This is a genomic window from Hymenobacter pini (assembly GCF_020421205.1).
In the GTDB taxonomy this organism is placed as follows: domain Bacteria; phylum Bacteroidota; class Bacteroidia; order Cytophagales; family Hymenobacteraceae; genus Hymenobacter; species Hymenobacter pini.
The window spans coordinates 1-115,343 of the sequence record NZ_JAIZZH010000003.1 but is presented as its reverse complement, the minus strand read 5'-3'; the positions used below and the strand labels follow the sequence as shown (position 1 = coordinate 115,343).

Annotated in this window: 99 protein-coding genes and 2 tRNA genes (1 of these 101 running past the window's edge); 52 read left to right on the top strand and 49 right to left on the bottom strand. The window is 58.5% G+C overall.

Annotation, left to right across the window (positions count from 1 at the left end; translation table 11 throughout):
- From LF252_RS11775 to LF252_RS11765, 3 genes are all read right to left on the bottom strand, one after another.
- Positions 1-149, bottom strand: the 5' portion of a protein-coding gene (locus tag LF252_RS11775; RefSeq protein ID WP_226269791.1) for a hypothetical protein. It extends 49 nt beyond the left edge of the window; the window shows 149 of its 198 coding nt (coding positions 1-149); the start codon lies at positions 147-149; its stop codon lies beyond the left edge, outside the window.
- 116 nt (positions 150-265) lie between these two features.
- Entirely contained in the window at positions 266-1,510 is a 1,245-nt protein-coding gene (locus tag LF252_RS11770; RefSeq protein WP_226269790.1) for an S-adenosylmethionine:tRNA ribosyltransferase-isomerase, read from the bottom strand.
- A gap of 39 nt (positions 1,511-1,549) precedes the next feature.
- A complete protein-coding gene (locus LF252_RS11765; protein ID WP_226269789.1) occupies positions 1,550-2,326 on the bottom strand; it encodes a class I SAM-dependent methyltransferase in 777 nt (258 codons plus the stop codon).
- Positions 2,327-2,551: 225 nt separating this feature from the next.
- Here LF252_RS11765 and LF252_RS11760 point away from each other — a divergent pair, with 225 nt between their 5' ends.
- Positions 2,552-3,118: a hypothetical protein gene (locus LF252_RS11760; protein ID WP_226270554.1), complete on the top strand. Its 567-nt coding sequence runs from the start codon at positions 2,552-2,554 to the stop codon at positions 3,116-3,118.
- Positions 3,119-4,062: 944 nt separating this feature from the next.
- Here LF252_RS11760 and priA read toward each other — a convergent pair.
- The 5 genes from priA to rpsF form a co-directional block, all read right to left on the bottom strand.
- Positions 4,063-6,609: a replication restart helicase PriA gene (priA, locus tag LF252_RS11755; RefSeq protein WP_226269788.1), complete on the bottom strand. Its 2,547-nt coding sequence runs from the start codon at positions 6,607-6,609 to the stop codon at positions 4,063-4,065.
- Between the two features lie 186 nt (positions 6,610-6,795).
- On the bottom strand, positions 6,796-8,982 hold the full coding sequence (locus tag LF252_RS11750; protein ID WP_226269787.1) for a GSCFA domain-containing protein: 2,187 nt from the start codon (positions 8,980-8,982) through the stop codon (positions 6,796-6,798).
- A 284-nt stretch (positions 8,983-9,266) separates the two neighbouring features.
- Positions 9,267-9,710 (bottom strand): 50S ribosomal protein L9, encoded by a 444-nt coding sequence (gene rplI, locus LF252_RS11745; RefSeq protein ID WP_226269786.1) that lies wholly within the window; start codon positions 9,708-9,710, stop codon positions 9,267-9,269.
- Positions 9,711-9,807: 97 nt separating this feature from the next.
- Entirely contained in the window at positions 9,808-10,059 is a 252-nt protein-coding gene (gene rpsR / locus LF252_RS11740) for a 30S ribosomal protein S18 (RefSeq protein ID WP_226269785.1), read from the bottom strand.
- A 4-nt stretch (positions 10,060-10,063) separates the two neighbouring features.
- Positions 10,064-10,438, bottom strand: a complete 375-nt coding sequence (gene rpsF, locus LF252_RS11735) for a 30S ribosomal protein S6 (RefSeq protein ID WP_226269784.1) — start codon at positions 10,436-10,438, stop codon at positions 10,064-10,066.
- A 402-nt stretch (positions 10,439-10,840) separates the two neighbouring features.
- On the opposite strand from rpsF, the gene LF252_RS11730 reads away from it, so the two are divergent.
- From LF252_RS11730 to LF252_RS11640, 19 genes are all read left to right on the top strand, one after another.
- Positions 10,841-12,175: a cytochrome c3 family protein gene (locus tag LF252_RS11730; RefSeq protein WP_226269783.1), complete on the top strand. Its 1,335-nt coding sequence runs from the start codon at positions 10,841-10,843 to the stop codon at positions 12,173-12,175.
- Positions 12,176-12,328: 153 nt separating this feature from the next.
- Positions 12,329-15,364, top strand: a complete 3,036-nt coding sequence (locus LF252_RS11725; protein WP_226269782.1) for a TAT-variant-translocated molybdopterin oxidoreductase — start codon at positions 12,329-12,331, stop codon at positions 15,362-15,364.
- Between the two features lie 78 nt (positions 15,365-15,442).
- Positions 15,443-16,900: an NrfD/PsrC family molybdoenzyme membrane anchor subunit gene (gene nrfD, locus LF252_RS11720; protein ID WP_226269781.1), complete on the top strand. Its 1,458-nt coding sequence runs from the start codon at positions 15,443-15,445 to the stop codon at positions 16,898-16,900.
- On the top strand, positions 16,893-17,417 hold the full coding sequence (locus tag LF252_RS11715) for a DUF3341 domain-containing protein (RefSeq protein ID WP_226269780.1): 525 nt from the start codon (positions 16,893-16,895) through the stop codon (positions 17,415-17,417). The genes nrfD and LF252_RS11715 overlap by 8 nt, the downstream gene beginning before the upstream one ends.
- Positions 17,417-18,160 (top strand): c-type cytochrome, encoded by a 744-nt coding sequence (locus tag LF252_RS11710; protein WP_317197850.1) that lies wholly within the window; start codon positions 17,417-17,419, stop codon positions 18,158-18,160. The genes LF252_RS11715 and LF252_RS11710 overlap by 1 nt, the downstream gene beginning before the upstream one ends.
- 9 nt (positions 18,161-18,169) lie before the next feature.
- The gene (locus LF252_RS11705; protein WP_226269779.1) at positions 18,170-19,483 is read left to right on the top strand and encodes a quinol:cytochrome C oxidoreductase; all 1,314 of its coding nucleotides are present in this window, start codon (positions 18,170-18,172) and stop codon (positions 19,481-19,483) included.
- 92 nt (positions 19,484-19,575) lie between these two features.
- Positions 19,576-20,634 (top strand): cytochrome c oxidase subunit II, encoded by a 1,059-nt coding sequence (locus LF252_RS11700; protein ID WP_226269778.1) that lies wholly within the window; start codon positions 19,576-19,578, stop codon positions 20,632-20,634.
- A gap of 24 nt (positions 20,635-20,658) precedes the next feature.
- The gene (locus LF252_RS11695) at positions 20,659-22,512 is read left to right on the top strand and encodes a cytochrome c oxidase subunit I (RefSeq protein WP_226269777.1); all 1,854 of its coding nucleotides are present in this window, start codon (positions 20,659-20,661) and stop codon (positions 22,510-22,512) included.
- A gap of 150 nt (positions 22,513-22,662) precedes the next feature.
- Positions 22,663-23,745 carry a COX15/CtaA family protein gene (locus LF252_RS11690; protein WP_226269776.1) on the top strand — a complete coding sequence of 361 codons (1,083 nt, stop codon included), beginning with the start codon at positions 22,663-22,665 and terminating at the stop codon, positions 23,743-23,745.
- Positions 23,746-23,801: 56 nt separating this feature from the next.
- Complete coding sequence (gene cyoE, locus LF252_RS11685) at positions 23,802-24,653, top strand: heme o synthase (protein ID WP_226269775.1); 852 nt, start codon at positions 23,802-23,804, stop codon at positions 24,651-24,653.
- Positions 24,654-24,764: 111 nt separating this feature from the next.
- The gene (locus tag LF252_RS11680) at positions 24,765-25,352 is read left to right on the top strand and encodes a cytochrome c oxidase subunit 3 (RefSeq protein WP_226269774.1); all 588 of its coding nucleotides are present in this window, start codon (positions 24,765-24,767) and stop codon (positions 25,350-25,352) included.
- 22 nt (positions 25,353-25,374) lie between these two features.
- The gene (locus LF252_RS11675; RefSeq protein ID WP_226269773.1) at positions 25,375-26,145 is read left to right on the top strand and encodes a cytochrome c oxidase subunit 3; all 771 of its coding nucleotides are present in this window, start codon (positions 25,375-25,377) and stop codon (positions 26,143-26,145) included.
- Positions 26,146-26,215: 70 nt separating this feature from the next.
- Entirely contained in the window at positions 26,216-26,545 is a 330-nt protein-coding gene (locus tag LF252_RS11670; RefSeq protein WP_226269772.1) for a cytochrome C oxidase subunit IV family protein, read from the top strand.
- Between the two features lie 7 nt (positions 26,546-26,552).
- On the top strand, positions 26,553-27,218 hold the full coding sequence (locus tag LF252_RS11665) for an SCO family protein (protein WP_226269771.1): 666 nt from the start codon (positions 26,553-26,555) through the stop codon (positions 27,216-27,218).
- Positions 27,205-27,756, top strand: a complete 552-nt coding sequence (locus LF252_RS11660) for a DUF420 domain-containing protein (RefSeq protein WP_226269770.1) — start codon at positions 27,205-27,207, stop codon at positions 27,754-27,756. Before LF252_RS11665 ends, LF252_RS11660 begins: the two co-directional genes overlap by 14 nt.
- An 87-nt stretch (positions 27,757-27,843) precedes the next feature.
- On the top strand, positions 27,844-28,107 hold the full coding sequence (locus LF252_RS11655) for a hypothetical protein (RefSeq protein ID WP_226269769.1): 264 nt from the start codon (positions 27,844-27,846) through the stop codon (positions 28,105-28,107).
- Between the two features lie 3 nt (positions 28,108-28,110).
- The gene (locus LF252_RS11650) at positions 28,111-28,494 is read left to right on the top strand and encodes a DUF983 domain-containing protein (protein WP_226269768.1); all 384 of its coding nucleotides are present in this window, start codon (positions 28,111-28,113) and stop codon (positions 28,492-28,494) included.
- Positions 28,495-28,664: 170 nt separating this feature from the next.
- The gene (locus LF252_RS23035) at positions 28,665-32,336 is read left to right on the top strand and encodes a sensor histidine kinase (RefSeq protein WP_226269767.1); all 3,672 of its coding nucleotides are present in this window, start codon (positions 28,665-28,667) and stop codon (positions 32,334-32,336) included.
- Positions 32,337-32,416: 80 nt separating this feature from the next.
- Positions 32,417-36,241 carry a hypothetical protein gene (locus LF252_RS11640; RefSeq protein WP_226269766.1) on the top strand — a complete coding sequence of 1,275 codons (3,825 nt, stop codon included), beginning with the start codon at positions 32,417-32,419 and terminating at the stop codon, positions 36,239-36,241.
- Positions 36,242-36,430: 189 nt separating this feature from the next.
- Here the strand turns inward: LF252_RS11640 and LF252_RS11635 are convergent, their stop codons facing one another.
- The 7 genes from LF252_RS11635 to LF252_RS11605 all read right to left on the bottom strand — a co-directional run bounded on the left by LF252_RS11635 (position 36,431) and on the right by LF252_RS11605 (position 45,628).
- Positions 36,431-38,536: a beta-N-acetylhexosaminidase gene (locus LF252_RS11635; RefSeq protein WP_226269765.1), complete on the bottom strand. Its 2,106-nt coding sequence runs from the start codon at positions 38,534-38,536 to the stop codon at positions 36,431-36,433.
- Positions 38,537-38,858: 322 nt separating this feature from the next.
- Positions 38,859-40,202, bottom strand: a complete 1,344-nt coding sequence (locus tag LF252_RS11630) for a DUF58 domain-containing protein (protein WP_226269764.1) — start codon at positions 40,200-40,202, stop codon at positions 38,859-38,861.
- A 120-nt stretch (positions 40,203-40,322) separates the two neighbouring features.
- Positions 40,323-41,351 (bottom strand): AAA family ATPase, encoded by a 1,029-nt coding sequence (locus tag LF252_RS11625; protein ID WP_226269763.1) that lies wholly within the window; start codon positions 41,349-41,351, stop codon positions 40,323-40,325.
- 152 nt (positions 41,352-41,503) lie between these two features.
- Positions 41,504-42,775, bottom strand: a complete 1,272-nt coding sequence (locus LF252_RS11620; RefSeq protein WP_226269762.1) for a DUF4350 domain-containing protein — start codon at positions 42,773-42,775, stop codon at positions 41,504-41,506.
- A 19-nt stretch (positions 42,776-42,794) separates the two neighbouring features.
- Entirely contained in the window at positions 42,795-43,601 is an 807-nt protein-coding gene (locus LF252_RS11615) for a DUF4129 domain-containing protein (protein ID WP_226269761.1), read from the bottom strand.
- On the bottom strand, positions 43,585-44,616 hold the full coding sequence (locus LF252_RS11610) for a hypothetical protein (protein ID WP_226269760.1): 1,032 nt from the start codon (positions 44,614-44,616) through the stop codon (positions 43,585-43,587). Before LF252_RS11610 ends, LF252_RS11615 begins: the two co-directional genes overlap by 17 nt.
- Positions 44,617-44,671: 55 nt before the next feature.
- On the bottom strand, positions 44,672-45,628 hold the full coding sequence (locus tag LF252_RS11605) for a stage II sporulation protein M (RefSeq protein WP_226269759.1): 957 nt from the start codon (positions 45,626-45,628) through the stop codon (positions 44,672-44,674).
- 109 nt (positions 45,629-45,737) lie between these two features.
- On the opposite strand from LF252_RS11605, the gene LF252_RS11600 reads away from it, so the two are divergent.
- A complete protein-coding gene (locus tag LF252_RS11600) occupies positions 45,738-46,475 on the top strand; it encodes an RDD family protein (RefSeq protein WP_226269758.1) in 738 nt (245 codons plus the stop codon).
- A gap of 148 nt (positions 46,476-46,623) precedes the next feature.
- Here the strand turns inward: LF252_RS11600 and LF252_RS11595 are convergent, their stop codons facing one another.
- Positions 46,624-48,594, bottom strand: a complete 1,971-nt coding sequence (locus tag LF252_RS11595) for a DUF4394 domain-containing protein (RefSeq protein WP_226269757.1) — start codon at positions 48,592-48,594, stop codon at positions 46,624-46,626.
- Between the two features lie 255 nt (positions 48,595-48,849).
- Positions 48,850-50,493, bottom strand: a complete 1,644-nt coding sequence (locus tag LF252_RS11590; RefSeq protein WP_394370408.1) for a GNAT family N-acetyltransferase — start codon at positions 50,491-50,493, stop codon at positions 48,850-48,852.
- 236 nt (positions 50,494-50,729) lie between these two features.
- On the opposite strand from LF252_RS11590, the gene LF252_RS11585 reads away from it, so the two are divergent.
- Positions 50,730-51,209, top strand: coding sequence for a hypothetical protein (locus LF252_RS11585; RefSeq protein WP_226269756.1), 480 nt, complete (start codon positions 50,730-50,732; stop codon positions 51,207-51,209).
- Position 51,210: 1 nt separating this feature from the next.
- Here the strand turns inward: LF252_RS11585 and LF252_RS11580 are convergent, their stop codons facing one another.
- Positions 51,211-52,329 carry a hypothetical protein gene (locus tag LF252_RS11580; RefSeq protein ID WP_226269755.1) on the bottom strand — a complete coding sequence of 373 codons (1,119 nt, stop codon included), beginning with the start codon at positions 52,327-52,329 and terminating at the stop codon, positions 51,211-51,213.
- Positions 52,330-52,480: 151 nt separating this feature from the next.
- On the opposite strand from LF252_RS11580, the gene LF252_RS11575 reads away from it, so the two are divergent.
- Positions 52,481-52,930, top strand: coding sequence for a hypothetical protein (locus tag LF252_RS11575; protein ID WP_226269754.1), 450 nt, complete (start codon positions 52,481-52,483; stop codon positions 52,928-52,930).
- An 85-nt stretch (positions 52,931-53,015) separates the two neighbouring features.
- Here the strand turns inward: LF252_RS11575 and LF252_RS11570 are convergent, their stop codons facing one another.
- The 9 genes from LF252_RS11570 to LF252_RS23030 all read right to left on the bottom strand — a co-directional run bounded on the left by LF252_RS11570 (position 53,016) and on the right by LF252_RS23030 (position 65,078).
- Positions 53,016-53,675, bottom strand: a complete 660-nt coding sequence (locus LF252_RS11570) for a CoA transferase subunit B (RefSeq protein WP_226269753.1) — start codon at positions 53,673-53,675, stop codon at positions 53,016-53,018.
- Positions 53,676-53,785: 110 nt separating this feature from the next.
- The gene (locus LF252_RS11565; protein WP_226269752.1) at positions 53,786-54,484 is read right to left on the bottom strand and encodes a CoA transferase subunit A; all 699 of its coding nucleotides are present in this window, start codon (positions 54,482-54,484) and stop codon (positions 53,786-53,788) included.
- A 93-nt stretch (positions 54,485-54,577) separates the two neighbouring features.
- Entirely contained in the window at positions 54,578-56,005 is a 1,428-nt protein-coding gene (locus LF252_RS11560) for a T9SS type A sorting domain-containing protein (RefSeq protein ID WP_226269751.1), read from the bottom strand.
- Positions 56,006-56,156: 151 nt separating this feature from the next.
- Positions 56,157-57,104, bottom strand: a complete 948-nt coding sequence (locus tag LF252_RS11555; RefSeq protein ID WP_226269750.1) for a bifunctional riboflavin kinase/FAD synthetase — start codon at positions 57,102-57,104, stop codon at positions 56,157-56,159.
- Between the two features lie 42 nt (positions 57,105-57,146).
- Positions 57,147-57,983, bottom strand: coding sequence for a tRNA pseudouridine(55) synthase TruB (gene truB / locus LF252_RS11550; protein ID WP_226269749.1), 837 nt, complete (start codon positions 57,981-57,983; stop codon positions 57,147-57,149).
- A 152-nt stretch (positions 57,984-58,135) separates the two neighbouring features.
- Positions 58,136-58,924 (bottom strand): undecaprenyl-diphosphate phosphatase, encoded by a 789-nt coding sequence (locus LF252_RS11545; RefSeq protein WP_226269748.1) that lies wholly within the window; start codon positions 58,922-58,924, stop codon positions 58,136-58,138.
- Between the two features lie 170 nt (positions 58,925-59,094).
- Positions 59,095-59,403 (bottom strand): DUF3098 domain-containing protein, encoded by a 309-nt coding sequence (locus tag LF252_RS11540; RefSeq protein WP_226269747.1) that lies wholly within the window; start codon positions 59,401-59,403, stop codon positions 59,095-59,097.
- Between the two features lie 110 nt (positions 59,404-59,513).
- On the bottom strand, positions 59,514-60,401 hold the full coding sequence (locus LF252_RS11535; protein ID WP_226269746.1) for a cell division protein FtsX: 888 nt from the start codon (positions 60,399-60,401) through the stop codon (positions 59,514-59,516).
- An 87-nt stretch (positions 60,402-60,488) separates the two neighbouring features.
- The gene (locus tag LF252_RS23030) at positions 60,489-65,078 is read right to left on the bottom strand and encodes a translocation/assembly module TamB domain-containing protein (RefSeq protein WP_226269745.1); all 4,590 of its coding nucleotides are present in this window, start codon (positions 65,076-65,078) and stop codon (positions 60,489-60,491) included.
- Positions 65,079-65,342: 264 nt separating this feature from the next.
- Between LF252_RS23030 and tsaD the strand changes: the two genes are divergently transcribed.
- The 5 genes from tsaD to LF252_RS11505 all read left to right on the top strand — a co-directional run bounded on the left by tsaD (position 65,343) and on the right by LF252_RS11505 (position 69,102).
- The gene (gene tsaD / locus LF252_RS11525) at positions 65,343-66,350 is read left to right on the top strand and encodes a tRNA (adenosine(37)-N6)-threonylcarbamoyltransferase complex transferase subunit TsaD (protein ID WP_226269744.1); all 1,008 of its coding nucleotides are present in this window, start codon (positions 65,343-65,345) and stop codon (positions 66,348-66,350) included.
- A 107-nt stretch (positions 66,351-66,457) separates the two neighbouring features.
- Positions 66,458-66,937: an SsrA-binding protein SmpB gene (gene smpB / locus LF252_RS11520; protein ID WP_394370407.1), complete on the top strand. Its 480-nt coding sequence runs from the start codon at positions 66,458-66,460 to the stop codon at positions 66,935-66,937.
- Between the two features lie 169 nt (positions 66,938-67,106).
- A complete protein-coding gene (locus LF252_RS11515; protein ID WP_226269742.1) occupies positions 67,107-67,913 on the top strand; it encodes a C40 family peptidase in 807 nt (268 codons plus the stop codon).
- 173 nt (positions 67,914-68,086) lie between these two features.
- Positions 68,087-68,581, top strand: coding sequence for an HNH endonuclease (locus LF252_RS11510; RefSeq protein WP_125433479.1), 495 nt, complete (start codon positions 68,087-68,089; stop codon positions 68,579-68,581).
- Between the two features lie 146 nt (positions 68,582-68,727).
- Entirely contained in the window at positions 68,728-69,102 is a 375-nt protein-coding gene (locus tag LF252_RS11505) for a hypothetical protein (protein ID WP_226269741.1), read from the top strand.
- 82 nt (positions 69,103-69,184) lie between these two features.
- Here LF252_RS11505 and LF252_RS11500 read toward each other — a convergent pair whose 3' ends face one another.
- Complete coding sequence (locus LF252_RS11500) at positions 69,185-70,054, bottom strand: alpha/beta fold hydrolase (RefSeq protein WP_226269740.1); 870 nt, start codon at positions 70,052-70,054, stop codon at positions 69,185-69,187.
- A 133-nt stretch (positions 70,055-70,187) separates the two neighbouring features.
- Between LF252_RS11500 and LF252_RS11495 the strand changes: the two genes are divergently transcribed.
- The 6 genes from LF252_RS11495 to cphA all read left to right on the top strand — a co-directional run bounded on the left by LF252_RS11495 (position 70,188) and on the right by cphA (position 78,653).
- On the top strand, positions 70,188-71,459 hold the full coding sequence (locus LF252_RS11495; RefSeq protein WP_226269739.1) for a DUF3298 and DUF4163 domain-containing protein: 1,272 nt from the start codon (positions 70,188-70,190) through the stop codon (positions 71,457-71,459).
- 169 nt (positions 71,460-71,628) lie between these two features.
- A complete protein-coding gene (locus LF252_RS11490) occupies positions 71,629-72,693 on the top strand; it encodes a fatty acid desaturase family protein (RefSeq protein WP_226269738.1) in 1,065 nt (354 codons plus the stop codon).
- Between the two features lie 121 nt (positions 72,694-72,814).
- Entirely contained in the window at positions 72,815-73,456 is a 642-nt protein-coding gene (locus tag LF252_RS11485; RefSeq protein WP_226269737.1) for an energy transducer TonB, read from the top strand.
- 190 nt (positions 73,457-73,646) lie between these two features.
- Positions 73,647-75,464: a 30S ribosomal protein S1 gene (rpsA, locus tag LF252_RS11480; RefSeq protein WP_226269736.1), complete on the top strand. Its 1,818-nt coding sequence runs from the start codon at positions 73,647-73,649 to the stop codon at positions 75,462-75,464.
- 252 nt (positions 75,465-75,716) lie between these two features.
- Positions 75,717-75,787 (top strand) — tRNA-Cys (locus LF252_RS11475).
- Between the two features lie 232 nt (positions 75,788-76,019).
- Positions 76,020-78,653, top strand: coding sequence for a cyanophycin synthetase (cphA, locus tag LF252_RS11470; RefSeq protein WP_226269735.1), 2,634 nt, complete (start codon positions 76,020-76,022; stop codon positions 78,651-78,653).
- Between the two features lie 122 nt (positions 78,654-78,775).
- Here cphA and LF252_RS11465 read toward each other — a convergent pair whose 3' ends face one another.
- Together LF252_RS11465 and LF252_RS11460 are read right to left on the bottom strand one after the other, a co-directional pair.
- Complete coding sequence (locus LF252_RS11465; RefSeq protein ID WP_226269734.1) at positions 78,776-79,324, bottom strand: GNAT family N-acetyltransferase; 549 nt, start codon at positions 79,322-79,324, stop codon at positions 78,776-78,778.
- 132 nt (positions 79,325-79,456) lie between these two features.
- Positions 79,457-80,404: a hypothetical protein gene (locus LF252_RS11460; RefSeq protein ID WP_226269733.1), complete on the bottom strand. Its 948-nt coding sequence runs from the start codon at positions 80,402-80,404 to the stop codon at positions 79,457-79,459.
- Between the two features lie 115 nt (positions 80,405-80,519).
- Here LF252_RS11460 and LF252_RS11455 point away from each other — a divergent pair, with 115 nt between their 5' ends.
- Positions 80,520-81,122, top strand: coding sequence for a methyltransferase domain-containing protein (locus tag LF252_RS11455; protein WP_226269732.1), 603 nt, complete (start codon positions 80,520-80,522; stop codon positions 81,120-81,122).
- A gap of 83 nt (positions 81,123-81,205) precedes the next feature.
- Positions 81,206-82,066 carry a 3-deoxy-8-phosphooctulonate synthase gene (kdsA, locus tag LF252_RS11450; protein ID WP_226269731.1) on the top strand — a complete coding sequence of 287 codons (861 nt, stop codon included), beginning with the start codon at positions 81,206-81,208 and terminating at the stop codon, positions 82,064-82,066.
- Between the two features lie 59 nt (positions 82,067-82,125).
- On the opposite strand, the gene LF252_RS11445 is transcribed toward kdsA, so the two are convergent.
- Both LF252_RS11445 and apaG read right to left on the bottom strand, forming a co-directional pair.
- Positions 82,126-82,956 carry an O-methyltransferase gene (locus LF252_RS11445; protein WP_226269730.1) on the bottom strand — a complete coding sequence of 277 codons (831 nt, stop codon included), beginning with the start codon at positions 82,954-82,956 and terminating at the stop codon, positions 82,126-82,128.
- 153 nt (positions 82,957-83,109) lie between these two features.
- Positions 83,110-83,496: a Co2+/Mg2+ efflux protein ApaG gene (apaG, locus tag LF252_RS11440; protein ID WP_125433728.1), complete on the bottom strand. Its 387-nt coding sequence runs from the start codon at positions 83,494-83,496 to the stop codon at positions 83,110-83,112.
- A 114-nt stretch (positions 83,497-83,610) separates the two neighbouring features.
- Between apaG and ung the strand changes: the two genes are divergently transcribed.
- Entirely contained in the window at positions 83,611-84,276 is a 666-nt protein-coding gene (gene ung / locus LF252_RS11435) for a uracil-DNA glycosylase (RefSeq protein WP_226269729.1), read from the top strand.
- Between the two features lie 169 nt (positions 84,277-84,445).
- Here the strand turns inward: ung and lepB are convergent, their stop codons facing one another.
- The 6 genes from lepB to LF252_RS11405 form a co-directional block, all read right to left on the bottom strand.
- Positions 84,446-85,645 carry a signal peptidase I gene (gene lepB, locus LF252_RS11430; RefSeq protein WP_226269728.1) on the bottom strand — a complete coding sequence of 400 codons (1,200 nt, stop codon included), beginning with the start codon at positions 85,643-85,645 and terminating at the stop codon, positions 84,446-84,448.
- A gap of 151 nt (positions 85,646-85,796) precedes the next feature.
- Entirely contained in the window at positions 85,797-86,516 is a 720-nt protein-coding gene (gene dapB / locus LF252_RS11425; RefSeq protein WP_226269727.1) for a 4-hydroxy-tetrahydrodipicolinate reductase, read from the bottom strand.
- Positions 86,517-86,574: 58 nt separating this feature from the next.
- Positions 86,575-87,216, bottom strand: a complete 642-nt coding sequence (locus tag LF252_RS11420; RefSeq protein ID WP_226269726.1) for a DUF5683 domain-containing protein — start codon at positions 87,214-87,216, stop codon at positions 86,575-86,577.
- A 48-nt stretch (positions 87,217-87,264) separates the two neighbouring features.
- The gene (locus tag LF252_RS11415) at positions 87,265-88,215 is read right to left on the bottom strand and encodes a ParB/RepB/Spo0J family partition protein (protein WP_226269725.1); all 951 of its coding nucleotides are present in this window, start codon (positions 88,213-88,215) and stop codon (positions 87,265-87,267) included.
- Positions 88,216-88,432: 217 nt separating this feature from the next.
- Complete coding sequence (locus tag LF252_RS11410; RefSeq protein ID WP_226269724.1) at positions 88,433-89,245, bottom strand: ParA family protein; 813 nt, start codon at positions 89,243-89,245, stop codon at positions 88,433-88,435.
- Positions 89,246-89,339: 94 nt separating this feature from the next.
- Positions 89,340-90,017, bottom strand: coding sequence for a metal-dependent hydrolase (locus LF252_RS11405; protein WP_226269723.1), 678 nt, complete (start codon positions 90,015-90,017; stop codon positions 89,340-89,342).
- 84 nt (positions 90,018-90,101) lie between these two features.
- On the opposite strand from LF252_RS11405, the gene LF252_RS11400 reads away from it, so the two are divergent.
- Positions 90,102-91,775 (top strand): ABC transporter substrate-binding protein, encoded by a 1,674-nt coding sequence (locus LF252_RS11400; protein ID WP_226269722.1) that lies wholly within the window; start codon positions 90,102-90,104, stop codon positions 91,773-91,775.
- A gap of 166 nt (positions 91,776-91,941) precedes the next feature.
- Here the strand turns inward: LF252_RS11400 and LF252_RS11395 are convergent, their stop codons facing one another.
- Positions 91,942-92,658, bottom strand: a complete 717-nt coding sequence (locus tag LF252_RS11395) for a 3-ketoacyl-ACP reductase (protein ID WP_226269721.1) — start codon at positions 92,656-92,658, stop codon at positions 91,942-91,944.
- A gap of 197 nt (positions 92,659-92,855) precedes the next feature.
- Here LF252_RS11395 and LF252_RS11390 point away from each other — a divergent pair, with 197 nt between their 5' ends.
- Together LF252_RS11390 and LF252_RS11385 are read left to right on the top strand one after the other, a co-directional pair.
- Positions 92,856-94,706 (top strand): DUF885 domain-containing protein, encoded by a 1,851-nt coding sequence (locus tag LF252_RS11390; protein WP_226269720.1) that lies wholly within the window; start codon positions 92,856-92,858, stop codon positions 94,704-94,706.
- A gap of 137 nt (positions 94,707-94,843) precedes the next feature.
- A complete protein-coding gene (locus LF252_RS11385) occupies positions 94,844-95,353 on the top strand; it encodes a DUF4126 family protein (RefSeq protein WP_226269719.1) in 510 nt (169 codons plus the stop codon).
- A gap of 90 nt (positions 95,354-95,443) precedes the next feature.
- Here the strand turns inward: LF252_RS11385 and LF252_RS11380 are convergent, their stop codons facing one another.
- Positions 95,444-95,764: a hypothetical protein gene (locus LF252_RS11380; protein ID WP_226269718.1), complete on the bottom strand. Its 321-nt coding sequence runs from the start codon at positions 95,762-95,764 to the stop codon at positions 95,444-95,446.
- A gap of 105 nt (positions 95,765-95,869) precedes the next feature.
- Here LF252_RS11380 and LF252_RS11375 point away from each other — a divergent pair, with 105 nt between their 5' ends.
- The 4 genes from LF252_RS11375 to LF252_RS11360 all read left to right on the top strand — a co-directional run bounded on the left by LF252_RS11375 (position 95,870) and on the right by LF252_RS11360 (position 98,500).
- Complete coding sequence (locus LF252_RS11375; protein WP_226269717.1) at positions 95,870-96,628, top strand: Dph6-related ATP pyrophosphatase; 759 nt, start codon at positions 95,870-95,872, stop codon at positions 96,626-96,628.
- 51 nt (positions 96,629-96,679) lie between these two features.
- On the top strand, positions 96,680-97,087 hold the full coding sequence (locus LF252_RS11370; protein ID WP_226269716.1) for a thiol-disulfide oxidoreductase DCC family protein: 408 nt from the start codon (positions 96,680-96,682) through the stop codon (positions 97,085-97,087).
- Between the two features lie 33 nt (positions 97,088-97,120).
- Positions 97,121-98,125 carry a zinc-binding dehydrogenase gene (locus LF252_RS11365; RefSeq protein WP_226269715.1) on the top strand — a complete coding sequence of 335 codons (1,005 nt, stop codon included), beginning with the start codon at positions 97,121-97,123 and terminating at the stop codon, positions 98,123-98,125.
- Between the two features lie 111 nt (positions 98,126-98,236).
- A complete protein-coding gene (locus tag LF252_RS11360) occupies positions 98,237-98,500 on the top strand; it encodes a hypothetical protein (protein ID WP_226269714.1) in 264 nt (87 codons plus the stop codon).
- A 76-nt stretch (positions 98,501-98,576) separates the two neighbouring features.
- Here LF252_RS11360 and LF252_RS11355 read toward each other — a convergent pair whose 3' ends face one another.
- Both LF252_RS11355 and rfaD read right to left on the bottom strand, forming a co-directional pair.
- Entirely contained in the window at positions 98,577-99,983 is a 1,407-nt protein-coding gene (locus tag LF252_RS11355) for an FAD/NAD(P)-binding protein (RefSeq protein WP_226269713.1), read from the bottom strand.
- A gap of 240 nt (positions 99,984-100,223) precedes the next feature.
- Positions 100,224-101,189, bottom strand: coding sequence for an ADP-glyceromanno-heptose 6-epimerase (gene rfaD / locus LF252_RS11350; RefSeq protein ID WP_226269712.1), 966 nt, complete (start codon positions 101,187-101,189; stop codon positions 100,224-100,226).
- Between the two features lie 164 nt (positions 101,190-101,353).
- On the opposite strand from rfaD, the gene LF252_RS11345 reads away from it, so the two are divergent.
- The 4 genes from LF252_RS11345 (at position 101,354) to lpxB (ending at position 105,092) form a co-directional block, all read left to right on the top strand.
- On the top strand, positions 101,354-102,280 hold the full coding sequence (locus tag LF252_RS11345; protein ID WP_226269711.1) for an ABC transporter substrate-binding protein: 927 nt from the start codon (positions 101,354-101,356) through the stop codon (positions 102,278-102,280).
- 9 nt (positions 102,281-102,289) lie between these two features.
- Entirely contained in the window at positions 102,290-103,291 is a 1,002-nt protein-coding gene (locus tag LF252_RS11340) for a FecCD family ABC transporter permease (protein ID WP_226269710.1), read from the top strand.
- Between the two features lie 116 nt (positions 103,292-103,407).
- Positions 103,408-103,827, top strand: a complete 420-nt coding sequence (locus LF252_RS11335; RefSeq protein WP_226269709.1) for a 6-pyruvoyl trahydropterin synthase family protein — start codon at positions 103,408-103,410, stop codon at positions 103,825-103,827.
- Between the two features lie 155 nt (positions 103,828-103,982).
- Positions 103,983-105,092: a lipid-A-disaccharide synthase gene (gene lpxB / locus LF252_RS11330; RefSeq protein WP_226269708.1), complete on the top strand. Its 1,110-nt coding sequence runs from the start codon at positions 103,983-103,985 to the stop codon at positions 105,090-105,092.
- A 1-nt stretch (position 105,093) separates the two neighbouring features.
- Here the strand turns inward: lpxB and LF252_RS11325 are convergent, their stop codons facing one another.
- From LF252_RS11325 to LF252_RS11300, 6 genes are all read right to left on the bottom strand, one after another.
- Complete coding sequence (locus LF252_RS11325) at positions 105,094-105,447, bottom strand: hypothetical protein (protein ID WP_226269707.1); 354 nt, start codon at positions 105,445-105,447, stop codon at positions 105,094-105,096.
- Positions 105,448-105,476: 29 nt separating this feature from the next.
- Positions 105,477-105,812 carry a hypothetical protein gene (locus LF252_RS11320; protein ID WP_226269706.1) on the bottom strand — a complete coding sequence of 112 codons (336 nt, stop codon included), beginning with the start codon at positions 105,810-105,812 and terminating at the stop codon, positions 105,477-105,479.
- 76 nt (positions 105,813-105,888) lie between these two features.
- Positions 105,889-107,112: an ATP-dependent Clp protease ATP-binding subunit ClpX gene (gene clpX, locus LF252_RS11315; protein WP_226269705.1), complete on the bottom strand. Its 1,224-nt coding sequence runs from the start codon at positions 107,110-107,112 to the stop codon at positions 105,889-105,891.
- Positions 107,113-107,360: 248 nt separating this feature from the next.
- Positions 107,361-108,068, bottom strand: a complete 708-nt coding sequence (locus LF252_RS11310; protein ID WP_125421224.1) for a ClpP family protease — start codon at positions 108,066-108,068, stop codon at positions 107,361-107,363.
- A gap of 166 nt (positions 108,069-108,234) precedes the next feature.
- Positions 108,235-109,563 carry a trigger factor gene (gene tig, locus LF252_RS11305; RefSeq protein WP_226269704.1) on the bottom strand — a complete coding sequence of 443 codons (1,329 nt, stop codon included), beginning with the start codon at positions 109,561-109,563 and terminating at the stop codon, positions 108,235-108,237.
- Between the two features lie 121 nt (positions 109,564-109,684).
- Positions 109,685-109,766: transfer RNA gene (locus LF252_RS11300), tRNA-Leu, on the bottom strand.
- 314 nt (positions 109,767-110,080) lie between these two features.
- On the opposite strand from LF252_RS11300, the gene LF252_RS11295 reads away from it, so the two are divergent.
- From LF252_RS11295 to LF252_RS11280, 4 genes are all read left to right on the top strand, one after another.
- Positions 110,081-112,288, top strand: coding sequence for a RelA/SpoT family protein (locus tag LF252_RS11295; protein ID WP_226269703.1), 2,208 nt, complete (start codon positions 110,081-110,083; stop codon positions 112,286-112,288).
- A gap of 141 nt (positions 112,289-112,429) precedes the next feature.
- The gene (locus LF252_RS11290; RefSeq protein WP_226269702.1) at positions 112,430-112,921 is read left to right on the top strand and encodes a Fur family transcriptional regulator; all 492 of its coding nucleotides are present in this window, start codon (positions 112,430-112,432) and stop codon (positions 112,919-112,921) included.
- Positions 112,918-113,265 (top strand): STAS domain-containing protein, encoded by a 348-nt coding sequence (locus LF252_RS11285; RefSeq protein ID WP_226269701.1) that lies wholly within the window; start codon positions 112,918-112,920, stop codon positions 113,263-113,265. The genes LF252_RS11290 and LF252_RS11285 overlap by 4 nt, the downstream gene beginning before the upstream one ends.
- Positions 113,265-114,536, top strand: a complete 1,272-nt coding sequence (locus LF252_RS11280; protein WP_226269700.1) for an adenylosuccinate synthase — start codon at positions 113,265-113,267, stop codon at positions 114,534-114,536. Before LF252_RS11285 ends, LF252_RS11280 begins: the two co-directional genes overlap by 1 nt.
- A gap of 297 nt (positions 114,537-114,833) precedes the next feature.
- On the opposite strand, the gene LF252_RS11275 is transcribed toward LF252_RS11280, so the two are convergent.
- A partial coding sequence (locus LF252_RS11275) for a hypothetical protein (protein WP_226269699.1) occupies positions 114,834-115,343 on the bottom strand: 510 nt, incomplete at its 5' end.

The window sequence follows — 115,343 nt, the reverse complement described above, 5'->3', positions numbered from 1 at the left end:
GCGTGAGCAGTGTGGATTGTTTTGACCACGGAGCCATCCGACTTCATTTCGGTTTTCTTCTCAACTTTTGTTTCCTCTTTGCCAATGCCTTGGGCCAAAACACTACCGGAGGTGGCCAGCAGGGCTACCACAATTGCCAGGTTTTTCATGATTGAAAAGGAGAATTAGGTGAAACTGATGATGGAATATTTCACTCTCTCCATGAAAACCTGATGAAAGGGCAAGCAGCGCACAAAAAAGTCCTACCACCTGCGCCCTTCTTACATTAAGCCTTCTGGGGCAGCAGGAGTGATGAGTCGCCGTAGCTCAGGAAGCGGTAGTTGTGCGCCAAAGCATGCTCATACACCGTGCGCCATTGTGGACCAATGAGGGCCGCCACCAAGAGCAGCAAAGTACTCTCGGGCTGATGGAAATTGGTAATCAACCCCGAAATCACCCGAAAGCGGTAGCCAGGTGCAATCAGCAGTTGGGTAGTAGCATGTAATACGTCGGAGCCGGACTGGGCAAGGTAATCCAGCAGTGCCTGAAAGGCCGCCGCCGCAGCAACCTCCGTTTGCGGCTCGTAGGGCTGCCACTGGCTCACGTGCCATGTCGGCTCGGCAGTAGGCTCCTGAACCAAGCGCGCCCCCAGCCAATACAGGCTTTCCAATGTGCGCAGGCTGGTGGTGCCCACCGGAATAATGGGCTCAGGCATTTGCTGCAACAACTGCCGTAAAGTCTCCGCCGATACGCTGATGGGCTCGCCATGCATAGCGTGGTCCTCCATTTGCTCGGCCTTTACCGGCTGAAAGGTGCCAGCGCCCACGTGCAAGGTTACATGCGCCGAGGAAATATGGCGGGTTGCCAGTTCGGCCAACACTTTATCGGAGAAGTGGAGGCCGGCAGTGGGGGCGGCTACGGCACCTTCGTGAGCGGCGTACACCGTTTGGTAGCGCACAGCATCCACAGCAGTATCAGCGCGGTTGAGGTAGGGGGGAAGGGGTAGATGCCCGGCCCCGCGCAATACCTCCGCAAATGGCAAATGGGCGGGCTCCCAGCTAAACCGAATCAACGCGTACCCCTCGCGCTGCTCCACCCGCTCGGCCGATAGTACGGCCGGTTGGCCTTCTGCCTCAAATTCCAGCGTAACGGCCCCTTCCTTCCAGCGCCTACCATTTCCTACCAGGCATTTCCAGACGCAACTGCCGGTTTGCTGCATAGCGGGCTCAATGGCCGTGTGCGGGGCTACGGGCTCCAAGCAAAAGAGCTCCACCACGCCGCCCGTGGGCCGCCGAGCAAACAGGCGGGCCCGTACTACCTTGGTATCGTTGAAGACCAGCAGGCTGGCGGTGGGGAGCAAGGCCGGTAATTCTTGAAACTGTCGGTCCTGGATAGTCCCCTCTTGAAACAGCAGCAGCTTCGACTGGTCACGCTCGGCCAACGGCTCCGGGGCAATGCGCTCGGGCGGCAGCTGGTAGGTAAAATCGTGGATGGAGAGCTGACGTGGATCGGTAGTAGCAGAAAACGACATAGGCCGCAAAGGTACAACCTGCGCGGGGTGCTGCCCGAACTACTGGCGCTGGAAAATCAAGAGGTGCTGCTGCGGCAACGACTCAATTGAATCGGTAAGCTGCAGCCCAACGGCCGCCATTTCGCGGCGGGCCTGCGCCACACTCATCTTGTGAATGCGCTTGATGGGCACTTTGGGGTCCTCGGCCCGGTACTCTACCAACGCCACCCGGCCGGTAGGAGTAAGCGAGTTGCGAATGGCCCGCATCATCTCCCGTGGGTGGTCAAACTCGTGGTACGCATCCACCACCAGCACTACATCAACCCCGCGGGCGGGCAGGTTGGGGTTGTCGGTGGTGCCGCGTACTGGTACCACATTGTTGGCATGCAGCCGCTCCCGCGTTTCGCGCAGGGCGGTGAGCATTTCGGGTTGGATATCCACGGCCAGCACTTTGCCCTGTGGCACCAGCGGGCTGATGCGGAACGTGAAAAAGCCGGTGCCCGCGCCAATATCAGCTACCACGTCGGTGGGCTTTAAGCGCAACTCCCGCAACAGAATATCGGTGCCTTCTTCCTGTTGCCGGTCGGAGCGCTCCAGCCAAGCCGCGCCCTCGTGGCCCATTACGTGAGCAATTTGTCGGCCCAAGTAGTACTTGCCGATGCCGTTGAGGTCTTGGGGAGGCCGCCGCTCGTAGCCGCTGGTATCGGGTATGGCCTGCCGCCGCTGTTCAGTAAGCTGCGCGGCGGTACTCTCGGTAAGCGGCTGGGTACAGGCAAACGCGCCGCCCAAAAGGCCGAGGGCGCTAATGCAGAGGGCTGGTCTAAATGAAGGGGGCATATACACAGCACAAAGTAACGATGCAGGCCTAACATGTAGTCTGCCTGAAGCGTTCGGCCCCAGCTAAAATCTCAGGCTGGAAATGCGTGCTTACGTGCTGGTGCATTGAATTATAAATAGCAGAAAGTCAGTGGTACATAGTGAAAAGACATTTTTTTACCGTCTTTCTTCTACATTCGTCCGTAGAAGCCTCGGTTTCATTCCGTTCACCTAACCCATTTTTCTATGAAACACTTGTCCGGAATCCTGCACAAGCTCACGGCCGTAGCCGCCGTAGCAGTGGCCCTGACCAGCTGTAACCGTGCCGAGTACGCCATGCTGCCCAAGACGTCGTCGGCGTACCACGGCACCCAGCGCGCCGTAACCGTAGCCCCTGCTCCGGCCCCTGTTACTTCCGAAGCCGCAGCCCCCGCGCCGACTGCTGAATCTGCTCAGGTTGCTGCACCCGCCGCAAAATCGGTAGCTGCCGCGCCGGTTGCTCAGCCTGCTGCAAAAGCAACTGCCAAAGCGGAGGCTCCGGTAGCCAAAGCGCCCAAGCTGAACTTTGCTCAAAAGGCCTTAGTAGCCAAGCTGGCCAAGAAAGCCGATAAGCTGACCGCCAAAGCTCAACTGAGCAAGAAGTCGGAAGCCGCTTCGCAGGAAGACGCCAACGCCATCAGCCGTAACATCAAACTGGGTATCATCTTGCTGCTGATTGGTATTCTGGTAGGTCTGCTCATCCCGATTCTGGGTACCGTCATTGCCATCATTGGTATTGTGTTCATCGTACTGGGCCTGCTCGACGAGGTCTAGGCAGCTCCAAGTCTTCGCACAAAAAACGCCCTGATGTACATCAGGGCGTTTTTTTATGGCTAAAATTCTATATTGCTGAATCATTAGAACTGTCTACTAGATTTTATATACACTGCTTGCTTAGATGAATACAACCCGACTATTGATTGTGGCATTATGCAGCCTATGGCTGAGTGCCTGCCAAAGCACCCGGATTCCGACCTATTTGCCAAAAGTGCAGGAATACTCAGCTTACGTGACGTCCCCGCTGCATTCCAATACAACGGCGGCAGTACGCAGAGTCAAAGTTCCTCTGCCAGAAAACCGCACTGTGTCTACTGCCACGAGAGCAGGACGAAAACCGGTTAAGGCGGCGGCTGATACTACCCGCGCAGCCCGGAAAAAAACTAAAACGCCGCAGCCCACGCTTGTTATAACCGGCTCCGATACGTTGGCAGGCTACCCCGTCAATAGTAAGCTGCCTTCACCGGCCACTATAGTCCCGTCCGATCCAACAACTACGGTAGTAAATGCGGTGGGGGGCGTTACAGCCGGCTTCGGGCTTGGCTTCCTGATTGCCGGGCTGGCGTCTGAGCCGCCGCAAACGGAATGGGGCGGGCTGCGGAACGTAATGTTGGGGTTTTATGGGCTGGTATTGCTGGGCGTTGGTATTCCGCTGCTCTTCTTTCAAGGTAAGAACGGCCGTTTACGGAAGCTTCGGCAGGCCCGGAAAGCTGCCGCACTACCCACTTCTGCAACCGCTCCGGTAGTTGGTCAGAAATCTTCCCCAACTAGTAAGCGTGGCAAGGCCGGGCTGGTGCTAAGTGTGCTGGGAGGGCTGTGCATGTTGTCACTGCTGGTACCAAGCTTCCTACCCCTTCTACTGGTCCCTTTAGGAATACTGTTGCTGGTTATCGGGCTGACTTTGCTCCTGATCGGGGAATCAAGCCTTTAGCCACCTTGAATTACATTGGATCCACATCGGCGGCCAGGCGCACCTGCTTAAATTCCTTCTGGTCGCGCACTACGTTCATGGCGTCTAGAATATCGGCCTTAGCGGAGCGTAGCACGGTGTGTTCCCGACTGAGCTTGATGGTAATTTCCTGCAGGTAGAAGTTGCGGATGCGGAAGATATAAGGCGCTTCAGGACCCAACACGGCCTCCCGGCCCAAACGGTCTACCAACTCCTGAGTGAGCAAGATGGCGGCCCGCTCGCCCACCACGGCATCCATGTGCTTTACCGTGAGCCGGATGATGCGCATGAACGGCGGGTAGCCATGCTCGCGCCGCTGTAGGATTTCGTACTCGTAAAATTCTAGGTAATCGTTGCGGATTACCTTGTCGAAAATTACCTGCTCCGGGTCACCGGTCTGGATAATCACGCGGCCTTTTTTGCCTTTGCGGCCCGCCCGCCCGCTCACCTGCACAAACATCTGGAAAGCCCGCTCGTGTGCCCGGAAATCGGGGTAGTGAATGATGCTGTCGGCGTTGATAATGCCTACCAGGCTCACGTTAGCAAAATCCAAGCCCTTGGTTACCATCTGAGTGCCCACCAGCACGTTGGTAGCCTGCTTCTCGAAGTCGGAAATGATTTGCTGGTAGGCGTTCTTGGCGCGGGTGGTGTCTAGGTCCATGCGCTGCACGCTGGCCTCAGGCAGCATTACTTTCAGGTCATCTTCCAACTTCTCGGTACCGAAACCCACGGTTTTTACGTTGCGGGAGCCGCAGGCTGGGCACTGGGTATACATCCGCTCGTGGTAGCCGCAGTAGTGGCAGCGCAGTTCGTGGCTGTGCTTGTGGTAGCTCAGGCTCACGGCGCAGCTTTGGCACTTGGGTATCCAGCCGCAGTCCAGGCAGTTGATGAAGGGGGCGTAGCCGCGGCGGTTCTGGAACAGAATCACCTGCTCCTTGGCCGCCAGTTTGCTTTCCATAGCCTGCATCAACTCCGGCGTGAAGTGGTTGAGCATGGTTTTCTGCTCCCGGCTCTTGCGGGTGTCCACCAGCTCTACTTCCGGCAGCCCAGCTTCCCCAAACCGCTTCGTAAGCGACACCAGCCCGTAGCGGCCGGCACGGGTCTGGTAGTAGGTTTCCACGGCGGGCGTGGCCGAGCCCAGCAGGGTTTTGGCACCCTGGAAATTAGCCATCATCAAGGCTACCTCCCGGGCATTGTAGCGTGGGGCGGGGTCGTACTGCTTGTAGCTGGATTCGTGCTCCTCGTCCACAATCACCAGCGCTAGGTTATCGAAGGGCAGAAACACTGATGAACGTACGCCCACTACCACCTGAAACCGCCCCGACAGCACCCCGTTCCACACTTCCACCCGCTCGTTGTCGGAGAACTTGGAGTGGTACACGCCCAGGCGGGAGCCAAACACCCGCATCAGGCGGGTTACAATCTGGGCGGTGAGGGCAATTTCGGGCAGCAGATACAGCACCTGCCCGCCACCTTCCAGCGCCTGCCGGATCAGGTCGATGTAGATTTCCGTTTTGCCCGCGCCCGTTACGCCGTGCAGCAGTACAATGTCCTTATCCTGAAACTGGCGCATGATGTCCTCGCGCGCCTCCTGCTGGGCGTCGCTGAGGGTAAAATGCATGTTGGCCTCCGCGTCGTTTTCGTCCAGCGGGAAGCGCGACACAATCTGGTCAAACTGCTCCAGCACGCCGTTTTTGATGAGCGTGTTTACGGCTGACGGAGACAGGTGCGGGGCCGACGTCAGGTAGACTTTTTCGAGCCCCCGCTGGTTGGCGTGCTCGTTCTGGTACACCGGTACTTTCTGCAGGTAGCGCATCAGCACATCCAACTGCTTGGGTTTGCTGGTGAGCTGATCGAATAATTGTTCCAGCGCAGCCTCCGCAATAAGCCGGTGGGCCAGCCGCACCTTTTTCACCACCTTAGGCGAATACTTATCCTGCAGGTGCTCGAACAGAAACACGACATCCTTCTGCATCAATGATTTGATGTACTTATGGAAGGACGCAATACCCAGCAGCTCGCCCACCTCAGTAAACGTCAAAGACTTTCCTTCCTCGCCGGCACTCAGGGCCGTTACAATCTTCTGCTCTTGGTCGCTGAGCGGGTATGGGTTGGTGTCGGCCTCAAATGCCGGATGCAGCTGCACGCGGCTCTCAGAACTGAGCTTAAGGGCCGAAGGCAGAGCGGCGTTGATAACCTCGCCCAGCGTGCACAGATAGTAGTCGGCCATCCAGCGGAACAGCTTCAGCTGGGGCTGCGTCACCACCGGCGCGTCGTCGATGAACTCCAGGATATACTTGGCTTGGTATTCCTTGGGCGGGTTCTCGTGCACGGCAGCTACAATGCAGCTCAGGGTTTTCTTAGCCCCAAACTGCACAATTACACGGCCGCCTACCACCACTTGGTCATTCAGCTCGAAGGGGACGCGGTAAGTATAGAGTTTCGGCAGCGGCAGCGGCAGAATCACGTCGGCAAACAGCGTTACGCGGTCAGCGGCTGGTTCGGGCTGGGGCTGCACAAAGTCAAACGTCAGGCTCAAAGGCAACAGCGGGAAGCGGAGCTTCTCCGGAATTTAAAGCAACAAACAATAGATGCGTCCGGCCGACAAACGGCCAGTTTCGCGGAAGAGGGCAATGGCGCAGCAGTTGGTAAAGATACGCCAGCGCCGGGCTTGGTGTGCCCCCGTTCAATAGAAAACCCGGACTGCCGGGTCCGGGTTTTCTACTTACTGATTTTCGGCGGCCGAAGCATCCGCGGCGGGCTTGCGTCGGGGAGCACGCGGCTTGCGCTTGGGTGCCGCCGGAGTTTCGGAGGCGGGCTCCGGGGCAGTTGGTACTGCAGGAGCTGAGGCTTCAGCCGAAGGAGGCGCTGCGGCTGATTTAGCTTTGCGCGGGGCACGTTTGCGAGCGGGAGTTGCCGGGGCCTCCGGCTGTGTTTCCGTAGATGTGGGCTCAGGAACCGCCGCAAAATCCGTGACGGGAGTAGTGACTGCTTTGGTTGGCTTACGCCGGGAACGGGTTTTTGCGGGCGCGGCTTCAGTGCTGGGTGCTGGCGTTAAAGCGTCAGCTTGCGCAGCCGGCAACGGCGTTTCAGCAACTTCAGTAGTCGGTAGCGTTACTTCGGCTTCCGTAGCCTCCAGAGCCGGGGTGGCCGGGGCTTTTCGGCGCGAACGGCTGGGGGCTTTACGTTCGGTTGGGGCCGATGACACAGGTGCCATCTGTTCTGTAGCGTCCTGCTCCGGCGCAGAAACTACTATCGGTTCGGATTCCGCAACGGGAGCAGGCTCCGAAGCTGGGGCTGGCTCCGGGGCGGCTTCGGGCGTTGTCTCGGCCTCCGTGGCATACAGCGGAGCACGGCGGCTATTTTCGCGCGCCGGCCGGTCGCGGCGGTTACGGCGGTTGTTGCGCGAGCGGCGGGCGGGCTCTGGCGTTTCGGTTTCATCACCAGCTTCCAGGGCGGTAGCAGGCTCCCCGGTTTTGATGCTGGTATCAGTGGAAGAAGCTTCAGCTGATGGTATTTCAGTAGTGGGCAGCACCTCCGTAGAAGTAACAGCCTCACCGGTAGCGTCCAGTACGGCAGCAGCTTCGGCAGCTAGGCGGGCATGCTTGCGCTTGGTGCGCTTGACCCCGCCCCGCGAACGTCGCTTTTTGCGGCGCACAGGCTCAGCAGCCTCGCCCTCTACTGTAGCAGGCTCTTCCGCTTCTTCCTCATCTTCCTCGGCCGCAGCAGCGGTGTAGGCGTGCTCGTAGGCTGATTCCGGATTTTCGAACTCATCTTCTTCAGCAGACTCTTCTTCCTGCGGCTCTACCAGCATGCCGGCACCTTCCCCCAGCAGCGACGCGTGGGCTGGCACATCACTAGCTTCTTCGCCAATGTCAATGCGCTCCTCATCATCCTCGTCCTCCGGTTCGGGCTCAGGCAGGGCAGGGGGGAGGGGCAGCGCCGCCAGCTCCCGCTCCACATGCAGCAACTCCATGCGCACATCGGCTTGGGTGTTGAGCTTGCGCAGTCGCTCCAGAGTGATTTCCAGAAACTGCCGGTGCTCAGGTGCGGCCGCGTGTAAAGGGCGGTGGCCTAAGGCCTGCCGGATGCTTTCCCACTCTTTCTTGAACCGGCCGAAACCCGCATCAAAATAAGTGCGCGTAAACCGCTCCCAGATGTAATGCTCCGCCACCTCCGATGGATGCAGCATGTCCGACGCATAAAAGCGGTAGTCCCGCAAATCGTCCATCAACAGCTCGTAGGCCGGGAAGTACGTAACGTCGGGCAGCAGCTCGCTCAGGTAGTGGCAAGCCACCCGCAGCATCGATTTGCTGGCCGAATTGAGTACCAGCGTATCCTTGATGTGCCGGACCGGGCTAACCGTCAGGATAAACTTGAGACGCGGATTAATGCGCCGTAGATACGCATGCGTTTCGGCTACGGCAGCAATAATATCGTCAGCGGTAAGCAGTTCTTTATCAAACTTTTCCGCCGGTACCTTATGGCAGTTGCTGATAATTTCGTCGGTTTCGCGCAGGCGGTAGGCAAAAGCCGAGCCCAGTGTGAGCACCACCGCATCGGCCGTGGCCAGGAATACGCCTACTTCCCGGGTCAGCGTCTGGATATGCTGCAGCAATTCCACCGGCGAGTCGGCCCCCAGTTCAGCGTGCAGGTCGTAGCTCTGCCAGCGGCCCCGGGCTTCCACCAAGTGTTGCTGCCAATCCATATCCTCACCCGCCGCCGCGCGGAGCAACCGGCACAGGGAGATGGGATTGAACACGGTGCCGTACGGATTAACCATGGCGGCTACCTTGAACTCTTGCAGGCGCTTGCCGATGGAATCCGAAAAGCAAGAGCCAATCGTCAGCACCCGGGCCGAGAGCGGCAGCTGTTGGGGTTGAGGCGTAAGCGGTAGTTCAGTGCGAAACATTGCGTGTAATACGACCCCAAGCGGGTCAACGGACGGGCAACCTACTGAACATCCTGCGTTCAGCCAAAAGCTGGCTGCCAGTGCAGGCGCGCGCCCGACAGACGCGAAACAGGGGTGCCCTATAAAGAAATATCGGTTCAGGTTGCCAATGGAGGCAGCTGATTGTACGAGCAAAGGTCACGAATAGTCGGCAGCTTCTCGCGCAAGGGCAGCAACAAGCAGAAACAAAACGCCCGGCTGCTTGCACAACCGGGCGTTTCTAACGGGTACCAACCGCGTATAACCTATTCGGCTACCACGTTGAAGCGCACTTTGTGCTTCACCTCACGGTGCAGGTCGGCAGTAGCGGTGTATTCGCCAACCGAGCCGGGCTCCTGGTCGAACGACAGACGCTTACGGTCTACCTCGATGCCTTTGGCTTTCAAAGCGTCAGCCAGTTGCAGCGTGGTTACGCGGCCGAAAATTTTGCCGCTCTCACCCACCTTCGCCGGAATATCCAGCACTAGGTCGCCGATTTGGTCAGCAATAGCCTGCGCGTCGCCTTTGATTTTGTCAGCTTTGTGAGCTGCCTGGCGTACGTTTTCGGCTACAATTTTCTTGTTGGTTTTGTCGGCCAATACAGCCAGACCCTGCGGGAGCAGGTAATTACGGCCAAAGCCGGGCTTTACCGTTACGATGTCGTTTTTGTAGCCCAGGCCCTTAACGTCATCTTTCAGAATTACTTCCATGTCGAGAATTAGTTTCTGGTTTCTGGTTTCTGGTTTTTAGTTATCGGCTTAATGCGAGTGGGCATTAACCAGCAACTAGCAACCAATAACTAGAAACTTATTTCAAAGAGTCGGTTACGTAGGGCATCAGGGCCAGGTGACGTGCCTTGGCAACGGCCTGAGCTACCTTGCGCTGAAACTTCAGGCTGGTGCCGGTAATACGACGGGGCAGGATGCGGCCCTGCTCGTTCACAAACTTCAGCAGGAAGTTCGGGTCTTTGTAATCAACGTACTTAATACCGTTCTTCTGGAAGCGGCAGTACTTTTTGCGGTTGTCCTGCTTGTGGATCTTTTCGTTGGCGAGGCTCATGGTCTTACTGGGCTACGGCTTCCGATTGTTTTGCTTTCGACTGGTTCATTTCGCCTTTACGACGACGCTCACCGTAGGCTACGGCGTGCTTGTCCAGTACTGTGGTGAGGAAACGGATAACCCGCTCATCACGACGGAAAGCCAGTTCCAGGGTGTCAACCACGTTACCTTCGCCGGTGAACTCTACCAGGAAGTAGTAACCAGTGTTTTTCTTCTGAATCGGGTACGCCAGTTTCTTGAGGCCCCAAGCTTCAGTGTTGATGATGTCGGCGCTATTTTCCTTAAGCACCTGCGAGAACTTCTCGACCGTCTCTTGCACTTGGCTCTCGTTCAGCACGGGAGTCAGAATGAAGACCGTCTCGTAATTTCTTACTGCCATTACGACGGGGTGAAAATTGTGTGAAAAACTAAATGAGGGGGCAAAGATAACAGAATTGTTGGCACCTGCTACACCTAGGTCTTTCTTTTCTGCTGTCGGAGTGCTAGTAAGCCACTGAACATCAGCTAACAACCCAAACACCTGGCGAGGTGTGCTGTTAGAACAGAAGAAGGGCAGTCTGCCGAGAGTACTATATATTAAGGTGTGAACCCCGCAGGCCCGGACTTGAGCGGTACACCTTAGAATAGTGCTTTAGCAGGGCTGACGATGCTTTTTAGAATGTTTCTAAGCTACTTGAATAGGGCGAAAATTAGCCGGGGCAGGTTTGTTCTCTGGGTTTCCCGACCTACATTTGTGGCCTTGAAGCACCCCCGCGTTTCTTTTTTCCAGTCAAATTGTGCTATGGATAGCATCCGACTACGACCCCTTTCCCGCCTCTTTCTCGCTCTGTCTCTGTTCTTTGTTAGCGTAGGCTCATCCTTCGCGCAAGGCACTGCGGCCGATCCGAGCAAAGCAGGCGTGGCACCCGGCGCTACGGCGGCCGCTGCCCCCGCCGCCGCAGCTGGCGCCCCCGCTGGTGACGCTGCTGCCATTGCCGCCGGCGACGCTCTTTTCAAAGGTAACTGCGCCCAATGCCACGCCGTGAATGACGTGGTAGTAGGCCCGGCTCTGGGTGGCATTACCAAGCGTCGGCCGATGTCGTGGATTATTCCTTGGATCAAGAATTCCAGCAAAGTAGTGGCCAGCGGCGACGAATATGCTGTGAAAATCTTCAACCAGTACCAGAAGCAGCAAATGCCCAGCTTTCAGCTGTCGGATGCTGAAATCACCTCGATTGTTGCTTACATCACTTCGGAAGAGGGAAAGCAACCGGCGGGTACAAACCTGACCGCAAAAAGTGGTGACCAGGCTGCTGTGGATGGCACGGCTGCTGCTGCTGGCGACGAAGCTGGTGCTGGTAAGTACATGAACATCCTGCTCATTGTGCTGGTGGTAGTGCTGATTGTACTGGTGGTAACGCTGGTAATCATTGCCAACATCATGAAGGATGTGCTGCGGGGCCGTAAGGACCTCGATGGCCGCGACATTGAAGTAATTGATCAGCGCTTCGACTTCTCGAAAATCTACAAATCAACGGCCGTACGTGCCATTGTAGGTATCGTGTTTGTGCTGGCGGTGCTGTACGAGTCTATCCAGGGTGCCATGGGCGTAGGTCTGCAGCAGGGCTACCAGCCCACGCAGCCCATTGCCTTCTCGCATAAGCTGCACGCTGGTGAGCATCAGATCAACTGCGCCTACTGCCACACCTCGGTATACAAGAGCAAGTCGGCCAACATTCCGTCGCCGAACATCTGTATGAACTGCCACTCGCAGATCAAAACGGAGTCGCCTGAAATCAAGAAGATTTACCGCGCCATCGAGCGGAAGCAGCCCATCCAGTGGGTGCGCATCCACAACCTGCCCGACTTGGCATACTTTAACCACTCGCAGCACACCCAAGTAGGTGGCATCGAGTGCCAGACCTGCCACGGTCCCATCCAGAACATGGAAGTGGTATATCAGTATTCGCCCCTGACGATGGGTTGGTGCATCAACTGCCACCGCGAAACCCCGCTCAACACCAAGGGCAACGGCTACTACGACAACCTCGTGAAGCTGCACGATTCGGCTAATGGCGCTGTGCCCTTCACCGTGTCGTCGAACGGCGGTACCGAGTGCTCGAAGTGCCACTACTAGTAAGCTAGGGCCTTGGGCGCCTGCGTTGCTGGCCACGTGCCGCACGCGGGCTGCCCAAGGCCCCACCTACCTTTAAAAACAGCCTACTTAGCGACTTATCGGGCCCGAAAGCCAAGTCCCTAAGTCTCTAAGACCCTAAGTTCCAACAACACGATGCAAGAGTCGCCTAAGTACTGGAAGGGAATTGAGGAACTGGAGAACTCACCGGAGTTCGTGAAGAATGCACTCACTGAGTTTGCTGACTTCCTGCCGGTGAAGGAATCCCACGGCACCTCGGATGCCACGGTGGCCCCGCGCCGCGACTTCCTCAAGCTCATGGGCTTCGGCATTGCCGCGGCCACCCTCGCCAGTTGCGAGACCCCCATTAAAAAGGCTATTCCCTACCTCAACAAGCCTGAAGAGGTTGATCCGGGTATTGCCAACTTCTACGCCTCCACGTTCTTCAACGGCCAGGACTACAACAGCGTGCTGGTGAAAACCCGCGAGGGTCGTCCGATCAAGCTGGAGGGTAACCCCGAGTCGCCCATTACGCGCGGTGGTTTGTCGGCCCGGGCTCAAGCCTCAGTGCTGAGCCTCTACGATGGTGCTCGATTGCAGCACTTCGCCAAGAAGGGTGCCAAGATTGACAAAGACCAGCTAGACCAAGAGGTACGCAGTGCCTTGGCCGGTGCTGGTCGCGTGGCTATCGTGTCGCATACCATCATCAGCCCCTCTACCAAAAAGGTAATTGCGGAGTTTGCTGGTCGTTACGCGGGCACTGAGCACGTAATGTACGATGTGAATTCGGCCTCAGGCCTGCTGCGTGCCAACGGTGGTGTATTGCCCGCCTACGACTTCAGCAAGGCTGACGTAATTGTAAGCTTCGGTGCTGACTTCCTTGGTACCTGGCTGTCGCCGGTTGAATTTGCCCGTCAGTACGTAACCAACCGCAAGGTTTCGAGCGAGAAGCGCAGCATGTCGCGCCATTATCAGTTTGAAAGCAACCTTTCGCTGACTGGTTCCAATGCCGACGTACGTGTGCCCCTGAAACCCTCGGAAATGGGGGAGGCAGTGCTGGCCGTGTACAATGCTGTTGTGGGTGGCGGTAGCGCTTCTTCTTACACTGACAAGCGCATTCAGACTGTTGCTGCTGAACTGACGAAAGCCGGTTCGCGCGGTTTGGTAGTTTCGGGCTCCAACGACCCAGCTATTCAAACGCTGGTAGCGGCCATCAACCAGAAGCTGGCTTCAGCGGCCGTTGATGTTGCCAACCCTTCGCTGGTTCGCCAAGGCGATGACGCCAAAATGAGCGCTCTGCTCAAGGCTATCAGCGCTGGTCAGGTAGGCGCGGTTATCTTCTACCACGCCAACCCGGTGTTCGACCACCCGATGGGTGCCGACTTGGCTGCCGCTCTGAAAGCTGGTAAGGTTCGCACGACCATCTCGCTGAACGACCGTCTGGACGAAACCGGCGAGCTGTGCACCTACGCCGCTCCTGACCACCACTTCTTGGAGTCGTGGAATGACTATGAGCCCAAGCGCGGTTACCTGAGCCTTGCTCAGCCGGTTATTACGCCCCTGTTTGCTACGCGTCAGGCGCAGGATTCGCTGCTGACCTGGGCTGGCAACCCCACTAGCTACTACAACTACCTCCGCGCTCAGTGGAAAGGTGTGCTGGGTGGCGACTTCAACAAAGCTTGGGACAAAGCCGTGCACGACGGTGTAGCCATGGGCTCGGCCGCTCCGGCTGCTCCCGCCCAAGCTGCTGCCGCTCTCGACGCTACTTCGGCTATTTCAGCCATCAAATCGGCTCCGAAGCCTTCGGGCATCGAGCTGACCGTGTACGAGAAAGTAGGCGTTGGCAGCGGTACTGATGCTAACAACCCCTGGCTGCAAGAACTGCCCGACCCTGTAACCAAGGCTACCTGGGGCAACTACGTAACGGTACCTCGCAAGTACGCCGAAGCCCAGAAGTGGGAGCAGGGCGACATGGTAAAAGTTACGGCCAACGGTAAGTCCGTAGAGCTGCCCATTCTGGTGCAGCCCGGTCAGGCTGCTGGCACCATCGGTATTGCGCTGGGCTACGGCCGCACAAAAGCTGGTAAAGTTGGCAACGACTTGGGCCAGAACGTGCTGCCCCTGCTGCAGATGCGCAACGATGCCATCAACTACGTTGCTTCGGTAACGCTGACAGCAACGGGTACCAAAGAGCCAATTGCTCAAACCCAGACGCACCACACCATCATGGACCGCAAGCCGGTGGTGCAGGAAGCTACGCTGGCGCAGTACATCAAGGATCCGAAAGAAGTAACGGAATACGAGAAAATTTCGACTCCTGACGGTCCGCAGAAGCCTAACAAGGTTTCGCTGTGGCAGGACTACGAGTATAAGAACCACCACTGGGGTATGGCCATCGACCTCAACTCGTGCATCGGCTGCGGCTCGTGCGTAGTTGGGTGCCAGGCTGAGAACAACGTGGCTGTAGTAGGTAAGCAAGAGGTAATTAACCGTCGCGAGATGCACTGGATGCGGATCGACCGGTACTACAGCTCCGACGCCCACAAATCGGACTTCGAAACCAAAGGCAAGCTGGATACCTACGCGGCCATGGAGGACCCCTCCGAGAACCCGCAGGTTATCTTCCAGCCGATGATGTGCCAGCACTGCAACCACGCTCCGTGCGAAACGGTGTGCCCGGTACTGGCTACTACGCACAGCTCGGAGGGTCTGAACCAGATGACCTACAACCGCTGCGTAGGCACGCGTTATTGCGCTAACAACTGCCCCTACAAGGTGCGTCGCTTCAACTGGTTCTCGTACTACACCAACGAGAAGTTCGAGTCTGTAAACGGCCACATGTTCACCGACCTGGGCCGCATGGTGCTGAACCCGGACGTAACGGTACGGGCCCGCGGGGTAATGGAAAAATGCTCGCTTTGCGTGCAGCGTATCCAACTCGGCAAACTGGAAGCTAAGAAGCAGAAGCGTCGTCCGAAAGATGGCGAAGTTGTTTCGGCTTGCGCCCAGAGCTGCCCCACTCAGGCCATCGTATTCGGCGATATGCGTGACCCCGAGTCGCGGATTTCGAAACTGCTGCGTCGCGAAGACGGTGAGCGTGCGTTCCACGTACTGGATTCCATCAACGTACAGCCGAACATCACGTACCTGACGAAGATTCGCAACACCGAAACGTCGGAGTTTAACGCCTAGAAACTGAGCCACGGGGGAGGGCAACAACGCCCACTGCATTGGTGCCCTCCCTCTCTACTCCTTTAAGTCCAAACAACTATGCAGCACGTATCGCCTGTACGGGAGCCGCTCGTTACCGGGGGGAAAACGTACCACGACGTCACCCAGGACGTGGCGCGCCAGGTAGAAGCCGCCCCGAACGTCCGGTGGATGGCGGCCCTGACCGTGGCCCTGATCTTTCTCGGTGTCTTCTTCTACTCCGTGTACCGGACCCTGTGGTACGGTATCGGCGAATGGGGTCTGAACAAAACTGTCGGCTGGGCCTGGGACATCACCAACTTCGTGTGGTGGGTAGGTATCGGCCACGCCGGCACCCTGATTTCAGCCGTTCTTCTGCTGTTCCGTCAGAAGTGGCGGACTTCCATTAACCGCGCAGCTGAGGCAATGACCATCTTTGCCGTAATCTGCGCCGCCATGTTCCCGGTTCTGCACATGGGCCGTCCGTGGCTGGCTTACTGGGTATTCCCGCTGCAGAATACCTTCGGCTCGTTGTGGGTAAACTTCAACTCGCCGCTGTTGTGGGACGTGTTTGCAATTTCAACCTACTTCACCGTGTCGCTGGTGTTCTGGTACACGGGTCTGGTGCCCGACTTCGCTACCATCCGTGACCGTGCGAAAGGTCCTATTGCCCGCCACGCTTACTCGCTGCTGAGCATGGGCTGGAAAGGCTCGGCCAAACATTGGAGCCGCTACGAAACGGTTTCGCTGATTCTGGCTGGTGTTTCGACCCCGCTGGTACTGTCGGTGCACACCATCGTATCGATGGACTTTGCAACCTCGGTAGTACCGGGCTGGCACACCACTATCTTCCCGCCCTATTTCGTAGCTGGTGCTATCTTCTCGGGCTTCGCCATGGTACTCACGCTGATGCTCATCACCCGCGTGGTATTCAAGCTGGAAGACTACATTACCATCGAGCACATTGCCCTCATGAACAAAATCATGATGATTACGGGCTCGATTGTAGGGGTAGCATACATCACCGAGTTCTTCATTGCCTGGTACTCGCAGGTTGAGTTTGAGCAATACGCCTTCATCAACCGCGCTACCGGTCCTTACTGGTGGGCTTACTGGTCGATGATGACCTGCAACGTAATCACCCCGCAGCTGGTGTGGATTCGTCGGGTGCGTTACAGCATCCCGCTTACGTTCATCCTCTCTATCATCGTGAATATCGGTATGTGGTTCGAGCGTTTCGTAATTATCGTAACCTCGCTGCACCGCGACTACCTGCCTTCGAGCTGGGCTATGTTCTCGCCGAGCTGGATAGACATCGGCATCTATGTAGGTACGCTGGGCCTGTTCTTCACCCTGTTCCTGCTGTTTGCTAAGTTCTTCCCCGTTATCAACATGGCGGAAGTGAAATCGGTACTGAAATACACGGTGGACAACGGCCCGACCTATACCGGCCACGACCCGCACCACCACGCTCATCAGCCTGCCACCACTCACGGAGTTCCCGCCTCGGCCTCTGTAAACTACGATAAGCATGACTAAGCGCTTCGCCCTCGGTGTCTTCGATGACGAAGACGTGCTGCTGCACGCCGTTGAAAACGTCCGCGAGGCGGGCGTTAAGATCTACGAAGTTTTCACGCCGTTCCCGATTCACGGCATGGACGATGCCCTCGGCATCGAACGCTCTCGTCTGCCCATTGCCGCGTTCTTCTACGGCCTTACCGGCCTGTGCTTCGCACTGTGGCTGCAGATTTACACGCTGGGCTTCGACTGGCCAATGATCATTGGTGGTAAGCCCCACATTGCGCTGCCCTCCTTCATCCCGGTATCCTTCGAGCTGACGGTATTCTTCTGCTGTCATGGCATGGTAATCACCTTCTACACCATCAGCAAACTGTATCCCCGCTGGAAAACTCCGGTACTGGACGTGCGCTCCACCGACGATAAATTCGTGGTGGCCATCGAAGTGAACGAAAACACCGACATGACCAAGCTGACTCAGCTGCTGCGTGACAACGGTGCTTCGGAGGTGAACCAAAAAGAAATGTCTAAGTTCTAATGACGCATTCGCTGAAACTAACTCTGCAAGCGTCGGCGGTTCTGCTGGCATCGGTGTTCACCACCGCCTGCAACCGCGCCGATGACCCCGGCCTGGAGTATGCTCCGGAGATGTACGAATCGATTCCGTACGACCCGCTGCGCCAGATTAATGCCAACACGGTAAACCCGATGGGCATTAATGAGCGCACCCCGGCTGTCGGAACCGTGCCCCGTGGTAAAATGAACTACTATACCCACATCGGCAAAGACGATGTGGCCACGGCCGAAACCACTTTGCGCAACCCGTTCCCCTACACCAAGGAGAATCTGGAAGAAGGCAAGGTGCTGTATTCGCGCAACTGCCAACACTGTCACGGTGAGCAGGGCGACGGTCAGGGCCCGGTAGGAGTGAAGTTCAAAGGCGTGCCGAACTACTCGGCCGGTGCCTATAAAACGATGAACGATGGTCACATCTACCACGTGATTCAGTGGGGCAGGAACCGCATGATGCCGCACGGCTCGCAGGTGAACCCCGAGGAACGCTGGAAGATTGCCATGTACGTGCGTGCCCTGCAACTGGGCAAAGGCCCCGACGGGCTAGCCGATATGGTGAAAGCCGGTGGCGCTAATGCCAATGTGCCCACTGCCGACTCGACCATGACCACCGGTCAGATGAAGGAAAACCCCACCAAGGCTGGTTCGGATAAAGCGTCCGCCACGCCTGGTCAGGGGGATAAAGCAAACAACGGAACGTCTATCTAACGAACCCCTATGGCAACTCTGACGCATCACGAAAGCGTTACGGCTGAATACCTGGAGGTTTCGCCGAGCGCCCGTAAAAACTTCACGCTGATTATGGTGGCAGGCGTAGCCCTGCTCGTACTCGGCATCGTCCTGTCGATGATGGGCGTGGGTGCCCACCACGAAGGTGCTGCCGCCGCGCACGGTGCCGCCCACGGCGGTGCTGAGCATCACGGCAGTGCTCCGTGGCTCAAGCGCCTGATTGTGAGCCTGTGGCACAACAACGTATTCTTTACCGGGGTTTCGGCTATTGGTACGGTATTCCTGGCCATTCAGTACGTAGCCTACGCTGGCTGGTCGGTACTGGTAAAGCGGGTTGCTGAAGCTCTCAGCGCCTGGCTCATTCCCGGTCTGGTTATCATGATTGTGGTTTTCGGCGTTGGCCTGATCAACCACGATATTTTCCACTGGACGCTCCCCGGCATCATGGACCCCAAGTCCGAAAACTACGATGCCATCATTGCTGGTAAGTCGGGCTTCCTGAACATGCCCTTCTACATTGCCCGCATGGTGATTTTCCTTGGTCTGTGGGCCTTCTTCACCAAACGTCTGCGCGACCTGTCGCTGGCCGAGGACCTGAACGGCGGCACCGAGTACTTCCACAAGAGCATCAACGTAGCCGCGCTGTTCCTGGTAATCTTCGCCGTATCGTCGCCGATTGCTGCCTGGGACTGGGTAATGTCGATTGACACCCACTGGTTCTCGACCATGTTCGGCTGGTACATCTTCGCTTCGTGGTGGGTATCGGGCATTGCGGCCATTACGCTGTGCACCATTCTGCTGAAGCAAGCTGGCTACCTGCGTTGGGTAAAAGAAGGCCACCTGCATGACCTGGGTAAGTTCATGTTCGGCTTCAGTATCTTCTGGACCTATGTGTGGTTCTCGCAGTTCATGCTGATTTGGTACGCTAACCTCCCCGAGGAATCGGTGTACTTCAACCAGCGTCTGGGCGGCTTCGATGGCCAGTACACGTGGCTGTTCTTCTTCAACCTGTTCATCAACTTCGCCTTCCCCTTCCTAGTGCTGATGACCCGCGACGCTAAGCGTCAGATGATCATGCTGAAAATTGTCAGCATCGCCATTCTGGTTGGTCACTGGTTTGACTTCTACTTGGCTATCATGCCCGGAACGATGCAGGCGAATAATGGGTTTATTATTGAGATTGGCGTAGCTCTGGTATTCCTGGGGGCCTTCCTCACCCTGATGACCAAGCGTCTGTCGCAGGCTTCGCTGGTGCCGGTTCACCATCCCTTCCTGGATGAAAGCGTCCACCACACCACCTAAATCTGAAAGAAGCTAGGCGTTGGGAGCTGGGAGTGAGAAAACTCTCCACCTGGCTCCTGACTCCTGGCTCCTAGCTTCTAACTTTTTTCCAAATGACTACTCTTGGTATTCTTCTGGTGCTGGTGTTGCTGCTGGTCGTGTTTGGCCTGCTGTTCCGCCTCCAGATTCTGACCTCTATTTTTTCGGGCAGCTCAACCCGCGAAGTTGGCGTCAGCAACCGTGTTAATGCCATTCTGTGCATCATCTTCCTCGTAGTGGGGGGCGCCGCCTTTGCGTGGTCGTTCGTTGATAACTACGACAAGATGAACCCGCCCATTGCTTCCGTGCACGGCCATGCCACCGAGCGGATGTTCTGGACCACGATGGTAATTCTGGGCATCGTGTTCACGCTGACTCAGGTGCTGCTGTTTGTATACTCCTACAAGTACCAGCACAAAGAAGGCCGTCGGGCCTTCTTCTTCCCCCACAATAACAAAATCGAGGTTATCTGGACGCTGATTCCGGCCATCGTAATGGCTGGTCTGGTATTCGCTGGCTGGAAAGAGTGGACCCGTATCACCGGTCCCGCCCCGAAAGATGCCATCGTATTGGAAGTAATGGGTAAGCAGTTTAACTGGCTTGTTCGCTACCCTGGCCGCGACCAGAAACTGGGCCTCGTGAACTACCGTCTGATTGACGCTACCAACGAGTTCGGCTTTGACCTCAGCGACCAGAGCGGTCTGGACGACTTCGTTGCTCCCGAAATCCACGTTCCCAAAGGCCACCCGGTGCTGCTGAAGATTCGCTCGCGCGACGTACTGCATGCCGTGTATATGCCTCACTTCCGCGTGCAGATGTATGCTGTACCCGGTATGCCCACCAAGTTCTGGTTCACCCCGACCAAGACGACTGACGAAATGCGCGCCCAGCTGGGCAACCCCAAGTTCAACTACGAGCTGGCCTGCAACCAAATCTGCGGCCGGGGTCACTTCGCCATGAAGCTGAACATTGTGGTAGATGATCCGGAGGATTACGTGAATTGGTTCGCTGCGCAGAAGTCGTTCTCGGAGCAAAACCCTGACGTTCTGGCTAGCTTCAAACAGAAATCGGAAAAGCCGGTTATGAAGGAAGCTGCTGCTGTAGTTCCTGCCGCTGCCAAAGCTTCGCTCTAAACTATTTAACTGCACGCTTCACTTATGGCTGCTAACTTTCCTACTCAAGTGCAAGGCGGCATCGGGGCAACCGAGCCAGGCATTTCGCACGATGAGCACCTGCACCACGACGAGCACCACGAGCAGAATTTCCTGCAGAAGTACGTCTTCAGCACTGACCACAAGGTTATTGCCAAGCAGTTCCTGATTACGGGTATCTTCTGGGCTATCATCGGTGGTACGCTGTCGAGCTTGTTTCGCTTACAGTTGGGCTGGCCCGAGGCTACGCTGGAATGGCTGCAGCCGCTGCTGGGCAAGTGGATTGAAGGGGGCAAACTGAACCCTGAATTCTACCTCGCACTGGTGACGATGCACGGTACCATCATGGTATTCTTCGTGCTTACGGCGGGCTTGTCGGGTACATTCTCGAACTTCCTGATTCCGCTGCAAATTGGGGCCCGCGACATGGCTTCGGGCTTCATGAACATGCTCTCGTACTGGTTCTTCTTCCTGTCGAGCGTAGTAATGTTCACCTCACTGTTCATTGAAACCGGTCCGGCTGCTGCTGGCTGGACAATCTACCCGCCGCTGTCGGCGCTGCCCCAGGCCATTTCGGGCTCGGGTATGGGCCAAACGCTGTGGCTGGTATCGATGGCACTATTTATTGTGTCGCAGTTGCTGGGTGGTGTGAACTACATCACAACGGTAATCAACCTGCGTACCCAGGGCATGAGCATGAGCAAGCTGCCCCTGACTATCTGGGCGTTCTTCCTGACGGCTATCCTGGGTCTGCTTTCGTTCCCCGTACTGTTCTCGGCTGCACTGCTGCTGATCTTTGACCGTTCGTTCGGTACTTCGTTCTTCCTGTCGGACATTTACATTGCTGGTAAAGCACTGTCGAACACCGGTGGTTCGCCCATCCTGTTCCAGCACCTGTTCTGGTTCCTGGGTCACCCCGAGGTGTACATCGTAATCATGCCTGCCATGGGCATGGTATCGGAAATTCTGGCCACCAACGCCCGTAAGCCTATCTTCGGCTACCGCGCTATGATTGGCTCGCTGCTGGGCATCTCGCTGCTGTCCTTCATCGTGTGGGCTCACCACATGTTCGTAACCGGCATGAACCCCTTCCTGGGTTCGGTGTTCATGTTCCTGACGCTGATCATTGCCGTACCCTCGGCCGTAAAAACGTTCAACTGGCTGGCTACTCTGTGGCGCGGTAACATCCGCTTCACTACGGCCATGCTGTTCTCCATCGGCTTCGTGTCGCTGTTCATTGCCGGTGGTCTGACGGGTATCGTACTCGGTAACGCTGCGCTGGACATCCAGATGCACAACACCTACTTCGTGGTGGCTCACTTCCACTTGGTAATGGGCTCGTCGGCCTTCTTCGGCCTGTGGGCTGGTGTGTACCACTGGTTCCCCAAGATGTTCGGCCGCATGATGGACGAGAAACTGGGCTACATCCACTTCTGGCTGACGTTCATCGGGGTGTACCTGGTGTTCCTGCCGATGCACTACGTGGGTATTGCCGGTTTCCCCCGTCGTTACTACGCTTGGACGGGCTTTGACACCTTCAGCCAGTTTGCTGACCTGAACAAGTTCATCTCGGTAGCAGCTATCGTGGCCTTCATTGGTCAGTTCATCTTCATCTTCAACTTCTTCTACAGCATCTTCCGTGGCCGTCGCGCCACTGAGAACCCCTGGAACTCGACGACGCTGGAGTGGACGACGCCGGTAGAACTTGGCCACGGCAACTGGCCCGGCGAAATCCCCGCCGTACACCGCTGGCCCTACGACTACAGCAAGCCGGGCGCTGCCGAGGACTTCATTCCGCAGCACGTACCCTACTCGCAGACGCAGTCGTCGAACCTGCCGTACGAGAAGGAAATGGAATAAGTGCCCCGCGCACTAGCCTTTTGAAAACGGGCCGCTGTATCAACGGCGGCCCGTTTTTGTTTACTAGGGGAAACCGGTTCGGCAGCGCCGGGCGTGGTTTCCCTTTTTGTTTCTGGCGGCCCAGCCGCCTGTTTCAGGCCAACGTTACTTATGGCAACACCTTCTTTTGTGCGCCGCTTTCGGTTTTGGGGAATCCTGACGGTAGTGGCCGTGTACGTACTGATTCTGGTAGGGGGCATTGTACGGAGCACCGGCTCCGGCATGGGCTGCCCCGATTGGCCCAAATGCTTTGGTAGTTGGGTGCCGCCCACGCACATCAGCCAGTTGCCTGCCAACTATAAGGAAATCTACACGGCCCAGCGCGTGGCGAAAAACCAGAAGCTGGCGGCGCGGCTGGAACGCATGGGCTTCCACCAGGTAGCCGGCGACATTTTCGCCCACCCCACGCAGTACATCGAAACCGACTTCAACCCGGTGAAAACCTGGATTGAGTACGTGAACCGGCTGGTAGGGGCCCTGATTGGCGTATTCGTGTTCGGGACGGTGGTATTTGCCCTGCCGTACTGGCGCCGCGACCCGGTAGTGTTCTGGCTGGCCTTTGGCTCCTTTTTGCTCACGGGCGTGCAGGGCTGGCTGGGCTCCCTGGTAGTGTCGACGAACCTGCTGCCCATCATGGTAACCATTCACATGGGGCTGGCACTGCTGATTGTAGCCATGCTGCTGTACGCCGTTGACCGGTCGCAGCGCGACACGGAGGCGGAAGTAGAGCCGGTTCGGGCGTTGCCGGGGCTAACGCTGGTGCTGTGGAGTGCTGTGTTGCTCACTTTCGGGCAGATTGTGCTGGGTACGCAGGTGCGGGAGCAGATTGATTTGATTGCCGCCGCGGCCAACTACCTGAACCGGGCCGGTTGGGTAGAGCAACTGGGCGGAGCCTTCCGTTTTCACCGCACGTTATCGGCAGTGTTGCTGCTGCTGAATGTGTATTTGGCATACCGGCTCTACACTTTGCCTTCACGGCGGCTGCACTGGCTGGCTACGGCTATTTTGGCGCTGATAGGAGGGGAGATACTGGCCGGGGTGGTGCTAGCGTACTTCTCGTTTCCGGCGGCCGTGCAGCCCGTGCACCTCACGCTGGCCACGTTGCTGTTCGGCGCGCAGTTTCTGGCTGTGGTGGCCTACCATCGGGCCACTAAGTTGCGGCGGCAGGTGGCTACTCCGGCCGTTGTTGCGTAACTTTGCGGCCCCGTTTGGCGGACTTTTTCGCCGCGCAACCTGTTTACCGGTAGTTGATGAGCAAGGCTAGGGCTTTTTTCCAGTTACTAAAATTCCGGCTGGCTCTCACCGTGGCCTTTTCCAGTGCCATCGGCTACCTGCTGGGTGCCCACGAGCTGGACTGGGGCAAGGCACTGCTGGTGATGCTGGGCGGGTTGGCCGTAACCGGTTCAGCCAACACCATCAACCAGATTTTCGAAATTGACCTGGACCGGCAGATGAAGCGCACCGCCAAGCGCCCGCTGCCGCTGGGCATCATCAGCGCCCGGGAGGCGTGGGTGTTTGTGGTAGTGCTGGGCGTACTGGGCCTGGGGCTGCTCACGTACTTCTTCAACCCCCTGGCGGCGGCCCTGTCGCTGGTTTCGCTGATTCTATACGGGTTTGTGTACACGCCGCTGAAAACCATTTCGCCCATTTGCGTGGCGGTGGGGGCCATTCCGGGCGGGTTGCCGCCGCTGATTGGCTGGGTGGCCGCTACGGGGTATCTGGGCATTGAAGGGTGGATTCTGTTCGGGATTCAGTTTATGTGGCAGTTTCCGCACTTCTGGGCCATTGCCTGGGTGCTGGACGACGACTACAAGAAGGCCGGCTTCAAAATGCTGCCTACCCCCGGCAAAAAGGACCTGCGCACGGCTTTCCAGATTATGACCTATACGCTGGTCCTGATTCCGCTGAGCCTGCTGCCGTTCTACTTCCGCATGACGGGCACCGTGTACCCGATGGTAGCGGCCGTGTGCGGTGTGTTGTTCCTGATGCAGACGTTTTACCTGATGCGCACCGTGAGCAAGAAAGCGGCGATGAGCATTATGTTCGGCTCGTTCCTGTACCTGCCCATCGTGCAGATTGCCCTGGTGCTGGATAAAATCTGACAAGTGGCCGGAAGTGATAAATGAGGCATGAGAAGTGAGACAAAAGCCCGCTTCTGCATGTTTTCAATCTGGCTCACTTCCCATGTCTCATTTCTCACTTCTCAACACGATATGCATCCTTCTGAAGCCCTGAATACCAAACAGCCGTCGACGGGTATGCACCCCGCCCGGTTCCTGCTGATGTTGATGATGGTCAGCATCTTCATGATTTTTGCGGCCTACACCAGCGCCTACATCGTGCGCCGCAACGAGGGCAACTGGCTGGAATTTGACTTGCCGGCTGGTTTCCTCATCACCACCATCATCATTGCCCTCAGCTCCGGCACCATGCAGTGGGCGTGGCTGGCGGCCCGTAAAAATGAGCTAGGTCAGGTGCGTACGGCGCTGCTGGCTACGCTGGGCCTGGGCGTGGTATTTCTGGTAGGTCAGTGGCTGATGTGGAACCAGTTGGTAGACCAGCGCATCTTTTTTGCGGGCGTAGATGCCAACCCTTCCGGCTCATTTCTGTATGTATTAACCGGTGTACACGGTTTTCACCTGATTACCGGCCTCATCTTTTTGCTGATAGTTCTGCGTAAAAGCTTTCAGTATCAGGTGCATTCCAAGCAAATGCTTTCCATCGGTAACGTCACCATCTACTGGCACTTCCTCGGCGCGCTTTGGTTGTACCTGTATTTGTTCCTACTTTTGAACCACTAGAATTTCGTCAACCCCGCACGCTATGTCCACCATTTCCACGACGCAGGCCATTTCTGATTCCGCCCTGGATAAGCCGCGTACCGGCACCTGGGACGGCGGGAACGAGCCCTTCAACGCGAGCTACGGCAAGCTGATGATGTGGTTCTTCCTGTTGTCGGACGCCTTTACGTTCGCCGCGTTCCTGACCACCTACGGCCTGATTCGTCACCGCCACATGGCCTACGAAGGCACGCCCGAAGCCTTCAAGTTCTCCACCAACTACTGGCCCATCCCGGAAAAGGTGTTCAACGCCTTCCCCGGCCTGCACGGGGTTGACCTGCCGCTGGCGTTCGTGGCCTTGATGACCATGATCCTTATTTTCTCGTCGGTAACGATGGTATTGGCCGTTGAAGCCGGCCACCGCTTCGACAAGAAGGACGTGCAGAAATGGCTGCTGTGGACTATCCTGTTCGGAGCTACCTTCCTGGGCTCGCAGGCGTGGGAGTGGACTCACTTCATCGGCGGCACCGACGCCGGTACCGTTATGAACGACGGCACCGTATTCCACGGCGCTAACCTGGCCATGAACCAGTACGGTCCCGTGCTGTTCGCCGACCTGTTCTTCTTCATCACCGGTTTCCACGGCACGCACGTTTTCTCGGGCGTATGCCTGCTGGTGTGGGCATTTATTGCCACCACCAACGGCACCTTCGAGAAGCGCGGCCACTACGAGATGGTAGAGAAGATTGGTCTGTACTGGCACTTTGTAGACCTGGTGTGGGTATTTGTATTCACCTTCTTCTACCTGGTGTAATGCCGCCCCGGATGCCTGTGCCCCTGGCGGAGGCATCTTCTTTTTCTCCCAACTTCTAACTCCTTGCGATATGGCTCACCACGCGCCGCACCACTCCACCCAGCCGGGTGAAATTCCGCAGCCGAACACGGGCTGGATCTGGAAGACCTTCTGGATTATCTCGGCCATTACGGCCCTGGAATTTGCTATTGCCTTCTTGATGCCGGCTAGCACATTCCGCAACTCCATCTTCATTATCCTCACCATCTTCAAAGCCTTCTTCATCGTGGCGAACTTCATGCACTTGAAGGACGAGACGAAAGGCCTGATCTGGTCCATCATGATTCCGATGGCTCTGCTGGTGTGGCTGCTGGTAGCCCTGATTACGGAAGGCAACGCCATTCACAAGGCCATTTTCTAACCTCAGGATGCGGCCCCAACAAATTCTGGTGTTGGGCCTGATTCTGCTGGTTCCGGTACTGGCCTTTCTGTTTCTGAAAAGCTTTGGTACCAACCGTTACGCGCTGCCAACTTTCCTGCCCGACCGTGTAGACTCTACGCTGGCGGCCGGAAAGTGGCAGCGCGATACTGTTTTTCACCAGATCGGTGATTTTCGGTTAACGTCCCAATCGGGGCGGGAAGTGACGGAAAAGGAACTGCGCGGCAAGGGCCTGTACGTAGCCAGCTTCTTCTTCTCGACGTGCCCCGGTGCCTGCCCCCGTATGAACAGCCAACTGGTGCGGGTACAGGAGAAGTTTCGCAACAACCCACGGGTACGGCTAGCCTCCTTCACCGTGGACCCCGCCACCGATTCGGCGGCCACGTTGGCCCGGTATGCTGAACAATACGGGGCCATTGCTGGTAAATGGTTTTTCCTGACGGGCGACGCCGCGGCTTTACAGCGGGTGGCCACGCAGGAATTCCGGCTGCCGGTCCCTACTGGCAGTGGCCCCGGTCTGGTGCATAGCCAGACGGTGTTTCTGGTGGACCGCAACGGCCAGGTACGTGGCCGCTACGAGGGTACCGATGAGAAAGATGTAAACCGCCTCATCACCGAAATTCAAGTTCTGCTTTACACCTATGAACACCCCTGATCCCGCAGCCTCGGCCGGCTCCACCAAATTCAAAGTGCTAGCAGTGGCCTTGGGGGCCATCATTCCGGTGGCCGTAGCCATTCTGTACTTCTTTCCCGGCGTATTCGTAATTCCGGGGCTGGACGTGAAGATGCTACCGGCCGTGAATGCCGTGCTCAACTCGCTCACGGCTGTGTTTCTGGTAATCGGCTACACGTTTATCCGCCGGGGCAACGTGGCCGCGCACCGGGCCATGATGGGGCTGGCGTTTCTGCTGGGCTCGTTGTTTCTGGTGTCGTACGTGGCATACCACTCGCAGGTGCCTAGCACTAAGTTTGGCGGGGAGGGGCTGATTCGGGGCGTGTACTACTTCATCCTGCTCACGCACATTCTGCTGGCCGCTATTACGGTGGGGTTGGTGCTGTTTACGCTGTACTTTGCCCTCACTGAGCAATTTGCCAAGCACCGCCGCATTGCTCGCTGGACGTACCCCATCTGGCTGTACGTATCGGTAACCGGGGTGATTGTGTACTTCATGATTGCACCGTACTACACCTAATCAGCGGAGGTAATTTCCGAGGCTTCGTTCCGCGAACCTGCGGGGCTGGCTGAGGGTTATAGCCGTACACTTTCTGCCAGAAACGTCATGAAAAAAGTAATAAATGCCGGGTTGTTCACGCTGGTGGTGGCCCTGCTGCTGAGCGTGCTGCCGCTGAGCACCCAGGCCCAGTGCACCATGTGCAAAACCCAGGTGGAGGCCTCCCGTCAGGAAAAAGACGGCTACGATACTACGGGCCTGAACAAGGGGATTCTGTACCTGATGACCATTCCGTACGTACTCATTGGTACGGTGGGCTTCTTCTGGTACCGGCACAGCCAGCAGCAGAAGAAAAAAGCCGCCCACGCCTAATCAATGGATTCTACGGTCGTCAGCATTTTGCAGCAACGTTGCCCCCGGTGCCACCAGGGGCCACTGTTTACGCACTCGGCTCTTAACCTGGCGCATTTCACCGAAATGCCCGAAGCCTGCCCGGTGTGCGGGCAGGCTTACGAGCCGGAGCCGGGCTTCTACTGGGGAGCTATGTACATCAGCTTCGCCTTCTCCACGGCCATTATGCTGGTGGTGGGCTTTGCGGTGTACTACCTGCTGAACGACCCTGATACGTGGGTGTACATTACGGCGGTGGCCGTGGTGGCTCTGATACTGACGCCCCTGAGCCTGCGCTACTCCCGCACTCTTATGCTGTATTTATTTGGCGGGGTGCGCTATGATGCCCGCCGGGCCGCACGGCGCTGATTTGCTGGCTACTAGCTTTGCGTTAGGAAATGCCGCCTTCGGGCGGCATTTTTGTTTGGTATCAAGGTTGTAGTATCTCGGGCTCACCAGCCGTTTTCCTGTTGAAATTTCTGCGTTTACTTCCGGTTTGGCTATTGTTGCTGGCGCTATTGTGCTTTGCTGGCGCGTACGTGAGCAACCGTTACAGCCAGAATCCGGAGCTGGTATTGCAGGCCTCGGCCACGCGACTGCAGGATGCGTTGATGGAGGCCGAGTTAACCGGGGAGCGGGAGTCGACGGATTTGCTGCAACGGCTGGCCACGGGCCGCGTGAGCTTCCGCAGCCTCACCAGCCACACTACCTACCCCACGTTTATCTTCCGGGGTGAACAGCCCGTGTACTGGTCCGACCACACGGTGCGGCCCGATGTGGAGCAGGCCTTGCAGCGCTACCACGAGCGGCTGCTGGAAACCCGCTTCGGGAAGTTTCTGGTGCTGCGCCACGTGGAGGAGCCGTACGTGGTGCTCACGTACATTCCGCTGGAAATCACCTACGGCATCAGCAACCGGTACCTGCGCGATGGTAATGGCCAGGGTATCTTCCAGGGGCAGAATGTTCGGCTGGTAGTAGAGAAGTCAGGGCAAGGCACCGGTTTGCCCCGGCTGGTGTCCAATGAAGGCAACTACCTGTTTTCCATAGCCAGCCTGCAGGCCGACCCCATTACGGGCAAATACCTGCCGCTGCTGCTGCTGCTGCTGGGCGTGGTGGCCTACATAGGCGGTTGGGTAGTGCTGGCGCGCCGACAGTTTGCCCAAGGCCAGACCCTGCGCGGCGTGGCGTTGGTGCTGGTGCCGCTGGTTTTGTTCCGGCTGCTGATTCTGGTGCTGGGCCTGCCGTTTTCTTTCCTGGAAGTGCGCCTGTTCGACCCCCGGGTGTACGCGGCTTCTTGGTTGTCGCCTTCGTTAGGGGATTTACTGCTGAATGCCCTGCTGCTGGCCGTCATTGCCTGGTATGCCCTGCTGTTGTTTCGGCGCTACGGCCTGCTGCGGCTGGTACAGCGGGAGCACGCCGTGCGCCGCCGGCTGCTGCTGGGCGCGGCGGCGGTTTTATCTTTCTACGGGCTGCTGGAACTGCTATTCGACTTTTACACCAGCAGCTTCAGCAACTCCCAGATTATTCTGGACATCACCCAGGATATTCAGGTAAGCCCCTTTAAGCTGGTGCTGGGCCTGGCCATTGTGCTGCACACCGGGAGCTTCCTGATTGGCTTTTACATGCTGGCGCAGGTGTTCAGCCACATCGTTCGGGTGAGTACCCGGCGGGTAGGTATCCTGCTACTGCTATTGAGCGGGGTGGTGTTTCTGTTGATGGGGCTGCTGCTGAACCAGGTACACGCCACGCTGCTGGGTATTACGCTGCTGTTCTTTCTGGTGCTGCGGCTGACCGGGCTGAAATCGGCCGGGGCGGTGCTGCCGTATCAAGTGTACCTATTTATCTTCCTGATGCTAGGCATCAGCTCGGCGGTGGGGGCGCTGGCCCTGTACGAGCACTTCAACCGGCAGCTGCAACTCAACAAGCAAAACCTGGCCGGTAACCTCCTTACCGACAACGACCTGCAGGGCGAGTACTTGCTGGTGGAACGCGGGGAGGAAATGGCGAAAGACCCCGTGCTGCGAACTATGCTAGCCAGCCCCTTCGTGAACCTGGATTTGATTCGGCAGAAGGTGGTGAAGTTTTACCTGCGCAACTACTTTGACAAGTATGAGGTACGGGTGATGCTGTTCAACCCCGAAGGCCGGGGGGTAGCCATTGGAGGCTCTCTGGGCACCACGCGGGAGTTTCTGCTGCGCAACGCCCGGCCCACCGACCACCCCAACATCTTCCTAGTACGCGACAATGGCACGGCCTTCAGCTCGCGGCGCTACGTGGCGTTTATTTCGGTGCCCGCACCGGAGGCGGCGGATGGCTCCAGCACCATTGTGCTGGAACTGGCCCTGAAAAAGCTCACCACCAATAGCGTAGTGCCCGAGCTGCTCATCGACCAGAAATTCTTTCAGCCCCGCCTGGGTACCGAGCTTAGCTACGCCGGCTACGAGAATGGCCAGCTGGTGTACAGCGAAGGGGATTTTGACTACGTGAACCGGCTGCCGGCCAGCCTGTTTCGGGATGCCCGGCTTTACCGCACGGGCTTGGCCCTGGACGGTTTTCACCACCTGGCCGTGCGCAGTACCGATAAATCGGGGCGGATGGTGGTGGTAACCACGGCCACTTACTCCTTCTCTGACTGGCTAGCGAATTTCTCCTTCCTGTTCCTGCTCTACAGTTTCTGCTGCCTGCTGCTGATGGCGGCGGTGCTGCTGGTGCAGGGGCGCTATCGCACCCTGTTGCGCACCAACTTCAGTACCAAGATTCAGCTGTTCCTGAACTTTGGGGTGCTGGTGCCTTTGATTGTGGTGAGCGTGGCCGTGGCCAGTCAGGTAACCAGCTCCTATAAGCGGGACCTGCGCCGCACCTACCAGCGCCGGGGCCAGGCCGTGCAGGAAAACCTGCTGCAGAACCGGGCCCTGCTCGGCGAATCGGCCAACCGCGCCGACTTGGTGGAGCTGGCCGAAAACGTGGCAGCCCTCACCGAAACGGACCTGAATCTGTACGACGCGCGCGGCGAGCTGCTGGTGAGCAGTCAGCCGCTCATCTTCGAGGCCAACATCCTGAGCACCCTCATGAACCCACAGGCGGTGGCGGCGCTGGCCGAGGATGGGCAGCCCCGGGTGCTGCTCACGGAGCGGGCCGGCTCGTTGTCGTTCAACACGCTCTACCTGCCGCTGCGGACCAGTGCCGTGCGCCAGGGCCGGCCGGGGCCGGTGGTGGGCTACGTGGGCATTCCGTTCTTCGACTCCGAAAAAGACCTCGACAACAAGCTTACCGAACTGCTGAGTACTATTCTGAACGTCTTTACCTTGATGTTCATCCTGTTTCTGGTGCTGGCATTTGTGGCGTCGCGCATCCTCACCGAGCCGCTCAAGCTCATTACCGAGAAGCTCAAGCAGACCACCCTCACCGGTCAGAACGAAATGTTGGCCTACGAATCGGAGGACGAGATTGGGCTGCTGGTGCGCGAGTACAACCACATGCTGCTGAAGCTGGAGGAAAGCAAGCAGGAGCTGGCCACCCAGGAAAAAGAGGCCGCCTGGCGCGAAATGGCCCGGCAGGTGGCCCACGAAATCAAGAACCCGCTCACGCCAATGAAGCTGAGCCTGCAGTTTCTGCAGCGCGCTATCCAGGACCAGCGCCCCAACCTGGATGAGCTGATGAACAAAGTGTCGCAGACGCTCATCACCCAGATTGACGTGCTCACGGACATTGCCACCTCGTTCAGCAACTTCACCAACCTGCCCGCCATGCGCCCCGAGCGCCTCGACGTAGCCCCCATTCTGCGCCGTTGCGTGGGCCTGCACCAGGGCGGAGCCAACGGGGGCCGCATTGAGTTGCTGCTGCCCGCCGATGCCGAAACCGGCCGCTACGTGGTATTTGCCGACGAAAGTCTGCTGGTGCGCACCTTCAACAACCTGCTCATCAACGCCCTGCAGGCCGTGCCCGCCGACCGCACCGCCGAAATAACCGCTACTCTTGAAGCCGTGGGCTCCGACCGGGTGCGCATCGGGATTCAGGATAACGGCACCGGTATTCCGGAGGACGTGCAGAGTAAGGTATTCGTACCCAACTTCACCACTAAGGAGAAAGGCTCCGGCATTGGCTTGGCCGTAGCCCGCCGCGGCATCGAAAGCGCCGGCGGCCACATCTGGTTCGAAACCGAGGAAGGCCAGGGCACCCGGTTCTTCATTGAGCTGCCGCTGGCAGGCTAACTGCACCCCGTGAGGTAAACCAAAAGCGGTGCTTCCGGCGTTATAGCGGGCCCAGCGTCTTTGCATCGTAATTTTACTGGATGACCCGCAGCTCTACGCCTTCTTTCCTGCGCATTTGGGGGCTGCTGGCGTTTTTCTGGCTGCTAATTGGCGGGGCGAAGGCCCAGCAGCGACCCGATGCGCCGCCCAGTACCCGACGCTGCGCGTGGGTGCGGCTGCTGCCGGGGCGGGATACCACCGAATTCAGCCTGCGTGATACGCTGACCATTGTGCCCTCGTCGGTGAGCGTGGAGGGCCGCTCGGTGGGCTACGATGCGCGGCTGGACCGGTACCGGCTGGTGCTGCCGGGCCGGCGGATACCCAGCCCCGAGCCCGGCCGCCCCGACGTGGTGCTGCCCGGCGGGCCCGATTCGGTGCTGGTGTGCTACCGGGTGCTGCCGCTGCAGCTCTCGGCGGCGCGGTACCTGCGGCCCCGCCGGCTGATGGACAGCCTGGATTTTTTCCGGCGGCCCACGTTTGGGGCGGAGGATTTTGCCGTGAAGGAGCAGATTCTGAGCACGCCGGGCATCAACAAAACCGGGAATCTGTCGCGGGGCGTGTCGTTTGGCAACGCCCAGAACGTGTTTGTGAATTCTTCCCTGAACCTGCAGCTGGAGGGCAAGCTCACCGACCAGATCAACCTCACGGCCGCCATCAGCGACCAGAACGTGCCCTTCCAGCCCGAGGGCAACACCCAGCAGCTGCAGGAGTTCGACCGGATTTATATCACCCTAACGCACCCGCGCTGGAACCTGACGGCCGGCGACGTGGTGCTGCGCAACAAGCCCGATTACTTTTTGCGCTATTACAAGAACATTCAGGGTGGGGCGCTGGAAACCAACTTCGGGCAACTGCCGGTGGGCGGGTTCGGCGGGGGCATTGGGCCGGGCGCTACCACGCCGCAGCTGTTTCAGTACCCCAATGCGGCGGGCACCAGCACGGGCACTTTTGTAACCGCTCCGCCCACGGTGCCGGTGCCGGCCGGCTCGGGGCAGGTGCAGAACGGCACGGCCGCCGCGCCGGCCAGCGCCACGCCCAACGGGGTAGGGCCGAATGGGCTGAGCCAGACCGTCACCACGCGCACCGGGCGGCGCAATGGGCCGCTGCTGTTCACCAAAACGGGGGAGGCGTTTGCCACTACCTCGGTGGCGGCGGGCGTAGCCAAGGGCAAGTTTGCCAGCCTGGATATTGCCCCGCTGGAAAACGTGCAGGGCCCGTACCGCCTGCGCGGGCCCAACGGCGAGCAGTTCATCATCATCCTGGCTAACTCAGAAAGGGTGTACCTGGATGGGCGGCTGATGGTGCGGGGCTTCGATTTCGACTACGTTATCGACTACAACCAGGCCGAGCTGACGTTTTCGCCCCGCCACCTGATTACCCGCAACTCCCGCATCAAGGTCGATTTCGAGTACTCCGACTTCAATTACACCCGCTCCCTGCTGCAGGCCAGCCACTACCAGCAGCTGGGCCGCCTGCAGGTGCACGCCAACTTCTACCGCGAAGCCGACAACCCCGACAACTCGCCCAACCTCACCCTCGACGACTCCACCAAAGCCCGTCTGCGCCGCCTGCGTGGCAATGAAAGCCTGGCCCGCCTGCCCGGTGCCGACTCAGTGAAGTACGACCGTACGCAACTCCAATACAGCCGGGTGACGCAGCTGGACCCCGTGACGGGCCAGCGGGTGCCGGTGTTTGTATTTCCGCTGCTCGATACGCTGCAGGGTGCGTACCTGGTGCGGTTTACCAACGTGGGCGCGGGCCAGGGCAACTACCACATCAGCACCACCAACGGCACGGCCAACGGGCGGGTGTACGAGTTTGTGGGCGAGGGCCGCGGCGACTACGCCCCCCTGCGCCTGCTGCCCACGCCCCTGCAGAAGCAGCTGCTAACCGTGGGCACCAGCTACCAGGTTGATTCCACGGCTACGCTATTCGTGGATTTGGCCGCTTCTGACCTGGATTTGAACCGGTTTTCGCCCGAATCGGCGCAGGGGCGGGCCATGCGGGTGGGCTACGCCGTGCAGGACCGACCGGTGCGCCTGCCGGGCCTTTCGGGCTACAAGCTGCGCAGCGCCCTCGATTATGAGTACACCAGCCACCAGTTTGCGCCCATTGACCGGTACCGGGACATTGAGTTTGACCGCAACTGGAGCACCACCAACACGCTCATCACCAACAACCAGCGGCCCCGGGAAGAGAATATTCTGAACGCCGCCGTGGGCCTGGTGAAGGATGCCGACAACGCCATTGGGTACCGCCTGAGCCGGCGCTACCGGGCCGGGGAGGTAAACGGGGTGCAGCACTGGCTGGATGTGGCCCGGCAGCTGGGCCCGGTGCAGCTGCGGGGCAACCTGTTTCTACTGAACTCGGAGGCTGGCCGGCGCGAATCCCGGTGGGCCAGGGGCGAGGCGGCGGCCCGCTACGTGGCCGGACCGGTGGTGCCGGGCTACGTGTACCGCTTCGATAAAAACCGGGTGGCCAAGGCCGCCGGCGACTCGCTCACCTCAGCCAACTACTACGACGAGCACGCCCTGTTCGTGCAGAGCCGCGACTCGGCCCGCACCCGCTTCCGGCTGGACTACAGCTACCGCCGCGACCAGACACCCAACCCCGAGCAAACCGCTTTGCGCGAGCGGGGCCGGGCCCAGACCTGGCAGGGCACCCTGGCCTCCCGCATCAGCCCGAACCAGGACCTGAACATCCTGGCCACCTACCGGGACCTGGCCGTGCGCGACTCGGCCCGGCAGCGCACGGTGCTGGGTAAGCTCGATTACAACGCCAGCTTTCTGCAGAACGTGTTTCGCTCGGAGTTGAGCTACGCCGTGGCCACCGGCCGCGAAGCCCGCCGCGACTACACGTTTCTGAGTGTGCCCGCCGGACAGGGTACGCACTACTGGGACGACCTGAACCGGAACGGGCAGCAGGAGCGCAACGAGTTCTTCGAGGCCCAGACGCCCGATGCCCAGTACCGCACCTACATCAAGCTGTTTCTGCCCACCGATGTGTACGTACCAGCTTACTCCAACCGCTTCAGCTACCGCCTCACCACCACCGCCCCGCGCAGCTGGCGCGAGCAGCCGGGTTGGCGGGGTTTGGCCGGGCGGTTCTCCACCCTCACCACCGTCACGCTGGACCGCCGCAGCACCGATAATTCGTTGTCGTCGCGCCTGAACCCGTTTGCCTTCCAAACGGCTGACTCCTTGCTGTTGAGCCTGAACAAACTGCTGCGCAATACGCTCTACTTCAACCGCTCCAACCCCATCTTCGGAGCCGAATTCACGGTGCAGCAAACCCAGCAAAAGGTACTGCTGACCCAGGGCTCCGATACGCGCAACCTGGCTACCCAGAGCGTGTTGCTGCGCCGCACCCTGGCCCAGACGTTCACGGCCCGCTTCACCGTGGCGCGCAACATCCGCGAAAACCTGTCTACTATTCCGAATAGTAACCGCAACTTCCGGGTGCTGCAGTACGAGCTGGCCCCGGAGCTCAGCTACCAGCCCAACCAGGTGCTGCGCCTGACCACCAGCTACCTGCGCACCACCAAGCAAAACACCGCCGGCCCCGATGGCGACACCAACGGTACGTTTGATGATGTGGGGCTGGAAACCCGGGTCAGCCAGGTAGGCAAACGCACGCTGTCGGCCACCACGCGCTTTGTGCGAGTGGGCTTCCAGGGCAATCAAACCAGCCTCGTCGGCCTGGAAATTCTGAACGCCCTGCGCCCCGGCAGCAACTTTACCTGGAACCTGAACCTGGAGCAGCGCCTCAGCAACGGCCTCAACGTCACGCTGGCCTATGACGGCCGCAAAGCCAACGGCCTCAATGCCGTGCACACCGGCCGCATGCAGGTAGCGGTGCTATTCTAGATTGACGAGGCACGTCATTGCGAGGCGGAGCCGGCAATCCTTCCTTCACTGGGCACCAATCCTTGATAAACAGAGAGCCCCTGACGTCCGTGCTGGCGTCAGGGGCTTTTGAATAGGTCAGGTTCAGCGCTGCAGAAAGGACGGATTGCTTCGGCTCTGCCTCGCAATGACGTGTCTATTCGACTGCACCTATTTCGCCTCCACTAACCGGCGCAGGTGGGGCAAGACGGCCAGCTCCGTTTGGCCGGCGGGAGCTTTCAGGGCATCCAGCTGCTTGAGGGCGGCGGTTTGCCAGGCGGCCGTGGGGGCCTGGCCCTTTTCGAGCAGGGTGAGGCGCTCCAGGGCCAGGGCCGCGGCGGTTTTCAGGTTCACGGACAGCGGGGCGTACTCCTGCAGCAGCGGGTTTTGATGCAAGATGGGCTGCACCAGCGCGTCGTTATTCTGCCACTGCTGCAGCTGTTCCCGCAGGCTGGTGAGCTGCTGCCTGGTGCTGGCGTCGCGGAAGCGGGTGGCGGCGGGGGTACTCACGTTGTAGGCCAGCAGCTTATCCACCGCCGCGCCAAACTCCCGGGTCACGTCCGATTCGGCGGGGGCGGCATCCACGAGGCGGTTGAGGGGCGTTTGGGTGGTGTACTTGAAGCCCTGGAAGTGGCGCTTGTACTCTTTCACCGGCTCCAGCACCTGGGCCAGAGTACGCAGGGGCGGCAGGGCGGCGGGGCTGCCGGCAAGCTGCAGGAGCAGTTGGTTGGGGGCTTTGCGGTGCTGCAGGCCCAGGGTTTCCAGCTGGGGGCTGAGCAGGGCCAGGCGGCGGTACATATCGGCCACGTCGCGCACCTGGGCGGGGCTCCAGAGGCGCTCGGCCACGGCCGCCGTGCGGGGCCAGATGCGGGAATCCACGATAACGGAATCGGCAAACTCGGCCCACATGGTAGCCTCACCACCCAGAATCAGCTTTTGCTGCTCGGGCGTGAGGGGCGCATCCTGGGGTAGCGGGTCTGGGGCGTAGTGGGAGGCGGCCGTGAGGTTCAGGTCGACGTAGTAGCCGTTGGACAGAATGGCCTGGTGGCCGGCCTTGGCCGCGTCGTAGAGTCCCTTCTTGCCGCGCCAGCTCTGAATAACGGCGCTGGCCGGCAGGCCCGGCCCCAGAATTTCGTCCCAGCCCACCATGTGCTTCTGGTACTTCTCCACCAGCGCCAGCACCCGCCGGTTGAAGGCCGTTTGGAGGGCGTGCTTATCGGGCAGGCCCTTCTCTGTTACGTAGCCCTGCTGCTTCATGTAGGCTGCAATGCGCGGGTTACGCCGCCACTGCCGCCCGTCGTTTTCGTCGCCCCCAATGTGGAAGTACGGGTCGGGAAACAATGGCGTCACCTCGCTCAGCACCGAATCGATGAAGCTGTAGGTGGTTTCGCGGGTGGGGTCCATGGCGATGTTGAGCACGCCCCAGCGCGGGGCCACGCCGTAGGTGGAGTCGTTGGAGGCCAGGCGCGGGTAGGCGGCCAGCCAGGCCGTGGCGTGGCCGGGCATGTCCAGCTCGGGCACCACCCGAATGCCCCGCCGCCCGGCGTAGCGCACTATTTCCCGAATCTGCCGCTGGGTGTAGTACTGGCCCTGCCCGCCCACCTGGTGCAGGCGCGGAAACAGCTTGCTTTCTACCCGGAAGCCCTGGTCGTCGGAAAGGTGCCAGTGCAGCACGTTGAGCTTGGTGGCCCACATGCCGTCGAGGTTACGCTTCACTACCGATACGGGCATAAAGTGGCGGGCCGCATCAATCAGCAGCCCCCGCCACGGGAAGCGCGGCGCATCCACCACGTCCACCTCGGGCAACGAAACCGACTTTTTCTCGGCCTGAGCCAGCTCCCGCAGCGTAGCCAGTCCGCGCAAAATGCCCAGGTGAGTAGGCGCATTCAGGGCCACGCCCATGGGCGTTACGCGCAGCGTGTACGACTCGTCCTCGCCCACGGTGAGCAGGCTGCCGGGGCGGCCGTATTGCAGCACCAGCGCCGCCGTGGGGAGGGGCGAGGCCCGCCGCCGGTTAGTCCGGGGGCGGCCCGGCAGCAGCACCGGCAGCACCAGCCGCTCCACGGCCTCCACTACCGCCGAATCGGCGGCCGGCGTGGCGGCGGTTTGCGCGGGCGTGAATACCTGCCAGGTAAAGTCGGGCTTCACGGTGAACCGGCTCTGGCCCCAGTTGGCCTGGGTTGGGGCGGGCAGCAGCATCCGGGCTTCGGGCGGGGCGGGTTGGGCAAACGCCGGGGCCGCCGCGAGCAGGGCAACCAGAAACAAAACGTAACGCATGGGCAGGAAAGGCAGAGCGGGCAATACGGCGAAGGTAGCAAGCCCCGGGCCAGAAGTCGCACGGCGTAGAAACGACCCGTCATTGCGAGCGAAGCGAAGCACCCGAAGGACAGCGTAGCTAATCCTTCCTGAGCCCTCTACCAAGCCTTGATAAACGAAAAGCCCTTGCTACCAGCGTGGGTACAAGGGCTTTTGAATAGGTAGGAGTTGGGGTTTTGAGTAGGTCAGAGCTAAGAGCTTTGAAAAGGAAGGATTAGCTACGCTGTCCTTCGGGTGCTTCGCGCTGCTCGCAATGACAGTTCCATTCTTAGTAGCTCTTCGACTAAATCAGCCCGCGGGCTTTGAACTCGAGGTATTTATTGATGGTGTTGACTGTGAGGTTCTGGGGGGCGGTGAGCAGGGCGTGGATACCGTAGCGGTTCAGCTCCCGCACAATCTGGCGCTTCTCCTGGGCAAATTTCTCGGCTACCGTCTGGTTGTACACTTCCTCGGTAGTAGCGGTGGGAGCCTCCAGGAAAGTGCGCAGCTCGGTGTTTTCGAAGAATACCACCAGCAGCAAATGGTCCTTGGCCATGCGACGCAGGTACGGTAGCTGCCGCTGCATGCCGTGCAGGGTTTCGAAGTTGGTGAACAGAATCAGCAGGCTGCGCTGGCGAATGTGGCTGCGTACCGAAATGTAGAGCCGCTCATAGTCGGTTTCGAGGTACTTGGTTTTCTGGCGGTAGAGCACCTCGATAAGCTTGCGCAGGTGGCCGCTGCGGCGGTCGGCGGGCAGCATGGCCCCGGGCTGGTGCGAGAAGGTGAGCAACCCGGCCTTATCGTGCTTCAGCAGGGCAATGTTGCTGACCACCAGCGTGGCGTTGATGGCGTAATCCAGCAGGCTCAGGCCCTCAAACGGCATGCGCATCACCCGGCCTTTATCAATGAGGCAGTACACCTGCTGGGCCCGCTCGTCCTGGTAGTGGTTTACCACCAGCGTATCGGAAGCGCCCGGGGTGCCGGCCCGGCGGGCGGTGGCTTTCCAGTTGATGTTGCGCGGGTCGTCGCCGGTTACGTAAGGGCGAATCTGCTCAAATTCCATGCTCTGGCCCACCCGCCGGATGCGCTTCACGCCCACTTCGGTGAGGCGGTTATGAATGGCCAGCAGCTCGTACTGGCGCATCTGCAGAAACGACGGGTACACGGGTACCACCCGGCTGTCGTCGAACCGGAAGCGCCGCCGCACCAGCCCCAGCGGCGAGGCTACGTACACGTTCACCGCCCCAAACTCGTACTCGCCGCGCTTGGTGGGCCGCAGCTGGTAGCGGATAATGCCGGTTTCGCCGGGCTTGATGCTGGTTTTGAACAGTACGTCGCGCCGCTGAAACTGGTGGGGTACCTCGTCGATGGTTTCGGTCTGCACCGGAAAGCGGTACTGGTTTTCCAGGTAGATGGCAATGTCGTTGTCGGAGCCGTTGGCCAGCTTGTCGCCCATCACCCGCCGCCCGAACAGGCTGCCCCCGCCCGCGTACAGCAGCCCCGCATCCACCACCGTAAGGCCCAGCAGCAGCCCCAGCGCCAGCAGCATCGGCGTGAGCCAGCCCGGCAGAAAAAACGCCACTACCAGCCCCGCAATCAGAGCCGTAACGAGCAGGAAAAAGCGGGAAGTGAGGAAGAAGGATTTCATCAGGTAGTGGATTTCGCGCAGGGTCTCGCCGTGGTAAGCGCAGGGTTTTGCAGTGTCGTTCCGGCGGCAAACCACTGCGTGCCCCCGCGTATTCCACTGCGTAACCCTGCGCGAAAATTGTTACCGCGGCACTTCAATCTGCTGCAGAATCTGCTTTACCACATCATCCGCGGCGCCGCCTTCCATTTCGCGCTCCGGCGTGAGCTGAATGCGGTGGCGCAGCACCATGGGGGCCAGGTACTGCACGTCTTCGGGCGTCACGAAGTCGCGGCCGCGCAGGGCGGCCAAGGCTTTGGCCCCGTTGAGCAACGCCAGCGAGGCCCGGGGCGAAGCACCCAGGTACAGGCCCTTGTGGGCGCGCGTCTGGCCCACAAGGCGGGCAATGTATTCCAGCAGCTTGGGCTCCACGTGCTGGCGGCGCACCTGCTCGCGCAGCTGCCGCAGGTCCTCGGCTGATACTACGGCGCGCACCGCCTCCAGTGGCGTGCCGCCGAAACCGGCGTGGTGGCCCTGCAGAATGGCTACTTCTTCCTCTACCGATGGGTAGCCCACGTTCAGCTTGAACAGAAACCGGTCGAGCTGGGCTTCGGGCAGGCGGTAGGTGCCTTCCTGCTCCACGGGGTTCTGGGTAGCCAGCACCACGAAGGGGGCGGGCATGGGGTAGCGGGTACCGTCCTGGGTAATCTGCCGCTCCTCCATCACCTCAAACAGCGCCGACTGCGTTTTGGCCGGGGCCCGGTTGATTTCATCAATCAGCACCACGCTGGCGAAAATGGGGCCGGGCCGAAACTCAAATTCGCCCTGCTGGGGCCGGAATACCGAGGTGCCCAGCACGTCGGAGGGCATCAGGTCGGGGGTGAACTGCAGGCGGCTGAACGGCACGCTCAGGGTGCGGGCCAGCAGTTTCGCCGTGAGGGTTTTGGCCACGCCCGGTACGCCTTCCAGCAGCACGTGGCCGTCGGCCAGCAGGGCCACCAGCAGCAGCTCGGCCAGGGCCTGCTGGCCCACAATCACCTTGCTCAGCTCCTGCCGGATGGCATCGGCGTGGCGGCTGAGGTGGCTTAAATCGGTGCGGGGTGCGAAGGACGCAGCAGAAGCAGTTGGTTGCCCGGTCGTTGCGTCAGGGATAGAATCGAATGCGGAATCCATAAGAAAGTGATGGGGAATGTGCGAAGCGGGGATGAGGATAATTACATTGAAAATAATGTATATAGAATCTGAAAATGGCGTTTAAACATAAAAATACGCTCTATTGGAATAATCCAAACTATGTAAATTTATATTGCCGGAATAAATCAATTTTAGGAAGCTGTTTGGCGAAAGCTGTTGATGGCCTTGTTCAGGGCCAGCAACTCAGCGTCGGAAACCTGCCGGGCAGTGAGGATGAAGTTCATGCGACGGTTGAGGGCATCCACCTCGGTGCGCGGTACGCCGGTTTTCTGGGCCAACCGCTCTCGGGTGTCTGCATCGGTGAGGTCGAGGGCGGGCTCGTGGTAGCGGGTGCGCAGATGCTCCAGAAACAGCCCGATTTTCTTCTCGGCAATGAGCTGGTGGTTACCGCCCTGCTGGTAAAGGCTGGCCACTGCACGGGCAAACAGCAGCGTAGTATTGGGCAGGGGTTTAATGATTGGGATGATACGCTGCCGCCGCCGGACCTCGACCAGCACGAAAAGTACGGCACCTACCAAACCGGTAATCAGCGCCCAGCGCAACGCGGTGTGCCCCGTGAGCACACGTAACAACGACTGCTCGCCCAGCGGCCCCTGCTTTTGGTATTCATCCCAGTAAACCGGCCGGTTGGCCGGCAGCCACGACAGCGCGGCAAACGCAAAATCTGCCGTAGCCGGGCGCAGCAGCAGCAGGTTGCTGAACGCGGCGGGGGTGGTACTCAGCAGGAAAAAGCCCCGCCCAACGGGCACCCGCACCAGCACGGGCCGGCGGCGCCCATCATAGGCCAGCACGGTGGCTTTGCTGCCACTACGGGCCCGGAAATAGGATGGTACCTCGTTTTCAGGGAAAGGGAAGCGGTTCGGAATACCAGCGGACTGATGTACCAACGTCAGCAACTGAGTTTTGGGTATGCCCTGGCGGTTACGGCGACTGCGCAACAGCTCACTCATATCCAGTACCGGCTCCACGTTCAGCCGAAGGGTGTCCAGCAATTCCGTTGATATCCTCTCGGCGGCAATCAGCGCCGAGTTGCCCTGCGCCACATAGCGTAACAGCGCATCCCGGTCGAGGCGGGCGCAGAAGAACACATCGTTTACAAACAGGTACGTGCCATGGTCTGGTCGCAGGGTTGGGCCAGTCGCACTGAGGGCGGAGTCCCGGTCGGCATCGGCCCCCAGGGAGGGCAGCAGCTGATTGGCAATGGGCACCCGAACGGTGCGGATGGGCTGCCCCGGAAACAGCGTCGGCAGTTGGTCGTAGAGCACGTAGGTGCCGTAGGGAATTTTGTCGCGGTTGATGAACGTAGACCGCCAGTCGGTAGGCTGCGGCCGGAAATACTCTACAGCCACGAAGGCTACAAACAGCCCCACCAGCAGCACCACAAAAGCACGGAAACGAGACATAGTAGCTTGCGGGCCGGCTTTAGGCGGCGCGGCGGGTTAAGGAGCGAATAAAATTCTGGCGAGATGCCCGCAGGGCCGGGTAATCGGAAGCAGTTACTGGTAGCTCCCCATACCACACGTACTCAAATTGCCGGGTTAATTCCCGAAAGTCAGCGGCGTAGGCCGTGCCGGCCAGCTCCTGCACGTACTGCTGGTTGGTTTTGTCGGGTTGCCACCGGATGAGGCCTTGCTCCGTGAGGTGGCGCAGTACCAGCAAATAGCCCAGGCGCACGGCCAGACGGTGGTTACCGGCGTCCTCGGCCTGGGCGAGAGCTGCATCAAAATCGATGGCGTGAATATCCTCCGGCGCGGTTTCGTAGGGCAGCGGCAAGGTGCGGCTACGCCGCCCGAACAGGCCGGTCACATCCAGGCGTAATACCCGCAGCAGCACGTATATGAAGGCTAACCCAAACAAGGCGTACACCAGAAAACGGCCCCGGTTTTCGTAGCCTTCCCCCGTGAATATACCTTCCAGCCACCGCATCAGCTGCCGCCAGAAGCGCGTCCAGGCGTTGCTGCTGCTACTGGGGGCTTCCTCCGGCTCCACATATCGGAATTCCCGTTGCGCGCGTAACTCGTTGAGCCGCTCCGCCGCCGGGCGTCGCAATACCGGTGGCCCGGAGTTGTCGGCGGGCAGATGCACAAATTGGCGGTTCTCGGCCCGGTGTACCGAATCGGGGACGGGCAACAGGGGCGGAGTGGGGCGCTGCGCCCAGGCAGAGCCGGCTACCATTAGCAGCACGGCTACCCGGCTGGCTACCCGGCGGCGGTTAGTATTCGCCCTCATCATCAGGGCGCAGGGCCAGCGGCGTGGTAACCGGAGCCGCTTCTCCCAAAGAGTCAAGCAGCAGGCGGGTGCCTTCCCCGTCGTGGCGCTCTACTAGGTTGAAGTACTGAAAGCTGATGGCCGTCATCAGCAGCGGGTAAAAGGCCAGGGTCAGCAGGGTTTGCAGGCCCGAGTATGCGATGAACAACACCCGCACCAGCGGCGAAACTTCGGTAGTCTGGCCGCTCATCAGCTCCGTGAAGGGAAGGCCCACCATCGAAAGCGCCACCAGCACCAGCACCAAAATCAGCCACAGCATGATGAACATAACCACCAAAAGCCCAAAAGTAGACCACCATTTGCCCCAGATCAGCTCGAAGCACCGCTTAATGCTGCCAAAGAACCCGCGCCGCTCCCGCAACCACACCACAAAATACAGGCTCAGCGTGACCATCACGTAGCCCATTGCCGCATACAGGCCCAGTATCACTACAATGCCGGCCCACGTAGCCCCGAGTACTGCCCCGAAAAAGACCGAAATCAGGCCCAAAAGAGCTCCCATCACCATCATACTCACCATAAACAGCGCAATGAGTCCGATATAGGAGCCTACTAGCCCCAAAAAGCGGGCTTTGACCAGCTGCCAGACTTCGGTAGGCGTAACGGGGCCGGTGCGGTTGGGCTCGGCCTGGAGCACAATGTAGCCGTACACTACCAGGTGCAGCATGGCCAGCAGCAGCATGCTGCCCAACAGGGTAAGCCACAGGCTGGGCGAGGTGAAAACCGCTGGCAGCGAGTCGGAGTAACGGCCCAGGCGGCTGCGGCGGGCCATTGAGCCCACACTGCTTAAAAGTTCTCCTTGCATCAGGCCCAGCCCGATGCCGGTGAGTAGGGCCAATGGCAGTACCAGTGTAATCAGTACACGCGCCAACGGGCGGGCATGCACCCGGATAAAGTCAAAGGAAGCCTCTATTTTCTGGCTGAAATTTCGCTCCCGCAGAAAATCTGAAGGCTTGGTGAACGTAAGGTGGCGCATAACGCAGGGTACAACTGAAAGTCGATACAGAAAAGGGAAAAGTACCAGGGTAGTTTTAATCGGGCACTACGCGGCCACTGCGCACCAGCCACCACGGATACAGCACAAAGTAGCCCAGGATGCAGGCCGCCGAGGTGCCAATGATGCCCAGGCTGGCAGCCAGCGGCATTTCAGTGTGGCGCGTGACAAAGCCTTCCAGAAAGCCCGCCACCACAAAAATGGGGACGAGAGCCAGCACCAGTTGCATACCGTCGCGGGCTCCCTGGCGCAGGGAGTCGCGGCGCGAGAAGGTGCCGGGGAACAGGATGCTCCGGGCCATTACCCAGCCCGCGCCGCCAGCCAGCACAATGGCCGAAATTTCCAGGGTGCCGTGAATCCAGATGGTAAGTACGGAAGGCAGCAGCAGGCCTTTCTGGTGAAAGAAATACTGGAATGCACCCAGCATTACGCCGTTACGGAACAGCATGAACAGCGTAAGCAGCCCGCCCGTGATGCCCCCGGCAAAGGCGTACAACGACACCCGAATGTTGTTGAGCGTGATGTGCAAAAACATCAGGGTTTCATCCTCGCCCTTGTACACGGCCATAGGGTCGCCTTTTTCAATGTTGGCCAGCGTCTGGTTCACGTACTGGTCACCCATCACCACCCGCACAAAGGAGTCATCGTAGGCGGCCGAGAGGGCTCCGATAAAGCAGGTGAGCAGAAAGAACACCAGGGCTCCCAGCAACACCCAGCGGTGCCGGATGAGCAGCAGCGGCAGCTCCAGCCGCCAGAAGCGCATAAACCGGCCGGGCTCCTGCTTCTTGTTTTTATAGAGGTGCTGGTGTAGCTTGCCCGTTAAGCCGTTGAGGTAGGCCGTGGTAGTAGAGCCCGGATAAAACGTCTGGGCATACGCTAGGTCATCGGTGAGGGCAATGTAGCGCTGGGCCAGTTCATCGGGACCAACGGCCGGCTGCTCCTCATACTGCTGCCACCGCGCCTGATTAAGCTGTAAAAAGATAGTTTCGCGCATCGTTACTAAAGGATTCCGGTGAGCAGCAGTCTGGCAACTGACTGCGGCCCGTCGGGCTAAATATACAGGTTTCCCCGGCCCGCGCAGGGCCCTGTTCCCCGGTTTTTTTATGAGCACAATTCGCATTCATACTACCCAGAACGTGGTTCTGGAATACGAAGCCGCCAGCGTAGGCGACCGGATGCTGGCGCAGCTGATTGATGTATTAGTGATGGTACTGTGGACGGTGGGCGTGAAGTTTCTGATTGAGCAGCTTACTAATTCCTACGACGAGCAGCGGATTCTGCAATATGCCCTTATCACGGCCCCGCTGTTGGTGTATCACCCGCTGTGCGAGATATTCTTCAACGGCCAGAGCTTGGGCAAGCATATCCGGCACATAAAGGTGGCGCGCCTGGATGGCAGCCGCCCCGGCTTGGGCGACTTCCTATTGCGCTGGCTGATTGGCCTAGTGGAAATAGGTATGACGCTGGGTTCGCTAGCCCTAGTGGCCACGTTGCTCAATGGCCGGGGCCAGCGCCTGGGCGATATGGCAGCCGGCACTACGGTAGTAAGCCTGCGCCCACCGGCCCCGGAGGTGCAGGCCGCCGCTACCCAAACCCAGGTGCCGGCAGGCTATCAACCCGTATTTGCCCAGGCCGCCCTGCTCTCTGACCACGATGTGAGCCTGGTGCGGCAGCTGCTGCACCGGGCTCAGAAGCGCCAGGATTACCTGTTGCTGAATGAAGTAGCCATGAAAATAAAGGGAATCACAGGCATCCAGACTGATTTGCAGGATGAACCGTTTCTCCGCACTATTCTGCGCGACCAGGCTTATTTCGCCCTTCACAGTAGCGCTTATGCCTGATGCCTGTGGGGTATAAGCACGAACAAAGCATTGGCCGGTAAGAAACGGGGGCGTTAGTTCTAAATAGCTCTATGTACTCGTTGTGCATAAAAAAAGCGCGAAACCCCAGGGCTTCGCGCTTTTTTGTAGCTACTTACTTTAAAGACTACTACTGCATCATGATCCGCTGCGTACCGGCCGATTGGCCATCTAGGGTCAGGCGCAGGAAGTAGACGCCGGCGCGGTGGGCGGCCGGCTGCCAGGTGCGGGCGTGGTTGCCGGCGGGCAAAGTGCCCAGCGTCTGCCGCTCCACGGTACGGCCCAGCGCGTCGGTCAGGGTTAGCTCGGCTTGGCCGGCCTGGGGCAGTTGGAAGCTCAGCTGAGCTACATCGGCTACGGGGTTCGGGTACAGGCTGAAGCCCGTAGCCACGGCTGGCTGGCGGGTGCCGGTAACGCCAGACGCCCCGGCCAGGGCAATGTCGCGCACGGCAATGCCGTTGCCAATCAACCCAACCACCGTAGTAGCACCGGTATTACTAATAGTGTAGAGGGTGCTGTTGCCGTTGGCGGCAGCATTGGCCACCAGATAGCCCGTGTTGGTGGTCCCGCTGGTGTAAATATCCATGTCAATATCCCGCGCGGCTGTGGCCGTCAGGCCAGTGGGGCCCACCGTATTGAGCGTACCGTCGTTCGGTGGATTTTGCAGGGCCAGTACGTTGCGGGCTTCATCGTACACGAACAACTGCGTACTGGTGGCCCCGGCTACACTGTTGGTGTAGGCCGCAGCACCTACGGATGGTGTGTTAGCGGCGTTGGCATCGGTGCTGGCGTAGGTCAGCTGACCATCGGTGGCGGCAACAGTGCCGTCGTTGGGGTTCAGGCGGAAGTTGTTCCGGTTAGCTCCCACCACCCGGATCCGGTCTACGGTGGGATTGAAATCAAAGCCGATGCTGCCGGTGCCCAGGGCCAGGGCCACGGGCGTGGTGTTAATAGCGCGGGCCACCCCGGTAGCAGCGTTAATACTATACAGCGTAGCGGTTTGGGCGGTGGCGTTGTACCCCAGTGCCACTAGGGTATTGGTAGAGGGCCGCACGTCCAAGCCTACCAGCGTTTGGCTGGCATCAACGCCCGTAATGCCCGTAGAGGTCCGGATGGTGGTGGGCAGGGCCGTATCGAAAGTAATTAGGTTAGTACCCGCCAGGGCGTAGGCCAGCTGGCCCGTAATGGCCGGCAGCGTGGCCGGGCGCGTAATCTGGAAGGCAATATCCGTTACGGCTACAAAGGCTCCGCTCCCGATGTTGCCCACCTGCGTAGTGGTGCCGTCGGCCAGATTAACCGTGTAAAGGGTGCTGGTAGAGGCCGTAAGGCTCGTAGGCGAGGCCACCGTCAGATAAGCCGTATTGGCACCCGTGGTGGGGTTGAAGTAAATATCCAGGTCCGAGGCCTGGAGGGCCCCGTTCACGCTGACACCCAGAGTGCCCAGGCTGTTGAGGGTACCGTTGTTTGGCGGGTTCTGGCTCACCAGGCGGTTATTGGCCTCATCAATGTTGTAGAGCGTGGTGCCGCTGGCCCCAATGTAACTGTTGGTGTACGCTGAGGAGCCCACACCGGGCGTGTTAGCCGCGTTAGCATCGGTGCTGGCGTACGTCAGCTGGCCATCGGTGGCCGCCAAGGCCCCGTTGTTAGGGTTCAAGCGAAGGTTGGCGCGGTTGCCGGCCGTTACCCGAATCCGGTCAACCGTGGGGTTGAAATCGAAGCCGATACGGGCCAGATTGGTGCCCAAATCTACTGTTAGGGCAGTACCTACAGCCGTAGCCGCGCCGGTAGTGCGGTTAATAGTGTAGAGCTGGGCCTGCGTGCCAGTGGCGTTGTAGCCCAAGGCAAACAGCTCGCCCGTATTCGGCCGGAAATCAATGCCCACAATGGTTTGGCCGGTAGTAAAGCCGGTAATGGGCACGTTGGTCAGCAAGGTACCCGGCGTGGCGGCGTCAAACGATACTAGGCTGGGCGCAGTAGTGGCAGCAACTGACAGGCCGTATACCGTTTGGGCAGAAACTGAGGAAATACCGAGCAAGCTCAGTGCGCCTAGCAGCAAGCCACCCCGTTGCAGGGCCTTGCGGCGAGTAGAAGATGGTAGCATGAAGGAAGTAGTAGAGTTGGTGAATGGACAAATCGTGTAGTGAATACCCATAGCGGGTAACTCAGGTACGAGCCCAACAGTGCTTCCGGCTTGCCTTACACCTATATTTAATTATATTTTAATCCTACAATGCTCAAATGGCGGTTTTAGCCAGGGAAATGCCAAAAAAGTGTACCTACTGCATTTCAACAAAACGACCCGCCAGACAAATCCAGTGGGTCGTTTTATGCACTCGTCAGGGCAGAATCGGGGTGATTAGCCCGCTGCTACGGCTTTGCGGCGGCTGACGCTTTTCTGCACCCGCTCCTCGCCCTGAGCCAACAGCTCATCGTCGCGCTCCGTCTTCTTCACCCAGTTCAGCGAGTACAGATCTTTGCGCCGGTCGCGGAGGTTGCGCACGGCCCCTGAGGTGTTCAGGTCCTTGAGTAGGTCTAGGTCCAGATCGGCAATCAGCGTCATCTCCGTGTTGGGCGTGGCCTCGGCCACGATGGCGTCATGGGGGAAGGCAAAGTCTGAGGGGCTGAACACGGCGCTTTGCGAGTACTGGATGTCCATGTTCTCCACGCGGGGCAGGTTGCCCACCGAGCCGGTAATGGCCACGTAGCACTCGTTTTCAATGGCCCGGGCCTGGGCGCAGAGGCGTACCCGCTGGTAGGCGTTCTTGGTATCGGTCCAGAAGGGCACGAACAGAATCTTCATGCCTTCATCCGAGAGCATGCGGCTTAGCTCCGGGAATTCCACGTCGTAGCAAATCAGGATGCCGATTTTGCCGAAGTCGGTGTCGAAGCACCGCAGCTTGTCGCCGCCGCGCATGCCCCAGTAGCTGGCCTCATCGGGGGTTACGTGCAGCTTGTACTGCTCGTCCACGGTGCCGTCGCGGCGGCACAGGTACGATACGTTGTAGAGCTTGCCATCATCGTAGAGGGGCATGGAGCCGGCTATTACGTTGATGTTGTAGCTCACGGCCAGCTCCATCATCTTGGTTTTGATGGGCTCGGTGTAGGCCGCCATGGAGCGGATAGCCACCGACGGCGACTCCTCGTTGGTCAGCGCCATCATGGGGGCATTGAAGAACTCGGGGAACAGCACGCAGTCAGCCTTATAGCCCGACACGGTATCCACGAAGAACTCCATCTGCTGGAAGAAGTCCTCCAGGTTTTTGGTAGCCCGCATCTGCCACTGCACAATACCAATGCGCACATTCGACTTCTGGTTACCAATCAGCTTATCGGTTTCCTCGTCGTAGTACACGTTAATCCACTCCAGCAGCGTGGCGTAGGCCTTGCTTTCGGAGTCGTAGGGCAGATACCCCCGGATGAGCTTGCGCACGTAGAAGTCGTTGGCCAGCTGGAAGGTAAGGATGGGGTCGGTGATTTCTTTGTTGCGCACCATCTCCACGTACTTGGCCGGCGTCATCTCGTTGGCATAGGCGTTGTAGCCGGGGATACGGCCGCCGGCCACCATGGCGCGCAGGTTCAGGTTCTCGCACAGCTCCTTGCGGGCATCGTAGAGGCGGCGGCCCAAGCGCAGGTTGCGGTACTCGGGGTCCACAAATACGTCCACGCCGTACAGCGTGTCGCCATCGGCGTTGTGGGTGTTGAACTTGCCGTTGCCGGTGATTTTGGCGTAGGTGTGCTTGTCGCCGAAGTCGGAATACTGCACGATGATGGCCAGCGCCGCCGCCACCACCTGGCCGTTATCCTCAATGCAGATCTGACCTTCGGGAAATTTCTTGAGCAGGGCATTGTACTCGTCCTGAGCCCAGGCGCCCTCCATGTTGGAGTACACTTTGTCCATGATGGCCTTGACGGCTTTAAAATCGGTGCGGCGCAGAGTACGCAGCACCAGTTTGTGGGCCGGAATGGCGGTGGGCGTCATCAGTTCGGGCGCGGCGGGCATACCGGGCAGGTTGTTTTTCTTGGCGGAGCCACCGCCTACTTTCGCATGAGAATTGGCCATATCAGGTAATCGAGAAGTTTCGCGGGGGAAAATACCGGGCAAAGGTACCGCCTACGGCAGTTTACCGCCCCGGTTTACGGGGTCACAACAACTTCGGTGGCAAAAAGTGTCGGGGCTACGTTTTGAAACGACCTACATTTAAGCTTGTATCCATCTTATTTGGAAGTAACTCCTCTATGCTAGCCATCAACCCATTGTACATACCATTTTTCCCGCTTGGGTTTGTTGGATTTTGGGCGGCTATCTGTTGGGTGATTTCCCTGAATGGCTGGCGACAACTGGCGCAGCATTTTCGGGCCCACGGTGAGCCGCCGGCCAAGGCAGATTCCTTCTGGATGCAGGCGGCTTCTATGCGGGAAGTGGGGGCTGTCGGTTTGGGGGCCAGCTACCGTGGGGTCCTGAATATCAGCTGTAGCCCCGCTGGGCTGGGCCTCTCGGTTTTATTTCTTTTCCGCGTCGGTCATCCGCCTTTACTGATACCCTGGTCCGCCATTGGACCAGTAGAATGGAAGCAAGGCCTGTTCGGATTAAGCACCTATTGCACGTGCGTAGTAACGGCTCCTGATGGGGCAACGGCAGTAGAAATCAGGTTGATTAACCGCGCCGTTGCGGAGCAGATAGAAGCTTATCAACAGCTGCAAAGTCTGGGGAGCTAAGTTATTCCCGCACCACCCGCCGCACCGCCACGCCCGCGGCCGTGTGCATCCGCAGCAGTAGCACGCCCCGAAACTCCCCGAATGCTTCGGCCGGAATTTCGGCCGCACCCTGCCGGGGCGTGAGCAGCCGCTGAAACACAAGCCGCCCGGTTACGTCGGTGGCGGTTACGGAGGCTGGGGCTGATAGCGCCAAGTTTAGGGCCTGATCTGGCCGCAGCAGCGTGGGGTACACTTGCACCGCCGTGGCTGGCAAGGCTCGGGTGGCAGCCAGCGGCCCGCCGATGCGGCGGTATACGTCGCGGTATTCCACGCCGGATACTATTTCTTGCGTGCCGGTCTGGGTGGTGGTAATAGTGAGCACCGGCACGTGCTGCCCCACAGCCAGCCACTTGTACTCGCGCGTGATGGGCAGGGTAAAGCCCTGCGAAATCCCCCCGGCCGAGAGGCTGTCGTGGTCTTCAATGCGCGTAACTACCCGCACCGTTTGAAAGGTACCGAAGGGAGTAGTCAGTGTACCCCAGGCATCTGCCTTATTTACCCGCTTACGACGCTGGCTGAGGTAGCCGGTACCCGGAATGGTAACGCTGAAAAACGAACGGCTCGAATCGGGAGCGGATGCGTAGCTGAGCGGAAACCGGTAGATGATGTCTTGCTCGGCTGGTGAGGCGTAGGTAACGGGTACGGCCGTGCCCGCCAGCGTACCACCGTACCCCACCGAGCGGTAATCGGCCGAGGAGGCATTAAAGAACTGGTAAGGCTCGGTGATGGGCAGCGTGAGGCCGGGCGGCACCGGCACGGCCTGTGGGGCGGCCACCGTGGCCCGGTTGCTGCCACTCAGTATGGAGTTAAAGGTGATAGTATACAATGGCTGGTTGGGCACCGGTGTAAAGCGGGCTACTTGTTGGGCAGTAGCCACCAAGGCCCGGTAATTCCAGGTTTGGTTGGGCCCGCGTTGCGTGAGGGGTGGGGCCCCGGCCGGTAGGATTACCGAGGCCGTGCTCTGTCGCAGCGTATCGCCGGGAGCGGGCATATCTGCGCGGGTGATGCTGGGCGAAGTCTGAGCCCCGGCGGTGGTGCTCAGAAGTAAGCCCCAGAACAGAAAATAGTAGCGGTGCTGCATATGCCGGCCGTTGTTAGGTACTCAAAATAGATTCGCTCTTCCAAGGTACGTGGCCCCGCGCTAGCATGCTACTCGCACCTTGCTAATGGGCCTTTCCGTCCGGCCAACGGGTTCCTGCGTACCTTGGGGCGTGGCTTTACCCGAACACCGTATGCAAACCCTGGCGGCTGTGCTGCAAGCGTCGGAGCAGTTTCCGGCCACGGCCTGGCTGTGCGCCCCGCCCGATGCCACCCGTTGGGAGCCGCGCAGCCCAGCGGCGGTATTACTGACGGCCGCTGCCGGGCAACCCGTACCGGCCCCACCCGGCCTGGTGCGTATCCTGTTCCTGGATGAAGTGCAACTGCTTATGGACCGGCTGCTACGCCAGGTGCCGGGAGCCGTGCCTGAACTGCGAATAGAAACGCTACGGCGCTACAAGCAGGAAGCCGAGTTTCCGGCTCTTACGTCCGACCCCGAGCTACTGGCCCGCCACTTAGTAGAAGCGGTGCGCTACGGCGCACTGCCGCCCGCTGAGGCGCTGGCTCATTTCCGCCGCTGCTTCTCCCATTTCACCCTTGAAGCTGCCCAACACATTCTAGCCACCGCATTTTTGAAGTGGTGAAAACTCAGAAATACGGGCATAAATAGAACGCCCGTCATTCCGAGCGAAGCCGAGGAATGACGGGCGTTCTTGTCTTTAATTTTTCTCAGACTCCCTGCATTTCGGGAATTTCGCCGCGTATCACCAGCTTGCCGGCGGTGGCGGCCTGAATCTGCTCTACCGAAACGCCGGGGGCCCGCTCGCGCAGCACGAAGCCGTCGGGCGTTACGTCGAGCACAGCCAGCTCCGTTACAATCTTCTTCACGCAGCGCAGGCCGGTGATGGGCAGGGTGCACTGGGGCAGCAGCTTGCTACTGCCGTCGCGGGCCACGTGCTGCATGGCCACGATGATGTTTTTGGCCGAGGCCACCAGGTCCATAGCACCCCCCATGCCCTTCACCATCTTGCCCGGAATCTTCCAGTTGGCAATGTCGCCGGTTTCGGATACCTCCATGGCCCCCAGAATGGTGAGGTCCACGTGCTCACCCCGAATCATGCCGAATGAATCGGCGGAGCTGAAAATGCTGGAGCCGGGCAAAGTGGTTACTGTCTGCTTGCCGGCGTTGATGAGGTCGGGGTCTACTTCGGCATCGGTGGGGAAGGGGCCCATGCCCAGCAGGCCGTTTTCGCTCTGCAGCTCTACGTTGATGCCTTCGGGGATGTAGTTGGCTACCAGCGTAGGAATACCGATGCCGAGGTTGACGTAGGAGTTGTTCTGTACTTCCTGGGCAATGCGCTTCGCAATGCCGTGTTTATCAAGTGCCATAAAGTTATTTCACGCAGTGTCTCGCGGTGGAAAACCGCAGTGTTTCGCAGTGGATTGTTGAACGGCACTGCGAGACACTGCGCCGCCCACTGCAACCCACTGCGTGAAAATCAGTTCGGCCGCACCGTGCGCTGCTCAATGCGCTTCTCGTAGTTTTTACCTTCGAAAATGCGCTGCACAAAGATGCCGGGCGTGTGAATCTGGTTGGGGTCCAACTCGCCGGCGGGCACCAGTTCTTCTACCTCAGCCACCGTAATTTTGCCGGCCGTGGCCATCATGGGGTTGAAGTTACGGGCCGTGCCTTTGAAGATGAGGTTGCCGGCCGTGTCGCCTTTCCAGGCTTTCACGAAGGCAAAATCGGCGTGCAGGGCGGTTTCCAGCAGGTACATCTTGCCGTTGAACTCGCGGGCCTCCTTGCCTTCGCCTACCTCGGTGCCGTAGCCGGCCGGGGTGTAAAAAGCCGGAATACCGGCCCCGCCGGCGCGGCACCGCTCGGCCAGCGTGCCCTGCGGAATCAGCTCCACTTCCAGCTCGCCCGACAGCAGCTGCCGCTCAAACTCGGCGTTTTCGCCCACGTAGCTGGAAATCATCTTGCGCACCTGCTTGGTCTGGAGCAGCAGGCCAATGCCGAAATCATCGACGCCGGCGTTGTTGCTGATGCAGGTGAGGTGTTTAACGCCCCGGCGCAGAATTTCCTGGATGGAGTTTTCCGGAATGCCGCACAGCCCGAAGCCGCCCAGCATGAGCGTCATGCCGTCGGTGAGGCCTTCCAGCGCCGCCTCGGGGCCGGCTACTACTTTGTTGATCATAGAATGAGTGGGTGGTTTTGGGGGCGGAAAGGTAAGGAGTAGCGCCGTATACGTTGCTACCCCTGGCCCGCCAGCCCGCCAAAAGCCGCCAACTTACTGCACCACCACGCGCAGGTAGGCCCGGGCCCCATTGGCCTGCACTCCGCTCAGAATGTACAGGCCCGCCGGAACGTTGTGCAACGACAGGTTGGCCTCGCCATCCACCGGCTCCGGCCAGCGGCGCACCACATTGCCTTGCATTGAGTACAGTTCCAGCTGCCCGTTCTGGGCAAAAGCTACGGGCACGGTGAGGGTTTGGCCGGCTACGGCCGGGTTGGGCCACGCCGTGAGCGGGGGCAACGTGGCTACCTGCAGGCCCAGGAGGTTGCCGGCGCTGAGGAACACTTCTTCTTTGGCGTCGCTCCGCAGGCTGCCGCCCACCACAATCTGCCCGGTAGCGGGGTGCACCAGTACGCCGCCCGCCGAAAGGCTCAGGCCTTTGCCTAGCTGGTAAACCACCGGCTGCAAGTAAGGGGGGCTGTAGGGCGAGGTAACTTCGCGGGTGAAGTAGCTGCCATCGGCGGCCAATTCGCACACTTCCAGGCTGAATACGTGGCTGCCCCCGCGCGTACCCATCACCACCAGGTGGCCGTTGGCGAGCGGTGCCGCGTGCGTGGGGTTGAGCAGCAAATTACCCTTCGAGTACGCCCGCGACCAGCGCACGGCTCCTGTACCCAGCTGCACTTTATCGAGCTGGCCGCTGGATACCACCAGCACCTCGTCGGCACTCAGCGGCATCACGTTCTGAACAGAAAAGTTCACGGAGTTATCGTAGGCCAAGAGGGGCAGCTTGGTGGCCAGCCCCCAAGTGCCCGCCGCCAACATCGGCACGAGCGTAGCCTCCACATTCTGGCGCACCACGTAAGCCATCAGGCCCGAAGGAACTGAAAATAGTCCTTGAATGGAACCCGGCTGGGGCAAAGGCAAGGTGCGTAACTCCTCGCTGGTGGGGCTCAGCAGCCGCAGGGCCGCGCCGCTGGCCGCGTTGGTAGCTACCCAGAAATTACCGGCCGAATCGGTTTGGATGCCGCTGAAAGGCGGTGCCCAGGCGCGGGCGGGTGGGGTGCGCTGTTGCCACGCCACGCGGCCGTTTGGGTTGATGAGTGCCAGAATGCCGGTGGATTCCGTGTAGCCGTTTTCCACGGTTTTGCGTGTTTGCGCGGCCAGCAGCAATTGGCCGGCCGCATTCATATCGGCCGCTACCACCGACAGCTGCTCCGCGTCGGCGAAGGAATACTCCCGGGTCCACAGTTGTCGGCCTTGCTCGTCAGTGCGGATCAGGTATAGGTTGGTAGTGGTGGTATGGCTGGTTTCGCTGCTGCCCGCCAGCACAAAGCCCCCGCCCGGTACGGGCACAATGCGGTTGCAGGTCTCGTGCCGCTCACCGCCGTAGAGGCGTTGCCAAGTTGATTGGGCGCGGGTTGTCAGGCTAACCAGCAGCCCCAACAGGATAACGGTAGCGCGCAGCGTGTAGGGGTGCATCGATAGAAATAGCGTTGGATGAGAAAACTGGAATTGGCGCGGCTGTGCTATGGCACGGCTGATAAACGGAATAGCCCAGCAAGCGAGGTGCGTATGCTGGGCTAATATCCTGAATTTCTTGGCTATATCAGCAAGTAGGGGTAGGTGGCTGCTACCCCAGGGCTTGCCGGGCCGCCTCGGCATCGTGGGCTAGCTGTGCTTTGAGGGCATCGAGGCCGTCGAATTTCTGCTCGTCGCGGAGGCGGGCCACAAATTCAATGGTCAGAGATTGGTCGTACAGGTCGCCTTCGAAGCCCAGCAGGTGCCCTTCCACGGTTTGGTCAAGGCCGCCGGCCACGGTGGGGCGCACGCCAATGTTGAGCATGGCGGGCCATTTTGCACCGCTAGCCAGGGTGGCCCACACGGCGTACACGCCGCGGGCCGGCACCAGTTTCAGCGGCTCGGGGCAGGCTACGTTGGCAGTGGGCCAGCCAATGGTGCGGCCCAGCTGCCGGCCTTTCACCACGGTACCCGTGAAGGGGTAGGCGTAGCCCAGGCTGCGGGCGGCGTCGGCCACGTGGCCGGCTTCCAGGGCCCGGCGGATGCGGGTGCTGCTCACGCCCACGGCATCCACGTCCTCGCGCGGAATTTCCTCTACTTCCAGCCCGTAGCGGGCCGCGTTGGCCTGCAGGTAGTCAAAGCTGCCCTCCCGGTTGCGGCCGAAGCGGTGGTCGTAACCAATCACCAGCTTGCGGGTGCCCACGGTTTCCAGCAGAATCCGGTGGATAAACTCCTCCGACGACCAGGCGGCAAATTCCTTGGTAAACGGCACTACCAGCAAGTAATCCACGCCAAAGGCGGCGAGGCGGGCGGCACGTTCTTCCAGCGTATTCAGCAGGCGCAGCTCCAGCAGCTCGGCGTGGGAGGGCGGCGGGCCCAGCACCAGCCGGGGGTGAGGCCAGAAGGTGATAACCACGGCGGGGCCGCCGCTGTGGCGGGCGGTTTCCTGCAGCCGCCGCAGAATCCGCTGGTGGCCCAGGTGCACGCCATCGAAGGTGCCACTGGTAACTACCGCGTTGCCAAGGTGCGGAAACTGAACCGGGTCCTGGATAATCTGCATGGATAGGTGCGTTGCGCGGAGGAAATAAAGAGAGCTAATACCTCAGGAAACGGGCGCGTCCGACGATGGTTCGGAGCCGGGGTTGGAATGGTTGGCCTGGAAGTACTCCAGCCCGGCCCGGCGCTCGGGCTGCCGCTCCCGCCGGGGGCGATTGGGCCGCTCGGGGCTGCCTTCGGGGCGGGGTGGGCGCAGGGCTTCCAGCTGGGGCATGGTGAGGGCATCCTGGAGGCGGTACTCGCCGATGCGGGTGCGCACCAACTTGGTGAGGTGGGCTCCGCATCCCAGGGCTGCACCAAAGTCACGGGCCAGGCTGCGGATGTAGGTGCCTTTGGTACAGGTCACGCGGAAATCTACTTCGGGCAGGGCTATGCGGGTGAGCTCAAACTCGCGGATGGTTACCTGCTTGCTCTTGATTTCGGCCGCGTCGCCGCGGCGGGCCACCTCGTAGGCTCGTTCCCCATTCACCTTCACCGCCGAAAACAGGGGCGGGGTTTGTTCGATGAGGCCGATAAACTGCGCCAGCGCGGCCTGCAAATCGGCTTCGGTGAGGTGCTCCCAGGGCTGCTCGGCATCCACGGGCGTTTCCAGGTCGAAGCTGGGCGTGGTTTGGCCGAGGCGGAAGGTGCCGGTGTATTCTTTCTCCTGGGCCTGAATCTGGTCGATCTGCTTGGTTTTCTTGCCGGTGCACAAAATCAGCAGGCCGGTGGCTAGCGGGTCGAGGGTGCCGGCGTGGCCGATTTTCTTGATGCGCAGCGTGTTCTTCACCTTGCGCACCACGTCAAACGACGACCAGGTAAGGGGTTTATCAACCAGCAGTACTTCGCCGGCCTCAAAATCAAAGCCCGCGGCGGCGGCCGGGTTCAGTTCAGCGTTTTCCATAAGTAGCAGTACGCCGCCGGGCTACAAGAGCCGGGCGGCGCGGGAGGACAAAAGTACGGACTTCAGAACTAGCAAACTGCCATTCCAGGCCACGCGGAAAACCTGTTGGTGCCGTGCGTGGCCTGGAATGGCAGTTTCCACACTGACGCAACTTAAATCAGCTGCAGGGGAATACCGAGGGCCAGCATAATCAGAATGACCATGCCCACCACAATGCGGTAGAGGCCAAACGCTCGGAACCCGAAGCGCGACACGAAGTTTACGAACGACTTCACCGCCAGCAGGGCCACTACAAATGCCACCACGTTGCCGAACAGGAGCAGCTTAACATCTTCGGCGCCGGGAGCGGCTACTTTGAAGGTTTTGTAGAGTTGATAGGCCGTAATAACAGCCATGGTAGGTACAGCCAGCAAAAACGAGAAATCAGCCGCGGAGCGCCGGTCGAAGCCTTGGGCCAAGCCTCCCACAATGGTAGCGGCCGACCGGGATACGCCCGGAATCAGGGCAATGCATTGAAACAGACCGATGCGGAAGGCCTGCGCGAAATTGGGCGTGGTAACTTCCTTGCGGGGCGAGGTGAACAGCTGGTCGATGAATACCAGTACGAGGCCGCCAAGCATCAGCGACCAAGCCACTACGCTCACGTCTTTGAGCAGCCGCTCAATTACATCTTTCAGCAAAAAGCCCAGAATCCCGAACGGCACGAAGGCCACGGCCAGCTTCAGATAAAAATCGAAGCTCTGCAAAAAGCGCCGCCAGTACAGCACCACCACCGACAGGATGGCCCCAAACTGAATGGAAGTGATGAACGTGTCGGTAAACGGAGCCTGGCCAATTCCCAGCAGGTTGGCCACGATAATCATGTGCCCGGTGCTGGAAACCGGCAAAAACTCGGTGAGGCCTTCAACAATGGCGAGCAGCAGCGCGTGCCAGTAGGACATAAGCAGAAAAAAAAGAGGAAGCCAAGAAGCTCAGGAAGGCTATAAGACCGTCATGCTGAGCTTACCGAGTTATCTCTGCTGAGGGTAGAAATTCACCCTTAGGAAAGATGTTTCGGCAAGCTCAGCATGACCGTGAAATCAGCTGTACTTCAGAGCTTCTCAGAAAAGAATTAGCGCTTGTACGTGGGCGTCGTGATAATCGGCTTGGCCGGAGCAGGCTGGGACGGGACCGTGTTGACGGTGGCTGCATCCTGGGCTACCGGGGCCGAAGCACCGGGACGGGCCATGATAGCCCAAAACTCAATCACGAAGCCCACTGCCAGCAGAATGGGGCCGAGCGTAATGCCCAGAAATCCTTCGCCGTAGTCCTCGGAGTCAAGCGTCATGGTGATGAAGCCGGCGGCCAGCACGGCCAGCCCGATGAACATCAGGCGGTAGTTGCGCGGCCCGAAGGCGAAGCGGGGAGTAGTCGGTTCCATAGAAAGCAAAGGTAGGGGGGATGCGGGAAGATGCCGCGCAAATTCAACCAACCCCGGATTTTGAGGGTACGAAGTGGTGGCTGAGAGTTGAGTGGCAACAACCACTCACCTTAATACAGCTCATCCAGCGACATGCTCAGGTATTTACGCACGGCCCGCCAGGAGCTGAGGAAGCCGATACCCATACCCAGCAGCACCAGCGCTACGGCCAAGGCCCCGAACAGGCGCACATCCTGCAGCAGACGCAGTTCGGCCAGCTGCAGATAGGCGTATTGCAGTAAGGCCAGCAGCAGCAGCCCGGCCAATAGCCCGCTCACCAGCCCCTGCCACACGGCCCGGCGCATAAACGGCCACTGAATGAAGCCGGCCGTAGCGCCCACCAACTGCATACTGCGGATGAGGAAGCGCTGCGAAAACAGCGCCAGCTTGATGGTGTTGTTAATGAGCACTACCACCACAAACGTGAGCACCGCCGCAAAGCCTAGCAGCACCAAGCTCACGTTGCGCAGATTTTTGTTCACGGAAGTAATCAGGCTTTCCACGTACTCCACCTCAAACACACCCGGTTGCTGCTTTAGCTCCTGCTTAATGCGGGCCAGCTGGGGGGCGTCGGCGTAGTCGGCATTGATTTTGAGCAGGTAGGCGTCGCGCAGCGGGTTGTCGCCGAGGAACTGCTGAAAGTCCTCCCCAGTCTGGTCAATGAGCTGCTTGGCACCTTCTTCCTTCGAGAGAAACCGCACCTGGGGCTGTCCGTCCTTCTGGGCCACGTAGGGCTTGCGGGCCAAGTCCTGCTGCAGCTGCAACAACTGGGTTTCGGGCAGGCCCCGCTCCAGATATATCTGCATTTCCAGATTCTCCTTCACCAGCGTTGATACCTTGTGCGCATGAATCAGCAACAGCCCGAACAGCCCAATCACCAGCAGGGCCAGCGTAATGCTGAACACTACCATCAGGTGCGGGTAACTGCCTAATTTCTTCTTGCGCGTGGGTCGGTTCATGTAGTGAATGAGTAGATGAGCGAATGAGTGAAGTAATCGAGCTAAGTAGCGAAAGGTGAAAAGTCACTCATTCACTCACTTACTCATTTACATCACTGTACGCGGGTCGTCGTCGATTTGTAGTTCGCGGGCTTTGCGGGCGTTTTGGTCGCGGCGGCGCAGGCGCTTGCGCGAAAACAGCTCCCGGAAGGTATCAAACTGCTCGGTGTGCAGCAACGACACCCCGGCCCGGGCCTGGTTGACGCCCTGGGTGAAGCTGGTCAGGTCGCGGGGCGTGGTTTCGTAGCGCAGCTTCGCCCGGAACTTGCCGTCGGGGCGCAGGTAGTATTCCAGACTTAAATCCCCGATAAAGGAGGTTTGCGAGGAGGCAATAGGCGCGGTGCCGCCCACATTGGCCGTGGTGTTACTGCTGATGCTGCCCTCGCGCGTGATGCGCAGGCGGCCGTTCAGGAACGCGTAGCTCAAACGCAGCTGCAGGGCCTGCAAATCTTCAGCGGTCAGCCCGTTCAGGTTGAAGCTGATTTCCAGGTTGGGGTCAATCTGGGAAGTAAGCAGGCCTAACTGGGTAGAAATAATCTGCCCCAGAGAGTTGCCAATGGCGTTGTTTTCACCCTGCAGGCGCGTAACGGCCAGGGAGCCGATGGGCGTGAGCTGCCGGAATACAATCAGGCTAAATACCTGCCGGTTCAATTCCTGGTCGTCGTTGCGGATGGCGGAGAAGAAGGGGGCCAAATCACCTTCCAGCGACGACGGAATGTCGTTGAACTCCAGGTTCAGCTTGATAATGGGCTGCAGCAGCGGCCCCGTAAGGTTCATCACGGCCGTTACGGGCACCACGGCGGCACTGCCGTTGCCGGTGTTGCTGGTGTTGTAGATAATAGGGGCCAGGCTGGTGCGCTGGGTGTAGGTAGCCGTTACGTTCATTTCGCCGGCCAGCGGGTCGCCGTTCCAACTGATGGTGCCGCCTGGCCGCACCACGAACTCCTTATTCACCAGCCCCTGCAAGGTGAAGTTGTAGGCCCCGCGCACAATTTCCACCTGCCCGTACATGTTGAAGTCACCGCGGGTGTCGATGTTCAGGCGCAGCTGCCCGGTGGCTGTACCCCGAATAATGTCGCCGGTGCTTTCATCCAGCAGCAGCTCCACGTAGGCATCGGGCGTAATATCTAGGTTCATATTCAGCCGGATGCCCGATAAATCGGTAGTGCCAGCTACTTCTACCGGGGCCGTGCGGGCCGTGTCGGGCAGGTTGCGGTTCACGAAGCGGATGTAGTTGGCCTGCTCGGCCTTGGCCGCATTATCGAACGGCAACGACACCCGCGTGCCGGCTTCCGAGCGGGCCGTTACGTTGATGAACAGATTGTCAGCGGGGCCACGCACCACGGCCGTGCCGGTAGCGTAGGCCTGCCCGAAGTACAGCTCGTTGTCTTTGCGGGTGGTGTTGAGTACCTGTAGCTTCCGGAAGGAGGCGTTGAGGTCCAGCCGCATGTTCTGGAAGCCCTGCTCGTAGATGTTGCCGTTTACCACCCCGGTGTTGCCCTGCGGGTCGCGCACGGTAATGTTCTGCAGCGCAATCCGGTCTTCCAGAAACCGGATTCGGTCGGAGAAGGTGTAAGTAGTGCCCAGGTATAGGAACGTGAGCTGCCCGCCCGTTACGTCGATGTTACCGGTGAGTCGGGGGGCGTTAAAGGGCCCGTTCAGGCGCAGAGTGCCCACGCCCGTGCCCTGCAGGTCGCGGAACAGCGTGTTCAGGAACGGCTCGGCCAGCTTGATGGGGGCATTATCGAGTACGCCGGTGAGGTTCAGCTGCTGGTTTTCGTCGCCGGGGGCAATGTAGCCGGTTACGGTTAGCACCTGCTGCTGGTCCCGGGCCACGTCGAGGTTCACAGCTAGTTGTTTCAGGGCATTATTCCAGTCGCCGCGGCCCTGCACGTCGCCAATCAGCACGTTGTCCATCTGCAACGAATCCACCTTGAGCGTAGAGTTAATCACCAGCGGGCCGTACACCCCGCTGATGGTGCCCAGCGCATTTACGCGGCCGGCAAATTTCTGCCCGCCCGTAAGGCCATTCAGGGTGGTCAGCTCAAAGTCCTTCACTGTGAGGGCCAGGGGCTTGTTGGGGTTCTGCGACAAAAAGCCCTGGGCGCTGATGCTCTGTCGGCCGTTGCTGAGCGTCACGTTCTGGAAGTCAAACTCCCGGCCCCCACCCGAAATCACCAGGGAGTTATCCGGGGCAATGGTCCACTCCTTGCCCAGCACATTCACGCCCGACTGCCGGAAGGTAATCTTCACCGCATCATCCAGGAACGCCAAGGCCCCGTTGATCTGAGCCCGGTTAGTGGTACCCGTCTGAGCCAGGGAGGTAGAGAAGTTGATGCGCTCCTGGTCCCACACGCCTTCCACGTAAAACTTCTCGGTAGCGCCCAGTCCCGGCACCCGCTGCCGCTCCGAGGTCACGCTGGCCTGAGCCAGCACTTCGGGCTGGTATGGTAGTTTGGAAGTGGTCAGGTCGAACTCGTTGTTGTGCAGCTGCAGGCTGTCGTAGCGGAAATCGGCCACGCGCCCGCCCAGCTGGAAAATGGAGGTCTGCCCGTTGCGGAACGACCCCTCAATCCGCGTGGAGTCGGAAATGCTGAGCTGGGGCATGAACAGACGTAGGACCGGGTTAGGGCGCTTAAGGTACAGGTCGAGGCCAATCTGGTAGTCGGGGAGGGGGCGCTGGCGCTTGCGGCGGTAATAGGCAGCAATGGCCGCGTCGTTGCTGGCGAAGTTAAGACGGTATTCCTCCACCAGCGTGGTCACGTCGCGGATAACGGTGGTGGGCGTGAAGTTGCCGGCCAGGGCCAGGTTAAGCACCTCCGAGCGCACCGTGAGGCGGCGCTGGCCCCCGCCGTACTGGCTCACCACGTCCAGCGTATCGATGGGCACGGTACGGCCGGCGTAGCTGAGGCGGGAGTTGCGCAGGCGCACGTAGCCCAGCAGCTCGTCCAGCTTCAGCCCTTTGAATTTTACGTCGGCGGTGGTGGCTACCACCACGCTCTGGCGGGTCAGGCCCAGGGCGCGCAAATCGGCGCGGCGCACGCGGGCCCGCAGGTCGAAAGCCTGGCGCTGCTTGTTCAGGTCCACGCTACCATCAGCATCGAACTGTAGGCTGGGGTCGTTGGCGGCCAGTTTACCCGTGAATGACTCGCGGCTGAACTGCCCGTTGGTGGTGATGTTGCGGTACCGGTAGCCGTTGAGCCAGATGCTTTGCACGGTGGCGTTGGCCGTGAGGCGGGCCGAGCGCAAATCGAAGCCCACGCCGGCCACCTTGCCGTTCAGGGTCACGTCGCGCACGGTGCTTTCGTCGCCCAGCAATTTGCCCAGCTGGAAACCGGTGGTGCGTACGGTGCCCTCGTAGCTGCTGCGGCTGGGGTCGTCCTTGAATTTCAGGTTTACGTCGCTCACCACCGAGCCCAGCGCCGTTTGAAATGAGCCGTTGGCCACAAAGTCGTTGTAGAAGCCCAGGAATTGGCCTTTCAGCTTTACCGTGCCCAGGCGCTGCACGTAGGGCCAGCCCGAAGCCGGAATATACTTGCGAATGTCGCGCCCATCCACCACCGAGGGCTGCAGGCGCATCTCCACGAAGCTTTCCTTCAGGTTGGGCAAACCCTCCACATTGATGTCGCCCCGCACCCGGGTATTGCGGCCGTAGGTGATGTCGAGGTTTTTGGTGGTGAAGTTGCGCACGTAGCCCTTCGCTTGTCCCGAAATCAGCACAGTTTCCTTCAGCTCGCGCATGAAGGGTTGGGGCGCAAACTTGGCAATATCGTCGGAGTACACCCGGCTGGGCCGGAGCCGGGCAATGACTTTCACCGAGTCGTTGAAGTCGGTGAAGTTCAGGAAGTGGTCGTACTCGAAGCGCACGTAGTTGCTGAGCTGGCTGTTCTGCACGCGCAGCATCAGCTTGTCAAACTCCCAGAACTTGCCCGCGTAGGTCATATTCGAGGTCAGCTCGCGCAGGCGGGTGCCCGAGGGCTGGTCCACGGTGCGCAGGCCCGTAATGTTGGCATGGATGGTGTCGCCCTTAAACCACAGCTGATCGGCATCGGCATAGATGCTGTCCAGGTACATGTGGGCGTAATCCATAGTGCGGCCGTACTCCGGAATGCGCGGCACATTCTGGCGCTCCAGCACAAACCGACCGTTACGCAGCCCCAGGGCCTCAATCTTGAAATCGAAGGGCTTGCTGACTTTGGTCGTGTCAGAAGGCCCCAGCAGCCGCTTTACGGAGCTGATGAACTGGTCAAGCGTAGTGGAGTCGGGCTGGTCTTTGTATGTAACCAGGTTGAAGCGGGGCTCCTCCAGCGTGAGCTTGCCCACGTGCAGGTGGCTGGGGTCGAACACCGAAAACAGCCGGATATCCGCATCGGCCCGCCCGATGTTGAAGAGCTCCTGCCCGCGCTTATCCAGCACCCGCACGCCTTCCAGCACCACCCGCGAGAAGGGGCGGATATCCACTCGCCCCACTATCACCTGCTGGCCTAGCTTGTTGGTGAGGATGCGGGCGGCGCGTTGGGCCACGTCAGTTTGCACGCTCGGAATCCGCAGGGCCACCAGCGCCCCCACCACGGCCAGCACTACCACCAGCAGCAGGGCAAGCAATACCTTCAGGATGACGGACAGAAACCGGGGCACGGGAGAGGAGTAAGTCGGGGCAACAACAAAGATAGGTAGTTGACCCCGACCGTTGCCTGGGAAAACTGCCCGCGCCAAGAAACGGACAGGCTGCGGCCAAGGTTAAGCTCAAAACGCCCGTGCGCGGCATTCTGGTGTTTAGCCCCGACCTTTGCCGGGAAACAGCCAGGAACTGGCAGTGAGAAATTCGCGAAGAATATTTTCCCATTTACGGGTTCTACTGCAAATTCCTGGCCCCTGCTTCTAGCCCTTAGATATAAAGACATGCACCCCGTTATTCTCGCCATCGAATCTTCCTGCGACGATACCTCGGCCGCCGTACTGGTGGGCGGGGAAATCCGCTCCAATGTAGTGGCCACCCAGCAAGTGCACGAGCAGTACGGTGGCGTGGTGCCCGAGCTGGCTTCGCGCGCCCACCAGCAGCACCTGATTCCGGTGGTGGAGGCGGCCCTGCAGAAAGCCGGCGTCAGCAAAGCTAATCTGGATGCTATAGCCTTCACCCAGGGCCCCGGCCTGCTGGGCTCGTTGCTGGTGGGCGGCATGTTTGCCAAAACGCTGGCCTTGGCCTTGGGCAAGCCGCTTATTGCCGTCAACCACATGCGGGCCCACATTCTGGCGCACTTCATTGAGGAGCCCCGGCCGCAGTTCCCGTTTCTGTGCCTGACCGTGAGCGGCGGCCACACCCAGCTGGTGGTGGTGCGCAGCGCTATGGACATGGAAATCATCGGGCAGACAACTGACGATGCGGCTGGCGAGGCCTTCGACAAAACCGGCAAGCTGCTGGGCTTGCCGTACCCGGCCGGCCCCCACCTCGATAAGCTGGCCCGCCAAGGCAACCCCACCCGTTTTCCGCTGCCGGTGGGTACCATGCCCGGCTACGACTTCTCGTTTAGCGGGCTGAAAACGGCCGTGCTCTATTTCCTGAAGAAAGAAACGGTCCAAAATCCCAACTTTATCGAGGAAAATCTGGCCGATTTGTGCGCCAGCATCCAGCATACCATCATCCAGACGCTGCTGCGCCAGCTGCGCCGCGCCGCCCACGACCTGGGGCTAACTCAAGTGGCGCTGGCCGGTGGGGTGGCCGCTAACAGTGGCCTGCGCCAGGCCCTGCAGGACGAAGCTGAATCCCAGGGCTGGCAGGTGTTTATTCCGGCCTTCCAGTTCTGCACCGATAATGCCGGCATGGTGGCCATGACGGCCCACTTCCAGTACCAGGCCGGCGATTTTGCCGACCAGCTCGTCAGCTCCGACCCGCGCCTCAAGCTAAGTTAGGCCGCCGGAATCCGTTATTTTCGGCCCGGAAGCAGCCCCGCCGCCGTCGGCTGCGTACATCAATCCACTGCGAACCACTGCGCCACCCACCGCGCACCACTGCGAGCATCAACACCGTGAGTAAGAAAGACGATAAACCTAAAAACATCAACATCCAGAACCGCCGGGCCCGCCACGAGTACGCGTTTCTGGTGCAGTACAATGCCGGCCTGATGCTACAGGGCACCGAAATCAAGAGCATCCGGGAAGGCAGCGTGCAGTTGCAGGATGGCTTCTGCTCGTTCCACCAGGATGGCAGCCTGTGGGCCCACAACATCACCATTGCCCAGTACACCGAGGGTACTTACAACAACCACGAACCCACCCGCGCCCGCAAGCTGCTACTCAATAAGAAGGAGCTGAAACAGCTGGCTGGCAAAGCTCAGGAGCAGGGCCTCACCATCATTCCGCTGCGCATGTTTGTGAACGACCGGGGTTTTGCCAAGCTGGAAATAGCTCTGGCCAAAGGCAAAAAGCTCTATGACAAGCGCGACGACCTGAAAGCTAAAGACCAGAAACGCGAAATGGACCGCGCCCGGGACTATTAGATGAAATAGAGAGGTGGTGAAATGGTGAGTTTTTACGTTGGTTTTTGGTGAGTTACATTTTAAGCGGGAGCTTCGCATAAATATTAAGTGGTGTGCTTGAATAAGCTACGCCTACTTACGCAAGGTGAACGTCAGACTCACCATTTCACCATTTCACCATTTCACCGTCTTGGAATACGGAATATGCGCCCTGAGTGCCGTGCCGGTGCGGGCCGAGGCCTCTGATAAGGCCGAAATTGTCACGCAACTCGTCTTTGGGGAATGCTATTCCGTGCTGCGGGCCCAGAACCAGTGGCGGCAGATCCGGCTGGCGGCTGATGGCTACGAGGGTTGGTTTGATGTGAAGCAGCATTTGCCCGTGTCGGCTGCGTACTTCCAGCAGTGGCAACAGCAGGATCATCCCCGCACCCTTGATGTGGTACAGATAGTAAGCGACGAAACCACGCGCATTCCCGTGACGCTGGGTACGCGCCTGCCGTTTTTTGATGGCATGACGCTGCGGGTGGGGGAGCGGCAGCTATTCTACAACGGGGCAGCCACCAACCCACTCAACGGCCACGGCCCCCACGGCCCCGCCGACGTGCGCCTGCGCCTGCTCCAGAAAATGGGCCAATCGTTTCTGAAAGCACCTTACCTGTGGGGCGGCAAAACCCTGTTCGGCATCGACTGCTCAGGGCTGATGCAACAGCTCTATGGCCTGATTGGGGTGCAACTCCCCCGCGATGCGCACCAGCAGATTCACTTAGGCCAGCCAGTGCACTTTGTAGCCCAAACCCGCCCCGGCGACCTGGCTTTCTTCGACAACGCCGAGGGGCGCATCATTCACGTGGGCCTACTGCTGGAAGATCAGCAAATTCTGCACGCCAGCGGGGAAGTGCGCATCGACCCTCTGGACCATAACGGCATTTTCCGCCGCGACTGGCAGAAGTATTCCCACAAGCTCCGCCTTATCAAGCGCATTCTGCTGGAGGATTGAGTTACGTGTTGCCAGTTGCCAGATTCCAGTCGCCAAATACGAACCATCAACTGACAACTAGCAACTGGCAACAGGCAACTCAGTGCCCGCCGAACTAAACCCTTTGGCTATTGTTAATACGCTAAGAATCATCTAGCTTTCTGGCAGAGCAGATTCATTTTTCTTAGCGTTATATGGACCAAAAAGTTCTTGTATTGAACGGTGACTACACGGCCATTACGCTGTGTAGTGTACAGAAAGCCTTCGTGCTTCTGTTTCTGGAAAAGGCCGAGTTGATTGCCAAATCGGAGAACGGCGTGCTACGCACGGTGAGCAAGGCGTTTCCCAAGCCCAGCATCATCCGGCTGCAGCGCTACGTGCGGGTGCCCTACAAAGGCATTGCCCTGAGCCGGCACAACATTATGAAGCGGGACCATTTCGAGTGCCAGTACTGCGGCTCCACGAAAAACCTCACGCTCGACCACGTACTGCCCCGAAGTAGGGGTGGCGACTCCAGTTGGGCCAATCTGCTTACGGCCTGCGCCCGGTGCAATCATGCCAAAGGGCACCGCACCCCCCAGGAAGCCGGCCTCACTATTCGGCAGCAGCCTAAAAAACCAACCCTCACCGGTTTCCTCAAACTCAGCGCCGGCACCCTCGACCAAAACTGGCATCCTTATCTGCACTAAAACCGGCAGCCCGCGTGGCTGACCGGTTTTTTTATTGGGCGCCATTATGTTTCGGCGATAAGATGCTAGGGGTAGGGTGCAACCTTCGGTTGGGGATAGTACTCCTACCTGTATACTTGGTCTCATCCTTTTGCCCCCATTATCCAATGAAACAAGTTTACGCCCTTATTCTGCTGTGCATTTTTGCCTTGGTGGCTAGCTCCTGTAAAAAAGAGGACAACGCCGGAGAAGTGCAGATTCGAGTAAAGAATGCCAGCAGCCACCGGTTTGAAAGCGTGTATGTGAATACCTCCGGTGGCGAAGAGGATTATGGTAGCCTAAGCGCCGGTAAAAATTCAGACTACGCGCGGTTCACAACGGCCTACCGTTATGCCTATATCAAAGTGAGAGTAAAAGGGCAGGAACTGGTCTTACATCCCATAGATTATGTAGGTGAAGTGCCCTTAGCCCCGGGTAAGTACACCTACGTGGTTGAAGTAGCTGACTTGGCAGCCGGCCGACTCAACGTTACATTGGAGTAGTAGGCGCTACCCGCCACGTACACAAATGCCCCACCCAAGCCTTTGCCTGAGTGGGGCGTTTGTGTGCTTTAAGTAGTAGGGACTAATACCGGTCGGCGGTACCTTCCACGGTACTGCCGCCCACAAAGGCCAACAGGTCTCGGTTCAGTCGGTCTTTTTCGGTGATGAACAGGCCGTGGGGGGCGCCGCTGTATTCCACATACTGGGCGTGGGGGACAAACTGCGTCATCCGCTCGCCGCTCACCTTAGCGGGTACCGTGGCGTCGTCGCCACCGTGGATAACCAGCGTGGGTACTTTGATGGCGGCCAAGTCCTGACGGAAGTCGGTGGCGGCAAAGGCGTATACGCACTGCTCCGTGGCGCGGGGCGAAGCCAGTTGGCACAGGCTCTGCATCCAATCCAGCGTGGGCTGACTAACTGGGTGGCTCACCATACCTACGCCGAAGAACTGCTTGCCGAAAGTGGTCAGGAAGTCAAACCGGTCTTTGTTGATGCCTTCCACCATTTTGTCGAAGTTCTCTTTCGGGGCACCGTCGGGGTTGTCATCGGTTTGCAGCAGGAAGGGCGTCACGGCCGATACAAACGCCACTTTGCTTACGCGGGCGCCGTTGTATTTGCTCATGTAGCGGGCTACCTCGCCGCCACCCATCGAAAAGCCCACCAGCGTCACGTTCTGCAGGTCCAACTCCGTCAGCACAGCGTTCAGGTCGTCGGCAAAGGTGTCGTAGTCGTTGCCGTCCCAGGTTTTGCTGGAGTTGCCGAAGCCGCGGCGGGTGTAGGCTACCACGCGGTTGCCGTGCTTGGGCAGCTCGGCCAGTTGGTACTCCCACATTTCATAAGTGGCGGGCCACCCGTGAATCAGTACGATGGTGTTATTGCCGCTGCCTTGGTCGATATAGTGCAGTTTTACGTCGGCACCGTTGGTATCCTGGCCGGCTTTGATGTAGCTCATAGTTGGAATGCTTGAAGTGGAGAAGAAGGGAAATCTATGTGGCTACATACGCCCGGCTACCGTTGAGGATAGAGGAATGCCAATATGTTGCACACGTTTGAACGCCTAATCAGATTCTGCGTTCTTTGGGGCAATGAGCTTCCTTTTCCAAACCCCTGTACGCCGGCTGCTGTACGCGCTGCCGGCTCCGTTAGCCGCCGGTTTGCTGCTGGCCGCCTGTACCTCCAACTCCGATAAATCAGCCGCCCAAACGGAGGCTGCCTCGGAAACTACCACCACTAGCCCGACAGCAACTGCCAACACCCCCACCGACACGCCGCCCTGGTACCGGCAATACCGCACACTGTTGCCCGGCACCTCCGACAGCGTAACAGTACACCTGCAGAACCTGGGCGATGCCCCCGGCGAAACCACCATGGGCCGGTTAGTAGGTTTTTATGCGGCCGCTGATGGCCATCCGTACGAGCTGGCCGGCGACCAGCCCACTGGTACCGACAGCCTGAACCTGCGTGACATCAGCCGGGAGCAAGCCACTGGCAGCTCGGAGGGTACTGAGTGGCGGCTCAAGAAGGATGGGGCGGCCTACGCGGGCACGCTTAATGGGCAGCCGGTGCGGTTGCGGTGGCTGCGTACGCCCACTGGCGTTGAGTTTACGGCCAAAAGCTTTTCCGAAAACGTGCTGCCCCGCCCCGAGCACCCCGAGGACAGCGTAGCCGCGCATTTTTCCATGTTTGCGCTGGTGCCCGCATCGGGCCCCGCCAAAGACAAGCTGGCCGCCAGCATTGTGCGGGGCCTGCGCGGCGACACGGTAGAAACCAAGGCGGCTCCTTCGCTGGAAACGCTCTGGAAAGATCAACTGGCCTACTTCACCAAAGAATACCGCAAGGAAGTAGCCCCGCTAATGGCCGACATGGCCAAGGATACCTCCGACTACCGCCCCCGCGCTTCCCTGGCCTACGAGCAGGAAGCCAACAGCTACATACTCTGGAACGAGGGTAGCCTGCTCAGTATCGGCTATTTCGGGTATGATTACTCCGGTGGGGCCCACGGCATGTACGGTACCTACGTGCGCAGCTACGATACCCGTACCGGCCGCGCCCTCCGCTATGAGGATATCTTCCGGCCCGGTACCAAGCCGCAGCTGGAAGGGATTTTGGGCCGGTACGCCCGCCCGGCTTTGGGCCTGAAAGATGCCGAGCCACTCAAGAACGCCCTGTTCCAGAATTCCCTGCCCGCTACTCGCAACGTGTACCTCACGGGCGGCGGTGCGGTGTTTGTGTACCTGCCCTACGAGGTAGCCTCCTATGCCCAAGGCGAAATCAGCGTGTTTGTGCCGTATTCGGCGCTGCAGCCGGTACTGAAGCCCGGTTTGCCAATTGGTGGCGGCACCGTAGCTAGTCGCTAGGCCAGCACTCATTTCCAGTAAAGCCCCCTTTCCGTGAACTAGTCGGCGGAAAGGGGGCTTTACTATGCAGAGTCGGCGGCTGGTACAAAATCCGGCCATTTCGGTTACGTTGCCCGGCTTGCCGTTGGGAAACGGTATCTTTCAGCAGTTTTTCCAAGCACCACCCCGCATGCACGCACCCAAATTCGCGGCTTCGCGCTCCTTTCACCAGGAGCTGAAGCGCCGCACCAACGCCTATTTTCAAGAAGCCGGCAAATCTACCACCGGCGGCAAAACCCTGTTTTTTAAAGCTGTACTGCTCACCGGGGCTTTTGTGGCCGTGTACCTGCACCTCGTGTTCTGGACGCCCGGCGTGTGGGTGGGTATTGCCGAATGCGCATTGCTGGGCCTGATCGGGGCCGCCATCGGCTTCAACGTGATGCACGACGGCGCCCACGGCTCCTTCAGCAAGAAGAAGTGGATGAACCAGTTTGCGGCCTTCACCCTCAACGTGATGGGCGGCAACTCCTTCATGTGGAACATGAAGCACAATCTCATCCACCACATGTACACCAACGTGGAAGGCGTGGACGACGACCTTGACGCCCAGCCCTGGCTGCGCCTGAGCCCCGAGCAGCCCCGCCGCAGGCTCCACCGCTTCCAGCACCTGTACTTCTGGTTTTTCTACGCCCTGCTGTTCATCGCCTGGATTTTCTTCATGGATTACCAGAAGTATTTCAAAGGCAAAATCGGGGAGATGCCCATCAAGAAGATGACCGCATCCGACCAAGGCGTGTTCTGGGGCTTCAAGGCCTTGCACCTGGGTCTGTTTGTGGCCCTGCCCATCTACACGGTGGGCTTCCTGGGCTGGCTGGTGGGTTTCCTCGCATTTATGGCCGTGGCTGGCTTCACCCTGAGCATCGTGTTCCAGCTGGCGCATACCGTAGAGCACACCAGCTTCGTGGTGCCCCACGAAACCACCCGCAAGATTGAGGACGAGTGGGCCATTCACCAGATCAAAACCACCGCCAACTTCGCCACCGATAACAAAGTCATCAGCTGGCTGGTGGGCGGCCTCAACTTCCAAGTGGAGCACCATCTGTTTCCCAACATCTCCCACGTCCACTACCCGGCCCTGAACAAAATCATCCGCCAGATGTGCGAAGAGTTCAACATCGAATACAACGAGTATCCCAAGATGCGCTACGCCGTAGCCTCCCACGTCGCGCACCTGCGTGAGTTGGGCCGGGCTTAACAGGGCTGTTCAGTAAACGAAAGGGCTGCACGATATCGTGCAGCCCTTTTTTTATGTAGTTGAAAGCGGTTCTGCGTTATTGCACTCTGCTTTCTGAATTCTAAAGGGTCAACTAAATTACATGTATCGTTTCCTCATTATAGCAGTGCTGTTGATAGGATTACGTCCACTAGACGGTCATGGTCAGGCCAGCCGAGGGCAGATGAAAAGCGGGAAACCGGTAGGAGTGTGGGAATATTACGATGGAAAGGAGCTAGGTCTAAAATTCGACTATGATTCAAGTCGGATCCTGTACATCCGACCTGATACTGCTCAGTACCAAGTATTGGTAGATACAACTTGGCAAATACATCGGCTTGATAGAGCACCCCGGCTGCTTGGCGGCCGTGAAGAGCTATTAACTGCTATGATTAAAAAGTTGCGGTACCCTACTATCAACGATATCCGCAATAGAGTGACAGGTACAGTTGTGCTCACATATATAGTTGACCAGAATGGGGAGAGAACTACACCAGTTGCTACTACCACACCTACTGTAACCTTGGCTGAAGAAGTGTACCGAGTAGCTGAGTCGGTACCCGTCAAATATTTGCCTGCTATTTACCAGGGTAAGCCAATACCAGTCAAAATAGCTTTTGTAGTACGCTTTATCTCCTACAGAACACAAGATGAATGCCAAGACATCGGCAAAGCACTAGCTCTAGCCATTCCTATGCCGTTAGGTAGTGTGGGAGAGTTGATAGTAACAGTAAGGGCGAACTAGCATTACTGGATAGAGTACAGACAGGAAGATAACTGACACTACATCAACTAGCAAAACTGTTGTATAACCTGTATCTTTGCGGCCCCGCCAGGGTGGCGAGGCCGGCGCAACTGTGCTGTGTATCAAACAAAAACGCGTTCCGGAAGCGGGCCCTGCGCCGGACGTGTACACCAGGGCCATTGCTAATATCATGGCAGAACTAGTTGACAACTTCGACTGGGACAACGTTTCAGCTAACGCTTTCGGTGGTAACTACACCGCTGAGCAGCGTGCTGAAATGGAACAGATGTACAGCAGCACGCTGAACACCGTTCAAGAAGAAGAAGTAATTAAAGGCACCGTGGTTGGTATCACCGACCGTGACGTAATCCTGAACATCGGCTTCAAATCCGATGGTCTGGTGCCCCTCTCCGAATTCCGCGACCTGCCCGAGCTGAAAGTAGGCGACGAGGTGGAGGTATTCATCGAGGACCAGGAAGACCAGAACGGCCAGCTGATCCTGTCGCGCAAGAAGGCGAAGATCAAGCAGGCCTGGAAAGCTATTTACGACGCTCTGGAGAACGACACCGTTCTGGAGGGTGTAGTGAAGCGCCGCACCAAAGGCGGTCTGATCATGGACCTGGACGGCGTAGAAGCCTTCCTGCCCGGCTCGCAGATCGACGTGAAGCCCATCCGTGACTTCGACATCTACGTGGGTCGTCGCATGGAAGTGAAAGTGGTGAAAATCAACGCTGCTTTCGACAACGTGGTAGTTTCGCACAAAGTGCTCATCGAGAAAGACCTCGAGAAGCAGCGCGAAGCCATCCTCAACAACCTGGAGAAAGGCCAGATCCTGGAGGGCGTTATCAAGAACATGACCAACTTCGGTGTGTTCATCGACCTCGGCGGCGTAGACGGTCTGCTGCACATCACCGACATCTCGTGGGGCCGTATCGCTCACCCGAGCGAAGTGCTGCAGCTGGATCAGAAGCTGAACATCGTAGTGCTGGACTTCGACGAAGCCAAGAAGCGTATCAGCCTCGGTCTGAAGCAGCTGACTCCCCACCCATGGGATTCGCTGCCCGCCGACATGGGCGTAGGCTCGAAGGTGAAAGGCCGCATCGTGAATGTTGCCGACTACGGCGCGTTCATGGAAATCATCCCCGGCGTAGAAGGTCTGATCCACGTTTCGGAAATGTCGTGGAGCCAGCACCTGCGTAACCCGCAGGACTTCATCAAGCAGGGCGACGTGGTAGAGGCTCAGATCCTGACCCTCGACCGTGAAGACCGCAAGATGAGCCTGGGCATCAAGCAACTGACCGAGGATCCGTGGACCCGTGGTGACTTCGCTACGAAGTACGCCGTTGGTACGCAGCACAACGGTCTGGTGCGCAACCTGACCAACTTCGGCCTGTTCGTGGAGCTGGAAGAAGGTGTTGACGGCCTCGTGCACGTGTCGGACCTGTCGTGGACCAAGAAGATCAAGCATCCTTCGGAAGTTGTGAAGGTAGGTGACCGTCTGGACGTGGTAGTTCTGGAACTGGACGTTGCCAACCGTCGTCTGGCCCTGGGCCACAAGCAGCTGGAAGAAAACCCCTGGGATACGTTCCAGACGGTATTCACCCCCGGCTCGGTACACAAGGCTACCATCACGGAGAAAACCGACCGTGGTGCCGTGCTGGAGCTGCCCTACGGCATCGAAGGCTTCGCCTATCCCAAGTCGCTGCAGAAAGAAGATGGCTCGCAGGCTGAAAACGGCGAGACCCTCGACTTCCGCGTGGTGGAATTCTCGAAAGATGACCGTCGCGTAGTGCTGTCGCACTCGGCTGTGTACAACCAGCAGGCTGAAGAAGAAAGCCGCGCTTCGAAATTCGCCAAGAAGAAGCCGGCCGCTGGTGCTGCCGCTCCTGCTTCTGGCGAAGGCAAAGTGACGGACCTGAAGAAGGCTGAGAAGTCGACCCTCGGTGACTTGGACGCTCTGTCGGCTCTGCGCGACAAGATGCTGGGCAACGAGCAAGGTGCTGAGTAATCAGCAACTGGCTTAGCCAACTGAAGAAGGCCCCGGAGCAATCCGGGGCCTTTTTTATGTGGTAACGCATCAAACCGGCATGTTGAGCTGGATGGTTGCCCCGCGCCTTATACACAAGGTAGAGCGGCAACTACTATGGGTTGGTAATTTTTCCCGCACGCTCCCAGCGTCTTACCATTGTGGCTGCGCGAAAACTAATGGTCGACTTGGCAGAAGTGGGATTAAGCTGTATGTTTGCATCCTCAAAGCCCTGGTGACGTGACCGAGTGGCTAGGTAGAGGTCTGCAAAACCTCCTACAGCGGTTCGAATCCGCTCGTCACCTCTTTTACAATTCCTGTTTTCAGTGCCTAGTGCCCCGGTTGATTAGCCCCGACCGGGGTTTTTTGCGTTTAAGGCGTTTTGCATAAAAAATGTGTGGGGGCTTGGGAGTTGAGAATGACGGTTATAACGCGAAAAGTAGGCTGGACCGTTAATAAAAGGTTTCTTGCGGCCTAATCCCTACATTTCAATTCCGCGTAGAAGCGCGCACGCAAGAATACTTTCCCACTCCCTATATGAAAATACTTGACCTTCGCACGATGCGCGGCCCCAGCTACTGGTCCGTGAAACATTACAAACTGATTGTAATGAAAGTGGACATGCAGGATTTGGCTGATCTGTGGTCGAACAATGCACCCGCGCTGGCCGAGCAACTCCCCAACCTGCTGCCGGAGCTGCTGGAACCCCAGCCCCACCAGGAATCAGGTAAGCACGGTCCCAAGCACCCACCCCTGACGGAAGAACAGTTGCAGGACGGTGAACCCCTGGGCCACGTAATTCAGCAGGTAGCTCTGGCCTTGCAGCGCACCGCAGGTATGCCCGTGTACTGGGGCAAGTCGTACCCGGCCCACCAAGAGGGCGTAGAGTTTGTGGTATTTGCCTACCAGGAGGAGCGGGCCGGGCGCATGGCCGCCGAAGCTGCCGTGCAAATCGTGGACGACCTGTGCCACGGCCGCCCGGTAACGGTGAAGCCTATTGTGGATGAGCTGCACGAAATCCGGGAAGAGGAATTCTTCGGGCCCAGCACCTACAGCATTGTGGCGGAGGCGGCCTCGCGCAACATTCCCTACATCCAGCTCAAGAACAGCAGCATCATCCAGCTGGGCTACGGCGTCAACCAGAAGCGCATTTGGGCCACTACCACCAGTTATACCTCACACGCCGGGGTAGAGGTAGCTGGTAATAAAAATCGCACGAAGGCCATGCTGAAGGACGCCGGCGTACCCGTGCCGCACGGTACCACGGTGTACTCGGAGGACGGCCTGCGCGATGCGGTAGAGGAACTGGGTTTTCCCATCGTAACCAAGCCCCTGGATGGCAACCACGGCAAGGGGGCCACTATCTGCATCAAGAATTGGGAAGATGCGGTGGAAGGTCTGAAGGCTGCCCAGAAATATTCCCGAGCCGTCATTGTAGAGCAATTTATTGAAGGCGACGACTACCGCCTGCTGGTAGTAAACGGCAAACTCATTGCCGCCGCTAGGCGCACCCCGGCCGCCGTAACCGGCGACGGGCAGCGGACCATTCAGGAGCTGATTGCGGAAGTCAACAAAGACCCGCGCCGGGGGGTGGGGCACGAGAAGGTGCTGACCAGCATCAAGGCCGACCAGCATACGCTGGACATTCTCACCAAGCAGGACCTGACGCTGGAATCGGTGCTACCGGCCGGCAAGACGTTGTACCTGAAAAGCACGGCCAACATCAGCACGGGCGGTACCGCCACCGACGTAACCGACCTCGTGCACCCCTACAACCTGCTGCTGGCAGAGCGGGTGGCGGGTATTGTGGGCTTGGACATCTGCGGCATCGACCTGCTAACGTCTGACATTGCCATTCCGCTCAACGAAACGCGGGGCGCCGTGATTGAAGTGAATGCCGCACCCGGTTTCCGCATGCATATTTCACCTACCGATGGCCTGCCCCGCAACGTGGCCGAGCCAGTAGTAGATATGCTGTTCCCGCGGGGCAGCACCGCCCGGATTCCCATCTTCGCGGTGACGGGTACTAACGGCAAAACCACCACTACCCAGCTGATGGCCCATATTGTGGCCTCCAAGGGCTACAAAGTAGGCCACACCACTACCAATGGTATTTATATTCAGGGCGTGCAGCTGCAGAGTGGGGACTGCACCGGCGGTCAGAGCGCCGAGTTTGTGTTGAAAGACCCCACGGTGAACTTTGCCGTGCTGGAAACGGCCCGGGGCGGTATGCTCCGCTCGGGCCTGGGCTTCCACACCTGCGACGTAGCCGTGGTAACCAACGTAGCCGCCGACCACCTAGGCCTGCGCGACATTTATACGGTGGAGGAAATGGCGGCCGTAAAGGGCGTACTGCCCCGCACGGTGCGCAAAAATGGCTGGGCCGTGCTCAACGCCGACGACGACCTAGTGTACGCCATGCGCGAGAAGCTGGAGTGCAACGTGGCCTTGTTCAGCATGGATGAGCATAACCCTCGCATCCGGGAGCACGCCGAGCAGGGTGGGCTGGCGGCCGTGTATGAGGAAGGCTACATTACCATCTACAAAAACAGCTACAAGCAGCGCATCGACCGGGCCGCGGAGTTCCCCATTACGCTGGGTGGGCGCGCTACCTTCAATATCGAAAACTCCCTAGCGGCGGCCCTGGCCTGCTACTGCTACGGCTTTGACCGGGACGATATCAAGCAGGCGCTGCGCACGTTTGTGCCCTCGGCAGCCAAAACGCCGGGCCGCATGAACGTCTACAAGTTCCCCACTTTCGAGGTAATTGTGGACTACGCGCACAATACCCACGGCATCGAGAAGTTTGCCAAGTTCATGGAGGCTACCCCGGCTACGCACAAAGTAGGGGTGGTATCGGGCCTGGGCGACCGGCGCGACGAGGATACGCTGGGCTTCTCCCGGGTGGCCGGCCGCATCTTCGATGAGGTGGTGCTGCGCCAGGACCGGGACCTGCGCGGTAAAACCGCCGAGCAGCTCCGTGAGATTATGGAGCAAGGTCTGCGGCTGGATAAATCCGACCTGCCCATCACCTATATTGAAAACGAGATGGACGCCATTGACCATGTACTGACCACTGCTAAGCCGGGTTCTGTGGTGGTGCTGTTCACCGAGAACATTAAAGCCACCCTGAAAAAGCTGGATGACTTTGAAGCCTCTTTGGCGCAGTAAGCTCAGTGCATACGAGGACTGTCTTATTACAACCAGCTAGAAATAAAGCAAAACAGCGTCGGCTTAATAGTCGACGCTGTTTTGCTTTATTTCTAGCTGTAGCCAAGTCCATCGGTAAAAGTCTAGAAGGCAGTAGCACGAGCCTGCCAGTCCTGCTGTATGATTTCGTAAACGAAGTTGAGCTTGGGTTTCTCCCCGTAATACATCACTTCCTGCTCCGCAACTTTCCGGGCTCCTAGGCGCTGAATGGCAATCTGGGAGCGGAGGTTTTCGGCTCCGATATGGAACCGTACTATGTCAACAAACTGAAATACGTAGTCCAGCAGCAGCTTTTTTACGGCCGGGTTAATGCCTTTGCCCCACGAGCTAGTGCCATAAAAGGTGTACCCAATCAGAATACTGTTATCCTGCGGGTCGTAGTCGTAGAGGCGGGTGCTGCCAAGCGAGGTGCCGGTAGCCTTATCTACAACTTTGAACGCGCCTTGGCTTTGCAGAGCCCCTTCGAAGAAGGTTCGAAATACCGGCTCCCGCCACCGGTCCTTGTTGGGGTGCTGCTCCCACACCTTGGGGTCGGAGGCCACGGCGTACAAGTCGTCGAAATCAGCGGGCTGCAGTGGCAGTAGCCGGATGGTATTGGTTTCCAGCGTAGGTTGGAGCGAGAAGGGCGGCATGGGCGGAAGAGTAGAAGGGGAGCCTGCGAAATACGCCTGCAGTAAGGCAATGTGCCAAGTATCAACAAACAAAAAAGCGCCGGCCCGAGGGCCAGCGCTTTTTCTGAAAGCTTACGTAGCGCCAGTAGCAGGCTATTTCAGCGTGAAGGTAGTTTTGCCAATCATCACGCCGCCTTCGTACAGTTCCACGGTGTGGAGGCCAGTTTTGTAGGGGGCACCTTTGGCGTACAGGAATTGTACGGGTTGGCGGGTGTTATCGAATACGATGTCCTGCTTGGCTGTATAGAAGGCCTCAGCGCCGTCAATCATGAACGTGCCACCGCCGGTGCTCAGGTTGTACAGCGCGGCACCATCAGGCTCAATTAGGCGCATCATGATTTGCTTGGTTTCCTTCGGCGACACATCGTTGCGGCCCAGGTTGAAGGTTACCTTGATTTTTTCCACACGCTTAGCCTTGAACTCGTTGTCGTCGTCGGCCTTTTCCTTGTCGCGGCTGTTGATAACGCCCACCCGAATGTTCTCGGCCTGCAGGCGCGAAGCCACGGCTACTTTCTCGCTCAGCTCCTGGTTGGAGCGCACCACCGTGGAAATGGTATCGGTGAGCTTGTTCTGGCGCTCTTTCAGCGTGGTAGTTTCAGTATACAGCGCCTCGTTGTCGGCTTTCAGCTGGGCAATTTCCTCATCCTTCTTACGCAGCTGCGTTTCGAAGTTGGCAGCCCGCTGCTTGAAGCGCTGCTGCTCGGCAATGCTGAAGCTGCCGGCCCGGAAAGAGCGGAGTTTCAGCAGGTCGGCGTTGATCTGGGCCAGCTTGGCTTCCAGGGAGTCGTTGGCCAGACCCATGCCCTGCACTTCCTGGCTTTGCCGCTCGTAATCGGCTTTAAGAGATTCGTACTGCTTGATTTGTTCTTCCAGCTTCGCATCCTTCGTCACCACATCAGCCTGCAGCTGCTCGTTTTGCTTGCTTTTCTGCTGGTTCATGTAGAAAAGCACGCCGTTGATGCCCAGTAGCACCAGAATCAGGGCCACAATCAGCAGGACGCGGTTGTTGTTCTTGGGCTCGGGGCTGTGGTCTTGTTCCATGGCAAGAGGGATTAAGTGAAAGCCCGGAGAGTCCGGGCGCAGGTAGTACCTTTAAGGCAAAAATAACGGAGTTCCGTACCCAGGCAAGTGCCGAAGATACAACCCTGCCGCAATTATGCCCTCGGATTCATCCCTTGACGCCGCCTACTGGCAGCAGCGCTACGTAACCGGCCAGACCAGCTGGGATGCGGGCCGGATAACGCCGCCACTGCAAGAATATTTTACGCAGCTGGGCCCGCCCGATGCCCGCCGCATTCTAATTCCAGGAGCTGGTCGGGCCTATGAGGCTGAGTACCTGCATGCTGCCGGCTGGCCCAACGTGTTTGTAGCTGATGTAGCTCCCGAGCCACTGCAGGACCTGCAGCGCCGTGTACCCGGCTTCCCAAAGGAGCATTTGCTGTTGGCCAATTTTTTTGCGCTGCAACCCACGCCACCCTTCGACCTGATAGTAGAGCAGACGTTTTTCTGTGCCCTTGATCCTGCGCTGCGCCCGACCTACGCCCGGCAGTGCGCCCACTTGTTGCGCCCCGGTGGCACCCTCATGGGCCTGCTGTTCGATACGGAGTTCAGTCAGCCGGGCCCGCCTTTCGGGGGCTCACAAGAAGAATACCGGGAGTATTTCGCACCGTATTTTGAGTTTGTGCACTTTGCTGCGGCCACTAACTCGCTGCCTCCGCGCCAAGGGCGGGAGCTGTTTATTTGTCTGAAAAAGAAATAATCAAACGCCGTGAGGAATGGGTAACTAACTGTAGCCAGCATGCCCGACGCCCCATTCCTTCATTGCCTCATTCCTTCATTACCATGCTTGAAACCCTCGCCAACGCCCTGCCGCATTTCCGCAACACCAACTCCGGCCAGTTCTTCCTGATGGCCGGGCCCTGCGTGATTGAGGGCGAAGACATGGCCCTGCGTATTGCCGAGCAGGTGCGCACCATCACCGACCGGCTTCAGATTCCTTACATCTTCAAAGGCTCCTACCGCAAGGCCAACCGCAGCCGCCTGGATTCCTACACCGGCATCGGCGACGAGAAAGCGCTGAAAATTTTGCAGAAGGTGAGCCGCGAAATTGGCGTGCCCACCGTGACGGACATTCACGAATCGGAAGAAGCGGCCATGGCCGCAGAGTACGTAGACGTGCTGCAGATTCCCGCCTTCCTGTGCCGCCAGACGGATTTGCTGATTGCCGCCGCTAAAACCGGCAAGGTGGTAAACGTGAAGAAAGGCCAGTTCCTGAGTGGGGAGTCGATGCAGTTTGCGGTGGATAAGGTCCGCCAGTCGGGAAACCCCCACGTGATTCTGACGGACCGGGGCAACTCGTTCGGCTATTCTGATTTGGTAGTGGACTACCGCAACCTGCCCATTATGCGCGAGTTTGGCGTGCCCGTGGTGATGGATGTAACCCACTCGCTGCAGCAGCCCAACCAGAGCAGCGGCGTCACCGGCGGTAAGCCCCAACTCATCGAAACCATTGCTAAAGCCGCCATTGCCGTGGGCGCCGATGGTCTGTTCATCGAAACGCACCCCACGCCCGCCACGGCCAAATCGGACGGAGCCAATATGCTGGCCTTGGATGGATTAGAAACCCTGTTGCGCAAGCTGACGCGGGTACGTGAGGCTATCCGAGAAGATGCCGCAGCCGGTATTGCGCCTATGTCGGCGTAACGTATAAGATACGTCAAAGAAAAGGCCGCTACGCAATGCATAGCGGCCTTTTTAGTTTGTTAGGAAGCCAACACTTTAGTACGCTCTAGCAACTTGTCTAGGGTATTATCAAAGCGCAAGGTGAAATGCTGCTTGGGCTGGTTGCGACGGAAAAATACGAGCCCAATATAGAACAGGTCGATAGTTAGCGTTACATCGGGATGCTGCCGGATAGCTTCCCATGCTCGCTCCATTTCCTCCGACCAGTGAATATCGTCGAGCACAAACACGCTGAATTCGGTGCGGTGCTGGTTGAGTTGCTCAAAGTAGCGCAGTGTGGGCTCGTAGCGGTGGTTCCCATCGAAGAAAGCAAAGTCAACGGGAGCAGCCATAGCCTGTAGGGTAGGGGCCAGGGTGTCATCGAGGTTGCCCTCAATAAGCTCAACGTTGCGGGCCTCTACGGCGGCAAACGTCTGGCGGGCCACGGCGGCCGTGGCTGGGCAGCCTTCAAACGTGAGCACCTGGGCCCGGGAATCGGCTAAAGCCAGGTAACTGGTGGTCAGGGCCAGCGAAGTACCCAGCTCCACCACGGTGCGGGGTTGAAAATGATTGACGAGCCGGAACAGCAGTTGCCCTAGTTTTGGGGGTTTAGCAGCGGTGCGGGCAATGTCGCGGAGCTGACGGCTGCGGCCCGCGCCAGTGCGGGAGCCGGCCCCGAAATCCTGGATTTGAATAGTGGTGGTATCGTGCAGCAACTCAGTCCGGCGGTTTTCTACAATATCATAGGCCGTAAAGTGGCCGGTATGATTCACTACATGCGCGTACAGGCCGAATACAAACGGCGAGTGAAGCCCGTGCGCGTTGCCGGAGCGCCCGAGAAAACGGAAGTAACTGAAAATCTGAAACAGCAAAACGGGCGAAAACTGAAGTGGAGCCGCCTCCCTGGTCTACACGCCAGGAAACCGGCCCGAAGATACGAGCAATACAAAAGCCGCCCCGATGGAATCGAAGCGGCTTTTATACGTAAGAATACTGAAGGACCAGGCTGGGCCTTAGCGGGGCGTTTAGTTGAGGCGGTAGGGCACCACCAGCGTAAACTCCGGAATTTCCACGGCAAACTCGCTGCCGTCCATCTGGCGCTCCATTTGGTAGGAGCCCCGCATCTTGCCTAAACCCGATTTAAGGTTGCAGCCCGATACGTACTGGTGCGATTCGCCGGGCTCCAGTACGGGTTGCTGGCCTACTACGCCTTCACCCTCTACCTCGCGCACTACGCCGTTGGCATCGTAGATATACCAATGACGGCGCAGCAGCTTTACGGTAAACTCGCTGTTGTTGCGGATATCAATTTTATAGGCGAAAACGTAATGCTCCTGACCCGGACTGGAATAGTCGGGCAGGTAGTTCGTCGTAACGCTTACGGTCACGCCTTGGGTGGTGGTCGTATTCATAACGTCTGGAGTTCCGAAAGAGAAAAATGCTAACAGCCGTTTGCGGATTTTGGTTTATCTACGCAGCCGGCGTACCCAATGGCTCACCCACCCGAAAAATAATCCTCCCCCCGTATGTCTGTAAAGATAGAAGAAAGCTGGCGCAAGGTACTAGCCGCTGAGTTTGAAAAACCGTATTTCCAGCATCTTATTGCCTTCGTGAAGGGAGAGTACGCCACCGCCACCGTGTACCCCGCTGGCCCCCAAATTTTTCACGCGTTTGATGCGTGCCCGTTTGATAAAGTGAAGGTGGTGATACTGGGCCAAGACCCTTACCACGGCAAAGGTCAGGCGCACGGTCTGAGCTTTTCAGTGGCCCCCGGCGTACGCACACCACCTTCCCTGCACAATATTTTCAAAGAGCTGCAGAGCGACCTGCCCGGCACGCCCGCCCCGCCCGACGGCAACCTGGACCGCTGGGCCCAGCAGGGCGTGCTACTGCTCAACGCCACGCTCACCGTGCGGGCCGGTGACCCAGGCAGCCACCAAAAGAAAGGCTGGGAACAATTCACGGATGCCGTCATTCAGCAGATTTCGGACCTCAAAGAACACGTGGTCTTTATTCTGTGGGGCGCCTATGCGCAGAAAAAGGGCGAAATCATTGACCAGAAGAAGCACTTGGTGCTGAAAGCTGCTCACCCTTCTCCCTACGCCGCCGACCGGGGCTTCTTCGGTTCCCGCCCCTTCAGCCAAACCAATGCCTACCTAGAGCAACACGGCGAGCAGACCATCACGTGGTGAACCGCGGATTATGCAGATTAAAGGATTTCGCAGATTTCGGTTATGAATATTATAGTCGATTGCAAACGAAAGAGCGGGCTCATTTGAGCCCGCTCTTTCGTTTGCAATCGAGCCGGAGTAAGTTCGGATACCATAGAATTCGTAGCCGGAATCCTTTAATTCGTGATTCTCAATCCACTAGGTTAAACAGGCGGTTCCAGCGAATTTTGCTCATGAAGGAGCCGTAAGGGTCAACCGACAGCCAGATGAGCACCGCTTTGCCCACAATGTGGTCCTCGGGCACGAAACCCCAGAAGCGCGAGTCCTCGGAGTTGTGGCGGTTGTCGCCCATCATGAAGTAGTAGTTCTGCTTGAAGGTATAGCTGGTAAGCGGCTTGCCATTCTGCGAGATGGTGCCGTCGGGAGCTACGGTAATGCCCTCGTTGTGCTCGTAGTACTGGATGATTTTCTGGTACGTGCGCACGTTTTTGGCGTCCAGCTGCACCGTCTGGCCTTCCTTCGGAATCTGCAGGGGGCCGTAGTTATCCTTGTTCCAGCCGGGGAAGGGCGGGTTTTCTACCACGCCTTGGGTGCGGGGCAGGTCGGGGTTGTTGGGGAATACGGGCTCCGGCTGGCCGGCGGGCGTTTTCAGGTCGATGATGCCTTTCACGTACGGCTGTTGCTTGAAGAACTCGTACGCTGCCCGCGTCATGTTCACGTTGTAGCCCGGGCCGTATTGGCTGGTTACCTGAAACGGCATGCCATCGGGAGTATCGTAGTTTACCACCCCCAACCGCTTGAAGTCTTCCGCTAGGTTTTCACCGGTTGGCACCTGCATAAAGTAGCTACTCTGCATTTCTGGGTAGTTTTTGGCGGGCTTACCGTTGATGAACACCTGCCCGTCCTTGATGCTGAGCACGTCGCCGGCCACGCCAATGCACCGTTTGATGTAGTTGGTGCGCAAGTCGGCGGGGTGCTGCTGCTCGGTAGGCACGTTGAACACCACCACGTCGTTGTTCTTCACTTCCGAAAAACCCGGCAGCCGGTAGCTAGGCAGCTGAATGAGGTCGGAGTAGCTCTTAAGGTCGGTACCCCAGATGGTTTGGTGCGTGAGTGGTACCTGCAGCGGCGTTTGGGGAGTGCGCGGGCCGTAGTGCAGCTTGCTCACAAACAAGTAGTCGCCCACCAGCAGGGAGTGTTCCATGGAGGGCGTCGGGATGGTATAGGCCTCGAAGGTGGCCCACCGGATGAGGGTGGCCGCCACCACGGCAAATAAAATAGCGTCGGCCCACTCCCGGGTTACGCTTTTGCGTTTTTTGGGCTCGGAGCCGGGCGTTACCGGAGCCGGCGAATTTTTCTCGAGGTATTTCTCCCAGGATTGTACTGCCATAGTGAGTCAGGGGCCAGAAGGTAAGGAAACCGGATGCTACCGGCCTCATTCCGGATTAACGCCGGAAGATGCGAAATAATGCTGGTTGATTGGTGATTAGGTGGTTGTTAGTTGGATGGTAGGAAATCAGAACAACCATCCGGCCACCAACCTACAGTCCTAACAAATCCTTCATCCCGAACACACCGTGGCGACCGGGCAGCCACTCGGCCGCCAGCAGCGCCCCTTGCACAAACCCGTCGCGCGTGTGGGCTTCGTGTTTCAGCTCAATGGTATCGGCCGGGGAGGAATACGTGACGATGTGAGTGCCTACCACCGCGCCTTCCCGTTCCGACAGGATAGCCAGTTCGTGGGGGGCGGTGGCTGCCTCGTTGCGCCAGCTGGTTTTGGCCGGGAAATTCCGCAGGATGCCTTCGGCGGCCGTGAGGGCGGTGCCACTGGGCTGATCCACCTTTTGGGTATGGTGAATTTCGCGGACCTGCACGTCGTAGCCCCCAAACTGGTGCATTTTGGCGGCTATGTACTCGTTGAAGTGGAAGAACAGGTTGACGCCCACGCTATAGTTGGAAGCGTAGAACAGGGGCGTGCCAGTTTGCTGACTCAGGGCCTGGGCCTCACCAAAGTGGTGCAGCCAGCCCGTGGATCCACACACTACCGGAATGCCTTGCTGCAGGCAGGCCGTCACGTTTTGGAAGGCAGCATCAGGGTGCGTAAACTCAATGGCAGCATCGGCCTCGGCGGCCGTGAAGTCGGTAATCTGGGTGCCGGGGCGGGAGGGGTCCACAATGCCGGCAATCTGGTGGCCGCGGGCAATGGCCTGGGCCTCGATGGCGCGGCCCATTTTGCCGTAGCCAATCAACAGGAGTTTCATAAGAGCGGGAAAGTTCGGGTAATCAAGGGCTGGCAGGTTGCAGCCAGCCCGGGGCAAGTTATCTCAAGTGGAGCGAAAGGGCCAGGCCGGCCGTAGGAGTGGCAGTGGTAGTCGGCAATATAGCCGGCTCCAGCCGCAGGCTCAGGTCGTCGCTGATATCAAAATCACGCAGGTGGGCGGCTACTAAGGCATCCAAGATGGTAACACCATACAATAGTGCGTTGTAGGCAATAAATGTATCCCGGTTGCGGCGGTAGAAAACGATGCCACGCTGAATATTCTCAACGCTTCGCTCTTTTTTCACTTGGTCGCCCGCGCCCGGCAGTTCATTAATAGGGGTTTTGCCTTGAGCTGCCAGATACAAGTCACGCCCTTTGATGTATTCCTTGTAACGGCTTTGGTAATGAACTAGTCCGTACCCTGTGGCGCCCAGGCCGCCATATACCAGTGGCAGCTTCCAATATTGATGGTTGTATATCTGCCCTGCTCCCGGAAGCACCAAGGCCAGTAGCGCGGCTTTCTTGGGCCGGGTTACGCGCCAACCGAACAGCTTTTCCGTGCGGCGTAGCGAGTCGGCTACGGTGTTAGTCGCCACCCGCGAGGAATCAGGACCCGCCGTAACGGTTTGGGCCCGGCTTGCCCGGCTGCTCAGCAGCAAAATGCAGAGCAGAACAACGGGAAGAATACGAATAGATGCCATAGCTAAAGAAAGAAAGAGGCGGAACGAGGTTCCGCCTTTCCGTAGTATCTAGGCTGGTTGCAGAATGTGCAGGATGCGCTGCATGTCTTCTACTGAATCAAAGGCTATTTTGATTTCGCCTTTACCCTGGGGGCCGGGTTTCACCAGTACCCGGCTACCGAACCGCTCCGAGAGGTGACGCTCGGCGCGTTTGAGCTCGGCCGGTGGCACTACCGGCGTAGCGGGCTGCTGGGGCTTCTTCTCGGTTTCGGCCGCGCCGCCGTTGCGCACCAGCTGCTCCACGCGCCGCACCGACATATCCTCGGCCACGATGCGCCGGAATAAGGCCAGTTGCTGGTCGATGCTGTCGATGTTGATGAGGGCGCGGGCGTGGCCCATGCTAATTACACTGTCGCGCAGGCCAATCTGAATATCGGGCGGGAGCTTGAGCAGGCGCAGGTAGTTGGTTACCGTAGAGCGGTTTTTACCTACCCGGTCGCCCAATTCTTCCTGTTTCAGGTTACACTCGCTTACCAGGCGCTGGTAGCTGAGGGCAATTTCAATAGCGTTGAGATTTTCGCGCTGGATGTTCTCAATCAGGGCCATTTCCAGCATCTGCTGGTCGTCGGCCTTGCGGATATACGCCGGAATGGACTCCAGGCCCGCCAGCTTAGACGCCTGCAAACGCCGCTCCCCGCTGATGAGCTGGTAGGAGTTGGTGCCGGTTTGACGCACCGTTACGGGCTGAATGATGCCTTGAATCTTGATGCTTTCAGCCAGTTCCTGCAGCGCATCCTGGTCGAAGTGGGTGCGGGGCTGATAAGGGTTGGCCTGAATTTGGCCCACCGGAATCAGGCCCACGGAGTTTACGGGGTGAGGCACCAGGCCCAGCCGTTCGCTCTTCTTCTCGTAGCTGCCTTCAATCAGGGCATTTAGTCCTCGGCCCAGCCCGCCAATCTTGCGCTTGGGCGCCGCCGCAGCTGCCGCCGGAATATTCTTCTCTTCGTTTTTCTCAGACATACCTGCAAGCCGCTCGCATCAGTACCGTAAGGATGAGAGCCGGATTCAAAAATACACAAACGCCCGGGATGCCGCCGAATTTTGTTCCACGTAAATAAAAAATCGTGGAACATAGTGAGCCCTAATGCATACCAGCCAACGTAGGCGCTGCTATAATGGAGTAGTGGGTGAGGGCAGCGAACAAAAAAGGCCGGCGAAATTCGCCGGCCTTACTGTTCTACGCTGCAGTGTCCTCGGTGGCCTGCTCCGGCTCACCGGCGGCCTCAATGTTCTTCTCCACTATCTCCCGAGCCAAGTTGAGGTAGCTCAGGCTGCCTTTGCTTTCGGCATCGTGCAGGATAACCGGAATACCAAAGCTCGGCGACTCCGACAGTTTTACGTTGCGGGGAATGATGGTATCGAACACCAGCTGCTGGAAGTGCAGCTTTACTTCCTCCACTACTTGGTTGCTTAGGCGCAGGCGCACGTCGTACATCGTGAGTAGGATGCCCTCAATTTCCAGCTCCTCGTTCAGGCGGCTCTGGATGATTTTGACGGTGTTGAGCAGCTTGCCCAAGCCTTCAAGCGCGAAGTACTCGCACTGCACTGGAATGATAACCGAGTGCGCAGCCGTGAGAGCATTCACCGTAATCAGGCCCAGCGACGGGGAACAGTCGATAATGATAAAGTCGTACTGATCGGCCAGGGGCCGCAGCGCATCCTTCATCTTCTCCTCCCGGTTGGGCAGATTGATCATCTCCACCTCAGCGCCTACCAGGTCAATGTGGGAGGGCATCAGGTCGAGGTGGGGGAGCAGGGTGGTTTGCAGGATGATATCCTGGGCGTTGATGCCATCCACCATGCACTCATAAATGCTGTTCTGAATGTCCTTCGGGTCGAAGCCTACGCCGGAGGTGGCGTTGGCCTGCGGGTCGGCATCCACGAGCAGGGTCCGATACTCCAGCGCCGCCAGGGAGGCCGCGAGGTTAATCGAGGAGGTGGTTTTGCCGACCCCACCCTTTTGGTTGGCTACCGCAATAATTTTGCCCATGTGGTTTGGAAGCTGTTGGCTACTAGCAGTGAGCTGTTAGCTTATCTCAATGTAATGCAAGAAAGGGAAAGAAGCCGTTGGTGCACGGCTTTGGTTATAGCGAAGCACTTTCGCCGATGGCCAGCAATACTAACTCTTTTCCGGCTTTCGTGGCCTTCTCTCTGGCCTTGTCGTGGTTGATGGCAATTACCGGGAAAGAATCGTAGTGCATGCCGATGATTTTGGTGGTCCCAACCCAATCGGCGGCTACCAGCGCATCGTCCACGCCCATGGTGTAATGGTCGCCGATGGGCAGGATGACCAGATCCAGCGTATACCGCTCCCCAATGAGTTTCATGTCGTAGGTAAGGGCCGTGTCGCCGGCGAAGTAGAAGGTTTTACCCTCAGCCTTCACAATATAGCCGGCGGCAACGCCCCCATACGAGCCATCGGGCAGGGAGCTGGAATGGGCGGCTGCTACCATGGTTACGCTACCGAAGGGCAGCTGCAGAGTGCCACCCAGGTTCATGCCCACGGTTTTCAGGCCCTTCTGCTCAAACCAGCCGGCTATTTCGGCAATGGCTACTACCTGCGCGCCGGTGCGTTTGCCAATTTCTTCAGCGTCGGCCACATGGTCGCCGTGGCCGTGGGTGATGAGGATATAGTCGGCGGCAATGGCGTCAACATCAACGTCTTTTGCCAGCGGGTTAGGCCGGATGAAGGGGTCGAAAAGCACTTTGCTGCCGCCGGCTTCCAGCAGGAAGCACGCGTGGCCGTAGTAAGTCAGCGTCATAGAAAACAGAGCGGAGCAGGTAGCCAGTGGGCTACAAACCCCGGATGGGATACCTTTGCAAATATACATTGTTTCGCCGTTCCCATGTTCCCGTTTTCGCGCCATATTGTTGGTTTTGCTCCGTTATTGCTTGGTTTGCTGGCGGCTTGTGCTGAGCAGGGGCCGGCTACCGACGCCCGCCGGGTATTCCGCTACAACCAGCCCGAAAGCCTGACTTCCCTGGACCCGGCCTTCGCCCGCAACCAGGCCAACACTTGGGCCGTGACCCAGCTCTATAACGGCTTGGTGGAACTCGACGACAGCCTCAAGCCCGGTCCCTCGGTGGCCCAGCGCTACGACATCAGCCCCGACGGCCGCCGCTACACCTTCACGCTCCGGCCCGATGTGCGCTTCCACGACTCGGAGGTGTTCCCCGGCGGCAAAGGGCGACGCGTCACGGCCCAGGATTTCGTGTACTCGTTCCGGCGGCTGCTGGACGGGGCCACGGCCAGCCCCGGTGGCTGGATTTTTCGGGGCAAGGTGCTGGAGAAGGCCGACGGAGAGCCTTCGGATACCTGCTTCGTGGCCGTGAATGACTCCACGCTGCGCATTCATCTGCAGGAACCGTTTATCCCGTTCTTAGGGATTCTGACGATGCCCTACGCCTACGTGGTGCCGCGGGAGGCGGTGCAGAAGTGGGGCAAGGACTTCCGGGAACACCCGGTGGGCACGGGTCCGTTCCGGTTCAAGGAGTGGGACGAGGGCAACGCCATCATCTACCACCGCAACCCCACCTACTGGAAAACGGACGCCCGGGGCCAGCGGCTGCCCTACCTGGATGCCGTGCAGATCAGCTTTATCCAGGACCGCAAAACGGAGTTCCTGACCTTTATGCAGGGCAAGCTGGATTTCCTGAGCGGTATCCGCTCGGGCTCCCGCGACCTGATCATGTACCCCGACGGCACCGTGCGCGAGGATTTCAAGGGCAAGTTCCGGCTGCAGAAGGTGCCCTACCTGAACACCGAGTACCTGGGCATGCAGCAGGACCTCACCAATCTGCGCGGCGACAACCTCACGACCGGCAAAGCCCTGCAGGACAAGCGCGTGCGCCAGGCCCTGAACTACGCCCTCAACAAGCCCGAGTTTCTGGCCTACTTCCTGAACAACGTGGGCAAGCCCGGCAACTCGGGCTTTGTGCCGGCCTCGCTGCCCTCGTTCAGCGCCGAAAAGGTGCCCGGCTACACCTACCAGCCCGAAAAGGCCCGGCAGCTGCTGCGCGCCGCCGGCTACGGCCCCGGCAAGCCCCTGCGCCTGCGCCTGAACACGGTGGCCGAGAGCAAGGAGTTCTGTGAGTACTACCAGAAAAAGTGGGCCGAAGTGGGCGTACAGGTGGAAATTGACGTGAACCAGGGCGCGGCCCACGGCGAAATGATTGACAACGGCCGCGCCGCCTTCTTCACTCGCAGCTGGCTGGGCGACTACCCCGACGCCGAAAACTACCTGGCCCTGTTCTACAGCCCCAACTTCGCCCCGGCCGGCCCCAACAAAACCCACTTCAAGCGCCCCGCCTACGACCAGCTCTATCAGCAGGCCAAGCTGGAGCAGGACGCCGACAAACGTTACGCCCTCTACCAGCAAATGGACCGCCTGGTAACCGAGGAGTGCCCGGTCATTGCCGTGTACTACGACGAAGTAGTGCGCCTCACCCAGAACAACGTGCAGGGCCTCACCCCCAACCCCATGAACCAGCTGGTGCTGGAGCGGGTGAAGAAACAGTAACCGTCATTGCGACGAGGCACGACGAAGCAATCCTTCCTTCACCCTGCCCTACACCCAGAAGTAATAGAAAGCCCCTGACGTCCGTGCTGGCGCCAGGGGCTTTCTATTACTTCTGGGTGTAGGGCAGGGTGAAGGAAGGATTGCTTCGCTCTGCTCGCAATGACAACTACGGGTTCGTGCTCCACATGCCGGCTTCTTTAATGAAGATGCGGCGGTTGAGTTTGAGCTGGCTGACGATGATTTCGGCAATGTCCTCGGGCTGCATCACCTTGTCGGGGTTGCCGTCGGTGAGGTTGTTGCTCACGGCCAGCTCGGTGGCGACGGTGCTGGGCGTGAGGGCCGAAACGCGGATGTTCTGCTTGCGCACCTCCTGCATCAGGGACTCGGTGAAGCCCAGCAGGCCGAATTTGGAGGCGCTGTAGGCGCTGGTGGTGGCAGCGCCGCGCTGGCCGGCGGTGCTGGCCACGTTGATGATGTCGCCGGTCTGACGCTCCAGCATCTGGGGCAGCACGGCGCGCGTCACGTAATACGCGCCCAGCAGGTTCACCCGGATAATGTTTTCCCACTCCTCGGGGTCCATGTCCACCACCTTAGCGAAGGTGCCAATCCCGGCGTTGTTGATGAGAATATCAATAGTGCCGAGCTGGCCGAGGGCCTGCTGCACGGCGGCTTCCACGGCGGCGCGGTCGGCTACGTTGGCGGTAACCACCACGGCCTGGCCGCCCTGGGCTTCAATTTCGCGGGCTACGTCCTGCAGCTGCGTTTCGGTGCGGGCCAGCAGGGCCACGCGCGCGCCTTCTTTGGCCAGAGCCACGGCCACGGCCCGGCCAATGCCTTTGCCGGCGCCCGTTACCAGGGCCGTTTTGCCAGTCAGATTTTCCATGAGTTGGGGTAAGTTGAATAGGAGAGTGGGTATAACCGGATTTCCCGGGAAAGGTTAGAGCCGTCATTCCGACCGCAGGGAGGAATCTGGGTCAACGTATTCAGATAGTAAACTCAGATTCCTCCCTGCGGTCGGAATGACAGCCACGTGCAAAACCTGCTTATCTTTCTCCCCCTGGATATACTTCTCCTTTTCCCATGAAAAAACTTGCCCTCACCGGTCTGCTGGCCGGGGCACTGCTGGCCGGCTGCAACCAGCAAAAAAACACCGCCGAAACCGGCGCGGCCACCGAAACCAACCTGGCCGACGTGAAAGACCTGCCCACCCTGTTCGACGCCTACTGGGAAGAAAACGCCCGGCTGTTCCCGCTGGAAGCCACCACCCAGGGCGACAACCGCTACAACGACCAGCTGCCCAACGACGGCACCAAGGCCTTCCGCAACAAGCTCCAAAGCTTCTACCAGCGCTACCTCGACGGCCTGCATAAGTTCAACCGGGAGGAGCTGACGGCCAACGATAAAATCAGCTACGACATCTTCGAATACGACCTGCAGAACAAGCTGGAAGGCCTGAAGCTGAATACCTGGATGATTCCGTTTCAGCAGTTCTGGGGCCTGCCCATCAGCATGGGGCAGTATGGCTCCGGCGAAGGAGTGCAGCCCTTCAAAACGGCCAAGGATTACGACAACTGGCTGGGCCGCGTAAAAGGCTTTTCGGTGTGGGCCGATACGGCCATCAGTAACTTCCGCCAGGGCATGAAGGCCGGCGTGGTGCTGCCCAAGGCACTGGTGGTGAAGATGATTCCGCAGATGCGGGCCATGGAAACCCAGGATGCCACCAAGAGCCTGTTCTACGGCCCCATCAATAAGCTGCCCGCGGGCCTGAGCGACGCCGAGAAGCAGCGCATCACGGCCGCCTACCAGAAGGCCATTCTGGAGGAGCTGGTGCCCACCTACAAAAAGCTCGGCGACTTCCTGGAGCAGGAATACCTGCTCAAAGCCCGCCCCAGCACCGGCATTTCGGCCATTCCTGGCGGCCCGGAAATCTACAAGTACTACGTGAAAACGTGGACGACCACCGACAAAACGCCGGAGGAAATCTACCAGACCGGCCAGAAGGAAGTGGCCCGCATCCGGCAGGAAATGGAGAAGGTGAAAGCGCAGGTGGGCTTTAAGGGCGACCTGAAGGCCTTCTTCGCCTCCCTGAAAACCGACCCCAAGCTGATGCCCTACAAAACGCCCGAGGAAGTACTGGGCGCTTTCCGGGCCATTCAGGCCAAAATGCAGCCCAACCTGAAAAAGATGTTCGGGCGCACGCCTAAAACTCCCTTCGAGATTCGCCAGACGGAAGCCTTCCGGGCGGCCTCGGCCTCGGCCGAGTACAACCAGGGCAGCCCCGACGGCTCCCGCCCCGGTATCTTCTACATCCCCATTCTGGACGCCACCAAGTTCAACGTTACTTCGGGCATGGAGTCGTTGTTCCTGCACGAGGCCATTCCGGGCCACCACTACCAGATTTCTCTGCAGCAGGAAAACACCGAGCTGCCCAAGTTCCGGCGCTTTGCCTGGTACGGGGCTATGGGTGAAGGCTGGGCCCTCTACACCGAGAGCCTGGGTAAGGAGCTGGGCCTCTACACCGACCCCTACCAGTACATGGGCGCGCTGGGCGACGAGATGCACCGCGCCGTGCGCCTGGTGGTGGACGTGGGTATGCACTCCAAAAACATGACCCGCGAGCAGGCCATTCAGTACATGCTCGATAACGAGGCCATCAGCGAAGAGGGCGCCACCGCCGAAATTGAGCGGTACATGGCCATTCCGGGCCAGGCCCTGAGCTACAAAATCGGGGCCCTGAAAATCCGGGAGCTGCGCCAGAAATACGAGCAGCAGCTAGGGGCCCACTCCGATAAGCTACGCGAGAAGTATGCCGGCCAGAACCGCAGCCATTTCCGCATCAGCGACTTCCACGATGAGCTGCTGAAGGATGGCGTAATGCCCTTGGCTGTACTGGAGCGCAAGATGGACGCTTGGGCAGCTACGCAGAAATAATACGGAGCCGTTTACTGACTTCTTGGAAAAGGTCCGCAGCCTTGTGTTGCGGGCCTTTTTTGTTGCGGATTTAGCCCTTTGTAGGAGCTCAACCGTTTAACGAAGAAACTTGTAAACGCCTCTTCCCTGACTTAAATATGAGCAAACATCAATGGCAAACGGTTGGGCTGGGTGCTTTGGCCGGGTTCCGGAGCATGACGGCCCCAGCGCTGCTCAGCAGCAACCTGCTTACCTATCATCCGCGGGCCCTGGCGGGCTCCCCGCTTCGGCTGCTGCAAAAGCCCCTGGTAGCGCACGGCCTGAAACTGCTAGCCGCCGGCGAAGCAGTGGGCGACAAGCTGCCGCAGGCTCCCGACCGTATCGACGCAACGCCGCTGTTGGGTCGGGCCGCTGCCGGGGCGCTGGTAGGAGCCACGCTCTACCGCATCAACCACGACAACCAGTGGCGCGGTGCCCTGCTCGGCGGGCTGGCGGCCGTGGCGGGTACTTATCTCAGCTTTTTCCTGCGTAAGAAGGCCACTGAGGAATCCGGCTTACCGAGTAGCTTGGTGGGTGGTTTGGAGGATTTGCTCACGCTAGGCTCCGGGCTGGCGCTTACCAAAGGAACCCACGCCGGTGAGCCGGAACCAAAACGCTGGGCATTGTAGAAAGTAAGGAATCAGTCAGCTGCATCTAGCAGAAAAGGCCATTCGATACGTATCGAATGGCCTTTTTTACTGTATTTAAAACCGGAAAGCTTATTGCTCGCGAGTCGAGGCGTTGCCTTCCGCAGAGTTGGATGGCATGGTGGTGGCAGGTGAGCTAGGGCTGTTTGGCGTGCCTTCCAGCGCGGCATCCGTAGAGGTTTTTTGGTCGGCCGCCGAGCCGGTACCGATGGGCGTGTGCGCCTCTTCCCCGTTGCTGATGCTGTCGAGGTTGGTTTCGGTAGCACGGGCCTTTGGAGCGTTGGTGAAGTCCTGGCTGGCTTGGGGGTCTTTGCCGGGGGTATTATTATAGTCGCAGGCCGAAAAAGCCGTGGTGAGGGCCGCAGCCAGTGCGAAGGTGAGAAGGCGTTTCATTGTGCAAGGAGTAGGAATGAGTAGGCTTTTGCAGACAAACGTACCCAACTGGCTTGCGGTTACGCGCCGGCTTGGGGCGCCGGGTTTCGCCTCTACATTTGAGCCATGCCTACACCTGCCGTTATGAACTGGAGCGGGGGCAAAGACTCGGCCCTGGCCCTGTACCACGCCCTGCGCAACCCCGCCCTAACCGTTACCGATCTGCTTACCAGTGTAAACGCGCATTACGGCCGCGTATCCATGCATGGGGTGCGGGTAGAGCTGCTGGAAGCGCAAGCGGGCCGGATTGGGCTGCCCCTCACCAAGCTGGAGCTACCCGAAATGCCCGATATGGCCGAGTACGAAACCCGGATGCGGGCTACGCTGGCCCCGTTACTGGCCCGGGAAGTGCAAGCCGGCATCTTCGGGGATATTTACCTGGAAGACCTGCGCCAATACCGCGAAAAGCAGCTGGCCCAGGTAGGGCTGGAGGCCATATTTCCGCTCTGGCAACGGCCCAATGCCGAGCTACTACACGAGTATCTGGAGCTGGGCTTTCGGGCCGTGGTGGTGTGCGTGAATGAGAAATACCTCGACCAAAGCTTCTGCGGGCGGGAGCTAGATGCCGAGTTCCTGCGCGACCTGCCGCCCGGCGTAGACAGCTGCGGCGAAAACGGCGAGTACCACAGCTTCGTGTACGACGCGCCTTATTTCAGCGGCCCCATCCCGTTTGAGCGGGGCGACATCGTGCGCCGAACGTACGCCGCCCCCACTAGCAGCAGTACTGTGTGCACCCCTGATGATAGTGCGGAAGCCCAACCTAAACCCTTTGATACCGGCTTCTGGTACTGCGACCTGCTACCCGTGGCTGAAACGGCTTCCTGAAACATTTGGAGTGGTTTGGCAGTCCCTATACCAGTTCCAACTCACTCGCTTATGCCCGATGCGTCGGCCATTATTCTCTTCGATGGGGTATGCAACCTGTGCAACGGGTTTGTGCAGTTCATCATCCGCCACGATGCGGCTGGCCGGTTTCGGTTTGCGGCCTTGCAGTCCGAAGAGGGGCAGGCAATATTGCGGCAATACCAGCTGCCCACGCCCACCGAGCCCGACTCCGTAGTGCTGGTGATGGGGGGGCAGGCCTACACGCACTCGGCCGCGGCGCTGCACATTCTGCGTGGGCTGGGTGGTGGCTGGTGGTGGCTGGCCGGGCTGGGGCTGCTGGTGCCGCGCCGGTTGCGGGATGCCGTATACCGGCTTATTGCCCGGCACCGATACCGCTGGTTTGGCCGGCAGGAGGCCTGCTGGCTACCCACCCCTGAGCTCCGGGCTCGGTTTCTATAGACTTTCTACTTTCTCTCACCTTTCCCCCACAGCATGCACGCTCTCGTTCTGGCTGGTATCGATCAGCCCGCCGTTTTACAGGAAGTTCCCACCCCTCAGCCTGGCCCCGGCCAAGTGCAGGTGCTCCTCCAGGCCGCCGCCCTCAACCACCGCGACGTCTGGATTCAGAAGGGGCAGTACGCCGGGCTGAAGTTTCCGATCATCCTAGGGTCCGATGGGGCCGGCGTGGTAACGGCCCTGGGGGCCGGCGTAGATGCCAGCTTACTTGAACAGGCCGTCATCATCAACCCCGGCCACCACTGGGGCTCCAATCCCGCCGCCCAGGGCCGCGAGTTCCAGATTCTGGGGCTACCCCAGGATGGCACGTTTGCCGAGTACGTGTGCGTGCCGGCCGAGTACGTGCGAGCCAAACCCGAATACCTGAGCTTTGAGGCGGCGGCTACGTTGCCATTGGGCGGCCTTACCGCGTACCGGGCCCTTTTCACGCGGGCCAATTTGCAGGCTGGTGAGCGGGTGCTGATTAGCGGGGTAGGAGGCGGTGTAGCCCTGTTGGCGCTGCAAATGGCCGTGGCAGTAGGAGCCGAGGTATGGGTAACCTCCAACTCGGAAGAGAAAATCAACCGAGCTGTAGAGCTAGGCGCAAAAGGCGGCATCAGCTATAAAGCCGAGAAGTGGCCGGCCACGCTCACCAAGCAAATCGGCGGCGGCTTTGATGTGGTGCTAGACAGCGCCGCCGGCCCCGGCTTCAACGACCTGATAGACGCCGCCAACCCCGGCGGGCGCATTGTGTTCTATGGTGCCACCCACGGCGACATTCCTGAGCTGGCCGCGCGCAAGGTGTTCTGGAAGCAACTTTCTCTGCTGGGTTCCACCATGGGCACGCCCCAGGATTTTACGGGTATGGTCAACCTGTTTGAGCAACACCACATCCAGCCCGTTATCGACGAAACCTTCCCGCTGGCTGACGGCGAACAGGCGCTGCGTCGGATGGCTGATGGCTTACAGTTTGGGAAGCTGGTGCTAAAAATACGGGAGTAAGTTTTCTGCGTTTTTAGCGGTAAAAAGCAAAAAAGTGGGACCAGTTTTGGAATCTTAGGAGTGCTAATATCGTTAGCTTTATAACGAACAAAACGCTAACTTGCTGCTCCTATGAAGACGCCCGCTGAATATCTTGCCTGTCCGGTTTTTGAGCTGTCGTACCCCACCGGTGAAGCAGCCGAATCGGTGCCCGTTGTAGCGTACGACGACGCCCTGCGCGCCGTAGAAGCCGCCTTGGCCGACGCTGAGAAATATAAGTACCTGCTGATGCGGGCCCTGCGCCGGAGTGGTTCAGCCCAACAGTACCCGCCGGTACCTGCTACTCCTGAAGCGCCGGTTGTGCCTCTATATGCGCCCACCGAAATAGCGGCTTAACGGCCCGTATACTAGCAAAGCCGCTGGTTTATTGCCTACCGTATCGGGCAACAAACCAGCGGCTTTTGTATGCGTGCTACAGAGTGGCTTGGTGCCGAAGCCGCTTGCCTAGCTCCGCCGCCAATACCACTGCCTGCTCTCGTAGCTCCGGCACAGCTGTTGATTCAAAGAAAGCAGGCCGGCGGCTGGGTCCCAGAGTAAATAATACTTCAGAGGCGTGTCCTTGTGCGTGTAGTAACGCTCCGTGTTCGTCGGTCTGGATGCCCAGATGCAGCGGATCAGGCTGTAGGTGTCCTGTTTCCCGCAGTCCTACTACTAGTGGCTCCCGGATGCGGCTATAGTCAAGCAGCGGCCCAGTGCAGGTAATAACGTGCCGGGCCATTAGTTGCCGCGGCGGCTCTTGGCCCTTCTGCACTGTAACCCGCAGGTTGTTCGTCATGGGCGTAATGTCCCGTACCCGGCCAATTTCCGGTTTCACCTGCCCGGTGCGCAGCATTTCGCCAATGGTAGCAGCATTCTGAGGCGGGCTCCGGTGCCGTACTACCGACCAAATGCCGGCCAGATGCCGCAGAAACCGAGCCTGCTCCAGTAGCGGCCAGCCAGCCCATATAGCTCCCAGATGCGGCCGCAGCGTATCCAGCACAGTACGCCAGTTAATGCCCTGTGCTTCCGCTGTGCGCACATGTTTCCTGACTACTTGCAGCACCGCCAATACGGTGTCAGTCCCCTGCAGCTCGGTAGCGTAAAAATCGGGGTAGCTTGCCTCCTGAAACGCATGCGCCGCCGGCCAGCGCCCATGCCCCGATACGGTCGTAACGGTACCCTGGTGCCCGTCGGTACGTAGGCCCAGTAATACATCAATGGCCGTTAGGCCCGTCCCAATCAGCAGTACCGAGTCATGAGTGCCAATATTGCGGAGTGCACTCTGAGCCCAGGGGTTGCCGTGGTAATTGGCATGGTCCAGGTATTCGGTGCTGCGGGTAGTAGGTGGCGGGGGCGGAAAATTGCCCAGGGCCAGCACTACATAGTGGCTGGGGAGTTCGGTACCATCGAGTAGCTGTACGGTAGCGCCTGAACCATCAGGATGCACTTCTACGCTTTTAGCTGCCTGGTTGTGCCAGGTAAAGCGAAATCCATTTAAAGAAGGCCACTCCAATACTTGGCTCACCAGTTGCTGCATATAGCGGCCGTAGCTCTGGCGCGAGCAAAAGCCTTGCTGGCATATTTCAGGACTGGTAACTCGAAGCCAATTCTGAAAGTGGTCGGGCTGATCGGGAAAGGCGCTCAGAAACTGGCTACGCACATTCAGCAGGTACTCGGGCCGGCGGGCGGTATAGGCTAATCCAGGGCCCGGTACAGGCCGGGGCTCCACCAAATGCACGTCGCAGTCATACGGAAGGTCGCCGGAAAGCCGGGCCAGCTGCACTGCCAGCATCGAGCCTGAAAATCCACCGCCGATAATCGTTATGCTTTTGCGTTGCACCAGCTGAATGTGTGAAAGAACCTGCGAGTAAATTACTCTGGAAAAAATGATATAAAAATTAATTTTTGCTATATAAATGAAAAGTAACATCCGGCATAAATGTCTATTTGCGCATTGGGTTAGCGGTAAGCGCCTGACTACCAATCAATAGAAAAGGCCTCTTGACATTTTTGTCAAGAGGCCTTTTCTATTGATTAATCTGGAATAAATCCTGCCAGATGGTAGCGAAATGCTATGAGGCTAGTAATACTGCCCGGATACCAGATAATTCTGCACATAGTCCGTCACGCCATCTTCCAGCTTGGTGAACGGCCGCTCGTAGCCAATAGCGCGTAGTTTGCTCATATCGGCTTCCGTGAAATATTGGTAGGTGTCCCGGATGTCCTCCGGCGTGTCGCGGAAGCGGATATCGGCCGTTTGGCCCAGGGCCGCAAAGGTGCTGAGTGTGAGGTCGAGGAAGGTTCGGGCTTCCCCGGTGCCCAGATTGTAGATGCCGGAGTGCTGACGCGTCTGCATCAGGAACATGCACACTTCCACCACGTCCTTCACGTACACAAAGTCGCGCTTTTGTTCGCCGTCGGCAAAATCAGGGTTGTGGGAGCGGAACAGCGTCATGGAGCCGGTTTCCTGAATCTGGCGGAAGGCGTGCAGAATCACGGAAGCCATGCGGCCCTTGTGGTATTCGTTGGGGCCGTACACGTTGAAAAACTTCAGGCCCGCCCAGAAAAACGGTTTTTCCGGCTGCTGAATGGCCCAGTTGTCGAAGTCGTTCTTGGAGTCGCCGTAGGGGTTCAGGGGCTTGAGCAGGGGCAGCAGGGCGTCGTCATCGGAGTAGCCCAGGGAGCCGGAGCCGTACGTGGCGGCCGAGGAGGCGTACACCAGCGGCAACTGATACCGCACACAGGCCTGCCACATCTTCTGCGAGTATTCCAGGTTCAGCGTGTTGAGCACGTCCCGGTTCTGCTCCGTCGTGTCGGTGCGGGCGCCCAGGTGGAAAATGAATTCTACCTGCTCATGATGCTGCTCCAGCCACTCAAAAAACTCCTCCCGATCCACGTATTCCCGTAGATGCTTGCCCTTCAGATTGGCCAGCTTACGCTCGTTGGTGAAGTTATCCACCACCACGATATCGTTGAAATTGGCGGCATTGAGGCGGGTGACAAGACAGCTGGCAATAAAGCCGGCGGCTCCGGTTACAACAATCATAGGACAGAAATTTGGGCCAAAAGTAAGCGGGTTTGGGCGGATTGGCCGGGTAGCGTGGTTTTCTTTTCTACGGCAAGCCCCAATATCTGGCATAACCACTTTCCGTTGCCGGAGGTTGCCGAAGGGCCGTGGGCTGGTTGCTGGCGGCCCTTACCTTTGCGCTCATGTTCCGCCTCGCCTCCCCGGCTTTCCTGCGCCGCGCCCTCGGGCCGCTTTTGTTGTCGGCTGTTTTCAGCGCCTGCCAGCCCGATACATCTTCAACAGCTACCAGCACTGCCAGCACTACCCAGCAGGTGCGCGACGACCTGGGCCGCCAGCTGACGCTGCCCACGCAGCCGCGCCGGGTAATGGCCTTGGCCGCCTCCATGACGGAAATGCTGTACGCCGTGGCCGATACGGCTACCATCGTGGCCCGCACCCAAGTGTGCGACTACCCCACGGCGGCTCTGCGCAAGCCCGTAGTAAACAGCTACCCGCTGGATTTTGAGCGGCTGGTAGCCCTAAAACCAGATGTAGTATTTACCACCGAGGGCATCACCTCCCTGGCCGATGCCCAGCGGCTGCAGGAGCTGGGCATTCCGGTGTACTACCAGCGCTATGAGAAAGTAGAGGATATTTTCCGGGGCCTCACTGACTTAGGCAAGCTGCTGAACCGCCCGCAGCCCGCCCGCCGAGTAGTGGATTCTCTACGTCAGGAACTGCAAGCCATTGCGGCATTGCCGAAACCCGCGCAACCGCCCCGCGTGCTGGCCATTACCTGGTCGGACCCCATTTATGTGTACGGCCAAAACACGCTGTTCACGGATAAAATTCGGTTGGCCGGCGGCCAAAATGCCGTGGTAGAGCAGTTCAAGCAGCCCTACCCGGCGCTGACCCGGGAATACATTCTCAAACTCAACCCCGAAGTACTGCTGGGCGGCTCTTTCGGGAAGATGGATAGCACCTTCTTCCGGCTCTACCCCGAACTCAAGCGCATTCGCGCCTACCAAACCCGCCGCATCTACGACCCCACCGACGACCTGATGTCCCGCCCCAGCCCGCGGGTGGTGGAGTCGGTGCGGGAGCTGCGGGCACTGCTCTCGAAGAAATAGTCTGCCTCTATGTCCCGTTCCGCGCTACCCTGGATACTGGCTTGCCTGCTGCTTCTGCTGGGGCTGCTGGTGCTGGGCATGCGCGTGGGTAGTTATGACACCGATTTTGCGCTGTTGGGACGCACCCTGCTACACTACAACCCCAAGGACACTGCCCAGCTGGTTTTGGTAGAGCTGCGCCTGCCCCGCCTGCTACTGGCCCTGCTAGCCGGGGCAGCCCTGGCCGTGAGTGGGTACCTCATGCAACTGATGGTGAACAATCCCCTGGCCGACCCTTACCTACTGGGCACGGCTTCGGGCGGAGCGCTGGGGGCCAGCATTACGTTTGCGTTTCTACCAACGTTACTAGTTGGAGGCTTCTATCTGCCGCCGCTGGCCGCCTTGGCCGGTTCCTTGGGTATAACGCTGCTGGTGGTAGTAATCGGGAGCCGCCGGGGCCGCATCATTCCGGCGCAGCTGTTGCTGGCGGGGGTGGCGCTAAGCTCCCTAACCACGGCACTAGGCGGGTTGCTCACATTCCTGGCCGCTACCGAGGAGAAGCTGCGCACCATCACCTTCTGGGCCCTAGGTGGGTTTGAGCGGGCCAGCTGGGCGGTGCTTCCGTATCCAGCCGTTGCGCTGGTGCTGGGCTTGGTGGGTTTGTGGCTGCTGCAGAAGGATTTGAACTTACTGCTGCTAGGGGAGGAGCGGGCCTCGGCTTTGGGCCTGCCGGTGGCGCGCACCCGCTGGCTGCTGCTGCTCATTGCCTCCGGCCTTACGGGCTGCGCCGTGGCATTATGCGGGCCCATTGGGTTTGTGGGGCTGGTGATTCCGCATATCACGCGCTGGCTGCTGGGCACGGTGCGGCGCGGTAATTTGGTCTTCTGCGCCTTGCTGGGTGGCACCTTCATGGTCTTCTGCGACCTGCTGGCCCGCGTGCTATACCCCCCAGCCGGTTTGCCCGTTGGGCTGGTTACCGCCCTGTTCGGAGTACCGTTCTTCGTATATTTGCTGCGAAAACAGGGGACGTAGAGACTTAGGGACTCGGGGACTTGGTTATTGCCCAACGGTGTATGCTATGCAGTTGGGCCCAACCACGCGCTGCCAGCTAAGTCCCTAGGTCCCTAAGTCCCTAAGTCCCTTACCAAATGGTTTACATCAGCCGACAGGAACACTTCAACGCGGCCCACAAGCTCTATAACCCCAACTGGAGCGAGGAGCGGAACCGGGAAGTCTTCGGCCCCTGCGCCAATGCCAACTGGCACGGCCACAACTACGACCTCATCGTCACAGTCAAAGGCAAGCCCGACCCTGAAACCGGCTTTGTCATCGACCTCAAGCAGCTCAGCACGGTTATCCGCACCAATATTGTGGATGAGGTAGACCACAAGAACCTGAACATCGACGTGCCCTTTATGCAGGGCCAGCTCGCCAGCACCGAAAACCTGGTAATTGCTTTCTGGCGTATTCTGCAGCCCGAAATCGAACGAATTTCTTCTGCCAAGCTGCACTGCATCAAACTTTACGAAACGCCGCGCAACTTCGTGGAATACTTCGGCGAGGAATAAATCAATTAGAAGTTGAGAGCAAAACAGCACTGTCATTCCGAGCGGAGCGAGGAATCTGAGTTAGCCTCTGGATTAATCTGGCCTCCTTACTCCGCTCAGAATCACAGCAAGGGTTAACGCTCTTAATTTTTAATTCTCAATTTTTAATTGACAACATGAAGTATTACCTGATAGCGGGCGAGCGGTCCGGGGATTTTCACGCGGCCAACCTCATGCGCAGCTTGCACGAGCAAGACCCCGACGCCGAGTTCCGCTGCTGGGGTGGCGACATGATGCAGGAAGCCGGCGGCACCCTCGTGCACCACTACCAGGAAATGGCCATTATGGGCTTCTGGGAAGCCGCTACCAGCATCCTCAAATTCCGGGGCTACCTGCGCGAGTGCCAAAAGGACCTGCTGGCTTACAAGCCCGACGTGGTGATTTTGGTGGATTACGCCGGCTTCAACATGCGGGTGGCCAAGTTTGCCAAAGCCGCCGGCCTGAAGGTGTTCTACTACATTTCGCCCAAAATTTGGGCCTGGAACCAGGGCCGCGTGCACCAGGTGAAAGAATTGGTGGACAAGATGTTCGTGATTCTGCCCTTCGAGGAGGAGTTCTACCAGCGCTTCGACTACAAGGTGGACTACATCGGCAACCCCACCGCCGACGCCGTAGCCGAGTTCCAGCCCACCACCGACTTCTACGAGCGCAACGACCTGGACCCGCTGCGGCCCATCATTGCCGTGTTGCCTGGCTCCCGCAAGCAGGAAATCGAGGAGATGCTCTACGAAATGGTGGCTATCCTGCCCCCGTTCCTCGATTACCAATTCATCGTGGCTGGCGTCGATAACCTCGACCGAAACTACTACGCCAATTTCGAGCGCAACAACGTCCGCATCCTCTTCGACCAGACCTACGACCTGCTGGCCCATGCCACCGCCGCCCTCGTCACCAGCGGCACCGCCACCCTCGAAACGGCCCTGTTCGACGTGCCCCAGGTAGTGTGCTACCGCACCAGCGCCGTGTCGTACGCCATTGGCAAGGCCGTTATCAAAGTGCCCCACATTTCCTTGGTCAACCTTATTGCCGGCCGCGAGGTGGTAAAAGAGCTCATCCAGGGCGACTTCAACGCCCGCAACCTCGTCACCGAGCTCAAGAAGGTCACTGCCGACGAGCAGTTCATTGCCCAACAGAAAGCCGGCTACGCCCAAATCCGCGAGAAGCTAGGCCAACAGCGCGCGGCTAATAAAGCAGCGAAGCTGATGGTAGAGTATTTGAAGGGATAGACTAGAAGTATTCAACTATCACTTTCTTATGCTGTCTCTCTGCCTGCTCAAAAAAGAATAGTAGGCTTGTATAAATCCGACGGATATTTTTGTCCCAAGTTGGATCATTACAATGCCTAAGCCGCTCCACAATATGACCGAGTTCTGTTAGCTGAAAAGGAGAGCTAGTGTACCAGCCCGTATCGGTATGATAAAATACGGCAAGCCCTTGCCAGCACCCGTGTTCATCCGGGGTATCACTACTAATAATGCTGTCAAAATACCCGCTCCACATGCGTATTGACGAAGTATCATCGGACGTTTTAAATACTAATTCAGGTTCAGGCTCAAAATCAGAGTAAAAATCGTGATGCATAGTTGAAAGAACGCCGGAATATAGCATCACTAAAATTTCTTATACGGTAGAGTCTCGCTACCTGTATTGATACCTTCATTCAGCTTAGCTACCATACTGTATATAGCTGGTTGACCAATCCAGTACACAGATTTTTCATGTGTTTTGGCTTGTTCGTAAAACAACTGTGTCTCTAATCCAATCCCAATTCCGTGTAAAGAATAGCACTCAGTAAAGTCAAGTAGAATTGTGTGAGCAGTCTGATAAATCGGGCTTTTCATCAATTCCTCTACTGTCAATACGAAAGCTGGAAAGAAGTACTCATTAGGTATGCGGATGTGCACCACATCATTACTACTCAAATACGGATAGAGTTTGTTGGTCATCGTTGTAGAGCTAATAATAAAGGGGGCAGAATAACATTCTGCCCCCTTTATTATGATAGGTAATAACTGACTCCAACTACGCCGCGCGCAACTGCTTCATAGCCGTTTGCTCGAATTTGCTCCGGGCGTATTCCTCATCGATTACCAGTTCGGTAGCACCTTCCTCGGAAGGCATATCGAACATGGCATCGGTCATAATGCCTTCGCAGATGCTGCGCAGGCCCCGGGCACCGAGGCGGTATTCGTCGGCGCGCTGCACAATGTACTCCAGGGCACCTTCCGAGAAGCTCAGCTGAATGCCTTCCATATCGAAGAGGCGCTGGTACTGCTTCACAATAGAGTTCTTGGGCTCCGTCAGGATTTTGCGCAGGGTAGCGTGGTCCAGCGGGTTGAGGTGGGTGAGCACCGGCAGGCGGCCAATCAGCTCGGGAATGAGGCCAAATTGCTTCAGGTCCTGAGCCGTTACGTAGCGCAGGAAGTTCTGCGTGTCAATCTTCTCCTCCAGCTGCGTCTTGGCGAAGCCAATGGGCTTGGTGTTGAGGCGGTTTTTGATAATCCGGTCGATGCCCACAAACGCCCCGCCGCAGATGAACAGGATGTTTTCGGTGTTCACCGTAATCATCTTCTGCTCGGGGTGCTTGCGGCCACCGTGTGGGGGCACGTTCACGGTGGTGCCTTCCAGTAGCTTCAGCATGGCCTGCTGCACACCCTCGCCGCTCACGTCGCGCGTGATGCTGGGGTTGTCGCTCTTGCGGGCAATCTTGTCAATTTCGTCGATGTACACGATGCCGCGCTCCGCCGCTTCCACGTTGTAGTCGGCCGCCTGTAGCAGGCGCGTCAGAATGCTTTCCACGTCCTCGCCCACGTAGCCGGCCTCCGTCAGTACGGTGGCATCGGCAATGCAGAAGGGTACCTGCAGGATGTTGGCCAGCATGCGCGTGAGGAAGGTTTTGCCCGTGCCGGTTTCGCCCACCATGATGATGTTCGACTTCTCAATCACCACGTCGTCCTTCTGCGGCTTCTGCATCAGGCGCTTGTAGTGGTTGTACACGGCCACCGACATTACCTTCTTGGCTTCGTCCTGGCCCACCACGTACTGGTCGAGGTACTCCTTCATCTCGCGGGGCTTCACGAGGTTGAACTTCGGCGCCTTGGAGTTGGCCCGAATCTTATTCTCCTCGTTCAGGATTTGCTGAGCCTGGCCCACACACCGCTCGCAGATGTGGGCGTTGATGCCCGAAATCATCACCGAAACGTCTTTTTTGCTCTTGCCGCAGAAGGAGCACGTAATATCCGCCATTGCTAAAGTAACTCGCTGAAAAAGGGGAGGGGATAGGTAGCTTGCGCCAGCCTTCCACAAAGGTACGAAAAGGCCAACGCCCTGCATGAGCCAAAAAGTGCCGCCGCAATTGCCTTCTAACTTAACAAAAAAGCCCGCCAAAGCGGGCTTTTTTGTTTGCCATTCCGAACGAAGTGAGGAATCTGAGTTGATGTTCTGAGCTTTGACCCAGATTTCTCACTTCGTTCGGAATGACAAAGAACAATGGCTTAGGCCGACTTTTTCTCCAGAACCTCGTCAATCAGGCCGTACTCTTTGGCCTCATCGGCGCGCATCCAGTAGTCACGCTCCGAGTTGTCGTAGATTTCCTGGTAGGTTTTGCCGGTGTGCTTCGCCAGAATGTCATACAGCTCTTTCTTGAGCTTCAGAATCTCGCGGGCCGTAATTTCGATATCCGTCGACTGGCCTTGCGCGCCACCCGAGGGCTGGTGAATCATTACGCGGGCGTGGGGCAGAGCTGAGCGTTTGTCTTTGGCACCGCCAGCCAGCAGAACCGCACCCATCGAGGCCGCCAAGCCGGTGCAGATGGTAGCCACATCGGGGTTCACGTACTGCATGGTGTCATAGATACCTAGGCCGGCGTATACCGAGCCACCGGGCGAGTTGATGTAGAGCAGGATATCCTTCTTGGCATCTACCGACTCCAGGAACAGCATCTGCGCCGTCAGGATGTTGGCAATGTAGTCGTCCACGGCTGTGCCCAGGAACACAATGCGGTCCATGATCAGGCGCGAAAACACGTCAATTTCGGCGAAGCGCGTGGGGCGTTCCTCAATTACCGAGCGGGTCATGCCGGTAGGCATAATCAGGCCGTTGCGGGTCTGGCCCTCAACGTGCTGGATGTATTGGTCAACGCCCAAACCGCTCAGGCCCTGGCCTTTCACGGCAAATTTGCGGAACTCTTGTTTATTCAGCATGGGAAGAAAAAGGAGTTGGAATGTAGAGGTAAGAAGTAAGAGCCTCAAGCCAGCCTATACGGGCAAACCGCGTAGCCGAGTTCAAACTCTGGAGGGCCGGCAACAAAAAAGCCCTCACGGCAAGTAAGGGCTTTTTTGTTGGTTCGGAAACCGAAAATGTCAGCAATTAGCCGGCATTCTGATTGCGGAAGTCCTCGGCCGTAATCGGGTTGTCATTAACAACAACTTTGCCGCGCAGGTTTTCCAGCACTTTCTCTGCCAGAATGGCTTCGTACTCGTTCACGTAGTTCTTGCCGTTCTCCTGACGCAGGTAGTTGTCAGCAAAGCCACGTACCGATTCTTCCAGCTCCGGTGTCAGCTCCATGTTGAACTGGCCCAGGATTTTCTGGATGGTACGGTCCATGATTTCCTCGTTCGACACCTTCAACTCGTTAGCTTCTACCACTTTGTTGCGGATCATCGACCACTTCAGCTCCTTTTCGTAGTCTTCGTAGTGCTCCTCAATCTGCTCGGGCGTCAGTTTGCCTTGGTTGGCGCGCTCCAGCCACTTCTTGAAGAACTCCTTGGGAACTTCGATGGTGGTGTTTTCCAGCATCTTGTCGATGATCTGGCGGTTCACCAGGTTGTCAGCCTCCCGGTCGTAGTTCTCCTGTACCGTCGAGCGTACTTTCTCTTCGAAAGCTTCTTTCGAGGTGATTTCGTCTTTGCCGAATACTTTGTCGAACAACTCCTGGTTGAACTCAGCGGGGGTAGAGCGCTGAATTTTCTCTACGGCCAGGGTGTACTCGCCTTCGATTTTGTCAGCTTCCTCCTTGCTCAGGCCCGTGAAGTTGCGGATGGCCTGCAGGTCGTCACCGAACGCTTTTTTCAGGTCGAAGCTAACTTTGTCGCCGGCTTTCACGCCTACAAACTTGTCAGCATCGGCTTTCAGCTTGTTGGTGGGCAGCAATACCACGCGGCCTTCGCCTTCCTCACCGGCTTTCTTGAGCTTGCCGTAGATGAAGTCGTTAGCTTCCGACGTCTCGGGCTCGATGGTTTCGCCAAACTGGCGGCCCAGCTGCTCGTAGGTTTCGCTCAGGGTGTTCTCGTCGAGGTCAACTTTGTGACGGTCAACGCTAACAGCCTGGTCGCCGGGCAGGTCGAACTCGGGCAGCAGGCCCAACTCAAACTGGAAGGAGTAGTCCTTCTGGTTGTCGAAGTCGATGTCGGTAGCAACGGGCAGGGGCTCACCCAGGATTTTCAGGTCGTTTTCCTTGATGTAGCTATCCACCGATTTGCCCAGCAGCTGGTTGATTTCCTCTACCAGAATGCCTTTGCCATACATTTTGCGTACCAGCGTAACCGGCACCTTGCCCGGGCGGAACCCTTTGATCTGCGCCTGTTTGCTGTATTCTTTCAGCTTGCTCTCCACGGCGGGAGCATAGTCAGCCTCCGTGAGATTCACTGTCAGGATGGCATGGAGCTGGTCGTCTTTCTTGTTGAGGGTAATGTCCAAAACTAAGGGTCGGTTAAGGGTACTACGTTGGGGTAAACAGTGGGCCAAAACCCGGGTAAAAAGAAACCCCCAACGGGTGGGTTGAGGGTTTAAAGTTGGTTTTTACTACAAAAACCTAAAGTGCGGATGGAGGGACTCGAACCCACACGCCTTGCGGCACCAGATCCTAAGTCTGGCACGTCTACCAATTTCGCCACATCCGCGTCTCAAGGCCAACTGCCTCGGGGGCGCAAAACTACGGAAGCCTACCGGAAAAACAAATCATTGCGCAAACTCTGTCAGTTTATTCCTGCTGCCCCGCCCCCGTACGTGCCCAGTTGAAAGAGCCAAAAACACCTGTGGTCGAAATCCGCGGCAGTTTTCGCAGTAAGCGTGTAACTCTGCACCATCCGGCCGGCGCCGGTGTTTTGCAGGCAGTGGGCGTTACATTCTTGCCCAGTATCTGGCGCAAGCTTCCTGCGTAAGCCGTACCTTAGCCATTCCTTATTCCGGTGCCTCCCAGTGCCGCCCGCGTACCATGTCTATTGTCATCGACCCCGAGGTAGAACGCCAGGAGATTCTGCGCCACTACCGCCGCCTGCTCCGCACCGCCAAGCCTTATTTAAAGGAGGGCGACGCCAAGCTGATCAAAAAGGCATTCAACACTTCTCTGGAAGCGCATAAGGAGATGCGCCGCAAATCCGGGGAGCCGTACATTCTGCACCCGTTGGCCGTGGCCCAGATTGTGGTGGAGGAAATTGGCCTCGGTACTACCAGCATTGTGGCGGCCCTGCTGCACGATGTGGTGGAGGATACGCCCTGGGAAGTGGCCGACGTGGAGCGGGAGTTCGGGCCCAAGGTGGCGCGCATCGTGGACGGGCTCACCAAGATTTCGGGCGTGTTCGACTACGGTACCTCCGAGCAAGCTGAGAATTTCCGCAAGATGCTGCTCACGTTGTCGGACGACGTGCGCGTGATTCTCATCAAATTGGCCGACCGCCTGCACAACATGCGGACGCTGGACTCGATGCCCCGGCACAAGCAGCTCAAAATTGCTTCCGAAACCATTTACCTCTACGCTCCGCTGGCCCACCGACTGGGCCTGTACAGCATCAAAACCGAGCTGGAGGACCTCTACCTGAAGTACACCGACACCGAAATCTACACGGAGCTGGTGAACCGGGTGCGGCAGAGTCGGGCCGCCCGCAACCGCTTTATTAAGGAGTTCGTGCAGCCTATTGATGAGGAGCTTAAGGCCCAGGGCTTCCACTACGAGGTGAAAGGTCGGCCCAAGAGTATCTATTCCATCCTGCGCAAAATGCGCAAGCAGAACATCACCTTTGATGAGGTGTACGACCTGTTTGCCATCCGTATTATTCTGGATGTGCCGCCGGAGCAGGAAAAAGCGGCCTGTTGGCAGGTGTACAGCGTGGTTACTGATTTCTACCAGCCTAACCCCGACCGTCTGCGCGACTGGGTGAGCACGCCCAAAGCCAACGGCTACGAGAGCCTGCATACCACCGTTATGTCGCGCACTGGCCAGTGGGTGGAGGTACAGATCCGCAGCCGCCGTATGGATGACATTGCCGAGAAAGGATACGCGGCTCACTGGAAATACAAGGATGCCGCCACCGCCCAGTCTGAGTCGGCGCTGGAATCCTGGATAAATAAGGTGCGCGAGATGCTCGAATCCAATAACTCCAGCGCCTTGGAGTTCATGGACGAGTTCCGCCAGAACCTCTTCGTAAAGGAGGTGTACGCCTTTACCCCCAAAGGCAAGCTGGTAATTCTGCCCGATAAGGCCACGGCCCTGGACTTCGCCTTCGAGATTCACTCGCATATTGGTCTGCAATGCCTGGGTGCCAAAGTCAACCAGAAGCTGCAGCCCCTGAGCTACCAGCTCCGCAACGGCGACCAGGTAGAAATCCTGACTTCCCAGAAGCAGAAGCCTACGGAGGAGTGGCTGCAGTACGTAACTACTTCTAAGGCCCGTACGCGTATTAAGGATTGGCTCCGCGACGACAAGCGCAGCAAGTCCGAGGACGGCCGCTACTTAGTGGAGAAACGCCTGGAGTTGCTGGGGGTAGAATACAACCAAGACAACTTGAACCGCCTGCTGGCTCACTTTAGCACCAGCAGCCCGCAGGAGTTTTTCTACCGGGTGGCCATTGGCCAGATCGACGGCCGGGAAATTCAGAAGGATCTGTTCGACCCCAACGTGGAAGCACCCCGCCTGCCTTCCATGCTGGAGCCCAAAGCCTTCGACCATGAAGTGCAGAAAGTGCGTGGCGTAAATGCCAACATGCTGGTGATTGGGGAGCGAACCGATAAGTTCGACTACACCATTGCGCCCTGCTGCAACCCCATTCCCGGCGACGACGTGTTCGGCTTCGAAACCGAGCAGGGCATTGTTATTCACCGCACCTCCTGCCCCAAGGCCGTACAAATGATGTCCAACTTCGGCAACCGCATCGTGCGCGCCAAGTGGACGGATCAGTCAGAGCTAGCCTTCCTGGCCGGCATCCGCATCAAGGGCTCCGATAGGGTAGGGCTCGTGAACGATGTAACGCGCATCATCAGCAACAGCCTGAAAGTAAACATGCGCTCTATCACCATCGACTCCGACGACGGTATGTTCGAAGGTCAGATTATGGTGTTCGTGAATGACACTGCCCACCTCGACAAGCTGATCCAGCGCCTTTCTAAGGTGAACGGCGTGCTGCTCGTAGAGCGTTTCGACTCCTGATTGGCTCTAAAAAGTTTTCCTGCAAACACACAGTATATAATAGTATAAGAAGTTCCCGGCTTGCGTATCTCCGCGTGCTGCCTTGCATCTAACTTTGCAGGGTATTGTTGGTTCTCACTTCTTATCAGCGAAACCCTACCAATGGCTGTTTCTGAGAAGCATCTCGATAAAGAGAAATACGAGGAAGTAAAGAAGATTTTTACGGCTTACCTCGAGAACAAAGGCTTGCGCAAAACCTCCGAGCGGTACGCTATTCTGGAGGAAATCTACTCCCGTACCGGCCACTTCGATGTGGAAGAGCTCTACGCCGGCATGAAGGAGCAGGGCCTGCAGGTAAGCCGGGCCACCGTGTACAACACCCTCGACCTATTGGTAGAGCACGGCCTGGTGAGTAAGCACCAATTCGGCCGCAACTTGGCGCAGTACGAGAAAAGCTACGGCTACCGCCAGCACGACCACGTCATTTGCACGGAGTGTCATAAGGTGGTGGAGTTCTGCGACCCACGTATTCACGGCATCCAAACCATGGTCGGGGAGTTACTCAACTTCCATATCTTGCACCACTCTTTAAACCTTTACGGTGTGTGCGGCGACTGCCGCGCCAAGGCCGCCACCCGCTCTCAATCCGAATGAAAACTGATTCCGCCGTCCAGGACGGCATCCTCTTCGTGCGCCTTTCCGGCGACCTAATCGGCAGCCCCGACACCCAACAGTTGCTGCAGAATGTGGACCAGCACCTCGGCGACGATTTGCGAAACTGCGCCGTCGACCTCTCTGGTATCCGCTACATCAATAGCACTGGCATCGGGGTACTGGTGTCCCTGCTGACTAAGTTTCGTAGCCGCGGCGGCGAACTGCTGCTGATCAACCCCGCCGACCATCCCCGCAAAATGTTGGCGCTTACCAAGCTAAACGCCATTTTCTCAATTGCCGACGACGAACAGTCGGCTGTTCAACAACTGAAAAACGCGAACTAATGCCCGTTGACGTACTAATCGGCTTACAGTGGGGTGATGAAGGCAAAGGAAAGATTGTCGATGTACTGGCCCCTACCTATGATGTAGTGGCCCGCTTTCAGGGTGGTCCCAACGCCGGCCACACCCTTACCTTCGATGGTATTAAGCACGTACTGCACCAAGTGCCTTCCGGCATCTTCCACCCCCACATTATTAATGTAGTGGGCAACGGAGTAGTGCTCGACCCGGTAGTATTCCGTCAGGAACTGCAGAAGCTTACCGACCGGGGCGTTAACTGGAGCCGTAACCTCTACATCTCCCGTAAAGCCCAGCTCATTCTGCCTTCGCACCGCGCCCTCGACCGTATTAGCGAAGAAGCCCGCGGCGGAAGCAAAATCGGCTCCACTCTGAAAGGTATTGGGCCTACGTACCAGGATAAAATTGGCCGTACAGGTCTGCGGGTAGGGGATATCCTGTTGCCCGATTTCCAGGAGCGGTACAAACAAACCGTTGCGCGTCACACTACCCTTGCTGAATTCCACGGCCGCGGCCTCGAAATTGAAGAATTCGAGGCCGATTTTTTTGCCGCTGTTGAGTTCCTACGGACCCTGCAACTCACCGATACCGAGTATCTGCTGAACGACTTACTGCGCCAGGGTAAAAATGTATTAGCTGAAGGTGCCCAAGGCGCTATGCTCGATATTGATTTCGGTACCTATCCCTACGTAACGTCTTCCAGCACGATCGTGGCCGGAGCCTGCACCGGGTTGGGTATTGCCCCGCGCTATATAGATAAGGTGTACGGCATCAGCAAAGCATACTGCACGCGCGTAGGCAGCGGCCCGTTCCCTACTGAGCTGCACGATGCAGTAGGAGAGCAGATTCGCCAGGCTGGCCGCGAGTTCGGCTCTACCACCGGGCGCCCCCGCCGTTGCGGCTGGATCGATTTGCCGGCGCTCCGTTACAGCATCATGCTCAATGGGGTTACTGAAATTCACCTAATGAAGGCGGACGTGCTGGACGAATTTGATGAAATCCGGGTCTGCACCCATTATCAACTGCCTAACGGAGAGCAAACCGATCATCTGCCCGACCATGGTGACTTGGAGCAACTCACTCCTATATATAAGAGCCTCCCCGGCTGGCGCATCGAATTACAGTCTATTACTGATCCACAAGCTCTACCCCAACAGCTAAAGGATTATGTAGCCTTCCTCGAGGAGCATCTGGAAGTGCCAGTGAGCATCGTAAGCGTTGGCCCCGATAGAGTAAGCACTTTACACTTGCAATAACTGCTCATGCAGCAATAACAAAACCCCGTCTACAGGGCTGTAGACGGGGTTTTGTTATTAGTAAGATGGTCAACCCAACTTTTTTTAAAGCCTTGCGAACTTTTTATCACCGCTAACAAGTTGTCTCACAGCAAGCAGTGGAAGTTCGCGCCAACCTTGAACGGGTTTTTTCTTGGGCGGGTTTGGAAATCCAAGCGCAACCCGCCACTTTTGCACTCCCAATCCGAAACGCGGAGCGGGCCGCTGCCACCCCTTCGGGCCACCAGCGCGAAATATCTTCTTCGCCTGCTGGCCCTTTTAGTCGCCCACGGCTTTCCATCTGAAAGGCCCGGTGAAAAAAAAGTTAGCCGCCGGGGTTGCACAAGTCAGCAAGAAGTTGCTACCTTTGCACCCCGCTTCAACCGGAGGCGCTGTACCGGAGCTGAAACCGCAAAACTTTTTTCGGTCAGGTTCTTGGAAAAAGGCAGAACAGCGGCTTACCTTTGCAACCCGCTTTCGAACGAGAAAACGGGCACGGGGAGCCGGAAACGAAGAAAAGAGCGAAAAACTTTTTCTTCCCGGGTTCTTGGAAAAAGCAAAAAGGCAGTTACCTTTGCACCCCGCTTCAACCGGACGCGGGCTGAGCTGAAAAACGAATTGCTTGCGAAGGTTGCTTCGAAAAAAAAGTTTTTCAGAAAGGCTTGCAGAAAGAAAAAAGGGTGTTACCTTTGCAACCCGCTTCGATCGGAAGGGGGGCACACAACACGAATACTGCGCCGCTTTCGAGCGGCCCACGGTTACTTCAAATGCGAAGTGACAGACGTTCTT

Coding starts and splice junctions, on each gene's coding strand:
- LF252_RS11770 (WP_226269790.1), bottom strand. CDS start 1,510: ATGTCGTTTTCTGCTACTACCGATCCACGTCAGCTCTCCATCCACGAT.
- LF252_RS11765 (WP_226269789.1), bottom strand. CDS start 2,326: ATGCCCCCTTCATTTAGACCAGCCCTCTGCATTAGCGCCCTCGGCCTT.
- LF252_RS11760 (WP_226270554.1), top strand. CDS start 2,552: ATGAAACACTTGTCCGGAATCCTGCACAAGCTCACGGCCGTAGCCGCC.
- LF252_RS11750 (WP_226269787.1), bottom strand. CDS start 8,982: ATGTTTCGCACTGAACTACCGCTTACGCCTCAACCCCAACAGCTGCCG.
- rplI (WP_226269786.1), bottom strand. CDS start 9,710: ATGGAAGTAATTCTGAAAGATGACGTTAAGGGCCTGGGCTACAAAAAC.
- rpsR (WP_226269785.1), bottom strand. CDS start 10,059: ATGAGCCTCGCCAACGAAAAGATCCACAAGCAGGACAACCGCAAAAAG.
- rpsF (WP_226269784.1), bottom strand. CDS start 10,438: ATGGCAGTAAGAAATTACGAGACGGTCTTCATTCTGACTCCCGTGCTG.
- LF252_RS11730 (WP_226269783.1), top strand. CDS start 10,841: ATGGATAGCATCCGACTACGACCCCTTTCCCGCCTCTTTCTCGCTCTG.
- LF252_RS11725 (WP_226269782.1), top strand. CDS start 12,329: ATGCAAGAGTCGCCTAAGTACTGGAAGGGAATTGAGGAACTGGAGAAC.
- nrfD (WP_226269781.1), top strand. CDS start 15,443: ATGCAGCACGTATCGCCTGTACGGGAGCCGCTCGTTACCGGGGGGAAA.
- LF252_RS11715 (WP_226269780.1), top strand. CDS start 16,893: ATGACTAAGCGCTTCGCCCTCGGTGTCTTCGATGACGAAGACGTGCTG.
- LF252_RS11710 (WP_317197850.1), top strand. CDS start 17,417: ATGACGCATTCGCTGAAACTAACTCTGCAAGCGTCGGCGGTTCTGCTG.
- LF252_RS11705 (WP_226269779.1), top strand. CDS start 18,170: ATGGCAACTCTGACGCATCACGAAAGCGTTACGGCTGAATACCTGGAG.
- LF252_RS11700 (WP_226269778.1), top strand. CDS start 19,576: ATGACTACTCTTGGTATTCTTCTGGTGCTGGTGTTGCTGCTGGTCGTG.
- LF252_RS11695 (WP_226269777.1), top strand. CDS start 20,659: ATGGCTGCTAACTTTCCTACTCAAGTGCAAGGCGGCATCGGGGCAACC.
- LF252_RS11690 (WP_226269776.1), top strand. CDS start 22,663: ATGGCAACACCTTCTTTTGTGCGCCGCTTTCGGTTTTGGGGAATCCTG.
- cyoE (WP_226269775.1), top strand. CDS start 23,802: ATGAGCAAGGCTAGGGCTTTTTTCCAGTTACTAAAATTCCGGCTGGCT.
- LF252_RS11680 (WP_226269774.1), top strand. CDS start 24,765: ATGCATCCTTCTGAAGCCCTGAATACCAAACAGCCGTCGACGGGTATG.
- LF252_RS11675 (WP_226269773.1), top strand. CDS start 25,375: ATGTCCACCATTTCCACGACGCAGGCCATTTCTGATTCCGCCCTGGAT.
- LF252_RS11670 (WP_226269772.1), top strand. CDS start 26,216: ATGGCTCACCACGCGCCGCACCACTCCACCCAGCCGGGTGAAATTCCG.
- LF252_RS11665 (WP_226269771.1), top strand. CDS start 26,553: ATGCGGCCCCAACAAATTCTGGTGTTGGGCCTGATTCTGCTGGTTCCG.
- LF252_RS11660 (WP_226269770.1), top strand. CDS start 27,205: ATGAACACCCCTGATCCCGCAGCCTCGGCCGGCTCCACCAAATTCAAA.
- LF252_RS11655 (WP_226269769.1), top strand. CDS start 27,844: ATGAAAAAAGTAATAAATGCCGGGTTGTTCACGCTGGTGGTGGCCCTG.
- LF252_RS11650 (WP_226269768.1), top strand. CDS start 28,111: ATGGATTCTACGGTCGTCAGCATTTTGCAGCAACGTTGCCCCCGGTGC.
- LF252_RS11640 (WP_226269766.1), top strand. CDS start 32,417: ATGACCCGCAGCTCTACGCCTTCTTTCCTGCGCATTTGGGGGCTGCTG.
- LF252_RS11635 (WP_226269765.1), bottom strand. CDS start 38,536: ATGCGTTACGTTTTGTTTCTGGTTGCCCTGCTCGCGGCGGCCCCGGCG.
- LF252_RS11630 (WP_226269764.1), bottom strand. CDS start 40,202: ATGAAATCCTTCTTCCTCACTTCCCGCTTTTTCCTGCTCGTTACGGCT.
- LF252_RS11625 (WP_226269763.1), bottom strand. CDS start 41,351: ATGGATTCCGCATTCGATTCTATCCCTGACGCAACGACCGGGCAACCA.
- LF252_RS11620 (WP_226269762.1), bottom strand. CDS start 42,775: ATGTCTCGTTTCCGTGCTTTTGTGGTGCTGCTGGTGGGGCTGTTTGTA.
- LF252_RS11615 (WP_226269761.1), bottom strand. CDS start 43,601: ATGAGGGCGAATACTAACCGCCGCCGGGTAGCCAGCCGGGTAGCCGTG.
- LF252_RS11610 (WP_226269760.1), bottom strand. CDS start 44,616: ATGCGCCACCTTACGTTCACCAAGCCTTCAGATTTTCTGCGGGAGCGA.
- LF252_RS11605 (WP_226269759.1), bottom strand. CDS start 45,628: ATGCGCGAAACTATCTTTTTACAGCTTAATCAGGCGCGGTGGCAGCAG.
- LF252_RS11600 (WP_226269758.1), top strand. CDS start 45,738: ATGAGCACAATTCGCATTCATACTACCCAGAACGTGGTTCTGGAATAC.
- LF252_RS11595 (WP_226269757.1), bottom strand. CDS start 48,594: ATGCTACCATCTTCTACTCGCCGCAAGGCCCTGCAACGGGGTGGCTTG.
- LF252_RS11590 (WP_394370408.1), bottom strand. CDS start 50,493: ATGCCCGCCGCGCCCGAACTGATGACGCCCACCGCCATTCCGGCCCAC.
- LF252_RS11585 (WP_226269756.1), top strand. CDS start 50,730: ATGCTAGCCATCAACCCATTGTACATACCATTTTTCCCGCTTGGGTTT.
- LF252_RS11580 (WP_226269755.1), bottom strand. CDS start 52,329: ATGCAGCACCGCTACTATTTTCTGTTCTGGGGCTTACTTCTGAGCACC.
- LF252_RS11575 (WP_226269754.1), top strand. CDS start 52,481: ATGCAAACCCTGGCGGCTGTGCTGCAAGCGTCGGAGCAGTTTCCGGCC.
- LF252_RS11570 (WP_226269753.1), bottom strand. CDS start 53,675: ATGGCACTTGATAAACACGGCATTGCGAAGCGCATTGCCCAGGAAGTA.
- LF252_RS11565 (WP_226269752.1), bottom strand. CDS start 54,484: ATGATCAACAAAGTAGTAGCCGGCCCCGAGGCGGCGCTGGAAGGCCTC.
- LF252_RS11560 (WP_226269751.1), bottom strand. CDS start 56,005: ATGCACCCCTACACGCTGCGCGCTACCGTTATCCTGTTGGGGCTGCTG.
- LF252_RS11555 (WP_226269750.1), bottom strand. CDS start 57,104: ATGCAGATTATCCAGGACCCGGTTCAGTTTCCGCACCTTGGCAACGCG.
- truB (WP_226269749.1), bottom strand. CDS start 57,983: ATGGAAAACGCTGAACTGAACCCGGCCGCCGCCGCGGGCTTTGATTTT.
- LF252_RS11545 (WP_226269748.1), bottom strand. CDS start 58,924: ATGTCCTACTGGCACGCGCTGCTGCTCGCCATTGTTGAAGGCCTCACC.
- LF252_RS11540 (WP_226269747.1), bottom strand. CDS start 59,403: ATGGAACCGACTACTCCCCGCTTCGCCTTCGGGCCGCGCAACTACCGC.
- LF252_RS11535 (WP_226269746.1), bottom strand. CDS start 60,401: ATGAACCGACCCACGCGCAAGAAGAAATTAGGCAGTTACCCGCACCTG.
- tsaD (WP_226269744.1), top strand. CDS start 65,343: ATGCACCCCGTTATTCTCGCCATCGAATCTTCCTGCGACGATACCTCG.
- LF252_RS11510 (WP_125433479.1), top strand. CDS start 68,087: ATGGACCAAAAAGTTCTTGTATTGAACGGTGACTACACGGCCATTACG.
- LF252_RS11505 (WP_226269741.1), top strand. CDS start 68,728: ATGAAACAAGTTTACGCCCTTATTCTGCTGTGCATTTTTGCCTTGGTG.
- LF252_RS11500 (WP_226269740.1), bottom strand. CDS start 70,054: ATGAGCTACATCAAAGCCGGCCAGGATACCAACGGTGCCGACGTAAAA.
- LF252_RS11495 (WP_226269739.1), top strand. CDS start 70,188: ATGAGCTTCCTTTTCCAAACCCCTGTACGCCGGCTGCTGTACGCGCTG.
- LF252_RS11490 (WP_226269738.1), top strand. CDS start 71,629: ATGCACGCACCCAAATTCGCGGCTTCGCGCTCCTTTCACCAGGAGCTG.
- LF252_RS11485 (WP_226269737.1), top strand. CDS start 72,815: ATGTATCGTTTCCTCATTATAGCAGTGCTGTTGATAGGATTACGTCCA.
- rpsA (WP_226269736.1), top strand. CDS start 73,647: ATGGCAGAACTAGTTGACAACTTCGACTGGGACAACGTTTCAGCTAAC.
- cphA (WP_226269735.1), top strand. CDS start 76,020: ATGAAAATACTTGACCTTCGCACGATGCGCGGCCCCAGCTACTGGTCC.
- LF252_RS11465 (WP_226269734.1), bottom strand. CDS start 79,324: ATGCCGCCCTTCTCGCTCCAACCTACGCTGGAAACCAATACCATCCGG.
- LF252_RS11460 (WP_226269733.1), bottom strand. CDS start 80,404: ATGGAACAAGACCACAGCCCCGAGCCCAAGAACAACAACCGCGTCCTG.
- LF252_RS11455 (WP_226269732.1), top strand. CDS start 80,520: ATGCCCTCGGATTCATCCCTTGACGCCGCCTACTGGCAGCAGCGCTAC.
- kdsA (WP_226269731.1), top strand. CDS start 81,206: ATGCTTGAAACCCTCGCCAACGCCCTGCCGCATTTCCGCAACACCAAC.
- apaG (WP_125433728.1), bottom strand. CDS start 83,496: ATGAATACGACCACCACCCAAGGCGTGACCGTAAGCGTTACGACGAAC.
- ung (WP_226269729.1), top strand. CDS start 83,611: ATGTCTGTAAAGATAGAAGAAAGCTGGCGCAAGGTACTAGCCGCTGAG.
- lepB (WP_226269728.1), bottom strand. CDS start 85,645: ATGGCAGTACAATCCTGGGAGAAATACCTCGAGAAAAATTCGCCGGCT.
- dapB (WP_226269727.1), bottom strand. CDS start 86,516: ATGAAACTCCTGTTGATTGGCTACGGCAAAATGGGCCGCGCCATCGAG.
- LF252_RS11420 (WP_226269726.1), bottom strand. CDS start 87,216: ATGGCATCTATTCGTATTCTTCCCGTTGTTCTGCTCTGCATTTTGCTG.
- LF252_RS11415 (WP_226269725.1), bottom strand. CDS start 88,215: ATGTCTGAGAAAAACGAAGAGAAGAATATTCCGGCGGCAGCTGCGGCG.
- LF252_RS11410 (WP_226269724.1), bottom strand. CDS start 89,245: ATGGGCAAAATTATTGCGGTAGCCAACCAAAAGGGTGGGGTCGGCAAA.
- LF252_RS11405 (WP_226269723.1), bottom strand. CDS start 90,017: ATGACGCTGACTTACTACGGCCACGCGTGCTTCCTGCTGGAAGCCGGC.
- LF252_RS11400 (WP_226269722.1), top strand. CDS start 90,102: ATGTTCCCGTTTTCGCGCCATATTGTTGGTTTTGCTCCGTTATTGCTT.
- LF252_RS11395 (WP_226269721.1), bottom strand. CDS start 92,658: ATGGAAAATCTGACTGGCAAAACGGCCCTGGTAACGGGCGCCGGCAAA.
- LF252_RS11390 (WP_226269720.1), top strand. CDS start 92,856: ATGAAAAAACTTGCCCTCACCGGTCTGCTGGCCGGGGCACTGCTGGCC.
- LF252_RS11385 (WP_226269719.1), top strand. CDS start 94,844: ATGAGCAAACATCAATGGCAAACGGTTGGGCTGGGTGCTTTGGCCGGG.
- LF252_RS11380 (WP_226269718.1), bottom strand. CDS start 95,764: ATGAAACGCCTTCTCACCTTCGCACTGGCTGCGGCCCTCACCACGGCT.
- LF252_RS11375 (WP_226269717.1), top strand. CDS start 95,870: ATGCCTACACCTGCCGTTATGAACTGGAGCGGGGGCAAAGACTCGGCC.
- LF252_RS11370 (WP_226269716.1), top strand. CDS start 96,680: ATGCCCGATGCGTCGGCCATTATTCTCTTCGATGGGGTATGCAACCTG.
- LF252_RS11365 (WP_226269715.1), top strand. CDS start 97,121: ATGCACGCTCTCGTTCTGGCTGGTATCGATCAGCCCGCCGTTTTACAG.
- LF252_RS11360 (WP_226269714.1), top strand. CDS start 98,237: ATGAAGACGCCCGCTGAATATCTTGCCTGTCCGGTTTTTGAGCTGTCG.
- rfaD (WP_226269712.1), bottom strand. CDS start 101,189: ATGATTGTTGTAACCGGAGCCGCCGGCTTTATTGCCAGCTGTCTTGTC.
- LF252_RS11345 (WP_226269711.1), top strand. CDS start 101,354: ATGTTCCGCCTCGCCTCCCCGGCTTTCCTGCGCCGCGCCCTCGGGCCG.
- LF252_RS11340 (WP_226269710.1), top strand. CDS start 102,290: ATGTCCCGTTCCGCGCTACCCTGGATACTGGCTTGCCTGCTGCTTCTG.
- LF252_RS11335 (WP_226269709.1), top strand. CDS start 103,408: ATGGTTTACATCAGCCGACAGGAACACTTCAACGCGGCCCACAAGCTC.
- lpxB (WP_226269708.1), top strand. CDS start 103,983: ATGAAGTATTACCTGATAGCGGGCGAGCGGTCCGGGGATTTTCACGCG.
- LF252_RS11325 (WP_226269707.1), bottom strand. CDS start 105,447: ATGCATCACGATTTTTACTCTGATTTTGAGCCTGAACCTGAATTAGTA.
- LF252_RS11320 (WP_226269706.1), bottom strand. CDS start 105,812: ATGACCAACAAACTCTATCCGTATTTGAGTAGTAATGATGTGGTGCAC.
- clpX (WP_226269705.1), bottom strand. CDS start 107,112: ATGGCGGATATTACGTGCTCCTTCTGCGGCAAGAGCAAAAAAGACGTT.
- LF252_RS11310 (WP_125421224.1), bottom strand. CDS start 108,068: ATGCTGAATAAACAAGAGTTCCGCAAATTTGCCGTGAAAGGCCAGGGC.
- LF252_RS11295 (WP_226269703.1), top strand. CDS start 110,081: ATGTCTATTGTCATCGACCCCGAGGTAGAACGCCAGGAGATTCTGCGC.
- LF252_RS11290 (WP_226269702.1), top strand. CDS start 112,430: ATGGCTGTTTCTGAGAAGCATCTCGATAAAGAGAAATACGAGGAAGTA.
- LF252_RS11285 (WP_226269701.1), top strand. CDS start 112,918: ATGAAAACTGATTCCGCCGTCCAGGACGGCATCCTCTTCGTGCGCCTT.
- LF252_RS11280 (WP_226269700.1), top strand. CDS start 113,265: ATGCCCGTTGACGTACTAATCGGCTTACAGTGGGGTGATGAAGGCAAA.